Consider the following 103,143-nt stretch of genomic DNA (forward strand, 5'->3'; position numbering starts at 1 on the left):
TGTCCCCAGGAAAGTCCGCGAAAGCTCGTGATAAATTTGCACAGTTATTTTCGAGCTGGAACACTAGAATAGCCCCACCTTAGCTGAGCCAGAGCTGTTTATGCCCGATCCGTCAGACATTGATAGGTTGTCAGATCTGCCCCTGAGCGATCTGGTGGCGTGTCATGAGTGCGACTTGTTGATGCGCAAGCCTCGGCTGGCCCATGGCGAAAAAGCCGAGTGCCCCCGTTGCGGGTATGAGCTTTATGCTCATCGGCACAATGTAGTCGAACGCAGCCTTGCCTTGGTTATCGCCGCCCTGCTGTTATATGTGCCGGCCAACTTCTTACCCATCATGGAACTCAATCTGCTCGGGCAGTCCTCCCAGGATACCGTTTGGAGTGGGGTGGTCGGCCTGTTTGATACCGGCATGCAAGGCATTGCGGCAGTGGTGTTCTTGTGCAGCATGGGCATTCCGCTACTCAAGTTGCTTTGCCAGTTGGTGGTGTTGTTGTCCATCCGCTTGGATTTTGGCCGCAGTTACGGTTTGTTGCTGTATCGCATTTATCACCATCTACGAGACTGGGGGATGCTTGAGGTCTACCTCATGGGCGTACTGGTGGCCATCGTCAAGTTGGCAGATATGGCGGCCATCACCGTAGGCCTTGGTCTGGTGTGCTTCATCAGTTTGTTGCTGGTCCAGGTCTGGCTGGAAGTGGTGATGTCACCCCATCAGATCTGGCAGGCGTTGTCAGGAGAAGATGCCCATGCGGGCGATTGATGCAGGGATTTTGATCTGTACGGAATGCCATGAGTTGAATCGGCAGGATGCTGAGGCCGATAACCAAACCTGTACTCGCTGCGGTGCGCTGGTTCACCCCCGCCGCCCGAACAGCTTGATGCGCACTTGGGCATTGTTGATCACGGCCGCGATTCTTTATATTCCGGCCAACATCTTGCCGATCATGACTATCAACTCGCTGGGCGAGGGCGCCCCGAGTACCATCATGGCCGGTGTCATCGAGCTGGTTCAACACGGCATGATTCCTATTGCCGCCGTGGTGTTCATCGCCAGCATCGTCGTACCCACTTTCAAACTGGTGGGCATCGCTTTGTTGTTATTTTCCGTGCAGCGGCATCAGCCGATGTCGGCGCGGCAACGCATCTTTATGTATCGTTTCATCGAATTCATTGGTCGCTGGTCGATGCTGGATATTTTCGTGATCGCTATTTTGGTGGCCGTGGTGAATTTCGGACGGCTCGCCAGTGTCGAAGCGGGTCTCGGCGCGATCGCTTTCGCCAGCGTAGTGATTTTGACAATGATTGCCGCAGTAACCTTCGATCCCCGACTGATTTGGGATAACACGGAGTCGGATGACGACCATGACTGATTTGCCTACCGCTAAAACTCGACCGGCTTCGAACTGGTCGGCCATCTGGGTCCTGCCGTTGATTGCCTTGATCATCGGCGGCTGGCTCGGCTGGCGGGCTTATAACGAGACCGGAATCGAGATCAACGTGCGCTTTGAGAGCGGCGAAGGCATCCAAGTCAACAAAACCGAAGTCGTCTACAAAGGGATGCCGGTCGGCAAAGTGACGGCCCTTACCCTCGATGACCAAGGCAGCTCCAAGGGCGTGGTCGCGACCATCGAGATGAACAAGGACGTCGAGCAATACCTCAAGACCGGAACGCGTTTCTGGCTGGTCAAGCCGAGCGTGAGCCTGGCCGGGATCACTGGTCTGGAAACCCTGGTATCGGGTAACTATGTGGCTATCAGCCCGGGTGAAGGTGAGTTGACCCGTAAATTCAAGGCGCTGGCCGAAGAGCCGCCATTGTCGGACGCCAAGCCGGGTTTGCACCTGACCCTCAAGGCTGATCGCTTGGGTTCGCTGAACCGTGGCAGTCCGGTGTTCTACAAACAGATTCAGGTCGGTCAGGTGAAGAGTTACCTGCTGTCGGAGGATCAGAGCAAGGTCGAGATCAAAATCTTCATCGAGCCGACCTATGCCAACCTGGTGCGCAAACACACGCGTTTCTGGAACGCCAGTGGCATCAGCATCGATGCCAACCTCTCGGGCGTCAAAGTGCGCAGCGAGTCCTTGGCCAGCATCGTGGCGGGAGGTATCGCGTTTGCCACGCCGGAAAACCGTAAAGACAGCCCACCTACGGACCCAAGCCTGCCGTTTCGTCTGTACGAAGATTTCGATGCCGCCGCCGCGGGGATTCGCGTCAAGGTCAAGCTCAGCGACTTCGAAGGATTGCAGGCTGGCCGCACGCCGGTGATGTACAAGGGCATCCAGGTCGGTAGCCTGAAGACCTTGAAAGTCGACCCGGACCTGTCCAGCGCCAGCGCGGAGCTGACCCTCGATCCGTTGGCCGAAGATTATCTGGTGGCCGGTGCTCAGTTTTGGGTCGTCAAACCATCGATTTCCCTGGCGGGTATCACCGGCCTGGAAGCGTTGGTCAAGGGCAACTATATTGCCGTGCGACCGGGTGACAAGGGCGGCGCGCCGCAACGCGAATTCGAAGCCCGGGCAAAAGCGCCACCGTTGGACTTGCGTTCCCCGGGGCTGCACTTGGTCCTGCTGACTGAAAACCTCGGATCGCTGGAGGTTGGCAGTCCGATCCTCTACAAACAGGTCAAGGTCGGGTCGGTGCAGAGCTACCAGTTCTCGCGTAAGAAGAAGCGGTTGATCATTGGGGTACACATCGAGAAGGAGTACGAAGGACTGGTCAACGGCTCGACACGCTTCTGGAACGCCAGTGGTATCACCCTCACGGGAGGTTTGACGGGCGGGATCCAGGTCAAGAGCGAGTCCCTGCAAAGCCTCATGGCCGGCGGGATTGCCTTCGAAACTCCGGAACCGAATGTGCCGCTGAAAAGACGCATCCCACGTTTCCGTCTGTTTGCCGATCACGAAGCTGCACAACAACGAGGCACCGTGGTCACGATCAAGGTCGACCGCGCCGATGGCTTGCGCAGTGGTACGCCGATCCGTTTCAAAGGCCTGGATGTGGGCAAGATCGAGGATGTCGATCTCAGCGCCGACATGCAGTCTGTGCTGCTTACGGCGCGTATCACCGAAGTGCCGGAGCGCATCGCCCGGGTCGGGTCCCAGTTCTGGGTGGTCAAGCCTGAGTTGGGGTTGATCAAGACTTCCAACCTGGAAACGCTGGTAACCGGCCAATACATTGAAGTGCAGCCTTCGGCGAAAAACCTCGGGCCGCAAAAAAGCTTCGTGGCCCTGGCCGACCCACCACAAAGCGCTGTGCCCGAAGCGGGATTGAGCCTGGTGCTGAGCGCAGCCCGCCGTGGTTCGTTGAAGATCGGCGTACCGGTCACCTATCGCGAGATCACGGTGGGCAAGGTCACCGGTTATGAACTGGGCCAGACCGCGGACCGGGTGCTGATCCATATCCTGATTGAGCCCAAGTATGCGCCGCTGGTGCGCAGCGGCACACGGTTCTGGAATAGCAGTGGCTTCGGTCTGGACTTCGGTCTGTTCAAGGGTGCGACGGTGCGAACCGAGTCGCTTGAAACGCTTATCCAGGGCGGCATTGCGTTCGCAACGCCGGATGGCGAGCGAATGGGCAATCCGGCCCGACCGGAGCAGACTTTCCCACTGTTCGATAAGTTTGAAGATGAATGGCTGACCTGGGCGCCGAAAATCAGTCTCGGTAAGTAAGGTTATTGGATGTAGCACTTGTGGCGAGAGCTTGCTCCCGCTGGGCTCTGTAGGAGCTGGCGAAGCCTGCGATCTTTTGATCTTGATCTTGATCTTGATCTTGATCTTGATCTTTTGCTTGAGACTCAAGTGCCTGGGAAAAGATCGCAGCCTCGTTGCACTCGACAGCTCCTACACAGCTGCTACACAGCTCCTACACAGTTCTTACGGGCACAGTCGAGCGGGAGCAAGCTCCCTCGCCACGGTGCATGAAAAAGGCCGCGATCCATTTGGATCGCGGCCTTTTTCATGTCCGGCTATTCACCTCACACCGGATCCAGCTCCGGCTCGTCGGCCTGGACATTCACCGTGGCCTTCACCGCATCGTGACGACGGATGTATTTCCAGTCCGCTTCGTCGATGTAGATGCCGTTCGGGCCGCTGCCGCCTTCCAGGTCGATGGCGACACTGGCGCAGACTTGCGGTTTCACACTGGCCAGGATCGGCACGAAGCCCAGCTGCAGGCTGGTTTCCAGCAGTGCGGCCTGGTTTTTCTCGTCGATGTCCGCTGCTTCGTCCAGGTAGTACGGCAGACGCACGCGGCCGGCCTGTTCGCGGTCCATCAGGTGCAGCAACAAGTACATGTTGGTCAGCGCCTTGATGGTCATGGTGGTGCCGTTGGATGCCGCGCCGTCGATGTCGGTGTGGATCACTGGCTGGCCGTTGACCTTGGTGATCTCGAACGCCAGTTCGAACAGGTCCTTGAGGCCGAGCTGATTGTGGTTCGCCGCCACCAACCGTGCCAGGTACTCCTTGGCTTCTTCGTTCTTGTTGTCCTGCTCGGCGCTCTGGCTGAGGTCGAACACTGACAAAGTCTCGCCTTCCTCGTACTGGCCGGCACTGTGGATGATCTGGTCGATGTGTTTGAGCGCTTCCTTGTTCGGCGCCAGGACGATCCGGAAGCTCTGCAGGTTGGAGACCTGGCGCTTGTTGATCTCGCGGTTGAACAGTGCCAGTTGGTGCTCGAGGCTGTCGTAGTCGCTGCGGATGTTGCGCAGGGTCCGGGCGATGTCGGTCACCGCCGCACGGCGCGCCTTGCCCAGGGTCAGCGCTTCATCGGTGCGGTGGGCATAGGCGTTGATCAGCAGTTGCAGGCGTCGCTCCATGTCGTCTTCGCTGTCGAACTTGGCCACGCCCTTGAGGCGCACCTGGGCATACAGCGCTTCGATCTGGCCGTCGACCCGCAGCAGCCCTTGCCAGCTGTCCTGGTAGTCATTGAGCAGCGGCAGCAGGTTGTCCATGGAATCGTCGACCGGGTCCATGAACGGCGTGCCGAACGGCAAGTCCGCCGGGAGCAATTGACGACGGCGCAGGGCGTCGTCGAGGGTGCGTTGCTTGGCTTCCATGTCGGCGATCTGCCGACCCACCAACTGCAACTTGGCGGACAACTGCTGGACGCGCTCGGTGAAGGCATCGCTGGAGCGCTTGAGTTCGTCCTGGGCGGCTTCCATCTGCGCCAGTTGCTCGAGCTTTTCGCCTTCCTCGGCGCTCAAGGTCTGGGTGCGACGGAAATCTTCCAAGGCTTTTTGTGCATCGAGGACCTGCTGGTACAGCGCCTCGGTCTGGGTCTTGCTCGCGGCGCGGTCGGCAGCCACGGCTTGCTGGGTCTTGAGCTGCTTGAGTTCTTTTTCCAGGCGCTCTTTCTGGTCGCGCAGTGCGGCGCGGTCGGCCAGGGCTTGCAGGGCAGGCGGCTCGATGTGGGACAGGTCGATGGACAGGCCGGGCACTTCGAAACGTTCGCCCTTGAAGCCGTCGAGGATCAGTTCCATGGATTTGACCCACTCGCCGTTCTCGTCCAGGGCGATGCCGTGTTCGCCCAGCGGCAGGCTGAACAGGGCGCTGTTGAACAGGCGCATCAGGCGTTCGACGTCCTGTTGCGAGAACTCTTCGCGCAGGCGGGCGTAGCTGTTGTTGTCGGCGTGATCGAGTTGCTGCTTGACCGACTTCAGGCGTTTTTCCAGGTCCCGCAGACGCTCTTCCAGGTCTTCGGCGCTGAACTGCCGGGACTGGGCCAAGGCGCCGGCCAGTTCGTCGTGGGCGTCCTTGGCGGCGAGCAATTGCTGCTCCAGGACCTTGACGTCATCCACCAGGGCAAAGCGGTTCTTGAGCACCGACAGCTCGCCGATCCAGCGTTGGATGCCGCTGATTTCCCGCTCCAGGCGCATCAACTCCTGAGTGCCGCCGCGCTGGTCGTTCTGCAGTGAATCCTGTTCGTTGCGGTAGTGCTCGGCCTGGATGGTCAGCTCTTCCTTGCGCGCACTGGCGTAATCCGACCAGGTGCCCAGCAACGAGTCGAGCAATGGCGACAGGCGATGCAATTTGCCGCGCAGGATATCGCGCTGCTTCACGCCATTGGCCAGGGCTTCCACCAGCGGACCGGCCGCCACCAGGGAGTTGTAGTCCTGCTCCATGCGGCGTACGTCGCGGAAGGCTTCTTCGCACGCGGCGATGTAGTCCACGCTACCGGAGCGCAGGCTGTGCTCGAACGCGTCGAGGAACAGTTGCTTGAGCTTGGCTGCAGTGATTTCGCGCATGTGCAGCAGGTTGATGAACAGCGCGCGGAAGGTCTTGAGGCTTTGCTCGCTGGTGGAACGCAGCGGGATCAGCGTCAGGTCCAGCGGGATCGAGGTGTGACCACCCACCAGCAGGCGTCGCAGTTCATCGGGCTTGAGTTCGTAGGCTTTCAGGCCTTCGCGCTCCAGGTTGGTGAACAGCTCTTTCTGACGCAGGCAGGTGTCATTTTTCTGATAGTGGGCCAGGTCCAGTTTGCCGGCGTAGGCAAAGAACTGGTGACCGAAACCGCCGCCAGGGCCGCGACCGACCACGCCAATCACGTGCGGGCCGTGGGGCAGGGCGACTTCCACCAGGATGTAGCTGGTGTCCGAGGCAAAGTAGAACCGCCGGGATTGCTCCAGGCTGTACTTGCCGAAGCTCATGTCCGACATGCGCGCCAGGATCGGGAACTGCAAGGCGTTGATCGAGGCGGATTTACCGAGGTTGTTCGCGCCATAGACCGACAGCGGTTCTTCCAGCGGGAACAAACCGAGGCTGTAGCCGGCGGTGTTCAAAAGGGCAAAGCGGCGGATGCCGTAGCGTTCCTTGCTCATGCGTCGGTCTCCTGTTCTTCGGCAATGGCGCGGGCCAGTGCGTCTTCTTCGCTCTCACCTTCAAATTCGCTGAGGTCCAGCGGATCATCGGTCTGCAGCAATTTTTCGTCGCTGTCTTCGTCGATCAGCACCGGCGCCGGCAACGGCAGCACACTGTGCAGGCTGGCGGCCAGGTCGCGGTCCTGCTGGACCGACAGGCACACGTCGAGGAAACGATGCATCGGCGGCAGGAAGCGGTACACGCCGTTTTCTTCGCTGGCAAAACCCAGTTGGGTCATGCGCCGCATGATTTTCTCTTCCAGTTCTTCCTGGGTCTGTACTTCGGCCTGGATGAACAGGTCGCGGTACTTTTCCAGCAGCGACGGCAGCTCATCGCGGCCCAGGCTGCCGCCGTCGAGCACGGCAATCGGGTCGCGGCCCTGGTCGGCCAGGTGCTCGACCAGGATGAAGGTGAACAGGGCCAGGCGCTGGGCGGTCTTGTTCACCGCCGCGGCGGCCAGGTCCGGTACGAAGTAATAGAAGCCACGGGTATCGCACACCAGTTCGAAGCCCAGGGCCTTGAACAGCGTGCGGTACTGGTCCTGGAAGTTCGACAGTTGCGCGTACAGCTCCGGGTCGCGGCGGCTGACGTGGTAGCCCTTGAACAGCTCGCGAAAGATCGGCGCCAGCTGGGACAGTTCGGATAGATCAAGATGCATGGGGGATGCTCGCAGAATCCTCGACGGCGGTGTCGCCGGCCGAGAGCAGGGCGAAGGAGCGCAGGCTGACCTGATGCTCGTGAGTGTGATAGTCGCGGCGTTCCAGACGCTCGCGCTTGAAACGTTTTTCCCGCGACAGGCGCGAGAACCAGTACAGCAATTCGTCGGTGGCGCCGTCCGGTTCCTGCTCCAGCAGCCAGGACATCAGGTCCGGCATCGGCAGGGCGTCTTCGCAACGCTCGACCATCTCGCGCACGGTGCGTGGCGCACGCGGTGCTTCGCCACCTTTGTGGGTCTTGTGGGACTTGGGGAAGCGCGCCGGTTTCGGTTCGAAACGGGCCAGGGCGTAGACATAGGCTTCGACCTGGCTGGCGCTGCCCAGGAACGTGCTTTGCGGCCGGGTGAACAGCGGCATGGCGGCCTGCGGTACGGCATCGATGCCTTTGCGCCGGATGGCGGCCAGGGCCAGGGCGGCGCCACGGGTCACGGCGTTGTGGCGGCGGGCCTCTTCGCGCAGCGGCAGGAGCAATTCTCGGGCATGACGCAGGGTCAACTGGGCGCTGGTCTGCATCTCCAGGATGCGTGCGTGGGTGCGCAGCAGCATGTCGTCGTCCACCAGGTGACCGAGGCGCTGCTGTTCGGTGAGCATGCGCAACAGCACGTTCTCGACCTTGCGCACGCCTTGCTCGAAGGCGCCGTCGGCGTTCACCAACTGGATCATCGGCTCGACGTATTCGTCCCAGGTCGCCAGCACTTCGGCATAACGCTGGCGCAACGGGATCTGCCGGTCGCTGGTCTTGGCTCGTTCGGCGACGGCCACCAGGGCCTGTTCGTCGTTGGCGAGTTTCTTGAGCACGTCGCGCACGCGCATGTCCAGCAGGCGCAACTGGCGGGCCAGGTCGTTGCCGTCGCGCACATCGAAGGCGTCCTGGATGTAACCGGCCAGGCGCTCGAGGTGACGCAGGTAGGCTTCGATCTCCAGGCACAGGCCCAGCCGGTGTTCGCGGCGCAGGTAGGCGAGGAAGTCATGGATCTGGGCGTTGAGCTCGAAGCGGTTCGGGCTTTTCGCCACCGGTACGAGGATGTCCAGGCGGATCCACACATCCAGCAGGCTGGTGATGTCCTGGGGCGTGCTGTCCAGTTGTTGGGCGGCCAGCTGTGAACGCAATTCGTTGAGGCTCAGGGTGCCCTGGTCGAAGTGCTCGCACAAAGGTTCCAGCAATGCCCAGTGTTCAGCGAGGGCGCGCAAGACGCGCTTGGGTTCGATCATCGCAATGGCCGTCGGGTTGGCAATTAAAAGCGGCGATTGTACTGCATCGGGCCGGTTGCGATTCACCCCTTGGACGGACTGTCGTTTGCTATCGATCAACTATTGGCTCAACAGGGAAGCGATCCGCGCCGAAGGGCGGTAGAATCGCTCCCACTTTCCGTTATCCACAAGTGGCCGACCCTTGCTTATCGAGTCCCGTCGCCGCGCCTATCTGACCGCCATGCAGGTGGTCAACTGGCTGCCGCGTACCGAATTGCCGTTCGCCGCCCCGTCGCGGCCCGAGCTGCTGGAAACGCCCGAGCCCGAGTACATCGCGCCGGTCGTGACTGCGCCTGTGGCCAAGACGGTTGCCGAGCCGGTGGCGCCCGTGGTCGAACGGCCAAAAATCGAAGTGCCGCGTCCCAGCCTGGCCTCGACCCGTACCAACGCCAAGCCGGTGGAAGAGGTTGTCGAGGCGCCGCCCAAGGCCCCCTACGTCGCACCGCCGCGTTTCGCCCTGCAGCTGCTGCGGGCCGGGCGTTGCCTGCTGTTGGTGGAGTTGCCCACGGGCGAGCCGTTCCAAAGCCGTGACCCGGCCTATCTGCTGCTCAAGGACATGCTGCGCGCCGCAGGTCTGCCAGACAGCCCGCAGATCATTGGCGAACCGGTGCGCTGGCCGCTGTTGTCGCGCGGCACCATGGACCAGGGGCCCGAAGCGGCGCGGGATTTCGTCCAGGGGTTCGTTTCGGCGCGTCTCGAAGACGAGCCCTGCGTGTGCCTGTGGCTGATCGGCCTGCCGGCGGTGAAGTTTGCCGGCGAGGCGGACGCCGAAGCGTTCAATCGCGAACTGCAGGTCGAAGGCCTGGGCTCGGCCTGGGCGTTGCCCGGGTTGGAACTGTTAATGGAAACGCCACAGCGCAAGGCTGATGTCTGGCAAGCCATGCGCCGGCTGATGGCGCGCTGGAAAGAATCGAATGAGTGACGCTGTATCGTTCCGCCCGATGACCGAGGCGGACCTCGACGCTGTACTGAAAATCGAATACGCCGCCTACAGCCACCCCTGGACCCGCGGGATATTTCTCGACGGGCTGGGCAAATACCAGATTTGGTTGATGTTCGAAGGCCAGCAGCAAGTCGGCCATGGCGTGGTGCAGATCATCCTGGATGAGGCGCACCTGCTCAATATTACCGTCAAACCGGAAAACCAGGGCCGTGGCCTGGGCTTGCGCCTGTTGGAACATTTGATGTCGATCGCCTACAAGGCCCAGGCCCGGGAATGCTTCCTGGAAGTGCGCGACAGCAATCGCACGGCGTTCCGGCTGTATGAGCGCTATGGCTTCAATGAAATTGGCCGGCGCCGGGATTACTACCCGGCGGTGGGCGGCCGTGAGGATGCGGTGGTCATGGCTTGTACCTTGGTGGACTGAAGCGCCACATCACATTGAGGTTGACCACAACGCCGCCATCGCGAGCTTGCTCACGATGGTGATTGTCGGCTTACCGCTTGCCATCCAGCGGATCGATATCCGCCATTTCCGCTTCATCCAGCCCATCGCCTCCGCCAATATCGTTTTCATCGACGACACTCAGGTCCCAGTCCGCCTGTTCGTCGTCCCCGGTCTCGTGGGCATCCCGAGCGCCGTCTTCGCGGATGAGGGTTTCCGGGCTCATGTCGTCGTCGGTCGATTCGTGATCATCCGTCGAAGCCCCGGTCAGCCCGGCTTCACGGACGCGTTCGCGAGGCATCAGGTGCTCGCGTTCGTTTTCCGGCAGTTCGTCACCGATTTTCGCGCTGGGTTCTTCTTCGTCGAACTCCAGTTCATGCATCGAGCCCATGCGATCTTCGTTGTCGTCGATGGGTTCCGGTTGCGTCGCATCGAAGGGGCGTCGTGAATCATTCATGGCAATTCCTCATACTATGGGCCTTACTGGTGTCGACCGGCAGCGCATCCAGGAATTCCAATGCATTGCCGACGTGACCTCGACCGGCGGTCGTTTGTCACAGTTGCGCACTCTCAATCGAGGCTAGACAGCATGAACGAATTACAAGATCTGATTGATAACAACGCGCGCTGGGCCGATGCGATCAAGCAGGAAGATCCTGACTTCTTCTCCAAGCTGGCTCGTCAGCAAACCCCAGAGTACCTGTGGATCGGCTGTTCCGATGCGCGGGTGCCGGCCAACGAGATCGTCGGCATGCTGCCGGGCGATCTGTTCGTACACCGCAACGTGGCCAACGTAGTGCTGCACACGGACCTCAACTGCCTGTCGGTGATCCAGTACGCGGTGGACGTGCTCAAGGTCAAACACATCCTGGTCACCGGCCATTACGGCTGTGGCGGCGTGCGTGCCTCGATGCAGGACCGGCAACTGGGCCTGATCGACGGCTGGCTGCGCTCGATTCGCGACCTGTACTACGAGCATCGCGAGGCGTTGGGCCAATTGCCGACCGAGGAGGAACGTGTCGACCGCCTGTGCGAGCTGAACGTGATCCAGCAGGTGGCTAATGTCGGCCATACCAGCATCGTGCAGAACGCCTGGCACCGGGGGCAGAAACTGTCGATCCATGGCTGCATCTATGGCATCAAGGACGGACGCTGGAAGAGCCTGGACACCACGATCAGCGGTTTCGAACAGTTGCCACCGCAGTATAGGCTGCGTCCGGTTGGCGCGCCTTGATTCCGGTTCGTCAGTCGCGGTGACATTGGCGGCGCCAGTGCCGTAGAAACTTCATTCCCTGCTCATTGGGCGGTTCGTCATAGCCGGTAATCCAGCCATGACAGTTGGGCGAACCGCACCGGCAGGCGAACTGTCGATACAGTTTCTGTTCGGTACTGGCGTAGTCCATCGTCAGGCAGTCACCTTCATCGATACGGGCCAGTGACCACAGCCACAGCTCGCTCATGTCGAGGAAGACATTCGGGTCGCAGGAATGCAGCAGCAATCCGGCGAAGTGTGGGTCATACATGTGGACGTCCGGCAGGATCTGCAGCGTGTGCAGGCGCCGTCGGCTCACCAGCAGCCCCGAAACCCTGCACATCCTCTCCATGGGAGCGAATGGTTTGCGGGCGACGATGCCGTTGCCGCGCCCGTCGGTCGTGTGATGCACTTCGAAATCGCGCGCCGAGGGGTAGCCCAGGCGGGTGCTGAGTTGTTTTTCCGGGTAGATGCAATCCCGATTCTGTGAACAGGCCCTATCTGTTATGAACGTGGTCATGACAGTCCTTGTCGGTGCTAAACACTCGACTTTCTGGCGCTGGCGATCCTGCCGGCGATCGTTGAAAAAACCTTGATAGCTTCGCCCAAGTCGGGGGCGTCATCTACTGTCAACTCTGACAGGCGCCAAAAGCGCTTTCCCGTGTCAGCCCAAACCTACGCGGGAAAGCACCTCAAGGTTTAGACCGCCTCGGCAGGCAGCGGCATAGGCACCTTCAGTTGTGGAAGTTGCGACTTGATCGCCGGCGTTTCGCATTTTTTCGCTGCATCAGCCGGCGTCAAGTTGCGAATGGAGGTGTAGAACAATTCGCAGGTCTTTTCCTTTTGCGTGACCTGCCAGGTCTGCGTGCACTGGTTCAGCAGTGTGCTCGGGTCGGTGCCTGGCTTGCTGCCCATGCCGGCCTGCCAGCATGAAGCACTCAGGTCCTGACCCATGACTTTCAGGCCAGCGGCATCCGCCTTGGCTTCGTCACCGTCGTAGCTGTCCTTGTCGGCGGCGTACCAGATGTAGCTCGGATGATTGGAACCCAGGACCGGAACCTTGACGCCGCTGCCGGTTGTGATGGTCGCCAGGCCGAGTACATTCACGGTCGGGCCGTACTGGGTCTTGATCCAGTCCCGAACGGGCGCTCCGAAGGCCACCATTGGCAATGCGGCGCCGCTGGCGGTTTGGGTGACCTGCGTGACCATGGTCGTCTGGTAGTCGTTGAAGTAGCTGTAGAGCCCCGCCAGTGTGCTGCCGGCGTTGGATGGCGCCGCGATGGGCGCGATGTCGATGATGGTCTGGTAGGCCGGCGTCTGTTCAACAGCAATGCCGTTGACGGTCAGCAGCGTGGCCCAACGATCGGTGGTGGCCGACTCCAGGTAGTCCTGGGCCTGGGTCAGGGAGTAATCCGGCGGGAAGTGCAGCAACTCGACACTCTTGCGGTTTTCCAGGGCCATGCCCAGCGGCAGGAACAGGTACCAGTTGTAGGACCATTTCTGGTCGCTGTTGAGTTTCGAGGCGCCGTTGTACGCCAGGTCCCCGGCGTCAAGCAGGGCCTTGAGCGGTTGGCCGTAGCTCTTCGGTACGCCGCTGATGTGGGCATAGACTTTATCGTTGTCGCTTTTGACACTGACCTTGGCCGTGCTGTAGCCGTCGCGCTGTACGCTTTGGGTCAGGTAATGCTCGACGGTCTGCTCCAGGGTCCAGTCGCGAAAGCAGATGACGTTGCAGTTGTTGGGATAGGCGAAGAGGCGAGTGACGCGTTCGGTGCTGCCCAGTTGTACGTCAATGTCCTCGGCGTGAGCAGTGGCACTCAGGGCCAGGGCGGCAAGAGGAAGAACGGCGAGTTTGAACATGCTCAGATCCTTTTCAGCGTGAGGGACCCCTAAAACAGGGCGCCCCCAATACTGAAACAGACCGGGCCGAAGAAAAAGTGGGCCGAGGGAAATATCGGCCCTTTTTTATGGCTTTATGGCATCACTGGCGGCAAATAACTCAATGTTGTCCCCAGTGCCCATAGCAGCGCCAGCACCAACGGCGTATGCACCAGCAACTGCACGAAGGAAAAACCGATCAGGTCCCTGGCCTTGAGCCCCAAGACCCCCAGTAACGGCAGCATGTAGAACGGGTTGATAAGGTTTGGCAGCGCTTCGGCGGCGTTATAGATCTGCACCGCCCAACCCAGGTGATAGTTCAGGTCGTTGGCCACTTGCATGACGTAGGGCGCTTCAATGATCCACTTGCCGCCGCCAGAAGGAATGAAAAAGCCCAGTACCGCCGAATAGACACCCATTAACAAGGCGTAGGTGTCATGGGAGGCAATCTGGACGAAAAAGGTCGAGATATGGTGGGCCAACGTCTGGGCATCGCTGCCCTTGACTGTGGTCAGCAAGGCGGCGATCGAGCCGTATAGCGGGAACTGGATCAATACGCCGGTGGTGGTTGGCACTGCACGGGCCACCGCATCGAGAAAACTGCGCGGCCGCCAGTGCAGCAAGGCCCCGAGCATGATGAACAGGAAGTTATAGGTGTTGAGCCCGGAAATGGCATTGATCGCAGGTTTGGTCGAGAACTCATGGAACAGCCAGCCGGCCGCCAGCAGCACCAGGGCGATGGTCAACAGCGGGCTGTGTTCCAGCCATTCCCCGGGACGGGTGCGCGGTTGCAGCACCGGCATGCTGAAGCTGGGGTCGATCCCGCAGGCGGCGGCGTCACGGGCGCTGTTCGGGCCGGGGGCGGTGGCGTAGGCAATGATCAACGAGATCACAATCAGCGCCAGCAGCATCACCCCGGACTGCCAGAGAAAGATGGTCTGGGTGAACGGAATGACGCCAGTGATCGACAGGATCGACGGCGGCAGGCTGGCCGGGTTGGCCTGCAATTGTGCGGCCGATGAAGACAACCCCAGGGCCCACACAGCACCCAGCCCAAGGTATGCGGCGGCGCCGGCGGCGCGATAGTCCATCTTCAGATCGGTGCGACGGGCGAGGGCCCGCACCAGCAGGCCGCCAAACACGAGCGACAGGCCCCAGTTGAGCAACGACGCGACCATGGAGATCAGCGCCACCCACGCCACGGCAGAGCGGCCGTTCTTCGGGATCCGCGCCAAGCGATCGATCAACTTGACGGCGGGTGGCGAACTGGCGACCACGTAACCGCCGATCACCACGAAGGCCATCTGCATGGTGAACGGGATCAGGCTCCAGAAGCCGTCGCCAAACGCCATGGCGGCTGCCGTGGGCGGGGCGCCGATAATTTGTGTCGCCAGCGCGACCACCAGCACCGCCAGCGCGGCAAAGACCCAGGAGTCGGGGAACCAGCGCTCGGCGAAACTGGAACAGCGCAAGGCGAAGCGGGCGCAACGGCTGTCTTCGATGTCGGTGGTCACGGCAATTACCTCGTTTTTATGGTTATGGGTATTGGGGGGCGGCAAGGCCTCAGCGGTCAGCCATCAACAGTAGAGCAATCCAGTGACCATGGGACGCTTGTCAGGGTTTCGAGAGCCTCCATGATTATTTTCAAGAGCGGCTTGTAAGGCTCTTTAGAAAAAAAACGCCGGGCCGATGGCAAGGGAACAGCATTCAATTCTCCTGCTGTCGGAGCTGCCCATGTTCAACAACCGCCTGAAGCAGGAGCTGCTGGCTCTTCGCCAAGAACTGTCCAGCCTTGCACAAGTCAAGGACAGCCTGGATCGCGAAATGCTTGGCCTCACCCTGGACGCCGAGGGACGGATTCAATCGGTCAATCAGAATTTCCTCGACGAGATGCGCTACAAGAGCCAGGACTTGATTGGCCGGCCTGTGGATGAGCTGGTTCCCGCATATTTGAAATCCAATGAGTTCCAGGTTCGCTTCAAGTCGGCGCTGACCCGGGGCGAACACTTTTCCGGTGCCGTGCGCCTGGTTCGCGGCAATGGTCAGGAAGCCTGGCTGCGTTCGATCCTTCAGCCTGTACGGAGTACCGACGGGCGGATTCGCTACTTTTCGATGTATTCCAATGACCTGACCCGCACCATCGAGGCTTCCCGCGAGCATGAAAACCTCATTGGCGCGTTGGTGCGTTCAACGGCGGTGATCGAATTCGATTTGGGCGGTCACGTACTGACGGCCAATGATCGTTTCCTCAACGCCATGGGCTATAGCCTCGCGCAGATCAAGGGCAAGCATCACCGCATGTTTTGTGAGCCTGAGGAGTACAACAGCGCGGCCTACCAGCAGTTCTGGAAGCGCCTGAACAGCGGTGAATTCGTGGCTGGCCGTTTCAAGCGTATCGACAGCAATGGGCGTGAGGTCTGGCTGGAAGCCTCCTACAACCCGGTGGTCGATGCCAACGAGCGACTGTATAAAGTGGTCAAGTTCGCCACCAACATCACGGACCAGGTCAACCAGGAAAAAGCTGTCGCCGAGGCGGCCAGCATCGCCTACAGCACCTCGCAGCAGACTGATAGCACCGCCCAGCGCGGCACGACAGTCGTGACCCAGGCCGTGGACGTGATGCGCGACCTGGCCCGACACATGCAAACCGCTGGCGAAGGCATCGAGGCGCTGAATGAGCAATCCCTGGTGATTGGCACCATCGTCAAGACCATCAGCGGCATCGCCGAACAAACCAACCTGCTGGCGCTCAACGCCGCGATCGAAGCCGCCCGGGCCGGCGAGCAAGGGCGCGGCTTTGCGGTGGTGGCCGATGAAGTGCGACAACTGGCATCGCGCACCAGCCAGGCGACCGATGAAATCGTCGGCGTGGTCCGTCAGAACCAGGACATGGCCCGCAACGCCGTGGCACTGATGACCGACGGCCAGCACCAGGCTGAACACGGCCTGGCCCTGGCCGCCGAGGCGGGCACGGTGATCGTCGAGATTCAGGACGGGGCGAAGAAAGTGGTCGATGCGGTGAGCCAGTTTGCCAATCAGCTATCGACCTGAGGAAAACTGCTGAGCGAGCCGCCGCCATCGCGAGCAGGCTCGCTCCCACAATAAATCTCGCGTACGCCACAAATCCCTCGTGGCCCCGCTCCCACCGATGTTTAATCCCCCAGCGCTTCTCCTTCCCGCCGCGGATCCGCACCGCCGGCCAGAGACGTCTTTCCTTGTGCATCACGCACCCGGACGATCGCCTGGGTACCGCTGTTCATGTCGATCTCGCTCACCGCATGGCCTTTGTCTTTCAGCGCCTGGACCAACGCCGGGCTGAACTGTCCCTTTTCCAGTTCGGTGGGGCCATTACGGCTGCCGAAGTTGGGGAGGTTGATGGCGGTTTGCGGGTCCAGGTTCCAGTCGAGCAGGCCAATGACCGACTTGGCGACGTATTCGATGATTTGCGAGCCACCCGGCGAACCAACAGCGGCCAGCAACTCACCACTCTGACGATCGAAGACCAGCGTCGGCGCCATGGACGAGCGCGGGCGTTTGCCGGGTTCGACGCGGTTGGCGACTTTTTGCCCGTTTTCTTCAGGGATGAACGAGAAGTCGGTCAGCTGGTTGTTGAGCATGAAGCCCTGGACCATCAAATGTGAGCCGAACGCCGACTCCACCGTGGTGGTCATGGACACAGCCCCTCCCAGGTCATCCACCGCCACCACTTGCGAGGTGGAGATGCGCAGGGGGGAACGGTCCGGGGCGTAGGCCACCTGGATGCCCGGTGGTGTGCCGGGCTTGGCGACACCCATGCTGCGTGAGCCGATCAGGCCTGCGCGGCTGGCCAGATAGTCCGGATCGACCAGGCCCTTGACCGGCACGGGGACAAAATCCGAGTCGGCGACGTACTGGGCGCGGTCGGCGTAGGTCAGGCGCTCCGCTTCAGCGATCAAGTGCACCGCCTCGGGCGCAGGCTCGAGGCCGGCGGGTTTGTCGGTCTTGAGTGGTTTCAATGGCGCGAGGGCCTTGTGGCTGTCGCGCTGTTCCAGGGCCTGCAATGTCCCGAGGATCTGCGCCAAGGCAATCCCGCCTGAAGACGGGGGCGCCATGCCGCACACTTGCCAGCGTTTGTAGTCGGAGCACAACGGCGCGCGCTCCCGGGCGGCGTAGCCCTGGAGGTCATTGAGCGAAAGGCTGCCGGGATTGGCGTTGCCTCGCACCTTGGCGACTATCTCCTCGGCCACCGGCCCTTTGTACAACGCATCCGGGCCCTCGTTGGCAATGCGCTTGAGCACGTTGGCCAAGGCTGGATTCTTCAGTAGCGTGCCGACCGCTTTCGGGCTGCCATCGGCGTTCAGGAAGTAGGCGGCCATGTCCGGCGAGCCCGGCAGGGACGGATCGGCCGCGATCAACGAATGCAACCTGGGCGAGATCGCAAAACCTCGTTCCGCCAGCGCGATGGCTGGCTCGAACAGTGTCGCCCATTCCAGGCGCCCGTGTTTGCGGTGGGCCAGTTCCAGGGCGCGCAACACTCCCGGCGTGCCAACGGAGCGGCCGCCGATTTGGGCAGCGGTAAACGGCATGGGTTTGCCGTCGGCTTGCAGGAAAAGTCTTTCAGTGGCGCCGGCCGGTGCTGTTTCGCGACCGTCGTAGGTGCGCACGGTCTTGCCATCCCACAGCACAATGAACGCGCCGCCGCCGATGCCTGAAGATTGTGGTTCCACCAGCGTCAGCACCGCTTGCATCGCAATCGCCGCGTCGATGGCCGAGCCGCCGCGCCGCAACATCTCCCGCCCGGCTTCGGCCGCCAAGGGGTTGGCCGCGGCGGCCATGTGCTTGTCGGCGTGGCGGGTCTGCAGATCGGTGCGGTAGCCGGAAGCGATTTCCGGTGCGCTGGGCAATGCAGGTGTGGTGGTGGAGGAGGACGGGGCCTTACAGGCGATGAGTGTCAGGGCGACAGCCAGTAACGAAACGGCTGACAGGTGACGAAGGTTCGGTTTCAGATCTGTAAGCACGTGTCGCTCCATCCGTGGCGTGGAATAGAGACCGACTGTAGCGATGCGAGGCGTGTGGCGCAAATCAACAAGCCCCCTCGCCACAGAGGTGCGCAATCAAATCCTGAGAGGGCAGGTACTTTTCTCGAGGCATAAAAAAACGGCCTATCTTTCGATAGGCCGTTTTTAGTACTTGGTGGCTACACAGGGACTTGAACCCCGGACCCCAGCATTATGAATGCTATGCTCTAACCAACTGAGCTATGTAGCCAAGTGGCGCGCATTATTCGCTGGTAACGAAGATGTGTCAAGCGTAAATCTGAAATATTTCTCTGCGCTTTCAACCGCTTAACAATCCTCGCCGCAAATCGCTATCAACCGAGCTGAAATCTCCCTGTGTTGGCACTCAAGGCCTGGCTGCCCTGGCTCAAGGTATCCGCCGCCACGTTCACGGCACGTGCACCTTCGAGCAAGCGCATCGCTGCCTGGTCGACTTGCTGGATATTGCCGCTGACCTCGTCGGCGGTGCTGGCTTGTTCATCCACGGCGGTGGCGATTTGCGCCAGGGTGTCGGTGACGCTTTGCACCGCGCTGGCGATTTCACCGAGCCGCTCGCCAAGGCCGGTGACCGCTTGGGCGTCGGTCTGGGCCTGGCCGCAGGCGGCTTCCATCAGGCTGACAGCTTCGTTGACCGTGGCGCGCAGGCTGTCGACGGTGGCGGCAATCTGTTGCGTGGAGGATTGGGTACGTTGCGACAGGCTGCGCACCTCGTCGGCTACCACCGCGAAACCACGGCCCTGTTCCCCGGCGCGAGCGGCTTCGATGGCGGCATTGAGGGCCAAGAGATTGGTCTGCTCGGCCACGCCGCGAATGGTATCGACCACCAGTTGGATCTGTTGCCCCTGTTCGCTGACCCGCCCCAATGCGGCGGCGGTTTCGTTGAGGCGCTGGTTGAGCTGCTGGATGCTTGCCGTGGTGCGTTGGCTGTCGCGGCTGCTGTCGGTGGCGATGCGACGGGTCTGCTGGGCGCTATCGGAAGCCTGTTCACAGCTCTTGGCGACGCCCTGGGAGGTGGCGGCCAGTTGTGTCGCGGCGGCAGCGATCTGGCTGATCTGCATCTGCTGGGCTTCGACTTCGCTCAGGGCGCCGCTGGAGTGTGTGTTGAGGGTGCGCACGGCATTGCTCAACTGCAACGTTTCGTGGTCCACCCCCAGCAGGCTGTTGCGCAACTGCACCACGGCAACGTTGAGGGCGGTGCTGATGGCCGCCAGTTCATCGCGCCCCTCTACCGGCACTTGCAGGCTGAGATTGCCATCGCGCAGCGCTTCGGCCAGCAGGGTGATGCCGCTGGCGCTGCGCCGGATCGACGCTTGCAGGCAAACAAAAAGGTACAGCGCCGCCAGCAGCAGGCAGCCCAGTACCGTCGCTACCAGGGTGAACTGGCGAATCGCCGAACCGTGGTAGTGGTCCAGTCGCGTATCCAGTGCCACCAGGGACTGTTGCCGCAGGGTCGCCAGGTCGGCGAGGAGGGCATCCATGTGTTTCTCGAAGTCTTCGGGCTTGAGATTGATGGAGCCGCCGAACACGCCGTCATCCAACACCTTCAGGCCGGCATCCAAGTGCTTGAGGCTGCCCTGGTATTGTTCGGCCCAGATCTGCAATTCGCTGGGCAGGCGGGTTTCCAGCAGCCCTCCGGTCTTGACCAGTTGGTCCCGGGCGTCGCCGATACGGCTGCGCAGGTCCCGCAGTTGCAGGCGACTCTGCAACGTGAACTGACCTGAGACCACTGAGGCCTGTCCAACGCTGGCCAGGCGACCGACCCGTTCGATCAGGTCCGGCGTCTGCTGGGTGGAAATCTGCGTCAGCAAATACGTCTCCAGCCAGGAGGCGAGGGTCAGCCGGTTGTCCATGACCATTTGTTCGCGCAAGGCCTGCAGGGCGCTGAGGGCGGCGGTGAAGCGGTCGTAGCCATCCGGCCACCAGCCCACGCTGCCCAGGCTTTTCGAATCCAGACCGTTGAGGCTGGTTTGCAGGACTTGATAGCGCGCGAGGGTATCGGCTTCGGCCCCTTCGGTTTGCAGGGTGTTGCCCAGGTCACTGGCGGCCTGGGTGAGGGCCGGTTGCACTGCATCGTATGCCGCCATGGCAGCCAGCGTCGCGGGTGTCGGCTGCCGATTGGTTTCGGTGGCACGCCAGCGCGCCGCGCGGTTGCGCTGGGCAGTGAGCAGATTGTCCAGGTTATCCAGGGCCATCAATTGGCGCACCCCGGCGCGTTCCCCGGAAATCAGACTGAGCTTGTCGCGATAGTCCTGGCCGATGAGCCACAGGCTGCCCATGAGCGGCAGGATAAAAAGCAGGAACAACAACTGGAACTTGCGGGCGAAGCCGAAATGCCCCAACAACCTGATTCCCGGTGATAAAAAAGCCTGCATGCCCATACTCCCCTGAACACCCTTGCACTATTTTTGTGCGTTTTCTACACAAGTGCCGAAACAGGTGCCCTTTTAAAAGGCCTCGAAAGTTTGTCCAAATCGGCTCGGTAGGCCAGCTCTGTAGCGAAACTTCCCATTCTCGGTCCCCTTTGTAAGGAGCCGCGTTGTAGGTCATTAACAAGGCAAGATTCAGACCATGGCGTTGGGCTATCACCTTGGATTTCGACAATTTTTCAAGGTCGATAGCTAGCTAAGGGGATAGCCTTGCTGCACCGAAAAATGGCACATTGACGCACCTGCCCGTGTGCAACCTCTGTCGTATGGAAACTCCCATGGCTATCAGCAATACCCAGGCCGAGATCCCCTCCGTTGCCGCCACTGCGCAAAGCAGCCCGTTGGTCATGCGGATCATTGGCGCCGTGGCGCTGGCGCACCTGATCAACGACTTGATCCAGGCCGTGCTGCCCTCGATTTATCCGATGCTCAAGGACAGCTATGGCCTGACATTCACTCAGGTTGGCTTGATCACACTGACGTTCCAGTTGACCGCCTCTTTGTTACAGCCTTGGGTCGGCTATCACACTGACCGGCACCCCAAGCCCTGGCTGCTGCCGGCCGGAACGGTGTGTACGCTGATCGGCATTGTGATGATGTCAATGGTCGGCAGTTTTGCCCTGATCCTGGTGGCGGCGGCATTGATCGGTATCGGCTCGTCGACCTTTCACCCGGAAGCGTCGCGGGTAGCGCGATTGGCCTCGGGCGGCCGCTACGGGCTGGCGCAATCGACGTTCCAGGTGGGCGGTAACGCCGGCTCTGCCTTTGGCCCGCTGCTGGCCGCGGCAATCATCATTCCCTATGGCCAAGGCAATGTGGCCTGGTTCGGGTTGTTCGCCCTCTTTGCGCTGTTCGTGCTGTACCGCATCAGCCGTTGGTACGCCAACCACCTGAACCTGTTCAAACTCAAGCAAGGCCAGGCGGCTACGCATGGCCTATCCAAGGGGCGGGTCTTGAGTGCGTTGGCAGTGCTGGGGCTGCTGGTGTTTTCCAAGTACTTCTACATGGCCAGTTTCACCAGCTACTTCACGTTCTACCTGATCGAGAAGTTCGACCTGTCGGTGGCCTCTTCGCAGTTGCACCTGTTCCTGTTTCTTGGGGCCGTGGCGGCGGGGACTTTCTTTGGTGGACCGATTGGCGACAGGATCGGGCGCAAGGCGGTGATCTGGTTCTCGATCCTCGGCGTGGCACCGTTCACCCTGATCCTGCCTCACGTCGACCTGTTGTGGACCAGCATTCTCAGTGTGGTTATCGGCTTCATCCTGGCTTCGGCGTTCTCGGCCATCGTGGTGTATGCCCAGGAACTGGTTCCGGGCAATGTCGGGATGATCGCTGGTGTGTTCTTTGGGCTGATGTTCGGTTTCGGCGGGATTGGCGCCGCGTTGCTGGGGCACCTGGCAGATATCCGTGGCATCGAGTATGTGTACTGGTTGTGCTCGTTCCTGCCGTTGTTCGGGGTGTTGGCGATTTTCCTGCCGAGAACTCGAAAGGCTTGAGGCGAGAATATCCATGTAGCTGAGCCGACGCCTTCGCGAGCAGGCTCGCTCCCACATGGGATTGTGGGTGTTCAGGCATCCAGGCCCCGAAACGAAGTCCCGGCATGCCAGCAGCAATGGGCTGGTACGTGAATTAAGTCTCCAGTTAAAACACACTGAGTCTTGAATCGCTACTTGATGAGTACACTTCAGTTGCGACCAAAGTACAGGTTTGTACAAGCCTTAAGTTGGGGTTTGTACAAAAGACGGTCGTGTTAATTTGCTGTTGTGGTTAATGGCTGGAATGGAATCTGCGGCATTATTCAAGGGTCACCCTTGTGGTGACTGAAAAAGCAGGCTTTCACATTCTTTCCACCTATCGCGCTTATTGTCCCGGACATAAGGCCTTCAACTCTTGATTTGATGACCTCTGCTGCTCTGCGGGCGAACAGAGGTGAGTTTGCGCCCCCACCTACCACGCTGAAGTGCCTATAAGTGCTGTATCGCCAAGTGCTTACAAGGTGTTTGCCTTGTGAGCGCCTAGCAGCCGTGATCGATTGTTATTGTCGTGTCGTGCACACGTTAGAGGCTGCCGTCTTTGATGTTGGCCATATATAGAATCAGGCGGGGAAGGATATGAAGTTCAAGTCATTGCAGGCACGTATTTGTGTCACGGCAGGCGTATGCCTGTTTGTTTCATCCATTAGCCTGATTGTCTACGGGCTCTTTAGTGCCCGGGCCAATGAGCAATATGTCGCGACCGAAGTCAGCGCGCTGGTTGAAGAATCAACCATCCGGGAAATCCAGAACCTGGCCGAATCCCGGGCCAACGCCATCCAGGCCAAGTTGCAAAATGCGCTGGATGCGGCCCGCACCATGGCCAATGCCTTTGCCGCCAGCAAGGCCTCGCAAAGCCCCCTGGCATTGGGCCGGGAGCAAATCAACAGCGTACTGCTCAGCGTCCTCAAGGATAACCCGGACTTCAACGGCACCTATTCCTGCTGGGAACCGAATGCGTTGGACGGGCAGGATACGGCGTTGCGCAATGCAGAAGATGGCAATAATCCGCTGACTGGGCGTTTCACGCCTTACTGGACGCGCAGCGCCGATGGTCATGTCGCGGTGCAGCCATTGGTCGAATATGACTCCCCGGACCGTCACCCCAACGGCGTGCCCAAGGGTGGCTGGTACAGCGGCCCGCGCGACACGCTGAAGGAAAGCGTGCTGGACCCCATTCCTTATGTGGTCCAGGGTAAAAACGTCTGGCTGACCACCTTGTCGGTGCCCATCGTGTCCAACGGCAAGTTCTACGGCGTGGTTGGGGCTGACTTCGATATCGCGTTTATCCAGAAACTCAGCGAGCAGATGTCTGCCGATCTCTACGGCGGCAAAGGCACGGTTTCGATTTTGAGTAACCAGGGCTTGGTGGTCGCGGACAGCCAGCGGACCGACCTGATTGGCCAGCCGATCAAGGCCTTGTTGCCCGACTCCTGGGAAAAAGTGCTCCGCGATATCCAGGGCGGTCGGGGTGATGGCCTGCTCAATGCGCAAACACAGAATATCGAAGTGCTGATGCCCATTGCGCTCGGGCGCACGGGCAAGCCCTGGGCGGTGTTGATTCGCCTGCCCAAGGCTGTGGTCATGAGCCAGGCCATCGCCCTGGAGCAGGAACTGCAGGCGCGCAGTCTCAACAACAGCATCTGGCAGGTGTCGGTAGGGTTGGTCATTTCGTTGTTGGCCCTGGCTGCCCTGTGGTATGCCGCGGCCAAAATCGTCGGGCCGATTCGCGAAGCCGCGGCCTTGGCTGCCACCATCAGCCTGGGCGATTTCTCGCGTCGCCTGGTGCAGAAATCCGAGGATGAAGTCGGGCAGTTGTCTGCGGCCCTCAACGACATGTCCGAAAGCCTGCAACGGCAGGTGCGGGTGGCCGAGCGGATTTCCGAAGGTGACCTGGACCTGGAGGTCCGCTTGTCTTCGCCCCATGACACCCTCGGCAAGTCATTGGAGAAGATGGTCAGCAACCTGAACCAGCTGATTTCCGAGGTTCAAATCAGCGCCACCCAGATCACCGGCAGCTCGGCGCAGGTCACCGACTTGAGTCAGTCACTCTCCGACGGGGCCTCCAATTCCGCCTCGTCCATCACCGAAATCAGCGCGGTGATGACGCAGATGGCCGCCCAGACCCGGGACAATGCCGCCAACGCCAAGAAAGCCGATGAGCAATCCCAGGCCTCGCGAGCCGATGCCGGGGAAAGCGACAAATTGATGAGTGAACTGATTGCCGCCATGGCCGAAATCGACAACTCGGGCAAGGACATCACCGCGATCATCACCACCATCGACAACATCGCCGCACAAACCAACCTGCTGGCCTTGAACGCGGCGATCGAAGCTGCCCGGGCTGGTGAGCTTGGGCGCGGTTTTGCCGTGGTGGCCGACGAAGTACGTAGCCTGGCCGCCCGCAGTGCCGAGGCGGCCCAGCAGACCGCCGCGCTGATCGCCGATTCCTCGAGCAAGACCCAGCGCGGCATGATCATCGCCGGCCGGACCGCCGAATCGCTGAAGAACATCGTCAGTGGAACCGGCGCGGTGTCGAGCCTGGTCTCGCTGATCTACCAGGCCTCCAGTGAGCAGGCTTCAGGTTTGCAGCAGGCAAGTATCGGGCTTGAGCAGATCGACGAAGTGACGCAGAAAAACCAGTCGAACTCACAAGAGTGCGCGGTGGCGGCCAAGGACCTTTCGGAGCGAGCTTCCCTGATGCAGCGGGTGCTTGGGCGATTCAAAGTTAAAAGAGGCTAACGAGCGTCTGTTGCGAGGGAGCAATTTCCCTCGCAACGACCCTCGAATGAACGGCATTACGACCTAGCAGGCTTTTTGTTATCCTCGCCGCCTTCTTTTCATGGATGAAACCGGGACAAGCCATGGCTAACGACACCCCGTCACGCATCGGGACGATACTGCTGGGCCTGCTTTTTGGCCTGATTGGCATTGGCTTGCTGGGCATTGCCGTCAATCTCAGCCTCGACCGACATGACTTCCTCGCCCGGGCACAGACCGCCGATGGCATCGTCAGCCACTTGAATGCCGGTGGCTCGCATCCTGAGATCGCCTTCACCACCGTCAGCGGTGAAAAAATTTCCTATCCCCAGGGCGGCTTTATCTTCGGTTATCAGAAGGACCAACGGGTGCGGGTGCATTATCTGCCCGAGCAGCCGGCTGGCAGTGCCATCGTCGATACCCCGGCGGCACTGTGGGGGACCTCCGGCGTGCTGGGTTTTATCGGCCTGGTGTTCACCCTTGTCGGCCTGCTAAAAGCCACCCGCCAACGCGGTCGCGATGCGGCTCATTCACATAAAGGACTTTGAACGTATGAGCTACAACATCCCACTCCCGGTCAACGAAAGTCGCTGGCAGTACCAGACCGCCAGCGGTGGTGGCCTGACCGTGGTCATGGTGGCGGGCAGTGGCGGCTCGATTACCCTGCGCTCGCCGCTGGGGGAAGACGTCAGCTACCGCTATGGTGGCGTCGGCGTAGGGGTCGGGTTTGGCGCTCGGCTGCCGCGTTTCGGCAAGATCAACATCCAGATCAAGGGTAAGAGCGTGGCCGGCGCGGGGGCGGCGGAGGCTTTTCCCAGCACCGGCAAGGTGTTTGTCAGCGACGCCCTGGTCGATCGCGACCTGACCAGTGACGACATCACCGGCCCTTGCATGTATACCGAGGTGGGTGTGGGCCTGGGGATCGGTGGTTCGGCCACAGCCTTGCTGTTCGGGCTCGATTCCAAGTTGCTGGCATTGTCGGTGGCCCTGAGCTCCAACCCGGCAACCTCCCTTATTGCTTCGACCACGGTCAACCGGCAACTGGCGCGCTCGGCCAAAGGGGCGGTGGTCATGGCCGGGGTGAACGCGGGTGTGCAGGCCGGTGGTGGCGCGGCGATCTACATGGGTTATCTGTTCTAGTCAGATCGTGCGAGCGGAGAACAATCCCGGCATCTAAACCTGTGGGAATGAGTTCGCTCCCACAGGGAGTTGCGCCCGTAAAAATTGGCATGTGCCGAAAGCATAATGAAAATATTAGTCATCGCTTCGCTAGGGTTTTTATCGCTCATTCAAACATCACTATCCTTTGCGGATAATGCCAATGGGAAAAATCTCTATTTACAGAGATGTGCCATGTGTCATGGGGCAGATATCAAGGGGACAGGGCCGTTGGCTCATAAAAGCAATCCACCTACACCTGATCTTACAACTGCCGCTTTCAAGAAACGACTCGGTGATTATCCGGGTGTGATTGTGTCGTCGATCATACTTCGACCCGATGGGGATTTGATTCCGAGGACCTTGCGAGAGAATGGTGTGAAACTATCGCCGTATCCTTGGAGTGTTAAGGACTTTCGCGATTTGAATCAGTATATGGGTGGTGTGATTTCAAAGAGTCGATGATTTTTGGGCTGCTGTTGATCTCTTGAGTGCGATAGAAACGGTTTGGGGTGGTGTGTATATCCGTTTCTGCGGTAAGGGCTACTGGCGGTTCCGCTGTAAGAGCGGAACCATAAGCAGCCGTTACCTAAATAACGGATATACACACCATCACCCGCAACTTAGACGTTAAAGCGGAAGTGCATCACATCACCGTCCTTGACGATGTATTCCTTGCCTTCCAGGCGCCATTTACCGGCTTCCTTGGCACCGGCTTCACCCTTGTACTGGATGAAATCGTCATAGGCGATGACTTCGGCGCGGATGAAGCCTTTTTCGAAGTCGGTGTGGATCACGGCCGCGGCTTGTGGCGCGGTGGCTCCGACGCGTACGGTCCAGGCGCGGACTTCTTTTACGCCAGCGGTGAAGTACGTCTGCAGGTTGAGCATTTCATAACCCGCGCGGATCACGCGATTCAGGCCAGGCTCTTCCAGGCCCAGGGCCTCCAGGAACATGTCCTTCTCTTCGCCGTCTTCAAGCTCGGCGATTTCCGCTTCAATCTTGTTGCAGACCGGTACCACGATCGCGCCTTCTTCTTCGGCGATAGCTTTTACCACGTCCAGCAGCGGGTTGTTCTCGAAGCCGTCTTCGGCAACGTTGGCGATGTACATGACCGGCTTGGTGGTCAGCAGGTGGAAGCCGCGAATGATCTGCTTCTCATCGGCGCCCATGTTCTTGATCAGGCTGCGTGCCGGCTTGCCCAAGGTGAAGTGGGCGATCAACTGCTCGAGCAGGGCTTTCTGAGCGACGGCGTCTTTGTCGCCACCCTTGGCATTGCGAGCGACTTTCTGCAGTTGCTTCTCGCAGCTGTCGAGGTCGGCGAAGATCAGTTCCAAGTCGATGATCTCGATGTCGCGCTTCGGGTCGACGCTGTTGGAAACGTGAATCACGTTCTCGTCTTCGAAGCAGCGGACCACGTGGGCGATGGCATCGGTTTCGCGGATGTTGGCCAGGAACTTGTTGCCCAGGCCTTCACCTTTCGAAGCCCCGGCCACCAGGCCGGCGATGTCGACGAACTCCATGGTGGTCGGCAGCACGCGCTCCGGGATCACGATGGCCGCCAGGGCTTCCAGGCGTGGATCGGGCATCGGAACGATGCCGGTGTTCGGCTCGATGGTGCAGAAGGGGAAGTTCTCAGCCGCGATACCGGATTTGGTCAGGGCGTTGAACAGGGTGGACTTGCCGACGTTAGGCAGGCCGACGATGCCGCAATTGAATCCCATGGTGTTTCCCCTCGGATAAGTGTCAGGCCTTCTGGCTGTGCAGGTTTTTCATCGCGCGGTTCCATTCACCTGCGAGGATATCCGGCAGCACGCCGAGGGCAAAGTCGATGCTGGCATCGAGTTTTTCCTGTTCGGCGCGAGGCGCACGACCCAGGACAAAGTTTGAAACCATACTGGCAACGCCCGGGTGGCCGATGCCAAGCCGCAGGCGGTGAAAGGTATTCTGATTACCCAGTTGCGCGATGATGTCGCGCAACCCGTTGTGACCGCCATGGCCGCCGCCTTGCTTGAGCTTGGCAACGCCCGGAGGCAGGTCGAGTTCGTCGTGGGCCACCAGGATTTCTTCAGGCTTGATGCGAAAGAAACCGGCCAATGCCGCCACGGCCTGGCCGCTGCGGTTCATGTAGGTGGTGGGAATCAACAGGCGAACATCCTGACCCTGGTGCGAGAAGCGACCGGTCAGGCCGAAATACTTGCGATCGGCTGCCAGGCTGACGCCTTGTGCCTGCGCGATGCGCTCAACAAAAAGGGCCCCTGCGTTATGCCGGGTCTGTTCGTATTCAGCGCCTGGATTTCCCAGGCCAACGATCAGTTTAATGGCAGTCACGATAGGGGCCCTTCCTGGAGTGTGGATAACGATGTCGCAATCAGGCGGTGTTGCGACAGTGGACGAAAATGGCGGATTTACCGTTAAGTAAACTTCGCGTTCTCGCCCGCTGTCTCGCTACGTTCCAGTCCGCGATGTTTCCGGTCACTCCGGCGACAGAGTGAAATTACTCTGCAGCGCCTTCTTCAGTAGCTTCTGGAGCAACACGTGGAGCGTGGACGTTGGCAACAGCCTTGTCATCGCCGTGTGCCAGAGCAACAAACTCAACGCCTTTAGGAGCCTTGAGGTCGGACAGGTGAATGATCGTGCCAACTTCGGCGTCAGCCAGGTCGACTTCGATGAACTCAGGCAGGTCTTTCGGCAGGCAGGAAACTTCGATTTCCGAAGTAACGTGCGAGATTTCGCCGCCTTTCTTGACCGGGGCAGCTTCGTTGACGAAGTGCACTGGAACAACAGCAGTCAGCTTCTGACCGGCAACAACGCGGACGAAGTCAGCGTGCATCACGTGGCCTTTGGCCGGGTGACGCTGCAGGGCCTTGATCACGACGTTCTGCTTGGTGCCGCCAATGTTCAGCTCGATGATGTGGCTGTAGGCCGCTTCGTTTTCGAGCAGTTTGGCAACTTCTTTGGCCAGCATGCTGATGGACTCAGGGGCTTTCTCGCCACCGTAGACTACAGCTGGAACCAGGCTTGCGAGACGACGCAGGCGGCGGCTCGCACCTTTCCCCAGGTCGGAACGCACTTCAGCATTCAGAGTAAATTCGTTCATGTTGTATCTCCAAAATAGCCATGACCGAGTGACGTTTGCGACCAGCGTCAACCACGGTATGGGCAAAAAAGCCCCGCCCCGACAGGTAATGCCGGGGCGGGGCGCTTTTCGTCAACGAGATGTCCAGGGAAGGGCAGGGCCCTTAGCGGAACATCGCACTGATCGATTCTTCGTTGCTGATGCGGCGAACCGCTTCGGCAACAACCGGGGCGATATCCAGTTGGCGGATACGCGCACAGGCTTGTGCTGCTGCGGACAGCGGGATGGTATTGGTGACCACCAGCTCGTCCAGCACGGAATTTTCAATGTTCTCGATCGCTCGACCCGACAGCACAGGGTGTGTGCAGTAGGCAAAGACCTTGGCAGCGCCATGCTCTTTCAGGGCCTTGGCCGCGTGGCACAGGGTGCCGGCGGTATCGACCATGTCATCGACCAGAATACAGGTACGCCCTTCGACGTCGCCGATGATATGCATCACTTCGGAGTGATTGGCTTTCTCACGGCGTTTGTCGATGATACCCAGATCCACGCCCAGGGATTTGGCAACCGCCCGTGCACGCACGACGCCGCCAATGTCCGGGGACACGATCATCAGGTTTTCGAAGCGCTGATCTTCAATATCATCCACCAGGACTGGGGAGCCGTAGATGTTATCCACGGGAATATCGAAGAAACCCTGAATCTGGTCAGCATGCAAATCAACCGTGAGAACACGGTCGATGCCGACTACGGTCAGCATATCAGCCACGACTTTCGCGCTGATAGCCACACGTGCGGAACGCGGACGGCGATCCTGACGGGCATAACCAAAGTAAGGAATAACAGCAGTGATACGAGTAGCCGAGGAGCGGCGGAAGGCATCAGCCATCACGACGAGTTCCATCAGGTTATCGTTGGTCGGAGCGCAAGTCGGCTGAATAATGAAGACGTCTTTACCGCGAACGTTTTCATTGATCTCGGCAGTGATTTCGCCGTCGGAAAACTTACCGACAGAGATGTCACCGAGAGGGATATGCAGCTGACGTACAACACGCCGAGCCAGATCGGGGTTAGCGTTCCCCGTAAAGACCATCATCTTGGACACGCGCAGTACCTGAAGGCTGAGGGTATACCTGGATGAGTATAGGAAAATGGCAGGGGCGGCTGGATTCGAACCAACGCATGGCAGGATCAAAACCTGCTGCCTTACCGCTTGGCGACGCCCCTGTATCTGTTGCTGCGAGTGCCCAGCACTCGATTCCTTTAGAGCAGGTCTTGCAGCTTGCGATGCAACATCGAAACGTTGCTTCCTTTTGCTACAAACCCTGTAAGGGTCTCTGTCAGAAGGGCCGAGACTTTATCAGCTTCAGCTTTGCTTGGGAAGCCCCCAAACACACAACTTCCAGTTCCGGTGAGTTTTGCTTCGGTAAATTTACCTAACAAATTCAAAGCGTTACGAACATCTGGATAACGCCTTGCTACCACCGGTAAGCAGTCATTTCGACTGTTTCCCTTGGGAACGGGGCGCACTTTAATGGGAGGAGAGTTACGTGTCAACAGCGGATCTGAAAAAATTTCTGCTGTACTTACAGAGACTTGCGGCACCAGCACCAAGTACCAAGGTTCTTCGGGGTCCACTGGGGTGAGTTTTTCCCCTACGCCTTCGGCGAAAGCGGCATGGCCACGCACGAAAACCGGCACGTCGGCGCCCAGTGTCAGGCCCAGGGCGGCCAGGCGATCCGCGTCCCATCCCAGCTGCCACAAGTGGTTGAGACCGAGCAGCGTGGTGGCTGCATTCGAGCTGCCGCCACCGATGCCGCCACCCATGGGCAGGATTTTTTCGATCCAGATATCGATGCCCAGCGGACAACCGGATTGCGCCTGGAGTTTTTTCGCGGCCTTGACGATCAGGTTGCTGTCGTGGGGGACGCCTTCGAACTCGGTGTGCAGGCGAATCACGCCATCTTCGCGCACGGCGAAGGTGATTTCGTCACCGTAGTCCAGGAACTGAAAAATCGTCTGCAACTCGTGATAGCCATCCGGGCGACGGCCAAGGATGTGCAACATCAGGTTGAGCTTGGCCGGGGAGGGGAGGGTCAGGCGTGCAGCGCTCATGTCATTGCCCCAGCTTGCGCGGCTGCCATTGCTTGATCACCAGCGTGACGTCGAGATTGCTGCCGTGCAGCTTGATGCGTTCGGGCAGCCAATAGCCGCTCTGCTGGGCATAGCTGAGGTACTCGATCTGCCAGTCATCTTGCTCCAGGTTGGACAGGCGGCTGTCGGCGTCGAGGGTCAGACGACTTTTGCTGTCCGGTGCCGGCAGCCCGCGAACCCACCAGGTCAGGTGGGAAACCGGCAGCTTCCAGCCCAGTTGTTCTTCCAGCAGCGCTTCGGGCGTGGGTGCCTCGTAGCGTCCCTGGTTGGCAACTTCCAGTGATACCTGGCCCGGCCGGCCGGTCAGGCGGGCCGCACCGCGGCCCAGTGGGCCCGACAGGCGAATGTCGTAGTAGTCCTGGCGCTGCAGCCAGAACAGCGTGCCGCTGCCGGAGTCTTTGGGTGCGCGGATCCCGATCTTGCCGTCGATCTGCCAGCCGTCGAGGCCGCTCAGTTGTTGCTTGTGCTCGCGCCACTGGGCCTGGTTGCCCTGGCCCTGGACGGATTCACGGGCGCCGAAGCCCGCGCAACCGGCGAGCAAGGCAATGAAGCTGAAAACGATGAAATGGCGCAAAAACATATCTTAGAGAGTCTCGGATCCGGTCAGGCGTTTGATGGTGCTGCGCAAGATGGGGCTGTCAGGCTGATCCTTGAGGAATCGGCTCCAGATCTGCCGGGCTTCGCGTTGTTTGCCGTTGGCCCACAGGACCTCGCCCAGGTGAGCGGCGACTTCCTGGTCGGGAAAGCGCTCCAGGGCCAGGCGCAACAGGCGTTCGGCTTCGTCCAGATTGCCCAGGCGGAAATTCACCCAGCCAAGGCTGTCGAGCACCGCCGGGTCTTCCGGATTGATCTGGTGGGCCTGTTCGATCAGCAGCTTGGCTTCGTCATAACGGGTGGTGCGATCCGACAACGTATAGCCCAGGGCGTTGAGGGCCATGGCGTTGTCCGGGTCACGCTGGATGATCAGGCGCAGGTCTTTTTCCATCTGGGCCAGGTCATTGCGTTTCTCCGCCAGCATGGCGCGGGTATACAGCAGGTTCAGATCGTCCGGGTACTGCTTCAAGGCTTGTTGCAGCACGCTCCAGGCCTTGTCGCCCTGATTGTTGGCCGACAGGGTTTCGGCTTCGATCAGGTACAACTGGATGCCGTAGTCAGGTTGGGAGTCGCGTTGTACGGCGAGACGGCTCTGGGCTTCGGCGGCCTTGCCATTGCTGATCAGGATATCGGCCTGGCGCAACTGTGCCGGCAGATAGTCGTTGCCCGGGCCCACCTGGGCGTACTCGATCAGTGCGCTCTCAGGGTCATTGCGTTCCTCGGCGATTCGACCCAGGTTCAGGTGGGCCGAGTCGACGTGGCTTTCCCGGGCGATCAGGTCTTCCAGGTAACCCTTGGCCTCTTCCCAGGCCTTGGCTTCCAGGCAGACCAGCGCCAGGGAATAGCGCAACTCGTCGTCTTCCGGGTATTGCTGGACCAGGCTGGAGAACTCCACCTTGGCGTCGTCCATGCGGTTGTTTTCCACCAGCATGCGGGCGTAGGTGAGGCGCAGGCGTTTGTCGTCCGGGTACTTCTTGATGCTTTTTTCCAGCAGCGGCAGGGCTTCGTCGCCGCGATTGGAGCCTTGCAGCAGGCGTGCGCGCAGCAGGATCGGCGCCACTTCGCCAGCTTCCGGCGGGTTGTCTTCCAAAAGGGTAAGGGCGCCCTGGGTATCACCATCCTGTTGCAGCAGCAGGGCCTTGCCGAAAATCAACTGACCGTTGTGCGGGTGGCGCTGCAACAGGCGATCGAAGCTTTTCATCAGGCCGTTGCGGGTTTCCTGGTCGGTATCGGCGGCGGACAGCGCCAGGAAGTCGAAATGGGTGTCCCCCTTGCCCAGCAGGACCTTCTCCATATACATCATGGAGTCGTCGTAGCGCCCGGCCCGGGCCAGTTGCACGGCGGCGGCGCGCTGCGCTTCGAGGTCGTCCGGGGCATTCTTGGCCCAGATCAGCGCGGTATCCAGCGCAGGCTGGTCGGCGCCCAGGTATTCGGCAATGCGAAAGGCCCGCTCGGAGATGCCCGGGTCCTGGGTGTTGATGGCCTGGGTCACGTAGTTGTCCAGCGCAATGTCGAAGCGATTGCGTTGGCCTGCCAGTTCGGCGCTCAGCAGGCTGAAGATGGTTTCTTCGCTGAACGAGCCGTAGACCTTGGGTTTTTCAGGTGCCTGCACGCTGTCTTCGACCGGCGGCGTACCGTCCGTCGAAACGGGGGCCATGGACTGGCAGCCGCTGAGCAAGGCAAGAGCGAGGAGCAACGCGGAAGATCTATTCATATAGGAAGAGGACGACTAACCTGCGGTCGGATCATCATGACACAAGCCTTCGGTCAAACATAACCGCCCCGTCGATTTACAACCCCGGGCAGGGCGATAGAGATCGAGTGGTTGTTCTGGATCTGACGAAGTAGGACAATTGCCGGCTTCACGTCACCATCAGCGACCTTGAATGGCCTTCCTTGCACTCGGTATTAACCACAAGACTGCTTCAGTAGACGTCCGCGAGCGCGTGGCCTTTACGCCTGAGCAGCTGGTTGAGGCCTTGCAGCAGCTCTGCCGACTCACCGACAGCCGCGAAGCTGCGATCCTCTCCACCTGCAATCGCAGTGAGCTTTATATAGAACAGGATCACGTTTCGGCCGATTCAGTCCTGCGCTGGCTGGCCGAATATCACAACCTGAGCCTTGAAGAACTGCGCGCCAGTGCCTATGTGCATGAAGACGATGCGGCCGTTCGTCACATGATGCGTGTCGCCTCGGGGCTCGACTCGCTGGTGTTGGGCGAGCCGCAGATTCTCGGCCAGATGAAGTCGGCCTACGCCGTGGCTCGCGAGGCCGGCACCGTCGGCCCGCTGCTGGGGCGGCTATTCCAGGCGACGTTCAACGCCGCCAAGCAGGTGCGCACCGACACGGCTATTGGCGAGAACCCGGTGTCCGTGGCGTTTGCTGCCGTCAGCCTGGCGAAGCAGATTTTCAGTGACTTGCAACGCAGCCAGGCACTGCTGATCGGCGCTGGCGAGACCATCACCCTGGTCGCCCGCCATCTCCACGACCTGGGGGTCAAGCGCATTGTCGTCGCCAACCGGACCCTGGAGCGGGCCAGCTCCCTGGCCGAGCAGTTTGGCGCCCATGCGGTGCTGCTGTCGGACATTCCGGCCGAGCTGGTGCACAGCGATATCGTCATCAGTTCCACCGCCAGCCAGTTGCCGATCCTCGGCAAGGGAGCCGTGGAAAGCGCCCTGAAGCTGCGCAAGCACAAGCCGATTTTCATGGTGGACATCGCCGTTCCCCGGGACATCGAACCGGAGGTTGGCGAACTGGACGACGTTTATCTCTACAGCGTCGACGACCTGCACGAGGTGGTCGCCGAGAACCTCAAGAGCCGGCAGGGCGCGGCCCAGGCGGCCGAAGAGATGATTACCGTCGGCGCCGACGACTTCATGGTGCGCCTGCGCGAGCTGGCGGCGGTGGATGTGCTCAAGGCCTACCGTCAGCAGAGCGAACGCCTGCGCGACGAGGAGCTGCAAAAAGCCCTGCGCCTGCTGGCCAACGGCGGCAATGCCGAAGAGGTGCTGGCGCAACTGGCCCGCGGCCTGACCAACAAATTGCTCCACGCTCCCAGCGTCCAGCTCAAGAAGCTGACCGCCGAAGGCCGCCTCGATGCGCTGGCCATGGCCCAGGAACTCTTCGCCCTCGGTGAGGGCTCACCGGATAGCTTTTCGGATAAAAAACCGCAATGAAAGCGTCACTGCTCAACAAACTGGACATCCTCCAGGACCGTTTCGAAGAATTGACCGCCTTGCTGGGCGATGGCGAAGTCATTTCCGACCAGAACAAATTCCGCACCTATTCCAAGGAATACGCGGAAGTCGAGCCGATTGTCGCCACCTATAAACAGTTGCTCAAAGTGCAGGGCGATCTTGAAGGCGCCCAGGCGCTGCTCAAGGACAGCGACCCGGACATGCGCGAAATGGCCGTGGAGGAAGTCCGCGAAGCCAAGGAGCAACTGGTTGAGCTGGAAAGCAACCTGCAACGCATGCTGCTGCCCAAGGACCCGAATGACGGGCGCAACGTGTTCCTTGAGATCCGTGCCGGTACCGGCGGCGACGAGGCGGCGATTTTTTCCGGCGACCTGTTTCGCATGTATTCGCGCTACGCCGAACGTCGCGGTTGGCGAGTGGAGATTCTCTCGGAGAACGAAGGCGAACACGGTGGCTATAAAGAAGTCATCGCCCGGGTCGAAGGCGACAATGTCTACGGCAAGCTGAAATTCGAATCCGGTGCCCATCGCGTGCAACGCGTGCCGGCCACCGAGTCCCAGGGGCGTATCCACACCTCGGCTTGCACCGTGGCGGTATTGCCCGAACCGGACGAGCAGGAAGCCATCGAGATCAACCCGGCGGACCTGCGGGTCGACACTTACCGTTCCTCCGGCGCGGGTGGCCAGCACGTCAACAAGACCGACTCGGCGATCCGCATCACGCACTTGCCTTCGGGCATCGTGGTCGAGTGCCAGGAAGAACGTTCCCAGCACAAGAACCGCGCGCGGGCCATGGCCTGGTTGTCGGCCAAGCTCAACGACCAGCAGACCAGTGCCGCGGCCAATGCCATCGCCAGTGAACGCAAATTGCTGGTGGGCTCGGGTGATCGTTCCGAGCGGATCCGTACCTACAACTTCGCCCAGGGCCGGGTCACCGACCATCGCGTCAACCTGACCCTGTATTCCCTGGACGAGATCCTTGCCGGTGGTGTCGATGCGGTAATCGAGCCGTTGCTGGCCGAATACCAGGCCGACCAGTTGGCTGCGATTGGCGAGTAAGCACAGGTGAACAAATGACCATCATCGCCAGTCTGTTACGCGCGGCCGAGTTGCCGGATTCGCCCACGTCACGGCTGGATGCCGAGTTACTGCTGGCCGCTGCGCTGGGCAAGTCCCGCAGCTTCCTGCACACCTGGCCCGAGCGGATCGTGCCCAGCGAGGCGGCGTTGCTTTTCTCCGAATACCTGCGGCGCCGGCGTGCCGGCGAGCCGGTGGCATACATTCTCGGGCAACAGGGTTTCTGGAAGCTCGACCTGGAAGTCGCGCCCCATACCCTGATCCCGCGTCCCGACACCGAGCTGCTGGTGGAAACCGCGCTGGCCTTGTTGCCGGCGACACCGGCCCGGGTCCTGGACCTGGGCACCGGCAGCGGCGCGATTGCCCTGGCATTGGCCAGTGAGCGCCCGGCCTGGAAAGTCACGGCGGTCGACCGGGTGCTGGAGGCCGTGGCCCTGGCCGAACGCAATCGCCAGCGCCTGGACCTGCACAACGTCACGGTGTTGAGCAGCCACTGGTTCAGTGCCCTGGACGGCGAGCGTTTCGAGTTGATCATCAGCAACCCTCCGTACATCGCAGCCAGCGATCCGCACCTGGTCGAGGGCGACGTGCGTTTCGAGCCGGCCAGCGCCCTGGTTGCCGGGCCGGACGGGCTCGATGATCTGCGCCAGATCGTTGCCCAGGCCCCGGTTCACCTCGAGCCGGGTGGCTGGCTGATGCTCGAACACGGCTACGACCAGGCCGAGGCGGTGCGCGATTTGCTGTGTACCCAAGGCTTTGTCGAGGTCCACAGCCGCAAGGACCTGGGCGGTCATGAGCGCATCAGCCTGGGGTGCCTGCCATGCTGAACGATCAGGAGTTGTTGCGCTACAGCCGCCAGATTCTGTTGCAGCACGTCGACATCGACGGCCAGTTGCGTCTCAAGCAAAGCCGCGTGCTGATCATCGGCCTTGGCGGTCTCGGCGCCCCGGTGGCGTTGTACCTGGCCGCCGCTGGGGTGGGTGAGATGCACTTGGCGGATTTCGACACCGTCGACCTGACCAACCTGCAACGCCAGATCATTCACGACACCGACAGCGTCGGCCTGAGCAAAGTCGATTCGGCGATGCGACGCCTTGGGGCGATCAACCCCGAGGTTCGGCTGGTGCCTCACCGCGCGGCCATGGACGAAGACAGCCTGGCCGCGGCGGTCGCGGCGGTGGATGTGGTGCTCGACTGCTCCGACAATTTCTCGACCCGCGAAGCGGTGAACGCGGCTTGTGTCGCGGCGGGGAAACCGTTGGTCAGCGGCGCGGCGATTCGCCTGGAAGGGCAGTTGTCGGTGTTTGACCCACGCCGCCCCGAAAGCCCCTGCTACCACTGCCTTTACGGCCACGGCAGCGAAGCCGAGCTGACCTGCAGCGAGGCAGGTGTGATCGGACCGCTGGTGGGATTGGTGGGCAGCCTGCAAGCCCTTGAAGCCTTGAAGTTGCTGGCCGGTTTCGGTGAGCCGCTGGTGGGTCGCCTGCTGTTGATCGATGCCCTGGGCACGCGTTTCCGTGAACTACGGGTCAAACGCGACCCAGGTTGCAGCGTCTGCGGTGGCCAACATGAGTGAAGCGCCGGTCGGTGTGCTTGACTCGGGCGTCGGCGGGTTGTCGGTTCTGGGGGAAATCCGTCGGCTGCTGCCCAATGAATCGTTGTTGTATGTGGCTGACTGTGGGCATATTCCGTACGGCGAAAAGACTCCGGAATACATCCGACAACGTTGCGCGATCATTGCCGACTTTCTCTTGGGCCAGGGCGCCAAGGCGCTGGTTGTAGCCTGCAACACCGCAACGGTTGCTGCCGTTGCCGATCTACGCCGTGATTTCCCCCATTGGCCTATCGTCGGCATGGAGCCGGCGGTCAAGCCGGCCGCCGCCGCGACTCGCAGCGGTATCGTCGGTGTGCTGGCCACCACTGGCACCTTGCAGAGCGCCAAGTTCGCCGCGCTGCTCGACCGTTTTGCCAGCGATGTGCGAGTCATCACGCAACCGTGTCCGGGACTGGTTGAACTGATCGAAACGGGGGATTTGCAGAGTCCGGCCTTGTATCAATTGCTGCAACATTACGTCGACCCCTTGCTGGCGGCCGGCTGCGATACGCTGATTCTGGGCTGCACGCACTATCCCTTCCTCAAGCCATTGCTCGCGCGGATGATTCCGGAGCACATCAGCCTGATCGATACCGGTGCCGCCGTGGCCCGGCAACTTCAGCGCCTCTTGGCTGAGCGAGGGCTGTTGGCTGAGGGGCCGGCCGGCGAAACGCATTTCTGGACGAGTGCAGACCCGATACATTTAAGAAAAATCCTACCTACGCTATGGCATTCGTCCGGCGATGTGCGAAGCTTCGATCTGTAAAAAAAACGTGAAAATTGCGTAAAACGTGCTGAACTTCTGTTTTAGCGCGGATTTCTATAGCTTTGTATGTTTGTAACAAAATCAACTAAGTCTGTTCGGAAAAGGATGTTTCTAATGAAGCGCTTATTCTGCTTTGCCGCGTTTGCGGCTGCATTGTTGGGGCACACTTATACTGCGCAAGCAGCGGGTGTGGAGTTTGGGGTGGGCCAGACCAGCGACTCGACGATGACTTATCGTCTGGGCATGCAGTTCGATTGGGACAAGAGTTGGCTGCAAAGTGATGTCGGTCGCCTGACCGGCTACTGGAGCGGCGCCTATACCTATTGGGAGGGGGACGAGACATCCAGCAATCACAGCCTGTCGTTTTCGCCTGTGTTTGTGTATGAATTTTCCGGCCAGAACGTGAAGCCTTACATCGAAGCGGGTATCGGCGTGGCGTTGTTCGCCAATACCGAAGTGGAAGACAACAAGCTTGGCACAGCCTTCCAGTTCGAAGATCGCATCGGCTTCGGCCTGCGCTTCAATGGCGGACATGAAGTGGGCATTCGCGCCACTCATTACTCCAACGCCGGCATCAAGTCGACCAACGATGGCGTAGAAAGCTACGCGCTGCACTACACGATGCCGCTGTAACACTTAAATACTGTGGGAGCGGGCTTGCTCGCGATAGCGATAGACCAGCCAAGATAAAGTTGTCTGAGCCACCGCTATCGCGAGCAAGCTCGCTCCCACAGTAGATCAGACCAGAGTTTATCGATACGCCGTCGCAATGCCCTGGCGTTCTTCCAGGCACTCCGGTGCACCCATCTCGAACTCGCGGCAGATCAGTGGGCGCTTTTCGTAGATGGTGCACATCATGCTGTCGCGATCCAGGGCTGCGCACCAACCGTCGTCGAGCCGCAGCATCACTTCCCCACCCCAATCGTCCGTGTCGATAAAGCGCTCCGGGACCCCGGTATCGGTGATCAGCATCACTTCCAACTGGCAGCAGCACGCCGCGCACGTCGAGCACGTGACGGCCGGTGCCGGGATTTCATGGACGGGGATGGTTTTCATGGCGCGCAGTGTAAGGCAATCGGCGACTCAGGGTTGTCCCTTGATCGGATAGCCGTTCTTCGCCTGGCATGAGCCGATATCGGTTGGCAGGGTTTCGGTCGACGACGGTAACGGCCAGAGTGCGGTCATGGAGGCAATGGGGAGCGCGACTTCCCGCGGGCGCTCGACCAGATGATTGAGCACATGCCGCGCTGCTTCGTCCGCCGACCAGTGAGTCGGGGTTGGAAAGCACTCGTCGGGCTCCTGCAACGGGCCGCCGTAGCCAGGGTGTACCAACGTCACATCAACACCCGCGCACGCCAGTTCTGAGCGAGCCGATTCGAACAGATGACGCATCCCGCCGCCACCCGCTTCGATTGGCGAAGGTGGCAGGTAAGTCGCCGGGCTGGCAATGCCTACCAGATGAGGTTCGGTCCCGGCGCGCAATAAGGGCGCGGCCACTTCGATGCAAAAACTGGCAGCCAGCAGGTTGCTGCGCACGATATGCTCGATCAATGTGTGGTCGGTCGGCTGCCCGTCAACATACTCCGCCGTCCCGGCATTGACGATCACCTGGTCCAGGGCGCCCCACTGCCGGGTGATCTGTTCGCTGATCTCGCGCACGGCCTGACTGTCGGTCAAATTGCCGGGCACGCTCAGCACTTGTCCTGGATAACGTACCGAAAGGGTTTCGCACACTCGGGCCGAGGGCGAACTGACAGCCAGGTATGCACCCGTCTGCAGTATCGCTTCAGCCAACGAAGCGCCGATTCCGTTGCCAGCCCCGGTGAGCCAATAGCGCCGTGGCAGTCTTAAACCCATTCCCTACTCCTTTCGATTGGACAGCGCACTGCTATGTGGGTTTTTCAAATAGAGTCCATACGATTAGTAAGACTATATGTTATCGGATGAATAACGCATCCCACAGACGGGCAATTTCTTGTTCGCTAATCGCCCATCCCTTCAACGGCTGCGTCCTGTCGCGCTGGCAGGTTTCTGAACGCGGCCAGCGCACGCGCCCTGGATTGGCTCAAGTCGACAATCGGTGTCGGGTAATCCACGGCGCCAAACAAGCCGCCCTGGGTATTTGGGGTATGGACCTGTTGCCTGTCCAGATCGTTCAGTTCAGGTAGCCAGCGTTTGATGAACAAACCCTCGCGGTCAAATTTTTCCGACTGGCTCAGCGGGTTGAAGATGCGGAACCAGGGCGCCGAATCGGTGCCGGTGGAGGCGCTCCACTGCCAGCCACCATTGTTGGCGGCCAGGTCGCCGTCGATCAGGTGCTGCATGAAAAAGCGCTCGCCTTCGCGCCAATCGATCAACAGATTCTTGGTCAGGAACATGGCTACGACCATCCGCAAGCGGTTGTGCATCCAGCCGGTCTCTAGCAATTGACGCATGGCCGCATCGATTATCGGCAGGCCGGTGCGTGCTTGCTTCCAGGCCTCCAGTTCTGCGGGGGCCTTGCGCCACGCGAGCGCCTCGGTTTCCGGACGAAACGCACGATGGCGCGACACGCGTGGATAGCCCACGAGAATATGTTTATAGAACTCGCGCCAGAGCAATTCATTGATCCAGGTCACAACACCGGCACTTCCGCTCTCGAATTCACCTTGATTGGCTTGCAGTGCGGCGTGCAGGCACTGACGCGGTGACACCACGCCGGCCACCAGATAGGCCGATAGCTGGCTGGTGCCGGGCCTGGCGGGATAATCCCGTTCGCCTTGGTAATCATCGATGTGCTGCTCGACAAAGGTGTCCAGGCGCCGACGGGCTTCGGCTTCACCGGCGGGCCAGAGGGCGCGTAGCGCTTGGCTGGGCGGGGCGAATCCCTCGACTTGCGTCGGCACCGGGTCACGGGCAATGCCGGTGGGAGCCTGCCGGGCCGGCGTGGCGACCAGGCTCGGCAATGAGAAGTGCAGACGGCTGTAGCAGACCTTGCGGAACTGACTGAACACTTGGAAGTAATTGCCGGTCTTGGTCAGCACGCTACCGGGCTTGAACAGCAATTGATCGAGGTGGCTGTGAAATTCAACGCCCTGGTCATTCAATGCGCGGGCGACTTCGGCGTCGCGTCGCGTTTCATTCAGGCCGTACTCTTCGTTGACATGCACGGCGCCGACGTTCAGTTCGCGACACAGCTTGAGCAGCACGTGCGGGGCCTGGTGCCAATGCGCAGCGGCGCGGATCAGCAGTGGGATGTTCAATTCGGCCAGGGCCGCACTCAACGCGCCGAGGTTACGCAGCCAGAAATCGATCTTGCACGGTGCGTCGTCATGGACATGCCATTGTCCGGGGCTGGTCAGGCATACCGCCACGCAGGGTCCTTGGGCTGCGGCTGCCGCGAGGGCGGTGTTGTCGTGCAGGCGCAAGTCGCTGCGCAGCCAGATCAGTTGCATGCTGTCTTCCATCTAAAGGAGTTCTCGGCGACTCAGTTCGCGGTGAGCCGATAACGGGTCTTCGGCCCAGGACACGTCAATCATCGACACGCCTGTGGATAACCTGGCTTGGTGGATCGACGCGGCCGGGCCGGCAATGATGATCGGGCAATCAATTGCCCCCAGCAGCCTGGGCAGTTGGGACAGGTTGAGGGCGTGACTGGAATACAGCAGGACGCCGCGGGCCTTGAGGCGCTCGACTGCCAGGGCCAGTTCGCCGGGCGGGAGAGAATTGTCGAATACTTCCACCGGGCAGTCGGCGCTGCTGGCCAGCCAGGCGGTGAGCCACAGGTGCGGTTCCTGGGGCGAGTCCGAATGATTGACCAGCAGCAGGGGCGCGCCGCGCAACTGGCGGTTGTTGTGATAGATCCGGCTACCGAACTTGCTGCGCAGCCACGAATACAGGAAGACCCGTTCCAGCTGCGCGCCGAACTGGCCTTGCCAGCGCAGGTGCAACTCGGCCAGCAACGGCAAAAGCAACTGTTCGCACACGGTCCAGGGCGGGTACAGCGCCATCGCCTGGTTGACCAGGTCATCGATCTGGCGCTCGGCCAGTTGCGTCACCGCCAGCACCAAGGCGTGGCGTTGGCGCTGCCAGTCATTCTCCGGCGCCTGCGTAGGTTCGGTCGGTGGCTGTGGTGCGTCCAGCAAAGGCTTGATCTTGCTCACCGCAACGCCACGGTCGATCCAGGTGAGGATGCTCAGGATCCGTTGTACATGGTCGGCATTGAACAGTCGGTGGCCCTTGGGCGTGCGGTGCGGCACGATCAGGCCGTAACGGCGCTCCCAGGCTCGCAGCGTGACGGCGTTGACACCGGTTTGCCGGGCGACCTCGCGTATGGGCAGCCAGCCTTGCGCCAAGGCCTTGGCAAAATCGGCCCCCAGGTCTTCGCTGGCACTGGAGTCAGGTTCGTTGCTCATCAAATAGCGTTTCGCAAGCTGAGGTTTTCCGGGTGCGGTTGCAGGTAGACCTGCTGTGCCAGGTAAGGATCGGGGTGTTGGCGCAAGTGATGCTTGAGCAACGTCAGTGGCACCACCAAGGGCACGATGCCGAGGCGGTATTGCCCGATCAGATGCTGTACTTCCTGTTTGTCCTCGGCGTCGATGGCGCGCTTGAGGTAGCCGCTCAGGTGTTGCAGCACATTGGAGTGGGTGCGGCGGGTGGCACATTTCTTCAAGGCCGCCATCAATGCACTGAAATAGCGTGGGCCCAGCTCATTGGGGTCAGCCTTGCCCATGCTGCCCAGCAAATTGCCCAGGGCCTTGTATTGCACCGGGTTGTGGGCCATCAGCAGGTATTTGTAGCGCGAGTGGAATTCGATCAGGTTGCGACGGGTCAGTCCGCCGCGACGCAAAAGTTGCCAGGCGGCATAGGCAAATACCCGGGTCAGGAAGTTCTCCCGCAGCACCGGGTCGTTGAGACGACCGTCTTCCTCCACCGGCAGGTCGGGGTGGCGTTCGCAGAAGGCCTGGGCATAGATGCCGCGTCCGCCGCCGTCCTGGGTCACGCCGTTGTGGTCGTAGACCTTGACCCGCTCCAGTCCGCAGGATGGCGATTTCTGCATGAAGATGTAGCCGCAGATGTCATCCAGTTCCCCAGCCATTTGCTGCCCGTAGTCGGCCAGTGGCCGGGTCACGTCGAGGTCGCGATTCACCGTGCCGAGCGCTTCGGGGTGCTCGGGGTTACCCACCAGGCGGATCGGCTCCCGGGGGATACCCAGCCCGATCGCGACTTCGGGACACACCGGCACGAAGTCGAAATAGTCGACGAGGGTGCGGCTGCACAACTGCGATTGTTTGTGCCCGCCGTTAAAGCGAACTTCAGCACCCATCAGGCAGGCACTGATGGCAATTCTGGGTTTAGCGATGGCTGTGCTCGGCATGGGCGACCTCTGATTGGTAAATCTTGTACAGTTTTTCATTTCTGTACAATATTTTCATCATAGGTCCGAACGCGCACAAGTCAACCGGATTTATGTAGCGAGGCGGCGTCAATCTATGTCGCAGGCAGGCTGCTGTCTCTTTCGACAGCAGCGGATAGCGATGGGTGACGCGTTTACTGCAAGCTTGCATGCAAGCGGCGTGCAGCCTCCTGGCCGCTGAGCCATGCGCCTTCGACCCGACCGGACAGGCACCAGTCGCCGCACACATACAGGCCCAGGTCGGCATCGGCCAGGGCGCCCCATTCGTGGCTGCCGGCGGGGCGAGCGTAGAGCCAGCGATGGGCCACGCTGAAGCTCGGTGCGGGCATCGCGCTGTGCAGCAATTCGGCGAAGGCGCCGTGCAGATGTTCGATCACCGCTTCCTTGGACAGGTCGATGTGCTGCCGGCTCCAGTCGCTGGTGGCGTGCAGTACCCAGGTGTCGAGCGTGTTGTCGCGCCCCGGTTTGCTGCGGTTGCGTGCCAGCCAGTCCAGGGGGCTGTCCTGTACGAAGCAGCCTTCCATGGGCGTATCCAGCGGCGTTTCGAAGGCCAGCGCCACGGCCCAGGTCGGGTCCATCTTCACGCCGGCGGCCACTGCGGCCAGCTTCGGTACGGCCGCCAGCAATGCGGTGGCCTGGGGTGCTGGCGTGGCGATCACCACCTGGCCGAAGGGGCCGTGGGTGAAACCTTCTGCGTCCTGCAAATGCCAATGTTCCTGGCCGCGGTACACCTCGGTGATCCGGCAGGAAAACTGCACCTGCAACTTGTCGAGCAAGGCGCGGGTGATGGCGCTCATGCGCGGCGTACCGACCCAGCGGGTCTGTTCGTCCGGCGATGGGCTCAGTTGCCCGTTCTGGAAGTTGTAGAGTTGCGGGTTCCATTCCGCCGCCCAGCCGTTGGTTTGCCAACGCTGGACCTCCGTGACAAAGCGCCGATCGCGGGCGGTGAAGTACTGCGCGCCCATGTCCAATGCGCCGGCGTCGCTGCGTTTGCTCGACATGCGTCCGCCGCTGCCGTTGCTTTTATCGAAGAGTTGAACGATATGCCCGGCCTCCGTCAGGGCCTGGGCGGCTGAAAGTCCGGCGATGCCGGTGCCGATGATTGCGATAGGTACAGTCATGAGGGCCTCGTTTACCTTTCTGTACAGACTACGCCGTCGTTTGAACCTGTACAATTCGGGTTTTTGGTATAAGTTTTACCGTTCGCGTTTGGACAGGTTGTCCTATTGTTAAACACAGACCCTGTCCGATACGAAAAATCCCTGCTTATAAAAATAGACTAATGGGCCGGGTAAAACGCGTTGCGAGGAACATCTCATGCACATATTGCTGACCGGCGGTACTGGTTTGATCGGACGTCAGCTCTGCCGCCTCTGGTTGGGGCAGGGACATCGCTTGACGGTATGGAGTCGCCGACCCGAAGAGGTGGTGAAAATCTGTGGGGCTGATGTGCGAGGCGTTGCCAAGCTCGATGAAATTGTCGAGCCGGTGGACGCGGTGGTCAACCTCGCGGGAGCGCCGATTGCCGACCGGCCCTGGAGCCACAAGCGCAAGATGCTGTTGTGGAGCAGTCGCATTACGTTGACGGAAGTTTTGCTGGCGTGGCTGGAGCGTTGCGAGCCGAAACCGCAGGTGTTGATTTCCGGTTCTGCGGTGGGTTGGTATGGCGACGGTGGCGAGCGTGAGTTGACCGAGGAGTCGGGGCCAGTGAGCGAAGATTTCGCCAGCCAGTTGTGTATCGCCTGGGAAGAAACCGCGCAACGGGCCGAGGCGTTGGGCATACGTGTGGTGCTGGTTCGTACCGGCCTGGTCCTGTCTGCCGAGGGCGGCTTTTTGTCGCGGCTGCTGTTGCCGTTCAAACTGGCGTTGGGCGGGCGTATCGGCAATGGTCGGCAGTGGATGCCGTGGATTCATATTGACGATCAAATCGCCCTGATTGATTTTCTTCTGCACCGCTTTGATGCCAGCGGTCCTTATAATGCGTGCGCTCCGAACCCGGTGCGCAACCGCGATTTCGCCAAGGCCCTGGGGCATGTATTGCATCGGCCAGCCGTGGTGCCGATGCCGGAACTTGCGTTGAAAGTCGCGCTGGGGGAGTTGTCATTGCTGTTACTTGGCGGCCAGCGCGCCACGCCGGCCCGATTGCAGGCGGCGGGTTTCACCTTCCGGTTCACTGATTTGCCTGCGGCCCTGGAAGACTTGTCCAGCCGCCTTTGAAATAGGACGTTGCATGACCGATCACGCGTTGCTTCTGGTGAATCTGGGTTCGCCTGCCTCCACTTCGGTGGCCGATGTGCGCCGCTACCTCAATCAATTTTTGATGGACCCGTATGTCATCGACTTGCCATGGCCGGTGCGACGCTTGCTGGTGTCGCTGATCCTGATCAAGCGCCCCGAGCAGTCGGCCCATGCCTACGCCTCGATCTGGTGGGAGGAGGGTTCGCCGCTGGTAGTGCTCAGTCGCCGGCTGCAACAGGCCATGACCGCACAGTGGACCCAGGGCCCGGTGGAGCTGGCAATGCGTTATGGCGAGCCGTCCATTGAATCGGCGTTGGTGCGGCTGGCGAGCCAGGGTCACAAGAAAATCACGCTGGCGCCGTTGTATCCGCAGTTCGCCGACAGCACCGTGACCACGGTGATCGAGGAGGCCAAGCGAGTCGTGGGGGAGAAGAAACTCGATGTGCAGTTCTCGATTCTCCAGCCGTTCTACGATCAGCCCGAATACATCGACGCCCTGGTGGCCAGCGCCAAGCCGTACCTGATGCAGGAACACGATCATCTGTTGTTGAGTTTCCACGGCTTGCCGGAGCGACACCTGACCAAGCTCGACCCTACGGGATTTCATTGCTTCAAGGATGCCGACTGCTGCAAGAACGCGCCGCCGGAGGTCATGGCGACCTGTTACCGCGCGCAATGCATTCGCACTGCCGAGTTGTTCGCCCAAGGCATGGGGCTCAAGGGCGGCCAGTGGTCGGTGTCGTTCCAGTCGCGATTGGGGCGGGCCAAGTGGATCGAACCCTATACCGAGGCACGCCTGGAGGAACTGGCCAAAAGCGGCGTGAAGAAAGTCTTGGTGATGTGCCCGGCGTTCGTGGCCGACTGTATTGAAACCCTGGAGGAAATCGGCGATCGCGGCCGTGAGCAGTTCCGCGAGGCGGGGGGAGAGGAGTTGGTGCTGGTGCCTTGCCTCAACGATGAGCCGCAGTGGGCGCAGGCGTTGAGTACTCTCTGCAAACGGGCGCCGATAGCTCTGTAAACCTCGAAAAGCATCGCGGGCAAGCCTTGCTCCCACAGATTTTGTCTTGACCACTCAAGCATGGTCCACTCAAAACCTGTGGGAGCAAGGCTTGCCCGCGATGACAATAGTACAGGCGGTGAATCTACAGCAGCGGCTCATCCGCCTGCTTCTGCTTCCAGCTGTCATTGCCCGGCAGCAGCAGGTTCAACACGATCGCCACCACCGCGCACAGCGCGATGCCTTTGAGGCCGAAGTCGTCCGGTCCAGTGCCGGTGCCCACCAGTACACCGCCGATGCCGAACACCAGCGTCACCGACACGATCACCAGGTTGCGCGCCTCGCCCAGGTCGATCTTGTGGCGGATCAGCGTGTTCATGCCCACCGCGGCAATCGAACCGAACAACAGGCACAGGATGCCGCCCATCACCGGCACCGGGATGCTTTGCAGTAGCGCGCCGAACTTGCCGATAAATGCCAGGCTGATGGCAAAGATCGCTGCCCAGGTCATGATTTTCGGGTTGTAGTTCTTGGTCAGCATTACCGCGCCGGTCACCTCGGCGTAGGTGGTGTTGGGCGGGCCGCCGAACAGGCCGGCGGCGGTGGTGGCAATGCCGTCACCGAGCAGTGTGCGGTGCAGGCCGGGTTTTTTCAGGTAGTCGCGACCGGTCACGCTGCCCACGGCAATCACGCCGCCGATATGCTCGATGGCCGGCGCCAGCGCCACCGGCACGATGAACAGGATCGCCTGCCAGTTGAACTCCGGTGCGGTGAAGGCTGGCAGGGCGAACCATGGCGCGGCGGCGATTTTCGCGGTGTCCACGACCCCGAAGAAAAACGCCATGGCAAAGCCCACCAGCACGCCGGAAATGATCGGCACCAGGCGGAAAATGCCTTTGCCGAACACCGCCACGATCAGGGTGGTGAGCAGGGCCGGCATCGAAATCAGCATCGCGGTTTGATAATGAATCAGCTCGGTGCCGTCGCCGGCCTTGCCCATCGCCATGTTGGCGGCAATCGGCGCCATGGCCAGGCCGATGGAAATGATCACCGGACCAATCACCACCGGCGGCAGCAGCCGGTCGATGAACCCGGTGCCCTTGATCTTCACCGCCAGGCCCAGAAAGGTATAGACGAAACCTGCCGCCATCACGCCGCCCATGGTCGCGGCCAGGCCGAACTGGCCCTTGGCGAGGATGATCGGGGTGATGAAGGCAAAGCTCGAGGCCAGGAACACCGGCACCTGCCGCCCGGTGACGATTTGGAACAGGATCGTTCCCAGGCCGGCGGTGAACAGCGCCACGTTAGGGTCCAGCCCGGTGATCAGCGGCATCAACACCAGCGCGCCGAAGGCGACGAACAGCATCTGCGCGCCGGACAGCACTTGGCGCCAGAGCGGATCGTTGAACTCATCCTGCATGCTCAAGCGTCCTTCTGCTTGGTGCCGAAGATCTTGTCGCCGGCATCGCCCAGGCCCGGGATGATGTAGCCGTGTTCGTTGAGTTTCTGGTCGATGGACGCGGTGTAGATGGTCACATCCGGGTGGGCGTCCTGCACGGCCTTGATGCCTTCGGGAGCGGCGACCAGGACCATGGCGCGGATGTCCCTGCAGCCGGCTTTTTTCAACAGGTCGATGGTGGCGACCATGGAGCTGCCGGTGGCGAGCATCGGGTCGATGATCATCGCCAGGCGCTCGTCGATTTCCGGCACCAGTTTTTCCAGGTAGGTGTGCGCCTGCAGGGTCTGCTCGTTGCGAGCCACGCCCACGGCGCTGACCTTGGCCCCCGGGATCAGGCTCAGTACGCCCTCGAGCATGCCGATACCGGCGCGCAGGATCGGCACCACGGTGATCTTCTTGCCGGCGATTTTCTCGACCTGGACCGTGCCGGCCCAGCCGTCGATTTCATAGGACTCCAGCGGCAAATCCTTGGTGGCCTCGTAGGTGAGCAGGGCACCGACTTCCTGGGCGAGTTCACGGAAGTTCTTCGTGCTAATGTCAGCGCGGCGCATCAGGCCGAGTTTGTGTCTGATCAGCGGATGGCGGATCTCGAGGATGGGCATGGGGAAGGCTCCGGCGGCGGGCAAAAAAACCGGCCTAGATTAATCTATCCGAGGGTGTTGTCCTATAGACAATACAGAACGTTAGTCCACAAACGCTTGATCTGGCCGGGCGGGATGCGTACCTTTGCCCGCTTTTCCGAACCGTCCCTCCCCCTCAACCTCCCCTGGAGAGCGCCATGTCCGCTGATCTCGAGCATATCCGTCAAATCATGCGAGAGGCTGACTGCCTGTACACCGAAGCCGAAGTCGAAGCGGCCATCGCCCGTGTCGGTGCGCAAATCAACGATCAACTGGCCGATGCCAACCCGGTGGTGTTCTGTGTCATGAACGGCGGGCTGATTTTCTCCGGCAAGCTGCTGACCTATCTGAACTTCCCCCTGGAAGCGTCCTACCTGCACGCGACGCGTTATCGCAACGAAACCAGCGGCGGCGACCTGTTCTGGAAAGCCAAGCCGGAAGTCTCGTTCATCGACCGCGACGTGCTGATCATCGACGATATCCTCGACGAAGGTCACACCCTGGGCGCGATCATCGACTTCTGCAAACACGCAGGTGCCCGCGCCGTGCACACCGCCGTGTTGATCGACAAAGACCACGACCGCAAGGCTCGCCCTGACTTGAAAGCCGATTTCGTCGGCCTGCCGTGCATCGACCGTTACATCTTCGGCTACGGCATGGACTACAAAGGTTACTGGCGCAACGCCAATGGCATTTTCGCCGTCAAGGGAATGTAATCGATGACTCGGCCAAGCTTTCTGGATCATGCACTGTTCGATGACTTGGCCGAAAAGGCTGCGGCCAGTCCTCGTGGGCGGCAGCACCATAACTTCCACGAGATGGATGAGCCGTGCCACCGCATGGCGGTGGGCCTGCAGCCTTCGACCTACATCCCGCCGCACCGCCACCTGAGCGCCGACAAGGCGGAAACCTTGCTGGTGCTCAAGGGCCGGTTGGGGGTGTTGATCTTCGATGAAGCCGGTGCGGTGGTTAACAAGCGCATCCTGCAGGCCGGTGGCGACTGCCTCGGCGTCGACCTGCCGGCCGGCGTGTATCACGGATTGGTGGTGCTGGAAGCCGACAGCCTGATGTTTGAATGCAAGGCTGGCCCCTACCGGCCCGTGGGCGAGGGCGAACTGGCCCACTGGGCACCCCGTGAAGGCGAGGCCGGCGTGGCGCAATACCACGCCTGGATGCGCGCCCAGTTCGACTAGCCTGTGGCGAGGGGATTTATCCCCGCTGGGTTGCGAAGCGACCCCAAACCGATCGACTCGATCAGCCTGAGATAACGGGTTGCCTGTTTTTAGGGCTGCTTCGCAGCCCAGCGGGGATAAATCCCCTCGCCACTTGAATTTAGCTGTACATCTGCGCCCTCACTACCGATCAAGCCAGTCGTGAATGGGCGGTGCTATTGGCTGCCAGCCATTGCTCGCTCTTGACCCGCGCCTGCTCCAGGGTCTGCACATACGCCAATTGGCGTTGCTCGCGATGAATACCGGCGCGGCGCAGCTTCAGGCGCACCCTTGGCGCCGTCGCCACCAGGATCAGCCCGATGCCCTGCTTGCGGTAATCCTTCAGGATGTTTTCAAACGCGGCCAGTGCGGTCATGTCCAGCATGGGCACGGCGCTCATTTCCACCACCACCACGCGCACCCCCGGATCGAACTTGCGCAGCACATCCAGGGCTTTTTCTGCCGCGCCGAAGAACAGCGGCCCACGAATGGCGTAGCAGCGCACATGCTCAGGCATCTCCAGCAGGGCCTGGTGGAAGTGGCGCGGCAGTTCGGCGCTGTCGGTCAACTCGCTCATGCGCTTGATGAACAGCCCGGCGGCCAGCAGCAGGCCGACGGCGACAGCCATGACCATGTCGAACAGGACGGTCAGGCTAAGGCAGGTCAGCAGCACCAGTACGTCGCTGCGCGGGGCGATGCGCAAGGTATGCACCACATGTCCGGCTTCGCTCATGTTCCAGGCCACTATCACCAGTAGCGCCGCCAGGGCAGCCATGGGCAGGTAGCTGAACAAGGGCGCCAGCAGCACCATCGCCAGCAGCACCACCAGGCTATGAATGATGGCGGCCAGCGGTGAAGAGGCGCCGCTGCGTACATTGGTCGCGCTGCGGGCAATGGCCGCCGTGGCGGTGATACCGCCGAACAGCGGCGCCACGACATTGCCCAGGCCTTGGCCGATCAGCTCGGCGTTGGGGTCGTGCTTGCTGCCGGTCATGCCGTCCGCCACCACGGCGCACAGCAGCGACTCGATGGCGCCAAGCATGGCGATGGCGAAGGCCGGGCCCAGCAATTGGCGGATCAGGTCGTAGGAAAGCGCCAGGGGATGACCCTGGCCATCTGGCAGGTTCCATGGCCACTCGAAGCTCGGTAAAAAGGGTGGGATGCCGGGGTGGCTGATGCCATCGACCACGTAGCTGAAACGCTCACCCAGAGTCGCCACCGGCCAGCCGCCGCGCTCCAGCGCCAGTCCCAATAGCGCCCCGACCAGCAAGGCAACCAGATGCCCGGGAATCCGCGGTACCCAGCGTGGCCAGGCAATCAGCACCGCCAGGCAGGTGACGCCGATGATGCCATCGCCGAGTCGGGCACTGGGCAGTGCCACGATCAGTTCGCCTAACTGTTCGATGTAGTGCTTGGCCTGCCCGACGGTGGTCAGCCCCAGCAGATCCTTGAGTTGCAAGGTGGCGATGACCACGCCGATCCCGGCGGTAAAACCAAGGATCACCGGGTAGGGAATGTATTGGATCAGCCGTCCGGCGCGCATCAATCCCAAGGCGATCAGAATCAGGCCGGCGAGCATGGTGCACAACAACAGGCCACCCAGGCCGTATTGTTGGGTGATGGGCAGCAGGATCACCACGAACGCCGCCGTCGGTCCGCTGACGTTGAAGCGCGAGCCGCCGGTGAGGGCGATCAACGGCGCTGCCACCAACACGGTGTACAAACCATGCTGCGGCGGTACGCCAACGGCAATCGCCAGGGCCATGGCCAGTGGGATGGCAATAATGCCGACGGTAAGCCCGGCCACCAAGTCGCCGCGCAGGCGTTCAAGGGTGTAACCGGCGCGCCAGGTCTGGCGCCAGGCGGCGAACAAGGGTGGGGCGGAGAATGACATAGGGACTCCACGAAAATGAACGGGGAAAATGCCGAACTCCCGGCATACACCCAAGCGGTGGCGAGGGGATTTATCCCCGCTGGGCTGCGAAGCAGTCCTGAACCGGATACTCGGTGGGGGCCGCTACGCAGCCCAACGGGGATAAATCCCCTCGCCACAAGGGCATCATGTGATGCGAGGGCTGATAGCTCTTTGAGTATGCCGTGCTTGTCGTATGCAAGTATTGACCTGGGTCGTTATTTTTACTTCTCAGGCTCATGCTAGAGTGCCAGGCCAAGACCTCGGAGCTTGTCATGCGTGTATCGACCCGCCGCTGCGCCACTTTGTTGTTGATGTCCAGCCTACCCCTGGCGGCCGTGGCCGCGCCGATGCACAGCCAGTTCTTGCCGCCTGATGACCTGATGGTGCGCCAGGAGCAGCCGGAACAGCAGCAGTTGCTGCAAGTGACCGAGTATTCAGTGGTGCTGGGTAACCAGCGACAGTCCAACCAGCAACCGATACCGGTCACTTCCCCCTTGCTGGTCCGTCTCAAGGGCAAGCCGATGAACAAGGGGGCCACCCTCAACCAGGTGATCCTCAACTTCGATGGCGAAAGCAAAAGCCTGAAGAAGCCGGCCTTCGACGAGGCGAGCAAGACCCTGACGTTGTCTTATCCACAGGCCCAGTACCGAGTGGTCATCGATCTGCTGCGCCACAACACGGTCTATGTACAGTTTCTCACGTACGCCAACGGCCATATCTGGGCCGACCTGCACACCGGCGCCGAACGCCCGCGTTGAGCCCCGGGCCTTGCCGGGGGTAAACTGCCCGCCCCGTGAACTGTGCGAGCTGGAGCCGGCAATGCGTAAAGACAAGAAACAAGTGATTGGCGACGAGATTGGCGATGAACAGATCAAGCTGTTCCTCAATTTCGAACCGGTCGATGCCACGTCGCCGTCGCTGCACAAACTGATCAAGGCTTACCGTGGCCTGCGGGTCGACGATTTCGAGCGCTTCCTGACGTTCTTCGTCGAGGCCGGCCATGACTTCAATGGCAAGGATGAGCACGGCAACGATTTCGTTGCGCTGGTTCGCGACCAGCGTAATGCCGAGGATTACATCGAGTTGGTCAACAAGGCTCGCGGTTAGATCAAAAGATCGCAGGCTTCGCCAGCTCCTACAGGAGATCGCCAAGCCTGCGATCCTTTAAACAAAAACGCCCCGCTCTCATGGAGAACGGGGCGTTTTTTCATGCGATGCAATCAAGCGTAGCTTTGGGTCTCACTGCTTTCTTCAACCAACTCCAACGCAATGTTGTTCTGCGCATTGATCTTGCGATACAGCGCTGCGTCGGTTTCCAGTACTTTTTCCCGGGCCGGGAAGATCTCTGCGAGCTTGGCAGCCCACTCGCCCTTGGTTTTGTCCGGGAAGCAGCGTTCGATCAGTTCCAGCATGATCGACACGGTCACCGAAGCACCCGGCGATGCGCCGAGCAGGGCGGCGAGGGTGCCGTCCTTGGCCGCCACCAGCTCGGTACCAAACTGCAGGACGCCACCTTTCTTCGGGTCTTTCTTGATGATCTGCACCCGCTGGCCGGCCACTTCCAGGCGCCAGTCCTCGGCTTTCGCCTCGGGGTAGAAGCGACGCAGCGATTCCAGGCGTTGCTCCATGGACTGCATCACTTCGCTGATCAGGTATTTGGTCAGGTCCATGTTGTCCCGGGCCACGGCCAGCATCGGGCCGATGTTGCCGGCGCGTACCGACAGCGGCAGGTCCATGATCGAACCATGCTTGAGGAACTTGGTGGTGAAACCGGCGTACGGCCCGAACAGCAGGGATTTCTTGCCATCGACCACACGGGTATCCAGGTGCGGCACCGACATCGGCGGCGAGCCCACGGCGGCCTGGCTGTAGACCTTGGCCTGGTGGTGCTTGACCACTTCCGGGTTGTCGCAACGCAGCCACTGGCCGCTGACCGGGAAGCCGCCGAAGCCCTTGCTTTCCTCGATGCCCGAGGCCTGCAGCAGCGGCAACGCCGCACCGCCGGCACCCAGGAATACGAACTTGGCGTCGACATCACGGCTGCTGCCGGAATTGACGTCCTTGATGCTCACGGTCCAGCCACTGCCGTTACGCTTGAGGCCGGTGACGCGCTTGCAGTATTTGACCTGGGTGTCCGGGGCGCTGGTCAGGTGCTTGAGCAACTGGTTGGTCAGGGCGCCGAAGTTGACGTCGGTACCGTTCATGACGCGGGTGGCGGCGATGACTTCATCGGCCGGCCGGCCGGGCATCATCAACGGCATCCACTCGGCCATGCGGGCCTTGTCCTCGGTGTATTCCATGTCGGCGAAAGCGTGATGCTGGCGCATCAGCTCGAAGCGCTTTTTCAGGAACGACACGCCTTTCTCGCCTTGCACGAAGCTCAGGTGTGGCACCGGGGCGATGAAGGACTTGGAGGAGCCGAACGTGCCCTTTTTGGTCAGGTACGTCCAGAACTGCTTCGACACCTCGAACTGGGTGTTGATATGCACGGCTTTCTTGATGTCGACATTGCCGTCGGCCGCCTGGGGTGTGTAATTGAGCTCACACAGCCCGGCGTGGCCGGTACCGGCATTGTTCCACGGGTTGGAACTCTCCGCGGCACCGGAGTCCATCAGCTCGACGACTTCCAGCGAGATCGCGGGGTCGAGCTCCTTGAGCAGTACGGCCAGGGTGGCACTCATGATGCCGGCCCCTACCAGAACTACATCGACTGCTTCGTTATGCGCCATTTAACGCGTCTCCAAAATCTGCAGCACCAAATTGTCGGCATAGCGGCCAGGAGTGGCGGGGCAGGTCAGTTGCGCCCCAGTTATCCATGGCCAGGATCGCCATGTCCGAATCTTCGCAATTTTTCGCACCTACTGCGGATGCATGCAGCCTGGCCTCAAGAGTCACATGAACTCATTTAAGCGCCGGGCGGGCAATTCGACTTATGGCCGAGACATCCGTTCGTGCAACCAAATCCGTAGCGGACAGGCTTCAGGCGCCGGTTCTTGAGCGATATCCGGTCCTGTGTCGTTGGGCTGTTTCAGACGCTAATGGTGCTTGTTCAGACGCAAAACTATTCATTTGCTCGCCACACTCTCGTGAAGTTGTGAAAACCCGTTTTTTCACGCTCTTTTGAAGACGTGAACCTCAAAAAAGGGCTGTCCCAGCCTGGCACTGCGCCCGGTTTGGTTGCCCCCATGTAGTACATGACAGGCAAAACGGGCAGACAGCTCAGTGACCGAGCGTAATGACAGCTCTGCAGATTCGCGAAAAGTGGTGATTTGCCTGGAGGAACAGCAAGCGCGCCAGCTTCACTCGATCTGTGTGGGCGGCTCTCTGTGGGCGTTGCGGGGTGCCAATACCTGGGTATCAGCGGTGTTGCGAGGCCCGATCAGGAGACGTCCTTATAATCGGGGGGAGATTGTATCGAAGAAACGCAGGGAAATGGTCGTGTTTAATGACTTTTATTAGCCGTCCGGTCAGATGGTCAACAGCTGCCGGCTGCGTGCGCGAGCACGAAGCGGTTGTACGCGGGCGCTGGCGGGCAATGGCTGGTGCAACCAGTTGAGACGGATCTCGTCGATTTCCACCCAGCCTTCACCCATGGGTTGCAGGCTGCACTGCTTGAATGCCTGGCAACGGCCATTGCGATCGAGCAGGGCGAAGCTGCGGTGATGAGGGCGCGGGGTGAACAGGGAAATAAGGAAGCGCATGATCGGATACCGGGTCAGGGAGCTTGGGATAAGCCTGACAGCGGGCCATGACATGCTGGTGTAAGGACCGTGACAATGGGGTGACAGGAACCGGCAATCGAGGCCCGTGTCAGACATTTCAGTATTCATCGTAAGGCGCTAGTTCACCGCGATGGCGCACCGCTATACTGCTGGCCTGTTTGTGCCCGATTCTGGAGAGAAGAGCATGTTGCAACGCCTGTTGTTCGGTTTGATCGCTGTGACCAGTCTGACCCTCGTCGGCTGCGCCCACAGCCCGCAACAACTTAACCCGGAGCCCAAGCTCAATGCCCAACTGGCGCCTGTGGGGCATGGCCAGCCGGTGGTGGTGCGGGTGGTGGACGGTCGTCCGTCGCCGACGCTCGGCACCCGTGGCGGGCTGTACCCGGAAACCAGTGTGATCACGGTGCAGGGCGCGCAGATCCTGCCCAAGCTGCAGGCCCAGGCTGAAGCTGCCGTGCGTTTGCTGGGCTTTACGCCGACCGCCAATGCCTTGAATGCACCGCAACTGACCGTGACCCTGGCCGAGCTCAAGTACCAGTCACCCAAGGAAGGCATGTACGTGACCGAAGCCACTATCGGCGCGACCTTCCGCTCCGAGGTACAGAACGCCAACCGCCGCTACAGCGGTCGTTACGGTGCTTCCCTGGACCAGCGCTTCGGCATGGCGCCTAACCAGGACACCAACACCAAGCTGGTCAGCGACGTCTTGAGCGATGCCCTGACCCGGCTGTTCAAGGACCCGACCATTGGCCAGGTATTGGCTGAGTAAGTCATAAGCCTTATATCCCTGTGGGGGCGAGCTTGCTCGCGATAGCGGAATGTCAGCCACTTAAATGTTGGCTGATCCACCGCCATCGCGAGCAAGCTCGCCCCCACAAGTTTTTTATGGGCAAGATTCTCAGGCTGCTTGGGAATAGAACTCCAGCACACTGATCCCGGTCAGCAGGTCTGTCTCCGGCAGGTCGGCATGTGGATGGCCGCCCAGGGCGCAATACACCAGCCAATGTCGGTCCTGCACGTTGAAGGACAGGCTGTCGACGAGGTTCTGTTGTTCGTCGCTTGGGCTGATGAGATAGAGGCGGTCCTGGTTTTCGGCGTGCAGCATGACGGGTTCCGTGCAGGTTTGAAGGGCGACAGAGTGGCCTAATCAGATGACGAAACCGTGACGTGAAGAATTAGAAGGTTTGCATGGCTGAGCTCTGGGGGCCGCTGCGCGACCCAGCGGGGATAAATCCCCTCGCCACAAAGTCACTACGCCAGCCCCGAACATGATCGTTACTGGTCGGAAAAAACGGCGCAGGGCGGCAGGCTTTCGGTAGAATCCGTGCCCTGTTCGTAGGCCACGGACGTGTCCTGTCCGTTTTTCGCTTGAGGTTCGTGATGTCGCTGCATCTGTTTTCGTTGTTCGCCGCCCACCCCGCCAAACTGATCAACCTGCTCGCGTTGCTGTTTGCCTGCCCAGGCGGCTGGGTGCTGCATGCGACGCGCCGCCGCGAACAACGGGCGCGTGCCTGCCTTGAAGCGCGCAATCGCGAAGGCAACGAACGATTCGAAGCGCTGCTGGACCTGGCCACTCAGCGAATGAACCGGTTTTTCTACCGGTTTGGCTTTGGCTGCCTGGCGCTGGCATTGCTGGTGTCGTGGATCAGTACGCAGTTCTGACGAAATAGCCATGGCAAGGGCGTTTGCTCCCGCTGGGCTGCGCCCGCAGGAGCCGCGAAGGCGCTATGTAGGCGCTGTGTAGGCGCTGTGTAGGAGCTGTGTAGGAGCTGTCGAGTGCAACGAGGCTGCGATCTTTCCCCAGACACTTGAATCTCAAGCGAAAGATCAAAAGATCAAAAGATCAAAAGATCGCAGCCTTCGGCAGCTCCTACACACCCCCCGCGGGAGCCGCTTTAAAGCGCCAACCCCGCCTTGACCCGATACTGATTTCGCACCGGCGTCGCATATTGCAGCACCAGGAACGGCCGGTGTTCCTGTGGGCAAGCGTCCAATCGGCGTTGCCATTCTTCCTGGGCCTTGGCCAGCTCTTCGGTACCAAACACCTCGGCAGCCGTGGGCACCTTCAACTGTGGGTCGGCGTCGGCCCATTGGGCATAAGCCAGGTAGTGCACCGGGAACAGGCGGTAGCCGCCGAGAATCTGCCGATCCATCTCCTGGGCCAATTGCTTGGTGTCCTCGAACAGCTCGGTGATGGGCGCGGCGAAGTTCACGTGGACCCGGCCCTTGTAGCCGGTGATGCCCTTGGCGATGCTCACGTCGTCCTCGCCCGGGGCCTTGGTGTAGGTGCCGGTGGTGGCGCGGATGTACAACTCGCGGGCCTTGGCCTGGTCGCACGGGTCGTATTCGTAGCTGATCGACACCGGGGTGAGATTCAGTGACTGGATCACCTCGCCGAACGGCTCGTCCTTGCGGCTCATGTGGAACATCTTGAGGATCGCCGATTCGGTCCGGTCGTCACCGTCCTTGGCCCGTCCTTCGGCCTGGGCGATCCAGATCGAGGCGCAGTCGTTGCGGATCGAATGATTGATGTACGCCGACAGCAACTGGTACGCCGCCATTTTTTCCCGCCGCCCGGTGATGGAACGGTGCACGATGAAGCTCTTGTTCAGGCGCATCAGGTCGCTGACAAAGGGCTTTTGCAGCAGGTTGTCGCCAATGGCGATGCGCGGCGTCGGCAGGCCGGCGTGGTACACGGCGTAGTTGACGAAGGCCGGGTCCATCACGATATCGCGGTGGTTGGCGATGAACAGGTACGCACTGCCGGACTTGAATTGCTCCACCCCGGTATAGGTCACGCCATCGGTAGCGCGCTCGATGGTGTGGTCGACATAGAACTCCACCTTGTCCTGCAGCGTGGCGACCGAGGTCACACCGGCGAACTCACGGCGCAATCTTTGCGCTATAAGGGGTTTGAGCATCCAGCCGAAGGCGCCGGCCAGGCGTGGGAAGCGGAAGTGGGTGAGGATATCTAGAAACGCCTTGTCGCCGAGCAGTCGTGCCAGCACCGCTGGGACTTCGCTGTCGTCGTAAGGTCGGATGGCATCGAATTCGCCCATCATGCTCTCTTGTTGGAAACGGCTAGGGTAAGTAAAGGTTCGATCGAAAAAACGACAGGGCACGGCCTGGAAGATAAGCCAGACAAAAATAGCCCTGCAAACAGACCGGCGATTATACGCACAAGTCACCTGGGAGACCGCGATGCTGGAACAGGCTAGTTATGATTGTCCCTATTGTGGGGAGGAAGTAGAGACATCCGTGGACTTGTCCGGCGGCGACCAGACCTACATCGAGGATTGCCAGGTGTGTTGCCGGCCAATCAACTTTGTGCTGCAGGTTCATGGTGAGGAATGGCATCTCGAGGTCTTCAGCGAAAACGATTGACGGGGGCAACACCGATGCGGCGAATCTACGAACTGGAAAACCTGATGGAAGGCGAGTTGTTGCAAGGCATGCTTGCCAGCGAAGGCATCACGGCGCATCTGGTGGGGCGCGATCTGGTCGGTGGTGCGGGGGAATTGCCCATGCAAGGCCTGCTGGGGCTGGCGGTGGAGGACGAGCAGGCGCAATACGCTCGGGAGTTGATCGCCGCTTACAATGCCGCACTGCCGTTGCCCGGCGATGAACCGGACAGCTACCCCGGTACGCTGGTCTGTTAGGCTGGCGGCCGTTTGTTCGATCAAGAGTCGTGTTGCCCCATGTGTGGACGTTATGCCCTGTTTCGCTGGAACCCCACTTTCGCGGCCCTGCCCGGTTTTCCCGCCGACCAGAAGGCCCAATGGAATATTTCGCCCAACGATTCGGTGCTGATCCTACGGGCCGGCGCCGAGGGCCAGCGCGAACTGGCCCGGGCGCGCTGGGGCCTGACGCCGCCGTGGCTGACCGACCTGTCCCGCACCCCGGCCCATGCCCGGGCCGAAACCGTGGCCGAACAACCGATGTTCCGAGAAGCCTTGCGCCTGCGCCGTTGCCTGCTGCCGGCCAATGGTTTCTATGAGTGGCGCGGCGGCACGCGCAAGCGGCCGTACTGGCTGACGCCGGGGGAGGGTTCGTCGTTGTTTTTTGCCGCGATCTGGGAGGCGTATCCAGTGCAGGAACAGGTGTGGCTGAGCACGGCAGTCATCACCCAGCCGGCGGCGGGTCAACGCCGGCCGTTGATCCTGGACGAAGACGGCCAGCGCCTGTGGCTCGATCCCGAGACACCATTGCATGCCTTGCAAGGGCTGCTGGCAAGCGAGCCGGCGCCACTGCGCGAGCGAGTGCTGGCCAACATGGTCAATGATCCGAAACTCAATGGGCCGGAGTGCTTGACCCCGGCTTGAGTTTTTCGGCGCTTGTATTGGCCTCATCGTCGGATCGCCGCTCGGAGCAAGCCCGCACTTCAGGTTCTGGGCGTCACTCGTGATGTGGCTCGCCGAGGAAGGTCAACGAGGTGAACACGCCACGGGTGGCCACGTCCTTGTTGTCCTTGAGCGCAATTTCCATCTGCGCCGCGATCACATTCAAGCCTTCGTTGCGCACCAGCACCTTGGCCCGGCCTTGCGCGTCGGTTTCAGTCGAGACGGTGTTCGGCGCGCTGCGGTAGTCACCCACCAGTTTCACACCGGCCGCCGGTTTGCCGTCCAGCAGCACCCTTACCGGCAGTGACTGGCCCGGGCCTACGGTCAGCGGGTCGACCTCCGGCATGATCACGAACTTGATCGGTGCAAGCGTCGGTAGTTTCGCCCCCGGTTCATAGATCGCCAGGCTGTACTTGAACGTATGGGTCGATTCGATCGCCCCGGGTACTTTGCTGCGACCTTCGTTGATCCACTTCTTGTCGGCCGTCTGGGACCACATGCCGTTGTCCAGGGCCACGGCCAGCACAGCCGGCGGCTTGAGCGGTTGCAGGCGGGCGTGGTCCGCCAAGCGTTCCACGGTGACGGGGATCATCTTGCCGCCCAGGTCATAGGCCCAGGCACCGCTGATTTTCTGCGCCTTGAAGGCATTGTCTTCGGCGCCATGGCCGTAGATCACTTCGATGTTGCCGCGACGCTGTTCGGTCCATAGGCCGTGGGCCGAGGCCTGTGTAGCCAAAAGCAGGCCGAGCAGGGCGAAGGTCTTGGGGTGTTTCATGCTGAGTTTCCTTTTACAGATCAAGGGTGAGACTGACAGTGAAATTGCGCGGCTCGCCGGGGGTGACCCAGTAGTTGCTGTAGGCGCGCTCGTAGTATTTTTCGTCGAAGACGTTGTTCAGGTTCAGGCCCACGGTGACGTTGTCGCTGGCTTTGTAATGAGCCAGCAGATCCACGGTGTGGTAGGCCGGCAGTTCGAAATCCTTGCCGGCTTCGCCCGAGCGATCGCCGACATACGTGAACGCCGCGCCGACATCCGAACCGCGCAGGTGCCCGTTCTGGAATTCGTAGACGCCCAGCAGGCTGGCGCTGTGTTTGGCGACGCCGAGGATCCGGCTGCCCGTGGGGATTTGCTCGTCACCCTGGGTCACTTCGGCATCGATGTAGGCATAGGCGCCGATCACCCGCACGGCGTCGGTCACTTGCCCGCTGAATTGCAGGTCGATGCCCTGGCTGCGGGCCTTGCCCATGGCACTGTAGAAATCAGTCCCCGCGACCTGAGCCAGGACGTTTTCCTTTTCTATATGGAACGCCGCCAGGGTGGTGCTCAGGCGGTCGTCGAACAACTCGCTCTTGATCCCTACTTCGTAGCCGACACCTTCCTCGGGATCGAAGGTTTTGCTGTCGGCATCCAGGCCGTTATTGGGCTTGAACGAGGTGGAGGCGTTGGCGAACAGGCCGACTTCAGGCGTCAGTTGATACAGCAGGCCGGCCCGCTGCGTCAGGGCGTCGTGACGTTGGCGGCTGGTGACGTTGGTGGTGTGGTCGTCGATGCTCTGCTCGAAATGCTCGTAACGTACGCCGAGCATGCCCCGCAGCTTGTCGGTGAAGACGATCTGGTCCTGAAGGTTCAGCGCGCGGCTTTGCACACGCTCGAAAAAATCGGTGCCGGTACGTTTGCCATCAGGCTTCGGCTGGCCGTAGACCGGTTGATAGATGTCGATGGGATAAGTGCCACCGTTGATGGTGGTCACGCGCTCGTTCTTGCGGTAGTCCTCGTATTCGCTGCCGATCAGCAGTTCGTGCTGCCACGGGCCGAGGTCGAACAGGCCACGCAATTCCAGTTGGGTGATGCTGTCGTGCCAATTGTTGTCGCGCTCGCGATAGCGGCGGTTCACTGTGTGGCCGTCGGCATTCAGCGGTCGTGCTTCGGAGGCAAAGCCCCAGAGTTCACCCTGCTTGTAATGGCTGGCCAGGCGCAGTTGCCAGGTGTCGTTGAGCTGATGTTCGAGGGCGGCCTGGAGCATGTTGTTGTGATTGTCGATGTCGCCGTCGTTGGGCTCGCCCAAAAAGGTCGAGCGGGAGACACCGCTCCAGCGGTTGTTCGGGGCGACGATGCCACGGTCGAACGTCGAGCTGTGGCGCACGATTTCGCTTTCCACCAGCAACCGGGTGTCGGGGTTCAATTGCCAGCTGAGGGAAGGTGCGACGAAGACGCGCTTGCTGTCGACGTGATCGCGAAAGCTGTTGTTGTCCTCGACCGCCAGGTTGACCCGCGACAACAGGTTGCCTTCGGTATCCAGTGGCGTGTTGACGTCCAGCGCGGTGCGGTAGCGATCCCAACTGCCGGCGCTGGTTTGCAAGGTGGTGAAGGCTTCCGGCTGGGGTTTCTTGGTAACAATGTTCACCGTACCACCGGGATCGCCCCGGCCATACAGGCTGGCGGCCGGGCCCTTGAGCACTTCGATGCGTTCGATGTTCGCCGCGTCCGGCGTGCTCGGATACCCGCGGTTGGCGCTGAACCCGTCCTTGTAGAACTCCGACGTCGTGAAGCCGCGCACACTGTACTCGTAGAGTGTCAGGCCGCCGAAGTTGTTCTGCTTCGACACGCCGCCAGCGTATTCCAATGCCCGCTCGATGTTGGTGCTGCCCAGGTCCTTGAGCACGCTGGCGGGAATCACGCTGATCGATTGCGGGATGTCGCGCAGGGCCGTGTCGGTTTTGGTGGCACTGGCAGAGCGGGTGGCGCGATAGCCAGTGACAGGCCCGGTGGCGGATTTATAGTCGGACGTCACGGTGATGGCGTCCAGTTCCAAGGGCTGGGTTTCTTCGGCGTAGGCCGGATCGCCCAGCAGACCCAAAGCCAAGCTGGCGAGAGAAATCCGTTTGAGGGATGACATGTTATGTTGTTCCAATTTTTAGAATTGAAACAATATAACACTACTAATGAGAATTTATGCTATTTCTGATTTGCCAATCGGGCGTGGTTCCTTCGCTGGGAAAACACGCCCCCGCTGGACCTGTGTAGGCGCAGCGTAGGAGCAGCGTAGGAGCTGTCGAGTGCAACGAGGCTGCGATCTTTCCCCAGACACTTGAGTCCCAAGTGAAAGATCAAGATCAAGATCAAAAGATCGCAGCCTTCGGCAGCTCCTACAGAGCCCGGCGTATGACGCGGCTTACTGCTCTTCCTTGAGCACCACCGGCGCCGGCGGTGGGCGCAGGCCGATTTCAGCGGTGAGCTTGAGCTCCTTGCCGTTGCGCATGACCTGGATGGTCACTTTGTCGGTGGGTTTGATCCGCGCCACCTGGTTCATCGAGCGGCGGCCATCGCCGGCCGGTTCGCCATCGATGCTCAGGATCACATCGCCCAGTTGCAGGCCGGCCTTCTGCGCCGGGCCGTCGCGGAAAATCCCCGCCACCACGATGCCGGGCCGCCCGGACAAACCAAAGGACTCCGCCAGTTCCTGGGTCAGCGGCTGGACTTCAATGCCCAGCCAGCCGCGAATCACCTGGCCGTGTTCGATGATCGACTTCATCACCTCCATCGCCAGCTTCACCGGAATGGCGAAGCCGATGCCCTGGCTGCCGCCGGACTTGGAGAAGATCGCCGTGTTGATCCCCGTCAGGTTGCCGTTGGCATCCACCAGCGCGCCGCCGGAGTTGCCGGGGTTGATCGCGGCGTCGGTCTGGATGAAGTCCTCGTAGTTGTTCAGGCCCAACTGATTGCGCCCGGTGGCGCTGATGATGCCCATGGTCACGGTCTGGCCGACGCCGAACGGGTTGCCGATGGCCAGGGTCACGTCGCCGATGCGGATGCTGTCGGAGCGGCCGATGGTGATGGCCGGCAGGTTCTTGAGGTCGATCTTGAGCACCGCGAGGTCGGTTTCCGGGTCGCTGCCGATCACCCGGGCCAGGGTTTCGCGGCCGTCCTTGAGGGCCACCACGATCTGGTCGGCACCGCTGGTAACGTGGTTGTTGGTGAGGATATAGCCTTCCGGGCTCATGATCACACCCGACCCCAGGCTCGACTCCATGCGCTTCTGCTTGGGCGAGTTGTCGCCGAAGAAGCGCCGGAATTGCGGGTCTTCGAACAACGGATGGCTGGGTTTGTTGATGACCTTGGTGGTGTACAGGTTCACCACGGCCGGCGCAGCGGTGGTCACGGCATCGGCATAGGACACCGGCCCCTGCTGCACCGCCTTGGTTTGCGGCGCCTGCTGCAAGTTGACGTCGAGACTCGGCAGGCCGACCCATTCCGGGTAACGCTGGATAATCAGTAGAGCGACAAGCACGCCGGCCAATAGCGGCCAGCCGGAAAAACGCAGCGCCTTGAACATTAAGCACGTCCTACAAAGGTTGCAGGCGGTATGAGACCGCCCATAATGTCGCGCATTATACGAGGCCGCGCGCGCCTCTGAACGGGATATTTAGGAGTCTTTTCATGGCCGTAGCCCTGAACACCCTGGTTGAAGAAGCGGACCGTTACCTGACCAGCAGCCGGATTGCCGATTACTGCCCCAACGGCCTGCAGGTCGAAGGCGCGCCCCAGGTGATGCGCATTGTCAGCGGCGTCACCGCCAGCCAGGCCTTGCTTGACGCTGCCGTCGAGGCCGAGGCCGACCTGGTGCTGGTGCACCACGGTTATTTCTGGAAGGGCGAAAACCCTTGCATCACCGGCATGAAACAGCGTCGCCTCAAGACGTTGCTCAAGCATGACATCAGCCTGCTGGCCTACCACTTGCCCTTGGACCTGCACCCGGAGGTGGGCAACAACGTGCAGTTGGCCCGCCAGTTGGACATCACCGTCGAAGGGCCGCTGGATCCGGACAACCCCAAGATCGTCGGCCTGGTCGGCTCCCTGTCCGAACCGATGACGGCGCGGGATTTCGCGCGCAAGGTCCAGCAAACCTTGGGTCGCGAGCCCTTGCTGATCGAAGGCGAGCAGATAATTCGCCGGGTCGGCTGGTGCACCGGTGGCGGCCAGGGGTATATCGATCAGGCGGTGCTGGCCGGCGTCGACCTGTTCCTCAGCGGCGAGGCATCGGAGCAGACGTTCCACAGCGCGCGGGAAAATGGCATCAGCTTCATCGCCGCCGGGCATCATGCGACCGAACGCTATGGCATCCAGGCGCTGGGTGACTACCTGGCGCGACGCTTTGCCCTGGAGCACATCTTCATCGATTGCCCGAATCCGATCTGACTAACGCTGAACCAAATGTGGAAGCGGGCCTGTGGGAGCAAAGCTTGCTCGCGATGACGTCGGCACAAGCAACGCCGCTATCGCGAGCAAGCTTTGCTCCCACAGGGGTCACTGCCTCCCACAAAATTCACTGCAATGCCCGAACCGGCAGGCATATCCATATGCTGTTTCGATCTAGTTGGCGCCCTGATTAGAAGAGGTCGCTGTGCTAGGATTCCCCGCTCGAACACGGCCCGCTGGCCGTTCATAAGAATGTTTTCGTGAGTAGCCATGGTCGACAAACTGACGCATCTGAAACAGCTGGAGGCGGAAAGCATCCACATCATCCGCGAGGTGGCCGCCGAGTTCGATAACCCGGTGATGCTTTACTCCATCGGTAAAGACTCCGCCGTGATGCTGCACCTGGCACGCAAGGCGTTTTTCCCCGGCAAGCTGCCGTTTCCGGTGATGCACGTCGACACCCGCTGGAAATTCCAGGAAATGTACAAGTTCCGCGATCGCATGGTCGAGGAACTGGGCCTGGACCTGATCACTCATGTGAACCCGGACGGCGTGGCGCAGGGCATCAACCCGTTCACCCACGGCAGTGCCAAGCACACCGACATCATGAAGACCGAAGGCCTCAAGCAGGCCTTGGACAAATATGGTTTCGACGCCGCGTTCGGCGGTGCCCGCCGCGATGAAGAGAAGTCCCGCGCCAAGGAGCGCGTGTACTCGTTCCGCGACAGCAAGCACCGCTGGGACCCGAAGAACCAGCGCCCGGAGCTGTGGAACGTCTACAACGGCAAGGTCAACAAGGGCGAGTCGATCCGGGTATTCCCGCTGTCGAACTGGACCGAGCTGGACATCTGGCAGTACATCTACCTCGAAGGCATCCCGATCGTGCCGCTGTACTTTGCCGCCGAGCGCGAAGTGATCGAGAAGAACGGCACGCTGATCATGATCGACGACGAGCGCATCCTCGAGCACCTGTCCGACGAAGACAAGGCCCGCATCGTCAAGAAAAAAGTGCGTTTCCGTACCCTTGGCTGCTACCCATTGACGGGCGCGGTGGAGTCCGAGGCCGAAAGCCTGACGGACATCATTCAGGAAATGCTCCTGACGCGAACTTCCGAGCGCCAGGGCCGGGTCATCGACCACGATGGCGCAGGCTCGATGGAAGATAAAAAACGTCAAGGTTATTTCTAAGGGGCTGTCATGTCGCATCAATCTGATTTGATCAGCGAGGACATCCTCGCCTACCTGGGCCAGCACGAGCGCAAAGAGCTGCTGCGTTTTTTGACCTGCGGTAACGTCGACGACGGCAAGAGCACCCTGATCGGGCGCCTGCTGCACGACTCCAAGATGATCTACGAAGATCATCTGGAAGCCATCACCCGCGATTCGAAGAAAGTCGGCACCACCGGTGACGACATCGACCTGGCGTTGCTGGTCGACGGCCTGCAGGCCGAGCGCGAGCAAGGCATCACCATCGATGTCGCCTACCGCTATTTCTCCACCGCCAAGCGTAAGTTCATCATCGCCGATACCCCCGGCCATGAGCAGTACACCCGCAACATGGCCACCGGTGCCTCCACCTGTGACCTGGCGATCATCCTGGTGGACGCCCGCTACGGCGTGCAGACCCAGACCCGTCGCCACAGCTTCATCGCCTCGTTGTTGGGCATCAAGCACATCGTCGTGGCCATCAACAAGATGGACCTCAAGGACTTCGACCAGGGCGTGTTCGAGTCGATCAAGGCCGACTACCTGAAGTTCGCCGAAGGCTTGAAGATGAAGCCCACCACCATGCACTTCGTGCCGATGTCCGCCCTCAAGGGCGACAACGTGGTGAACAAGTCCGAGCGTTCGCCGTGGTACACCGGCCAGTCGCTGATGGAAATCCTCGAGACCGTGGAAGTGGCGGGCGACCGCAACTTCACCGACCTGCGCTTCCCGGTGCAGTACGTCAACCGTCCGAACCTGAACTTCCGCGGTTTCGCCGGCACCCTCGCCAGCGGCATCGTGCACAAGGGCGACGAAGTGGTGGTGTTGCCATCGGGCAAGAGCAGCCGCGTGAAATCCATCGTCACCTTCGAAGGCGAGCTGGAACACGCAGGCCCTGGCCAGGCGGTCACGCTGACCATGGAAGACGAAATCGACATCTCCCGTGGCGACTTGCTGGTGCATGCCGACAACGTGCCACCGGTCACCGACAGCTTTGAAGCGATGCTGGTATGGATGGCCGAAGAACCGATGCTGCCGGGCAAGAAATACGACATCAAGCGTGCCACCAGCTACGTGCCGGGCTCGATTGCCAGCATCGTCAACAAGGTGGACGTGAACACCCTTGAAGAAGGTCCGGCCAGCGCGTTGCAACTCAACGAAATCGGCCAGGTGAAAATCGCCCTGGATGCGCCGATCGCCCTGGACGGTTACGAGAGCAACCGCACCACCGGCGCGTTCATCGTCATCGATCGCCTGACCAACGGCACGGTCGGTGCCGGCATGATCGTCGCCCAGCCGCTGGCTCACGGCAGCAGCACGCACCACGGCAAGCTGGCCCATGTGTCGGTGGAAGAACGCGCCCAGCGCTTCGGCCAGCAGCCGGCCACGGTCCTGTTCAGCGGCCTGTCGGGCGCTGGCAAAAGCACGCTGGCCTATGCGGTCGAGCGCAAGTTGTTCGACTCGGGCCGTGCGGTCTTTGTCCTTGATGGCCAGAACCTGCGTCATGACCTGAACAAGGGCTTGCCGCAGGACCGCGCCGGGCGTACCGAGAACTGGCGCCGTGCGGCTCACGTCGCCCGTCAGTTCAACGAAGCCGGCCTGCTGACCCTCGCCGCGTTTGTTGCCCCGGATGCCGAAGGCCGCGAACAGGCCAAGGCGCTGATCGGCAAGGAGCGTCTGCTGACGGTCTACGTCCAGGCCTCGCCAACGGTGTGTGCCCAGCGTGATCCGCAAGGCCTGTATGCCGCCGCTGGCGACAACATCCCGGGCGAATCCTTCCCGTATGACGTGCCGCTGGATGCCGATCTGGTGATCGATACCCAGTCGCTGTCGTTGGAAGAGAGCGTCAAGCAGGTGCTCGATCTGCTGCGCCAGCGTGGGGCGATCTAAGGTTCGCCGCCGTAACTAAAAGCCCGCAGATGAGTGATCATCTGCGGGCTTTTTCATTTCCAGAGAGCAACTCGGTCAACTGTGGGGGCTTGGATACTCCCGGTGCATCTGCGCAAGCAACGCATCCTTGTCCTGCCACAACTGGTTGATCCAACCCTGGAACTCCAGGCGATATACGCCATCCTGATCGTAGTTCTTGCCAATGAACTGCGGTGGGATCTTCAGTTCCTGGAAATGCACCACCACCTCTGCAACGTTGCCGCAGAGCAAATCCCAATACCCCGGACGACCGCCCGGATAATGAATGGTCACGTTGATGATCGACTCCAGTTGCTCACCCATGGCATCGAGTACAAACGCGATGCCGCCAGCCTTGGGCTTGAGCAGGTAGCGGAACGGTGACTGCTGCTGGGCATGCTTGCCTTCGGTGAAGCGCGTGCCTTCGACAAAATTGAAAATGCCCACGGGGTTGTTGCGAAACTTCGCGCAGGTCTTGCGGGTGGTTTCCAGGTCCTTGCCTTTCTTTTCCGGATGCTTTTCCAGGTACGCCTTGGAGTAACGCTTCATGAACGGGAACCCCAGTGCCCACCAAGCCAGGCCGATCACCGGCACCCAGATCAGTTGCTGCTTGAGGAAAAACTTCAACGGCCGGATGCGTCGGTTCAGTACGTACTGCAACACCATGATGTCGACCCAGCTCTGGTGGTTGCTGGTGATCAGGTACGAATGCTGGTAGTCCAGGCCCTCCAGGCCGCTGAGGTGCCAGCGGGTGCGACGCAGCAGGGTCATCCAGGCCTTGTTGTTGCTGATCCAGGCCTCGTGGATGTGGCTCATCAACCAATCGGTGAAGCGCTGGGCGGCGGGGAAGGGCAGCAGCAATTTGAAAATCGCCACGATGAACAGCGGCGTGCAGCAGGCGATAGTGTTCAGCGCCAACAGCAGCGAGGCAATCACGCCCCGCAGTGGAGCGGGCAGGAAATCCAGCATTTAAATGTCCAAAGGTCGGTTGGCGGCTTGGATCGCGGTCAGGGCGATGGTGTACACGATGTCGTCGACCTGGGCGCCGCGCGGCAAGTCATTCACCGGTTTGCGCAAGCCTTGCAGCATCGGCCCGAGGCTGACGCAATCGGCGCTGCGTTGCACGGCCTTGTGGGTGGTGTTGCCGGTGTTGAGGTCCGGGAAGATGAACACCGTCGCCCGGCCAGCCACCTGGCTGTTGGGCGCCAATTGCCGTGCCACGGTTTCGTTGGCGGCGGCGTCGTATTGCAGCGGACCATCGATCAACAAGCCGTGCTGGGCCTCGTGGGCCAGCAGGGTGGCTTCGCGAACTTTCTCCACTTCTTCGCCACTGGCCGACTCGCCGCTGGAGTAGCTGAGCATCGCCACCCGTGGCGTGATGCCGAACGCGGCGGCCGAGTCGGCACTTTGCAGGGCAATTTCCGCCAGTTCCGCAGCGCTGGGGTGCGGGTTCATCACGCAGTCGCCGTAGACCAGCACTTCTTCGGGAAACAGCATGAAAAACACCGAAGACACCAGCGAGCATCCTGGCGCGGTCTTGATCAGTTGCAAAGCCGGGCGGATGGTGTTGGCGGTGGAGTGGATGACTCCGGATACCAGCCCATCCACTTCATCCAGGGCCAGCATCATGGTGCCAATGACCACGGTGTCTTCCAGTTGCTGCTCGGCCATCGGTGCGTTCAGGCTCTTGCTCTTGCGCAACCGCACCATCGGCTCGACATAACGCTCGCGAATCGAATCCGGGTCGAGAACCTCCAGCCCCGGCGGCAGCTCGATACCTTGGGCACGGGCCACCGCCTCGACGTCGGCCGGTTTTGCCAGCAACACGCAGCGGGCGATGCCCCGGGCCTGGCAAATGGCGGCGGCCTGGACGGTCAACGGTTCGCTGCCCTCGGGCAGGACGATGCGTTTGTTGGCGGCCTGGGCGCGCTGGATCAACTGATAGCGGAACACTGCCGGCGACAGGCGCATTTCCCGTGGCGTACCGCAGCGCTGGTGCAGCCACTTGGCGTCCAGGTGACTGGCGACAAAATCGGTGATGATCTCCGCACGTTCGCGGTCATCGATGGGAATTTCCTTGTTCAAGCTGTTGAGCAGGTTGGCAGTGTCATAAGAGCCGGTGCTCACCGACAGCACCGGCAACCCCGCCTGCAAGGCACCGCGACACAAGTCCATGATGCGCGGGTCGGGCAGGGTGTCGCTGGTCAGCAGCAGGCCGGCCAGCGGCACGCCGTTGATCGCGGCCAGGCTCACGGCCAGGATGATGTCGTCGCGATCGCCGGGGGTCACCACCAGCACGCCGGGCTTGAGCAGTTCCACGGTGTTGCGCATGGTGCGGGCGCAAATGATGATGTTGCTCATGCGCCGGGTTTCGTAGTCGCCGGCGTTGAGCACCTGGGCGCCCATCAGGTCGGCCACGTCACGGGTACGCGGGGCGTTGAGTTCGGGGCGAAACGGGATGCAACCGAGCAGGCGGAAATCGCCGCTGCGCAGTAAAGGCGAGTGCTCCTTCAGGCGTGCGGAAAACGCCTCCATGCTTTCGTCGGTGCGGACCTTGTTCAGGATCACCCCGAGGACTTTCGGGTCCTTCGGCCCGCCAAACAACTGCGCCTGCAACTCTACCCGGCCAGACAGTTCGGTCAGCACTTCGTTTTCCGGCGCCGACACCAGGATGACCTCGGCGTCCAGGCTCTTGGCCAGGTGCAGGTTGACCCGGGCGGCGTAGCTGGCGTTGCGGGTCGGGACCATGCCTTCGACGACCAGCACGTCCTTGCCGATGGCCGCCTGCTGGTAAAGGGTGATGATTTCTTCCAGCAGCTCATCGAGCTGGCCGTCGCCAAGCATGCGCTCTACGTGGGCCAGGCCCAGGGGCTGCGGCGGTTTGAGGCCATGGGTGCGGGCCACCAGCTCGGTGGAGCGCTCCGGCCCGGTGTCGCCGGGGTGAGGTTGGGCAATGGGTTTGAAAAAGCCGACTTTCAGCCCGGCCCGTTCAAGGGTACGCACCAGCCCGAGGCTGATGGAGGTCAGGCCCACACCAAAATCGGTGGGTGCGATAAAAAAAGTTTGCATGCGGATTCTCTAAAGGAGCATGGCTAGTGTCCTGTATCACGGGACACCGGGCGCGGCCTATGACTGGCCGTCTACCGTCAAATTCAGTTGCCAAGGTTATCGCTAACCGGGCCCTGCGCGCACCAGCCGCAATCAAAGGGCTGGCCTATTTTTTCAATACGTTGCCCAGGGTCCAGCACCCAGGCCCGGGACTGCCACGGTGGCTGGTGGCGCAGGTGCTGGGTGTGGCCGCAGGACAGCTCGGCCACCCAGTGCCCGTCCTCGTCCTGATGGAAACCGGTGACCGTCGGTCTGTTCGAGCAGGCCCGTTTGTCCGGGTTCCGTTCGCTTTCGGGCAAATCCTTGTTTAGACTTGTCCGTTCTTCATTCTTATGCAAAAGGTCTCGCCCCATGCTGATCGCCGCCAATAAGGCTGTCTCCATCGACTATACCCTGACCAACGACGCTGGTGAGGTCATCGACAGCTCTGCCGGCGGCGCTCCGCTGGTCTACCTGCATGGCGCAGGCAACATCATCCAGGGTTTGGAAAAAGCCCTGGAAGGCAAAACGGTCGGTGACGACCTGAACGTTACCGTCGAGCCGGAAGACGCCTATGGCGAGTACTCCGCCGAACTGGTCAGCACCCTGAGCCGCAGCATGTTCGAAGGCGTCGACGAGCTGGAAGTGGGCATGCAGTTCCACGCCTCGGCACCCGATGGCCAGATGCAGATCGTCACCATCCGCGACCTGGAAGGCGACGACGTCACCGTTGACGGCAACCACCCGTTGGCCGGCCAGCGCTTGAACTTCAAGGTCAAGATCGTCGACATCCGTGACGCCAGCCAGGAAGAAATCGCCCATGGTCACGTCCATGGCGAAGGCGGCCATCACCACTGATTTGTGCGCTACGCTCAAATGACCAGTGAACTGGAAAGGCGCCATACGGCGCCTTTTTAGTCGGTTGCTGTTAGCATCACCCATGGCTGTTTCGAAAAGATCTGCAAACCTGGAGTTCGTCATGAGTGCTTTCCACGACCTTAAACTCAAAGCCCTGGATGGTCAGGAGCTTGCTCTGGCGCCGTTCAAGGGGAAAGTCGTGCTGGTGGTCAACGTCGCCTCCAAGTGTGGCCTGACGCCGCAGTACGCTGCGCTGGAAAATCTCTATCAGCAATACAAAGCCAAGGGCTTCACCGTGCTGGGCCTGCCCTGCAATCAGTTCGCCGGACAGGAGCCTGGGACCGAGCAGGAAATCCAGGAGTTCTGCAGTCTCAACTATGGCGTGACGTTTCCGCTGTCGAGCAAGCTGGACGTGAACGGTCCTGATCGTCACCAGTTGTACCGTCTGCTGGCGGGCGAGGGGGCCGAGTTTCCCGGGGACATTACCTGGAACTTCGAAAAATTCCTGCTCGGCAAGGACGGTCGGGTACTGGCGCGTTTCTCGCCGCGTACGGTGCCGGATGATCCTGCCGTGATCCAGGCGATTGAAAAAGCGTTGGCTTGATCCCCTGGAAATTGCAGCTGTAGGAGCTGCCGAAGGCTGCGATTTTTTGATCTTTTGATCTTTTGATCTTTTGATCTTTTGATCTTTCGCTTGAGACTCAAGTGTCTGGGGAAAGATCGCAGCCTCGTTGCACTCGACAGCTCCTACACAGCTCCTACACAGCTTCTATGCAGCTTCTATGCAGCTTCTACGCAGCGCCTACACAGCCCTACGCAGCTTCCTTTTGATCCTTAATCACTCCAATCAATAGTGCTACCCAGCGCTCACCATGCTCCATATTATCGTCGTCATATCCGATCTATGACTTCGTCCCGTGGAGTGCCTCATGCCTGCAAAAGCCCTGTTCAAACCTTTCCACCTCGGCGCGCTCGAGTTGCCGACTCGGGTGGTGATGGCGCCGATGACCCGTTCGTTTTCGCCGGGCGGCGTGCCGAACGCCAAGGTCATCGAGTATTACCGTCGCCGCGCGGCGGCTGGGGTCGGGCTGATCATCACCGAGGGCACCACGGTTGGCCACAAGGCCTCCAACGGCTACCCGAATGTGCCGCATTTTTATGGTGACGCCGCGTTGGCCGGCTGGAAAAAAGTGGTCGATGCAGTGCACGCCGAAGGCGGCAAGATCGTTCCACAGTTGTGGCATGTGGGCAGTGTGCGACGCATCGGCACCGAGCCGGACGCCAGCGTGCCGGGCTATGGCCCGACCGAAAAGCTCAAGGACGGTCAGGTGGTGGTCCACGGCATGACCCAGGCGGACATTGACGACGTCATCGCGGCATTCGCCCAGGCGGCAAAAGACGCTCAAAGCATCGGTATGGACGGCGTGGAGATCCACGGCGCCCACGGCTACCTCGTGGACCAGTTCTTCTGGGAAGGCAGCAACCAACGCACCGACGGTTACGGCGGTAGCCTGGCCAATCGTTCACGCTTGGCGATCGAATTGATCCGTGCCGTGCGCGCGGCGGTGGGCGAGGGCTTCCCGATCATTTTCCGGTTCTCCCAATGGAAGCAGCAGGACTACACCGCGCGCCTGGTGCAGAGCCCTGAAGCCTTGGGCGAATTCCTCAAGCCGTTATCTGACGCCGGCGTGGATATTTTCCACTGTTCGACACGGCGTTTCTGGGAGCCGGAGTTCGAAGGCTCCGAGCTGAACCTGGCCGGCTGGACCCGCAAGCTTACCGGCAAGCCCACCATCACCGTTGGCAGCGTTGGCCTGGATGGCGAGTTCCTGCAGTTCATGGTCAACACCGACAAAGTCGCGCAACCGGCCAGCCTGGAAAAACTGCTGGAACGCCTGAACAACGACGAGTTCGACCTGGTGGCTGTGGGGCGTGCGCTGCTGGTGGATCCGGACTGGGCGCAGAAAGTGCGCGAAGGGCGGGAGCAGGAAATCCTGCCGTTCAGTCGCGAGGCGTTGATGACCCTGGTTTAAGCGGCGACTTGTAGGGCCTCATCGCGGGCAAGCCTTGCTCTCACATGGATCTTCAGTGAACACATGACTTGTGAACAGCTGATAATCCTGTGGGAGCAAGGCTTGCCCGCGATGCTTTTCAGCGTGGCGACACGGCCTGGGGCAGCGACGATTCGACCTGACAAACCCCGCGCAACTGCGCCTCGAACTGCTCGATCACCGACGCCCAGCCCTGGCGGCTGGCATGTTGGCGCGCATTGAGCCGCACGCAACGCAAGGTCTCGCGCTCTTCCAGCAGCCAACGGGCGGCATCGCAGAACGCCTCCTCATCTCCCGGCATTGCCAGCACGCCGTTGTAGCCGTGGCGAATATGCTGGGCCGCCGCAGCCTGATCGTAGGCCACCACGCCCAGCCCGGACGCCAGCGCCTCCAGCACCACATTGCCGAAGGTTTCGGTCAGGCTCGGAAAGACAAACACATCCCCAGACGCATAATGACTGGCCAGCGCCTCGCCGCGTTGCGAGCCACAAAAGATCGCTTCGGGCAGTTCCTGCTCCAGGGCGCAGCGCTGCGGGCCGTCGCCGATTACCACCAGTTTCATCCGTCGTCCCGGGAACGCGCGGCACAGCGTGGTGAAACTGCGTTTGAGCAGCCCGAGGTTTTTCTCCGGAGCCAGGCGTCCGACGTGGATCACCGCGATGTCATCCTCGCCCAGGCCCCACGCCTCCCGCAGGCTCGCCGAACGCTTGACCGGATGAAACAGTTGGCTGTCCACGCCGCGTGAGAGCAGCGCCACGCGCTCGAAATGTCGTCGCTCCAGTTCCAGGCGCTGGCTGAGGCTGGGCACCAGGGTCAGGCTGGAGCGGTTGTGAAACCAGCGCAGGTAATGGGTGAGCACGCGACTCAACAGCCCGAGGCCGTACTGCTGGGTGTATTGCTGGAAATTGGTGTGGAAGCCGCTGACCACCGAAATGCCCAAGCGTCGTGCCGCGCGCAATGCCGACAAACCCAACGGTCCTTCTGTGGCGATGTAGAGCACGTCCGGACGATGGCGTTTCCAGCGCCTGAGCAGTTTGTGCATCGACGCCTGGCCCCACTGCAAACCCGGATAGCCCGGCAACGGCCAGCCCCGGCACAGCAGCAATTGCTCGTCACTGGCCTGGCGTTGGTCGTCGGCCTGGCGCGGCCGTATCAGCTCGACCTGATGCCCGCGGGCGCGCAGGCCGTCGTACAGGCGGCCCAGGGTATTGGCCACGCCATTGATTTCCGGCGGGAAGGTTTCGGTGATCAGGGTGATATGCAGGGGTGTGGTCATGACCCCAGTGTCGACCGGGGCCATTTCGTCATTGTGACGACAAGATGATGGATTTGTGACCGGCTCAGCCCTGGCGGGCCAACGCGGTCTCGGCGCCTTGCTCACGGACCCAGAACAACGTCGCGCCGGCCACCGCTGCGGGCATCATCAGGATGTTCACCACCGGGATCAGCAGCACCAGGTACACGCTGCCGCCAAAGCCCAGGCTCTGCCAGCGTTTTTCCCGCAGCCAGGCGAGCATCTCGTTCCAGCCCAGCTTGTGGTTGTCCGCCGGGTAGTCGATGTACTGGATCGCCATCATCCACACGCCGAACAGCAGCCACAGGGGGGCGGCCACCAGATTGACCACGGGGACGAACGACAGCACGAACAGTCCCAGGGCGCGGGGCAGGAAATAGCCGAGCTTGCGCGCCTCCCGACCGAGGGTCCGCGGGATCAAGGCGATCAACTCGGCCCAACTGAAGGCCGGAAAGTCGTCGGTGCCACGGATGACCACTTCGACTTTTTCCGCGAGAAAACCGTTGAACGGCGCGGCGATGACGTTGGCAAGCATGGTGAAGGTGAAAAACACCATCAGCACGACGAGCACCACGAACAGCGGCCAGAGCACATAGCTGAGGAAACTGAGCCAGTCTGGCAGCGACGGCATCAGCGTATCGACCCACAGGCTGAACTGATGGCCGGCCAGGTAAATCAATCCGACGAACAGCACCAGGTTGATCGCCAGGGGCAAGAGTACGAACAGGCGCAGGCCCGGGCTCAAGACCAGCTTGAGGCCCTCTCGCAAATATTGCGGGCCGGACAGGACGGGGGCGGGCATAGGTGGCTCCGAGCGAAGGTAAACGCGCCGACCTTACCGGCTTTGCCCTGCCCGGGAAAGCGGCGACATGGCGTGTAACAACGTTTCTTGAGGCGATGGCGCCTATTGAAGGGACCGTTGGGGATAGAGCCCACCTATGAGCTGGATTGTTAAACCGTATTTCCTTAATCTTCGCTCCCTCGATACGCTGCACCCATTCTTTTTCAGGACTGTCGAACCCAAGCCTTCCCCAAGTGCGTCAACGGTCCTTTTTTATTCACGCCGCTCACCCGGCGTTCCGGCCCGCAAGGTCCGGTCAACAGGAGCAGGTCATGTCTGAAGTGCGTCATTCGCGAGTGATTATTCTCGGTTCCGGCCCTGCCGGTTACAGCGCTGCGGTTTATGCGGCCCGTGCCAACCTCAAGCCGCTGCTGATCACCGGCATGCAGGCCGGCGGTCAATTGACCACCACCACCGAAGTCGACAACTGGCCGGGCGATGTCCACGGGCTGACCGGTCCGGCCTTGATGGAGCGCATGAAGGAACACGCCGAGCGCTTCGAGACCGAGATCGTTTTCGACCACATCAATGCCGTGGATTTCGCCGCCAAGCCATACACCCTGACCGGCGACAGCGCGACCTACACCTGCGATGCGCTGATCATCGCCACCGGTGCCAGTGCTCGCTACCTGGGCCTGCCGTCGGAAGAAGCCTTCATGGGCAAAGGTGTTTCCGCCTGCGCCACCTGCGACGGTTTCTTCTACCGCAACAAGCCTGTGGCTGTGGTTGGTGGTGGTAACACCGCCGTTGAAGAAGCGCTGTACCTGGCCAACATCGCCAGCACGGTCACCCTGATCCACCGCCGCGAGACCTTCCGCGCCGAGAAGATCCTGATCGACAAGCTCAATGCCCGTGTCGCCGAAGGCAAGATCATCCTCAAGCTCAACGCGACCCTGGACGAAGTGCTGGGCGACAACATGGGCGTGACCGGTGCCCGCCTGAAGAACAACGACGGCAGCTTCGACGAGATCAAGGTTGACGGCGTCTTCATCGCCATCGGCCACACCCCGAACACCTCGCTGTTCGAAGGCCAGCTGGAACTCAAGGACGGCTACCTGGTGGTCAAGGGCGGCCGTGACGGCAACGCCACTGCCACCAGCGTCGAAGGTATCTTCGCGGCCGGCGACGTGGCCGACCACGTCTACCGCCAGGCGATCACCTCGGCCGGTGCCGGTTGCATGGCAGCCCTGGACACCGAGCGCTACCTGGATGGCCTGCAGAACGCTTCGTTCTGATTCAGCGGGCACAAAAAAACCGGCTTCGGCCGGTTTTTTACTGCCTGTCACATGATCAACGGATGGACACCGAACCCTTGTGGGAGCGGGCTTGTTCGCGATGACGGTATGTCAGTCAACATCGATGTCGGCTGACCTGACGCTATCGCGAGCAAGCTCGCTCCCACAGGTTTTTTGCGTGGTCAGGAACAGCGCATTTCAGGACAGTCGCGCCAGGCACGCCTCCAGAATATCCAACCCTTCCTCCAGCACTGCCGGCTCGGTCGTCAACGGCGCCAGCAGCCGAATGATGTGCCGCGATTTTCCGCTGGGCATCAGCAGCAAGCCCGATTCCCGCGCCAGGGCCAGCAGTTGCGTCAGTTGTGCCGAGGCCGGGGTGCCGTCGGCGTGGGTCAGCTCGATGCCGCGCATCGCGCCGATGCCGGTCAGGCGACCGAGATAAGGCGTCAGCCCACGACTGCGCCAGGATTGGTAGCGGCTGACGATCGCCTCCTCCTGTTGCGAGCCCCAGGCGTGCAGGTTGGCGTCGGTCATTTCATCCAGGGTCGCCAGGGCGGCGGCGCAGGCGATGGGGTTACCCGAATAAGTGCCGCCCAGACCGCCCTTGGGCAGGTTGTCCAGCAGCGCCTTGCGTCCCACCACTGCGCCCAAGGGCACGCCGCCGGCAATGCTTTTGCCGAGCAGGATCAGGTCCGGTTCGATGCCTAGCCGTGAAAATGCAAAGCGCTGGCCGGTGCGGCCGAAGCCGGACTGGATCTCATCGATGATCAGCACGATGCCTTTGTCGTCGCAGAACTGCCGCAGGGTCTGGGCGAAGGGCACGTCCATCGCCAGGAAACCGGCCTCGCCCTGCACCGGCTCGACAATGAAACAGGCCACGTCATTCACGTCGATCTCGACACTGAACAACCGCTCCATGGCCTTCAAGGCTTCTTCGCCGGTGACGCCGTTGTCCTTGCTGGGGTACGGCAGGTGATACACCGGCCCGGGCAGGACGCCGACTTTCTGTTTGTAAGGCGCGACCTTGCCGTTGAGGTTGAGGGTCGCCAGGGTGCGGCCGTGAAAGGCGCCATCAAACGCAATCACGGCGGTACGGCCCGTGGCGCCGCGTACGATCTTCAAGGCGTTCTCCGCCGCCTCGGCGCCGCTGTTGGTGAGCATACCGCTGACGGGGTAGTCCAGCGGGATAAACGCCGCCAGGCGTTCCATCAATTCAATGTAGGGCGCGTGGGGGGCGGCATTGAATGCGTAGTGCGTCAGCCGGCTGGCCTGTTCACGGATCGCCTCGACGATGCGCGGATGGCAATGGCCGAGGTTCAACACACCGATGCCGCCGACAAAATCGATATAGCGTTTACCGTCGGTGTCCCAGACCTCGGCATTCTTGCCGTGGCTGAGGCTGACGGGATGCACGATGGAGATCGATTGGCTGATGGTTTCGCTGCTCATGGATGACGGCTCGGACGAAGGAGAAATTTGCGTTATCTAAGCCGCGAGCAGAGGGGGCCGGCAAACGAAATAAAGTTGCCGGGTCAATCTTAAAAGTCGGGATGTGGTGAGGTGCCGCTTACTTGGGGCGTGCAACCCGTGGCGAGGGAGCTTGTGGGGGCTGGGCTTGTAGGAGCTGTCGAGCGAAGCGAGGCTGCGATCTTTGCCCGTACACACTTGAGTCTCAAGTGAAAGATCAAGAGATCGCAGGCTTCGCCAGCTCCTACAGAGTCCTGCGGGAGCCCTCGCCACAAAAAGCAGGTCGATCAGCGCCGTTGCAGTGGCTGTGCCTGGAACGTCACACCGGCCAGCCCATGGGCCATCAGCGCGCGGATATTGCTGTGATCGCTGCCTTCGGGCGTGCCCAGCACCGAACGGTAATGTTCGCCGAAGGCCAGGAGCGCTTCTTCATCGCTCAAGCCTTCGAGCAGCGCCAGGCCCAGGGTCTTGCACGAGCCTTCGTTCTGCCCGGCGGCATTTTGCACGCCACCGTTGGTGAAGGCCTGGGGGTGGTAGTCATAGCCGGCGGTGATGAAGGCCAGGGTGGCGGCAAAGAGGTGTTCGCCGCTCTTGAGACTGGCGCGCAGGTTGTTCAGGTCAGGCATCGGGTTTTCCTTTGGCAAACGCCGCTTGCTGTTCGGCGCTGGCTTCTTTCTGGTATTGGGCTTTCCACTCGGCGTACGGCATGCCGTAGACCACTTCGCGGGCGTCGTCGAGGCTGACCTCGACCTGGCGTTCATCGGCGGCGGCCTTGTACCACTTGGACAGGCAGTTGCGGCAGAAGCCGGCAAGGTTCATCAGGTCGATGTTCTGCACATCCTTGCGGCTGTCCAGATGGGCAACCAGCCGACGGAAAGCGGCGGCTTCGAGCTCGAGGCGTTGTTGGTCGTTCATGGTGTTCCCTGACGGGCAGCTACAAGCGGCGAGCTTCAAGCTGCAAATTGGATGGTGTCGATCAGGCTTGAAGTTTACCGCTTGCAGCGTGTAGCGGCTACGAAGCCGCCCGGCTTGCCGCAAGGGTAATCGACACCGATTCGGCAAATCGCAAGGCGTGGGGCTTGTCGACTTCGACTTCGGCGTACAGCACCGACTCGTTGGCCATGACCAGGTCGAGCAATTCCTGGGTCAAGCGTTCGAGCAGGGCGAAGCGGTTACCTTCCACATGGGCGATGATCGCCTTGGTGATGGTGCGATAGTTCAGCGCGTGATCGATGTCGTTGTCGCGCACCGCCTCCTGGGCGGCGTAGAGGATGGTCAGGTTGATCAACACATCCTGCTTGTTGAGGATTTCATCTTCGTTGATGCCGATGAAAGTGCGCAGGCGCAGGTCCTTGACCTTGATGCGTGCCATGGCTGGCTGAAGTTGTGGCATTTAATTGCTCCGTCGAATCAATTGCAGGAACTCCTGGCGCGTGGTACTGGAATCGCGAAAGGCGCCGAGCATCACCGAGGTGTTCATGGTCGAGTTCTGTTTTTCGACACCGCGCATCATCATGCACATGTGCTGGGCCTCGATCACCACCGCCACGCCGGCGGCCTGGGTGACCTGCTGCACCGCGTCGGCGATTTGCCGGGTCAGGTTCTCCTGGATTTGCAGGCGGCGGGCGAACATGTCCACCAACCGGGCGATCTTCGACAGCCCCAGGACCTTGCCCGTAGGAATATAAGCCACATGGGCCTTGCCGATGAAGGGCAACAGGTGATGTTCGCAGAGTGAGTAAAGTTCGATGTCGGCGACGATCACCATTTCATCGCTGTCAGAGGCGAACAGCGCGCCATTGACGATCTGCTCGACGCTTTGTTCATAACCATGGCAGAGGTACTGCATGGCCTTGGCGGCACGGACCGGGGTATCGAGCAAACCCTCGCGCTCGGGGTTTTCCCCCAGGCCGATCAGGATCTCGCGGTAGTTCTGGGGCAGGGATAGCGTCATGGTGCATCCTCGAAACAAGGCTATTTGACGTGCCGCCCGCCGTTGACGGTCAGGGTCGTGCCGGTGACATAAGGGTTGTCCAGCAGATAACGCAGGCTCTGGTAGATCACTTCGCTGCCAGGTTCTATACCCAGCGCGGACTTGGCCAGGGCCTTGGCGCGATAAGCCGCGTCGTCTTCGGGGTTGAACAGTAGCAGGGCCGGGGCGATGCCGTTGACCTTGATCGCCGGGGCGAACTTCGCCGCGAACGACAGGGTCAGGCTATCCAGGCCGGCCTTGGTGGCGCAATAAGCGATATGCCGGGCGCTGCCCTTGCGGGTGACGTCATCGCTGATGTGCACGATATCCGCCGGGGTCGAGCGCTGCAGCAACTCGGCGCAGTGCAGGTTGATCAGGTAAGGCGCAAGCATGTGCACGCCGAACATGGCGTTGAAGGCCGCCGCTTCGCTGCCTGGGTCTTCGGCCAGCCAGGCCGAGGCGTTGTGTACGATGGCCCGCAGCCGGTCGGTGTGCTGCTTGAGTTGTTCGATAAAGGCCAGGATACCCGCTTCGCTGGAGAAGTCGGCAAACAACATGACCGCGCCCAGGTCCCGCAGCGTCTGCACGCCGGGGCGTTCGGTGCGATAGGTTGCGATCACCGGTTGCCCGTCTTCCAGCAATCGCCGGGCGCAATGCAGGCCGACGCGCTGGGCTGCGCCAGTGATCAGGATCGGAGCGATGGCGCTGGACATAGGATGGCTCGGTTCACGGCAAGAGCAAAACTATAACAGCGACGCGGGGCGCCTCCTATGTACAAAGGTGAATCCAGAGTTCCCCTGTGGGAGCGAGCTTGCTCGCGATAGCGGACTGACGGGCAACATCTGGTGTGGATATACCGGCCTCATCGCGAGCAGCTCGCTCCCACAGGTTTTTTGTCGCCCATGAAGCCGAGGCTCCCACAGCGATCAATGCGCAGGCTGGCGACATCAATGATTCTGCGTAGCCGGTAACGCCCGCGGCGGCGCACCATTGAGCCAGTTCGCCAGCAGATGGGTCGACAATGGGATGAACAGGTAGACCATCAGTGGTGTCAGGATCAGCGTGCTGATGAGCACGCGGCTCAATAGGCCCAGTTCGCCCAGCAGCGGCCCCAACAGGAAATTGAACAACAGTGACACGGGAAAGAACGCGAGCCAGATGGCCACGGCCTGTTTCCAACGTGGCGGACGTTGGCCGACCGCGCCGAACCAGCCATCGATGCCCCGCACCCGGTGTTCGGAGGGATGGGCAAACAGCTCGCTGCCCCGTCCCAGCCAGGCCGTGCGGGAGGCAGAGTATTCCCAGGCATGCAGCGTCTGCTCGTCGGCAAAACGGAAGATGATCTGGAATTCATCGTCCTGGGGCGGTGGCGCGAGAACGCCGGAACCCAAGTAGCCGGGAAAGTCGGTTGCCAGTTGTTCGCCTTCGCGCAGCCAGGCGATCAGATCCTGATAGCGTCCATTGGCGACGCGGCGGGCAACCATCAAGGTGACGGGTGAGGTAGACATTATGTATCTCCGTAAGACAGGCACGGCACTCCGGGTAGGAGGTTCGCGGGGAGACGCCCCGGGGTGGTGGGTAGCGTCTGGTCGCCAAAAAAGCAGGCAAGGATTATTCCCGATTGCACATCAATCAACAAAACCGCGTATCGAATACGTTTGTCCTTGTCATGACATGTCTTGGGGGGAGTAAACTGGGATCCAATTTGCCAGCCGGAATTGTCTGCCAAAATGAGTGCAATCACAGAAGATGGCTTTGTTTTCCAGGCATCAAGTGCCTTGAAACGGGAAGACCTGTTTCCCATTCGGGAGGTCGCGCGCATGACCGGCGTGAACCCCGTGACCCTGCGCGCCTGGGAGCGGCGCTATGGTTTGATCCAGCCCACCCGCACCGAAAGTGGGCACCGCCTGTATTCGTTGGGCGATATCGAAAAGGTGCGCAGCATCCTGGCATGGATAGAACGCGGGGTGGCCGTCAGCAAGGTGGGAAAGATCCTGGCCAAGACCGAGTCGGTGCAACCGGTCTCCACGCTGATCTCATCCGATCTGATCAGGGCCGATCATGCCCGTTGGCAACAACAGGTGGCGGACGCGGTCAGCAACTTTGACGATGTGGAGCTGGATCGCGTCTACGGGCAGGTCTTTTCCACCTACACCGTGCCGATCGTCTTCCAGGACATCCTGATGCCGCTTTGGCGACAACTGCTGCATCGCCAACCGGAATTCGGGCAGATCAGTGAATGGGTGTTTTTCGACGGTTTCCTGCGTTCACGCATTATCCAACGGCTTTTGCTCAAGCGCGAAGGTGCATCCCCGCGTGTGCTGGTCTGCGCGATTGCCGATCATTGCCATGAGCTGGAGTTGCTGGTTACGGCGCTGTTCCTGTCCAAGGCGGAGGTGGGCGTCAGGCTGTTGTCCATCGGTCTGCCGTTCGAGGAACTGACCCTGGTGTGCCAGAAGGTCCAGCCTGTGGCATTGGTGCTGGTTTCCAATCATGCGCCAGCTCCAGACCTGCCCAAGCGCCTGGGCAAGTTGGCGATGAGCCTGGACTGTCCGTTGATGCTCGCTGGTGATGCATCCGACTTGGCGCAGGAAAGCCTGACGGGGTCGTCAATCGGTTGCCTGGGCAATGAGGGGACAGTGATGCGCCAGCGCCTGCGTCAATTTCTGGCAGGCAACCTGGATACTTAGAGATGCATGGTCGGATGGGTCAGGCGGTGTTGCTGCAGGATGTACTGGCGCAGACGCTCCGTCTCGTCCTGGTCATTCTGGCTCAGGTGGTAGGCAAACAGACCGCGATCGGTTTCCCGTTCAAAGGTGCCTCGCAACGAAATTCTCTCGTAGCCTGATGGGCTGAACCACAAGGCAAACTGCTTCGGCGGCTTGGCGCGACTGTGGTTTTGCAGCAAGACGCCCTTGCAGGAGACTTCGTGGACCCACAACGGTCCCGGCTGCCCCTTGATATTTTCCAGCGCCACCGGCTCTTCGAGCGTCAGGCGCCACGGGCGTATCTTCGGTCCGTCCTCGTAGATGCTCGGCACACCCAGGCGCAGGTGCATCGCATGGAATTCGTCTTCCACCAGATGCAGCGGAAAGGTCATTTGCTGGTTTTCGAAATTGGCTTGCAGCGTAACCTGCTCATTTGCCGCCAGACGTGTCAGCAAGTCACGAATCTGCGACCCACCGTTAACCAGCAAGCTCGACGTGACATCCCGCTCGTTCAACTGCGGGTTGTGTTGCATGGTCCGGATGAAATCAAGTTCATCCTGCGTCAGGAGGGCATCGCGCTGCATGATCTGCTCGAAATGATTATTTACGTGTTCACTGGTGATTGTAGTGACTGACCGTTAATTCGTGGTTTTGTTTGAACCGTTCGTCGCTTCAAGCCGGGCAATGGTCTCCCGCGCTTCGGCCAGTTCCTTTTCCAGCTGGGCGACACGTTGTTGGGCCTTGACCTGGATCGTGACGTCTTTTTGCACTCCCACGAAATAGGTATGCCCGTCAGCCTGGTTTTTGACCGTGGACAGTGACAACTCATTCCAGAACGGCGTGCCGTCCTTGCGGTAGTTGCGCAGCACCTCGCGACAGGCGCCACCCTCTTTCAAGGCTTTGCGAATGGGCTCCAGCGAGGGCTGGTCCCGATCACCCGATTGCAGGAACCGGCAATCCTGGTAAAGGATCTCGTCGCGGTGATAACCGGTCAATCGTTCGAAGGCCGGGTTCACGTAGATCAGGATATTGTCTTCGCCTTCTTTTTCGGCGATGACAATCCCGTCGTTCGAAGCGTTGATGACCAGTTGCATCAGTTGAGCGTTGATCATGGGGATAATCCTTTGAACGTCCTTGTAGGAGCAGCATTCTAAAAGAAATCGATAGGCTGTCCACTGGCCATTAGGGCCGTTGAGAGCCATTCGCAGCCTGACAGGTGCAACTGTTACTATCCCGGCTCTTTTTTCAGGTTCAGGATCAGATTGATGAAAGTCGCCATTCTTTCCGGCTCGGTGTATGGCACCGCCGAAGAAGTCGCCCGGCACGCCGCCAAACTGCTTCGCGAAGCAGGCTTTGAAACCTGGCACAACCCTCGTGCGACCCTGGCGGATGTGCAGGAATTCGCGCCAGAGGCCGTACTGGCAGTGACTTCTACCACCGGCATGGGCGAGTTGCCGGACAATTTGATGCCGTTGTATTCGATTATCCGCGATCAGTTGCCCGGGTTCTTTCGCGGTTTGCCTGGCGCGGTGATCGGCCTGGGTGACGCCAGCTATGGGGATACCTTCTGCGCCGGCGGCGAGCAGATGCGCGAGCTGTTCGTCGAATTGGGTGTACGTGAGGTGCTGCCGATGCTGCGTCTGGATGCCAGCGAAAGCGTCACGCCGGAAACCGACGCCGAGCCGTGGCTCGCTGAGTTGGTCGATACGCTGCGACCTTGACGCGGATGCGCTGACTCGTTCGGCCAGTAAGCTGGCTGCCAATGCAACTACCGCCTCTGGAAGAGCTGACTAGACTGATTTTCTTGCGTATGACGTTTCGATCGAGACATATAACAAGAAACCAGAGGTCAGAGCCGTGAGCGTAGCACCCATCCAAACGACACTCAGCATCAAGGATCAGGTCAGTGCGGCCGAATGGCAGACCCGGGTGGACCTTGCCGCCTGTTATCGGCTTGTCGCGTTGCATGGTTGGGATGACCTGATCTTCACCCATATTTCGGCGAAGGTTCCCGGTACCGAGGATTTCCTGATCAACCCGTTCGGGATGATGTTCCATGAAATCACCGCCTCGAGCCTGGTCAAGGTCGATCAGGCCGGCAACAAGTTGATGGACAGCCCCTACGAGATCAACCCGGCCGGCTACACCATCCACAGCGCGGTGCATGAGGTGCGCCATGATGTGGCCTGTGTGCTGCACACCCATACCGCCGCTGGCGTGGCGGTATCGGCCCAGAAGCAGGGGGTGCTGCCGATCAGTCAGCAATCGCTGTTCGTGCTGTCGAGCCTGGCCTATCACGCCTACGAAGGGGTGGCCTTGAATCACGAAGAAAAGGCTCGCCTGCAGGCGGACCTGGGCGAGAGCAACTTCCTGATGCTGCACAACCATGGCCTGCTGACCTGCGGCGGGACCATCGCCGATACCTTCCTGATGATGTTCACCTTTCAACGTGCCTGTGACATCCAGGTCATGGCGCAGAGCGGCGGGGCCGAACTGATTGCCATCGAGCCGCAGATCCTGGCCGGCGCCCGGGCGATGATCGCCGGGGTGACCAAAAGCGCCCAAGGCATGGGCGGCGCGTTGGCCTGGCCGGCGTTGCTGCGCAAGCTCGATCAGCAAGACGCTGGGTATAGAAGTTGATGGCCCTGGCCCAGATTCCCCTGCGTATCTGGCGCCAGCGCAGCCAGATATTCATGTTCCGTGGCCATGCCATCCGTTACTGGGTGGCCGGGCAGGGCGAGCCGCTGCTGCTGATCCACGGTTTTCCCACCGCCAGTTGGGATTGGCATTACCTTTGGCAACCGTTGGCGCAACGCTACCGGGTGATCGCCTGTGACATGCTCGGTTTCGGCGACTCCGCCAAACCGACGGATCACGTCTACAGCCTGTTGGAGCAGGCCGATCTGCAACAGGCCTTGCTGGCGCACCTGAATGTGAGGGGGGCGCTGCATGTGCTGGCCCACGATTACGGTGACAGCGTGGCCCAGGAGCTGCTGGCACGGCATTACGAAGCACGCATCCACCTGGCCAGTTGCGTCTTTCTCAATGGCGGCCTGTTCCCGGAAACCCATCATCCGGTCTGGGCCCAGAAACTCTTGCTCAGCCCCCTGGGGTGGCTGCTGGGGCGGGCGTTCTCCCGGGAAAGTCTGGTCAGCAGTTTCCGGCAGATTTTCGGCCCCGGCACCGGCCCCACTGAAAGCGAGCTGGATGATTTCTGGAGCCTGGTAGAAGCCAATCGTGGCCCGCGGATCATGCACAAGCTCATCGCCTATATTCCCGAACGTCGTGTGCAGCGTGATCGCTGGGTACAGGCGATGCAGCGCGGCGACGTGCCGTTGCGGGTGATCGACGGCGCAGTCGACCCGATTTCCGGTAAACACATGGTGGCGCGCTACGAAGCCCTGATTCCAAACCCAGACACGGTGTTGTTGCCCGACATCGGTCACTACCCGCATACCGAGGCGCCGGTGCAGGTGCTCGAGCATTACCTGGCGTTTCGCGAAGCCATCGCCGCGCCGCGCCGACAAATGGCCTGTTCATGACGACTTGGCACGGCAGCAATCTGTGGGAGCGGGTGTTTACGAGATTGCATTCCACTGCAAATCCCTTGTGGGAGCGAGCTTGCTCGTGATAGCGGTGCCGGAAATTGTGGCCTGGGCCTGCATCATCCCCTCACCTTATCGGCCACCATTCACTTGCAACCGTGTTGATTGTGACCGGCCGACTTGTGCCGGACACTCATGCCCATTGTCCTATCCGCCTGCTGGAGTTCTGCCATGAGTGAGTCTGTGCGCTTCGAAGATAAAGTCGTGATCGTCACCGGAGCCGGCGGTGGCCTGGGGCGCGCCCATGCGCTGCTGTTCGCCAGACAAGGGGCGAAAGTGCTGGTCAACGACCTGGGTGGCTCGGCTCAAGGGGAAGGGGCCAACGCCTCGGCAGCAGACCGGGTGGTCGCCGAAATCCGTGAGGCGGGCGGCATCGCCGAGGCCAACCACGACTCGGTGACCGATGGCGACAAGCTGGTACAAAACGCGCTCGATGCGTTCGGTCGCGTCGATGTGGTGGTCAACAATGCCGGGATCCTGCGGGACAAGACGTTCCACAAGATGGACGACGCCGATTGGGACCTGGTCTACCGTGTCCACGTCGAGGGCGCCTACAAGGTAACCCGCGCCGCGTGGCCGCACCTGCGTGAGCAGAACTATGGGCGGGTGATCTTCACCGCTTCCACCTCCGGCATCTACGGCAACTTCGGCCAATCCAACTACGGCATGGCGAAGCTCGGCCTTTATGGCCTGACCCGGACCCTGGCCATCGAAGGCCGCAAGAACAACATCCTGGTCAATGCCATCGCCCCCACTGGCGGCACCCGCATGACCGAAGGCCTGATCCCGCCGCAGGTATTCGAACAACTCAAGCCCGAACTCGTCAGCCCGCTGGTGGTGTACCTGGCCAGCGAGACCTGCCAGGAAACCTCCGGCTTGTTCGAAGTGGGCGGCGGCTGGATGGGCAAGGTGCGCTGGGAGCGCAGCCTGGGGGCGGGCTTCGATCCGCGCAAAGGGTTTTCGCCTGAAGACGTCGCCGCCCATTGGCAGCAGATCTGCGACTTTGAAAATGCCGTGCACCCGAACGACAACCTGGAAGCCTTGAAAGAAATGATGGCCAACCTGCAACGCTACGCCATCTAAGCCTCATTGCCCGGGCCGGTTGCCGTCAGCTGCGGCAACCGCGCTCATGGACAATACCTTTCCCAGGGCCGCCCGCTTCGCGGCGGTTTCGATATCCATCACACCGTCATATTTCTGCGGATGGACGTGCTGCTGGAAGACCAGGGCCAGCCTTTCGATCGGCTCGATTTGCCGGTTGATCGGGCAGGGCGCTGAAGCGCCTTTCAAGGCTTCGTTCAGGTTATCTCGATTTCCCCCCCCAACTTCTCGTCCCCGCATGTCAGGCGCGCTGGCTTTCCACATAAAAAAGGCCGCTGCAAAAAGCAGCGGCCTAAGCGTGACGTTGCAAAGGAGCTACAAACCAACGTCGGTACACACGGGATGATGGACCGATACGCCAATCCATCCGAAGACGGTGCGCCAGGCATGAGGGATGCCATGAGGCTAGTGCTTGCAGGCCCGTTACCCTGAAAGCCCGGCAAGCATAGGCATCGAGCCTTGCGGGAAACAGCCCGTATCCAGACATGCACCGTTGCAGGGCGCGTAACAGTCGAAGGCCGGGCATGAGTATGCGCGGCGCTGATGACCCATCATCCAGTCCATCCATGCGCCGCGCAAAGGCCCGCCTCGCATGGGCTGTAATCCTTTTTAGGTACAGCGCGAATACCTCCTTGGTGCGCTTATCGCCTATAGCGTGCGGCAGTAGGGTGAAGGCTCTGTCACTCACCGGGGAAGACGCATGACAACAATAACAATGCGCGCCATCTTCAAGCCGCAGGCGCTGGCCGCTGCGGTGGCCTTGGGTTGCTGTGCCCAGGCGCAGGCCGTTTCATTCAACATTGGCGAGATCGAGGGTCAGTTCGATTCGTCGCTGTCCGTGGGCGCAAGCTGGGGCATGCGCGATGCCGACAAGGACTTGATCGGCACGGTCAACGGCGGTCGGGGGCAATCCTCCACCGGTGATGATGGGCGGTTGAATTTCAAGAAGGGCGAGACCTTTTCCAAAATCTTCAAAGGCCTGCACGACCTCGAACTCAAGTACGGCGATACCGGCGTGTTCGTGCGGGGCAAGTACTGGTATGACTTCGAACTCAAGGACGAAAGCCGTCCGTTCAAGGACATCAGCGACAGCAATCGCAAGGAAGGCGCCAAGTCGTCAGGCGCGCAGATTCTCGATGCCTTCGTCTATCACAACTATTCCATCGCCGATTTGCCGGGCACCGTGCGCGCCGGCAAGCAGGTGGTCAGTTGGGGGGAAAGTACTTTCATCGGCAACTCCATCAACAGCATCAACCCGGTGGACGTGTCCGCGTTCCGTCGCCCCGGTGCGGAGATCAAGGAAGGTCTGATCCCGGTGAACATGCTGTTCGCGTCCCAGGGCCTGACCGACAAGCTCACCATCGAAGGTTTCTACCAGTTGGAGTGGGACCAGACGGTGGTGGATAACTGCGGCACGTTCTTCGGTAACGATGTGGTGGCCGATGGTTGCACCAGTGGCTACACCGTAGGCAGCCCGGCGATTGCGCCATTCGTACCCCTGACCCAGGCCTTTGGCCAAGGCATCCAGGTGAATGACGAAGGCGTTGTCATTGCTCGCGGTGGCGACCGCGATGCCCGTGACTCCGGCCAGTGGGGCACCGCGCTGCGCTGGCTCGGCGATGACACCGAATACGGCCTGTACTTCATGAACTACCACAGCCGCACGCCTACCGTCGGGACCACCACGGCGGGGCTCTCGACGCTGGCGGCGTTGCCCGCAATGGTTGCGATTGCCAATGGGCTGGCCCCCGGTAGCGGTGCGGGGCTGGCGCAAAGCGTGATGCTGGGACGCGGGCAGTATTACCTTGAATACCCCGAAGACATTCGCCTGTACGGTGCCAGTTTCGCCACTACGCTGCCCACCGGCACCGCATGGACCGGGGAAATCAGTTATCGCCCCAATGCACCGGTACAGCTCAACACCAACGACCTGACCCTGGCGCTGCTCAACCCGATTGCCGGAGGCGCGGCTTCACCCATCGCGACCTCGGCCGGGGCGGACAATACCGGTTACCGGCGCAAGGAAATCACCCAGGTCCAGAGCACCCTGACGCATTTTGTCGATCAGGTACTGGGCGCCGAACGCCTGACGCTGGTGGGTGAGGCGGCGGTGGTGCACGTCGGCGGGCTGGAGTCCAAGGACAAGCTGCGTTACGGCCGCGATTCTGTCTATGGCCAGTACGGGTTCAATGGCGACACCGATGGCTTCGTTACCTCGACGTCCTGGGGTTATCGCGCCCGGGCGATTCTCGACTACGCCAACGTGATCGGCGGGGTGAACTTCAAGCCCAACGTCTCCTGGTCCCACGACGTGGCCGGCTATGGTCCCAACGGTTTGTTCAACGAAGGTGCCAAGGCTATCAGCGTCGGTGTCGATGCCGACTACCGCAACACCTACACCGCCAGCCTGAGCTACACCGACTTTTTTGGCGGCGATTACAACGTTCTCGAAGACCGCGATTTCCTCGCGTTGAGCTTCGGCGTGAACTTCTGATCTGGCTGACAAGGAAAACCCAATGCGCAAGATGATCCTGCAATGCGGTGCCCTGGCCCTGAGCCTGCTGGCCGCGAACGTGATGGCGGCGGTCTCGCCGGAGGAAGCGAACAAACTGGGTACCAGCCTTACGCCGTTGGGCGCGGAAAAAGCCGGCAATGCCGATGGCTCGATTCCGGCCTGGACCGGCGGCATCCCGAAAAACGCCGGTGCCGTGGACAGCAAGGGCTTTTTGGCCGACCCGTTCGCCAATGAAAAGCCGCTGTTCACCATCACCGCCGCGACCGTGGACCAGTACAAGGACAAGCTGTCCGAAGGCCAGGTCGCGATGTTCAAGCGCTACCCAGAGACCTACAAGATCCCGGTCTACCCGACGCATCGCAGCGTGGGCCTGCCGCCGGAGATCTACGAGGCGGCCAAGCGTAGCGCCCTCAACGTGAACGCCATCAATGACGGCAATGGCCTGGCCAATTTCACCGGCAACCGCTACTACGCCTTCCCGATTCCCAAGAGCGGCGTTGAAGTGTTGTGGAACCACATCACTCGCTATCACGGTGGCAATCTGCGACGTGTCATCACCCAGGCCACACCGCAGACCAATGGCAGCTTCACGCCGATCCGTTTCGAAGAAGAAATCGCCGTGCCGTTCCTGATCAAGGATGCCGACCCGGAAAAGGCCAGCAACGTGCTGACTTATTTCAAGCAGTCGGTCACCGCCCCGGCGCGCCTGGCCGGCAACGTGCTGTTGGTGCATGAAACCCTCGATCAGGTGAAGGAGCCGCGCCTGGCCTGGATCTACAACGCCGGCCAGCGTCGCGTGCGTCGTGCTCCGCAAGTGGCCTACGACGGCCCGGGCACCGCCGCCGATGGGTTGCGCACCTCCGACAACTTCGACCTGTTTTCCGGTGCGCCGGACCGCTACGACTGGAAGTTGATCGGCAAGAAGGAAATGTATATTCCTTACAACAGCTACAAGCTCGATTCGCCAAGCCTCAAGTACGACGATGTGATCAAGGCCGGCCACATCAACCAGGACCTGACTCGTTATGAGTTGCACCGGGTCTGGGAAGTGGTCGGCACGGTCAAGCCGAGCGAGCGGCACATCTATGCCAAGCGCCACATGTACTTCGACGAGGACAGCTGGCAGGCGGCGCTGGTGGATCACTACGACGGTCGCGGCCAACTGTGGCGGGTGGCCGAGGGGCATGCCCAGTTCTACTACGACCATCAGAACCCGGGCTACACCCTCGAGGCGCTCTACGACATCATCGCCGGCCGCTACATCGCGCTGGGCATGAAGAACGAAGAGAGACACAGCTACGAGTACGACTTCGAAGCCAGGGCCGCCGACTACACACCGGCAGCGCTGCGTTCGACCGGGGTTCGATAGAGAGGACCCGCAGCGATGGAACTTGGCCCTGCTGGGATGTAGGAGCTGTGTAGGAACTGTGTAGGAGCTGTCGAGTGCAACGAGGCTGCGATCTTTCCAAAGACACTTGCATCTAAAGCGAAAGATCAAAAGCTCGCAGCCTTCGGCAGCTCCTACGGCCAGCGCAAGCAAGCTCTGGCTTGAGATTTGTTAACGACCGGCAGCGCTCCTGCCGGTCGTTTTTTTATGGGCGCCAATCAGCGCGCTGAATACTTCTCCAAAGCTCGGCGACACAGGACTAGGGTGGTGAAATAACAATAAACAGGATCTTCACACATGACCGCCATGACCCCGTGTCCGGACCGTCCAGGATTGCTGCCCCGCCTGTCCTCGACGCACGTGCCGCGGCGGTCCCTGAGCGAGCCGCTGCTGACTTCCGAAGCGCGGGTAAAACTGCTCTGCGCGCCAGCGGGCAGTGGCAAGAGTGCGCTGTTCGCCGAGTGTTTCCTGCAGGCGCCTGACGGGTGTCGGCTGCATTGGTTGCCACTGGGCGGCGCGGCGTTGAACGCGGTGCAAATGTGCGAGCGCCTGGCCCAGGCCCTCGGGCTGCCGATGCTGGATGAAGCGGGACTGCTGGCCCACCTGGCGCGTTTGCAGGCACCCACCTGGTTGTTTCTGGATGATTACTGCCGGGTGCCGAATCCCGAGCTGGACCAGTTGCTCGATCGTCTGTTGAACAGCAGCAGTCCTGCGTTGCACCTGTGGCTCAATGGCCGCCGCCGTCCCCACTGCAACTGGCCGCGGCTGTTGCTCGACGACGAGTTGCACGAGTTCGATGCGCAGGCGTTGTTCTTCACCCCTGACGATATCCTGCCATTGCTGCGTCATCTGCCCGGCCCCCAGGCTGCCCGCACTGCCCGCGAGGTGATTCAGCGCAGTGGCGGCTGGTGTGCCGGGGTGCGCATCACGCTGCTGGAGCGCTGCGAATGGGCGCGCAGTCATGCAACGCCGGGACGGCCGGGGACCTTGGTCGACTACCTGGAGTACGAGCTGTTCAGCACGCTGACCCTGGATCTGGCGCAGGCCTGGCGCGTGCTGGCGCATCTGCCGCGCTTCAATGCCCGGCTGTGCGAGCATCTGTTCGGCGACACCGTAGGCGCGCAATGCCTGCCTTTGTTGCTGGAGCTGGGATGTTTCATCGAGCCATGGGAGCAGACGTCGGACTGGTTGCAGATCTTCCCGGCCCTGGCCCGGCTGGTACGTGAGGAGCCTTGGCCGCAGGGGCGCTCCTGGCATCGGCGGGCCTGCCAGTGGTTCGCCGCCGAGCAGGACTGGCAGATGGCATTCGAGCAAGCCATGTTGGCCGAAGAGTTTGAGAACGCCGTCAGCTTTTTACAGCACCTGAACTTCGAGCACGTATTGCAGCGCAACAACGTGGTGCTGTTGCTGAACCTGCATGACCAGCAAGGTGAAGCGTTGATGCTCGGCACGCCACAGTCGGTCGGGTTGGTGACTGCGGCCCTGCTGTTCGCCGGGCGCTTCGATCAGGCTTCGGCGTGCATCGAGCAATTGGCCAGGTTCGTGCCGCAACCCCAGGCCTGCCAGCAGCGACAGGTGCTGGCGCGCTGGCAGGTCTTGCGGGGGTGGCTGCTGCATCTCTCGGGCGATGGCGAACCGGCACGCGAGCATTTCCTCCAGGCCCAGGCCAGCCTGGAACCAGAAGCCTGGGCCTTACGGCTGCTGTGCCTGTCAGGGCTGACGCAGCAAGCGCTGCTCAAGGGGGAACTGGCTTCTGCCCAGTGGATCAACCGGCAGGCGTTATGCCTGGCGCGGGCCCATGGCTCGCTGGTGTTTGAAGGGCTGCTGGAACTGGATCACGCCCAAGTGCTGGAACAGCGTGGGGCTCCCCATCGGGCCGATCATCTGCTGAGCGCAGTCCTGGCATTGCTTGATAAGCCTGGCCAGGATTTTTCGGCGTTGTCGGGACGTATCGCCCTGCGGCGCGGGCGTCTGGCAATGCGCATGGGGTTTGACGAGTTGGCCGCCGAGCAGTTTCAAACCGGCCTGGAAACCGGTCTGCTTAGCCAGGACAAACAAGTGCTTTATGGCTTTCTCGGTAAAGCGACCCTGGCCGCCAACCAAGGTGATTACGCTGAAGCGTTCATGCAGCTGCGCGATGCCGAGCGGATCATGCAGCAGCGGCACATCCCCGACACGGTGTACCGCGGCGTGTTACTGCAAACCAGCTGTCAATTCTGGTTGCAGCAAGGACGTCCGGAACTGGCCCATGAAGCCTTGACCCGGGTGTTGCGGCATTTTCGCGGGCCGCAGGCCAAGCACGCGCCGCCTGCGACACTGGAGTTGATTCCGCGCCTGGAATATCTGCTGGTGCTGGCCGAGGTCTACCTGCATCGGGAGCGGGACCCGCAGGCCCGCCTGGAGGCCATGATCGCCCAGGCGCAGCAATTGGAAATGCATGGGCTGGAAACCGAATTGCAACTGGCGCTGGTTGAAGTGGTCTGGTTGTCCAGCGATCGTTGCCAGGTTCACGCGCTCCTGCAAGAGGGCCTCAAACGAGTTGCCTGTTATCGGGCTCAGCAAGCCTTGCGTGAGTTGCGTTTGCGCCAACCTGAGCTGTTGCACTGGACGCAGTCAGCTGAGCCCATCGAACCGCGGGCCCCTGGCGCCGAAGATACCTTGCTCAGTCACCGGGAACTTGAAGTGCTGGAGTTGATTGCACAAGGTCATTCAAACCAACAGATTGCCGAACAGCTGTTCATATCGTTGCACACAGTAAAAACCCATGCGCGTCGAATACATAGCAAGTTGGGGGTACAACGGCGTACACAAGCGGTCGCGAAAGCGAAAGTCATGGGGGTGATGAGTTAGTTTGAAAAAAAGGGTGGCCGTCTTTACGCGTTCTTACATTTGTCTTTTTACAGTAATGGGCTTGGCTGATGTATAACTGAGTCGACGGATCGAACAGGAAGTTCGACCATGACATGACAAGGATGTTTATGAACACTCAGTTATTTTCTTCTTACTCTGAAAAACTGCTCGCACTGAAGCGTACTCGCGTGGATTTTGCCGTGCAGGTGTTGTTGGGGCGTTATCTGGAGGCGTCGGGCGTCAACCCGCTCAGCACTTACCTGAATACATTGGCGGCCTTTGCGAATCCTGAAGTGGAATCGTCCGAAACCCTGTTCGATGAGGCGATGGCCTGGGTTGAAAAACAACAGATGCCCCACTATACGCAAGGCGCCAGTAATATTTTCAGCAAGCGTTATTCCTTTGCCGCGCAAGACCGTATCAAGGCATTGAGTTTGATAGCGTTTGAAAAAATCGTAGCGGACATTGTCACCAGCCTGACTGAAAAACCGTCGATGGATTTATCCTGGCGATCCATCATGCCATTGTCCGCCGAGGACGTTCATGGCGCATTGAAAGTGCACTTGCCCGAAGTCGATCTGGATAAAGTCTATATCACTGGCTTTATACACCATGACACGGGTGAGCGAGTGGTGTCGTCTTCTCAGCGGTTGGTCGACTATCTACTGGACCATTTCAGCAATAACGATATTCCCTATCATTGCCAAGGTGATCACCAGGCTATTTATATGGTTGCCTTCAGCGGCGAAGAACGTCATCTCCATCCGCGGCTGGCCCCCGCTCACCTCAACGATTTACTGATCAAGATTGTCCCGGATTTCCTGGGCTGATCCTGGACTCGCTTCATACCCCATCCGCCAACTCACGGCCCGGGTCGCCGCCAACAGGCGTTGCGCCGCCGGGCCGTTTTCGTCGGCGTGGAACAGCGAGGTCGGTCCAACGATCGTCATCACCGCTTTCACCTCGCCGACGGCATTGAATACCGGGGCGGACAAGGCATCCACGCCTGGCATCAGCAAGCCATGCACATGGTGCAGGCCGCGACTGCGAATCTGCTCGCACAACGCGGCATAAGCGCGGTCGTCGGCGAGGGCGTGATGCTCGGTGCCTTGCACTTCCTGCTCGCGCAGGCCGATGGTCTCGCGCTCCGGCAGATAAGCGCTGAACACCAGCCCCGTGGACGAACTGAGCAGTGGCAATACCGAACCCAGTTGCGTCACCACGGTCACGGCCCGTACGGCGGGTTCGATACGCACCACGGTCGCGCCATGGTTGCCCCACACCGCCAGGAAGCAGGTTTCGTTCAAGTCGTCGCGCAATTCGGCCAGGGGCAGGGCGGCCACTTGCAGCACGTCCATGCCGTTGAGCGCTGCCAGGCCTACGCGCAGGGCCTCGCGGCCCAGGCCGTAGTGGTTGGTGGCGGCGTTCTGCTCGGCAAACCCGCTGGCGATCAAGGCCTGCAGATACCGATGAACCTTGCTCGCCGGCATTTGCACGTGTTCGGCCAGCCGCGACAGCGACGTGGAGGGCGATAGTTCAGCCAGGGCCTTGAGGATGTCGGTGCCGACTTCGGCCGAGCGGACTTTCTGTTTACCGTTGCTGAGCGGGATTTCCATGGAGGCGCTGGGTCCAGAGGCGAATGGGCGTCTTTATAGCTTGACGGTCGCTGTCGAGCAAATTACGTTATGCGTAATCGAATTACGATAAAAATAACCCGGTGCGCCTCAACCACTCCGTTGAGTGACGGGCCGCATTCCCTGGAGGCTCCATGAACCTCGATTCCCCAGCGTCGGACCTGGCTTACCAATCAGGCTTTGGCAACGAATTTGCCAGCGAAGCCTTGCCCGGCGCCTTGCCCGTCGGCCAGAACTCGCCGCAGAAAGCCCCGTACGGTCTCTATGCCGAGTTGTTCTCCGGCACGGCGTTCACCATGGCCCGCAGCGAAGCGCGGCGTACCTGGATGTATCGCATCCGGCCGTCGGCCAATCACCCGGCCTTCACCAAGCTCGAACGGCAATTGGCGGGCGGCCCATTGGGCGACGTCACGCCTAATCGCCTGCGTTGGAACCCGCTGGAGATTCCTGCCGAGTCCACCGACTTCATCGACGGGCTGGTGTGCATGGCGGCCAATGCCGGTGCGGACAAACCGGCCGGCATCAGCCTTTATCAGTACCGGGCCAACCGTTCCATGAAGCGAGTGTTTTTCAATGCCGACGGTGAATGGCTGATCGTGCCGCAACTGGGACGGCTGCGGATCGCCACGGAGTTGGGCGTGCTGGAACTGGCACCGCTGGAAATCGTCGTGCTGCCCCGGGGCCTGAAATTTCGCATTGAACTGCTCGACCCGCAGGCCCGTGGTTACCTCGCCGAAAACCATGGCGCGCCGCTGCGCCTGCCGGACCTCGGCCCCATCGGCAGCAATGGCCTGGCGAACCCGCGTGACTTCCTGACGCCGGTCGCCCATTACGAGAACCTCGCGCAACCGACCACCCTGGTGCAGAAATTCCTCGGTGAGTTGTGGGGGTGCGAGCTGGATCATTCGCCCCTCGATGTGGTGGCCTGGCACGGCAACAACGTGCCGTATAAATATGATCTGCGCCGTTTCAACACCATGGGCACGGTCAGCTTCGATCACCCGGACCCATCGATTTTCACCGTGTTGACCTCGCCCACCAGCGTTCACGGCCTGGCCAACCTCGATTTCGTGATTTTCCCGCCACGCTGGATGGTGGCAGAGAACACCTTCCGTCCACCGTGGTTCCACCGCAACCTGATGAACGAATTCATGGGCCTGATCCAGGGCGCCTACGATGCCAAGGCCGAAGGTTTCCTGCCGGGCGGCGCGTCCTTGCACAGTTGCATGAGCGCCCATGGCCCGGACGGCGAGACCTGTACCAAGGCGATCAACGCCGATCTTCAGCCGGCAAAAATCGACAACACCATGGCGTTCATGTTCGAGACCAGCCAGGTGCTGCGTCCAAGCCGTTTCGCCCTGGACTGTCCGCAACTGCAAACCGACTACGATGCATGTTGGGCCTCGCTGCCTGTCACGTTCGACCCGACCCGGAGATAACCCATGACTCAACTTTCCCCTGCCCGTAGCTGGGTCGCCAGCGCCAACGGCCACGCCGACTTCCCGTTGCAGAACCTGCCATTGGGTATCTTCAGTGTCGATGGCGGTGCCCTGCGCAGCGGCGTGGCGATTGGCGAGCGGATTTTCGACCTGCAGGCGGCGCTGCATGCAGGTTTGTTTGACGGCGCGGCACGTCGAGCCGTCGAAGCCATGGCCGACGGCCAGTTGAATGGGTTTTTCGACCTGGGCCGCGGCGCCCGGGCTGCCCTGCGTGAACGACTGCTGGAACTGCTGCGCGAGGACAGCCCCCTGCGTGGCAAGGTCGAAGCCCAGGGCGCGAAACTGCTGCTGCTCGCTGCCGACTGCCAAATGCACCTGCCGGCCAGGATCAACGACTACACCGACTTCTACGTTGGTATCGAGCACGCGCAGAATGTCGGCAAGTTGTTTCGCCCCGACAATCCATTGCTGCCCAACTACAAATACGTCCCCATCGGCTACCACGGTCGCGCCTCGACCATTCGCCCGTCCGGTACCGACGTGCGCCGTCCCAAGGGCCAGACCCTGCCGGCCGGCCAGGCCGAGCCGACCTTCGGCCCGTGTGCGCGTCTGGACTATGAGCTGGAGCTGGGCATCTGGATCGGCAAGGGTAATGCCCTGGGTGAACCGATCCCTATCGGCGATGCCGCCGAGCACATCGGCGGGTTCTGCCTGCTCAACGACTGGTCGGCCCGGGATATCCAGGCGTGGGAATACCAGCCTTTGGGGCCATTTCTGTCGAAGAGTTTCCTGACCAGTATTTCGCCGTGGGTGGTAACGGCTGAAGCCCTGGAACCGTTCCGTCGCCCGCAACCGGCGCGCCCGGAAGGCGATCCGCAACCGCTGCCGTACCTGCTGGACAAGCGTGACCAGGCCGGCGGTGCCTTCGATATCGAACTGGAGGTGCTGTTGCTGACCGAGGCCATGGTCGAGCAAAACCTGCCTCCCCAGCGCCTGACCCTGAGCAACACCCAGTACATGTACTGGACCGTGGCGCAAATGGTTGCGCACCACAGTGTCAACGGTTGCCAGTTGCAGGCCGGCGACCTGTTTGGCTCGGGCACCTTGTCAGGCCCTGAAAACCATCAATTCGGCAGTCTGCTGGAAATCACCGAAGGCGGTAAAAAACCGATCGAACTGGCGTCTGGCGAAGTGCGCCGATTCCTTGAGGACGGTGACGAAATCATCTTGCGCGCCCGTTGCCGCCGCGAGGGTTTCGCCTCCATCGGTTTCGGCGAGTGCCGGGGCAAGATCCTGCCGGCACGTTGAGGGGCAGGGCATGGAACTCTATACCTACTACCGTTCCACCTCGTCCTACCGGGTGCGCATTGCGTTGGCGCTCAAGGGCCTGGATTACCAGGCCTTGCCGGTTAATCTGATCGCTGCGCCTGGGGGCGAGCATCGCCAGCCGGCCTATCTGGCGATCAACCCCCAGGGCCGGGTGCCGGCGCTGCGTACCGATGAGGGCGCGTTGCTGGTGCAATCGCCCGCCATCATCGAATACCTGGAGGAGCGTTATCCCCAAGTGCCGCTGCTCAGCGCCGACCTGGCGGTACGCGCCCACGAGCGTGGCGTCGCCGCGCTGATCGGTTGCGATATTCACCCCCTGCACAACGTCAGCGTGCTCAACAAACTGCGGCAGTGGGGCCACGATGAAACGCAGGTGACGGAGTGGATCGGGCAATGGATCAGCCAGGGATTGGCGGCGGTGGAGCAGTTGATTGGCGACGACGGCTATTGCTTCGGTGCGGCGCCGGGGCTGGCGGACGTGTACCTGATCCCGCAGTTGTACGCCGCCGAGCGGTTCAATGTTTCGTTGCTGGCGTATCCGCGGATCCGTCGTGTTGCGACGTTGGCAGCCGGGCATGCGGCGTTCCAACAGGCGCATCCGGCGAATCAGCCGGATACCCCTACTTGATATTGATGTAGGTCGTTCCATCGCCATCGCGAGCAAGCTCGCTCCCACATTTGATCTGCGTACACTCGGGTCAACTGTGGGAGCGAGCTTGCTCGCGATGGCGATTCAATAAGCAACTTGAATCTGCTCGCCTGCAACCGCTCAATGCACAACCGAATTCGGCGGCAAATGCCCCAGCCGCTCCGTCAGCCGGATGCGCTGGATCGGATCGTCGCTGAGCATCAGGGCATGTTCCAGGTCGAAGCGTTCGGCGTTGGGGCAATCGAGTCGTTGATACAGGCTGGCGCGGGCCAGGTAGTCGGCGGCGCTGGCGTTGCCCAGTTCCAGTACCCGTTCGGCGTCGATCAGGGCTGCGATGTAATCGTCGTTCGCCAGGTGCAGTTGACGCAGGTTGCGCGACAGGCGCTGCAGCATCTGCGTCGGCTCGGCGTTGAGCAGGTGCTCAGCCTTGAGTGGCATGTTCGCGCCGTATTGGCGCTGTAGCAGTTCCCGGCAGTCATTGGGGTACAACCGGCGGCCGCCGCAGGGATCGAGCAGGTGATCGGCGCCGGGCACCTTCAACAGGAAATGCCCTGGGAAATTGACACCGACCATCGGAATTTCCAGGCTTCGGGCCAGTTCCAGGGCAATCAGCCCGAGGGCCAGGGGCTGCCCGCGCTTGCGTGCCAGGACTTTGTCCAGCAACGCCGCTCGTGGCCGCAAGGGCGTGAAGTCGTCTTGGGCGAAGCCCAGGTCATTGAGCTGTCGCAGCAAAGGCTGGCCCAGTTCGCTGACAGGCAGCATCGGCAGGTCGTGGCTGACGCGCTGTTGCAGTTCTTTGAAATCCTTCAGCAAGGCCGGTACGTCGACCTCGCGATCGTGTTCGGCAGCGATCCACAGCGCCGCTTCGAACAGTGCCGGCGGTGAGCGGTGCAGACAATCAAAAAAAGCTTGGCGCGGTTTCATCAAACTCTCCGGGCTATGTTCCCGTTTTAATCCTGCCATGGGTTTTCGTCCAGCCTCGGGCAGAGGCGGTAACAGGTTATGCCGAAATAGACTGACAACCCCGGCGACTTATTCCGGCGTGCTCCAGCAAATTTTGACCGCACGCCTATACTGGCGAAACAAACAAAAGTGATTCGGGAGCCTTTCGATGTTTGCTCTCATGCAAAGCTCCCGCCTTGAATCGCTGCACCTAAGCGTAGACCCGGCAACCGGGTTGAAGGCGGTGATTGCCATTCATTGCAGTCGTCCGGGGCCCGCCCTGGGGGGCTGTCGTTATCTTGCCTACCCCGACGACGAAAGTGCCGTGGCTGACGCTGTGCGCCTGGCCCAGGGCATGAGCTACAAGGCGGCATTGGCCGGCTTGCCCGTCGGCGGCGGGGCGGCGGTGATCATGCGCCCGGCCCATGTCGAGAGTCGGGCGGCGTTGTTCGAAGCCTTTGGTCGCTGTATCGAGCAGTTGGACGGTCGCTATATCACAGCCATCGACAGCGGCACGTCGGTGGCCGATATGGATTGCATCGCCCAGCAGACTCGCCACGTCACCAGCACCACCGCCTCGGGAGACCCCGCCCCCCACGCGGCAATGGGGGTATTTGCCGGCATCCGTGCCACTGCCATGGCCCGTCTGGGCAGCGATAACCTCGAAAGCCTGCGGGTGGCGATCCAGGGCCTGGGCAATGTCGGTTATGCCCTGGCCGAACAACTGCACGCGGCGGGTGCCGAGCTGCTGGTCAGCGACATCGACCCTGGCAAGGTGCAATTGGCGATGGAGCAACTGGGCGCTCATCCGATCGCCAACGACGCGTTGCTCAGCACCCCCTGCGACATCCTTGCTCCTTGCGGGCTGGGCGGGGTGCTCAACAGCCAAAGCGTGGCGCAACTGCGCTGCTCGGCCGTTGCCGGCTCGGCCCATAATCAGTTGAGCAACCTGCAGGTGGCCGACCAATTGGAAAGACGTGGAATCCTCTATGCGCCGGACTATGTGATCAACTCCGGCGGCCTGATCTACGTCGCCCTGAAGCATCGCGGAGAAGAACTGTCGACGATCACCGCGCACTTGTCGAAGATCGGTGCCCGGCTCACAGAGGTCTTTGCCCACGCCCAGGCGGAGAAGCGCTCACCGGCCCGGGTGGCCGATGAGCTGGCGGAGCGTTTGCTGTACCGTTAAACATCAAAGTGCCCAGAGCTTGCTCCTGCCGGGCTGCGCAGAAGCTGTGTAGGAACTGTGTAGGAGCTGTGTAGGAACT

97 protein-coding genes, 2 tRNA genes and 3 pseudogenes are annotated in these 103,143 nt (G+C 60.9%); 51 read left to right on the forward strand and 51 right to left on the reverse strand.

The features are described 5' to 3' along the window. Positions 1–100 precede the first annotated feature (100 nt). The 3 genes from AC09SL_RS25265 to AC09SL_RS25275 are packed head-to-tail and all read left to right on the forward strand — an operon-like array spanning position 101 to position 3,666. The gene (locus tag AC09SL_RS25265) at positions 101–760 is read left to right on the forward strand and encodes a paraquat-inducible protein A (RefSeq protein WP_058546013.1); all 660 of its coding nucleotides are present in this window, start codon (positions 101–103) and stop codon (positions 758–760) included. Beyond that, positions 747–1,370, forward strand: a complete 624-nt coding sequence (locus tag AC09SL_RS25270; RefSeq protein WP_058546014.1) for a paraquat-inducible protein A — start codon at positions 747–749, stop codon at positions 1,368–1,370. Before AC09SL_RS25265 ends, AC09SL_RS25270 begins: the two co-directional genes overlap by 14 nt. Beyond that, positions 1,363–3,666 (forward strand): PqiB family protein, encoded by a 2,304-nt coding sequence (locus AC09SL_RS25275; RefSeq protein ID WP_058546045.1) that lies wholly within the window; start codon positions 1,363–1,365, stop codon positions 3,664–3,666. Before AC09SL_RS25270 ends, AC09SL_RS25275 begins: the two co-directional genes overlap by 8 nt. A gap of 305 nt (positions 3,667–3,971) precedes the next feature. Here the strand turns inward: AC09SL_RS25275 and mksF are convergent, their stop codons facing one another. The 3 genes from mksF to mksB are packed head-to-tail and all read right to left on the reverse strand — an operon-like array spanning position 3,972 to position 8,780. Continuing rightward, entirely contained in the window at positions 3,972–6,812 is a 2,841-nt protein-coding gene (mksF, locus tag AC09SL_RS25280; RefSeq protein ID WP_058546015.1) for an Mks condensin complex protein MksF, read from the reverse strand. Continuing rightward, a complete protein-coding gene (gene mksE, locus AC09SL_RS25285) occupies positions 6,809–7,510 on the reverse strand; it encodes an Mks condensin complex protein MksE (RefSeq protein ID WP_014340217.1) in 702 nt (233 codons plus the stop codon). The genes mksF and mksE overlap by 4 nt, the downstream gene beginning before the upstream one ends. Further along, positions 7,500–8,780 carry an Mks condensin complex protein MksB gene (gene mksB, locus AC09SL_RS25290; protein ID WP_058546046.1) on the reverse strand — a complete coding sequence of 427 codons (1,281 nt, stop codon included), beginning with the start codon at positions 8,778–8,780 and terminating at the stop codon, positions 7,500–7,502. The genes mksE and mksB overlap by 11 nt, the downstream gene beginning before the upstream one ends. A 181-nt stretch (positions 8,781–8,961) precedes the next feature. Here mksB and AC09SL_RS25295 point away from each other — a divergent pair, with 181 nt between their 5' ends. Together AC09SL_RS25295 and rimI are read left to right on the forward strand one after the other, a co-directional pair. Beyond that, positions 8,962–9,741, forward strand: coding sequence for a hypothetical protein (locus AC09SL_RS25295; RefSeq protein WP_064106943.1), 780 nt, complete (start codon positions 8,962–8,964; stop codon positions 9,739–9,741). Continuing rightward, complete coding sequence (gene rimI, locus AC09SL_RS25300; protein WP_058546016.1) at positions 9,734–10,186, forward strand: ribosomal protein S18-alanine N-acetyltransferase; 453 nt, start codon at positions 9,734–9,736, stop codon at positions 10,184–10,186. The genes AC09SL_RS25295 and rimI overlap by 8 nt, the downstream gene beginning before the upstream one ends. Before the next feature lie 70 nt (positions 10,187–10,256). Here the strand turns inward: rimI and AC09SL_RS25305 are convergent, their stop codons facing one another. After that, positions 10,257–10,661, reverse strand: a complete 405-nt coding sequence (locus tag AC09SL_RS25305; RefSeq protein ID WP_058546017.1) for a hypothetical protein — start codon at positions 10,659–10,661, stop codon at positions 10,257–10,259. Positions 10,662–10,793: 132 nt separating this feature from the next. On the opposite strand from AC09SL_RS25305, the gene can reads away from it, so the two are divergent. Continuing rightward, on the forward strand, positions 10,794–11,438 hold the full coding sequence (gene can / locus AC09SL_RS25310; RefSeq protein WP_058546018.1) for a carbonate dehydratase: 645 nt from the start codon (positions 10,794–10,796) through the stop codon (positions 11,436–11,438). Between the two features lie 10 nt (positions 11,439–11,448). On the opposite strand, the gene AC09SL_RS25315 is transcribed toward can, so the two are convergent. The 3 genes from AC09SL_RS25315 to AC09SL_RS25325 all read right to left on the reverse strand — a co-directional run bounded on the left by AC09SL_RS25315 (position 11,449) and on the right by AC09SL_RS25325 (position 14,848). After that, positions 11,449–11,976, reverse strand: a complete 528-nt coding sequence (locus AC09SL_RS25315; protein WP_058546019.1) for an SET domain-containing protein — start codon at positions 11,974–11,976, stop codon at positions 11,449–11,451. A gap of 179 nt (positions 11,977–12,155) precedes the next feature. Then, entirely contained in the window at positions 12,156–13,316 is a 1,161-nt protein-coding gene (locus tag AC09SL_RS25320) for a hypothetical protein (RefSeq protein ID WP_058546020.1), read from the reverse strand. Positions 13,317–13,429: 113 nt separating this feature from the next. After that, entirely contained in the window at positions 13,430–14,848 is a 1,419-nt protein-coding gene (locus AC09SL_RS25325; RefSeq protein WP_058546021.1) for a short-chain fatty acid transporter, read from the reverse strand. Between the two features lie 310 nt (positions 14,849–15,158). Between AC09SL_RS25325 and AC09SL_RS25330 the strand changes: the two are divergent. Both AC09SL_RS25330 and AC09SL_RS25335 read left to right on the forward strand, forming a co-directional pair. Then, positions 15,159–15,845: pseudogene (locus AC09SL_RS25330) on the forward strand (PAS domain-containing protein); the annotation flags it as partial. Positions 15,846–15,947: 102 nt separating this feature from the next. Then, a pseudogene (locus AC09SL_RS25335) lies at positions 15,948–16,385 on the forward strand (methyl-accepting chemotaxis protein); the annotation flags it as partial. Positions 16,386–16,486: 101 nt separating this feature from the next. Here the strand turns inward: AC09SL_RS25335 and ggt are convergent. The 3 genes from ggt to AC09SL_RS25350 all read right to left on the reverse strand — a co-directional run bounded on the left by ggt (position 16,487) and on the right by AC09SL_RS25350 (position 20,742). Continuing rightward, positions 16,487–18,331, reverse strand: a complete 1,845-nt coding sequence (gene ggt, locus AC09SL_RS25340; RefSeq protein ID WP_231139243.1) for a gamma-glutamyltransferase — start codon at positions 18,329–18,331, stop codon at positions 16,487–16,489. 173 nt (positions 18,332–18,504) lie between these two features. Then, positions 18,505–18,581 (reverse strand) — tRNA-Met (locus tag AC09SL_RS25345). A 103-nt stretch (positions 18,582–18,684) separates the two neighbouring features. Next, positions 18,685–20,742: a methyl-accepting chemotaxis protein gene (locus AC09SL_RS25350; protein ID WP_058546024.1), complete on the reverse strand. Its 2,058-nt coding sequence runs from the start codon at positions 20,740–20,742 to the stop codon at positions 18,685–18,687. 332 nt (positions 20,743–21,074) lie between these two features. Here AC09SL_RS25350 and AC09SL_RS25355 point away from each other — a divergent pair, with 332 nt between their 5' ends. From AC09SL_RS25355 to AC09SL_RS25380, 6 genes and pseudogenes are all read left to right on the forward strand, one after another. Further along, positions 21,075–22,292, forward strand: coding sequence for an MFS transporter (locus AC09SL_RS25355; RefSeq protein ID WP_058546025.1), 1,218 nt, complete (start codon positions 21,075–21,077; stop codon positions 22,290–22,292). Positions 22,293–23,147: 855 nt separating this feature from the next. Further along, positions 23,148–24,170: pseudogene (locus AC09SL_RS25360) on the forward strand (methyl-accepting chemotaxis protein); the annotation flags it as partial. A gap of 111 nt (positions 24,171–24,281) precedes the next feature. Next, on the forward strand, positions 24,282–25,070 hold the full coding sequence (locus tag AC09SL_RS25365; RefSeq protein ID WP_371103541.1) for a methyl-accepting chemotaxis protein: 789 nt from the start codon (positions 24,282–24,284) through the stop codon (positions 25,068–25,070). Positions 25,071–25,192: 122 nt separating this feature from the next. After that, entirely contained in the window at positions 25,193–25,636 is a 444-nt protein-coding gene (locus tag AC09SL_RS25370) for a DUF3592 domain-containing protein (protein ID WP_058546027.1), read from the forward strand. 4 nt (positions 25,637–25,640) lie between these two features. Then, on the forward strand, positions 25,641–26,228 hold the full coding sequence (locus AC09SL_RS25375; protein WP_058546028.1) for a hypothetical protein: 588 nt from the start codon (positions 25,641–25,643) through the stop codon (positions 26,226–26,228). A gap of 105 nt (positions 26,229–26,333) precedes the next feature. Then, positions 26,334–26,711 (forward strand): c-type cytochrome, encoded by a 378-nt coding sequence (locus tag AC09SL_RS25380; RefSeq protein ID WP_081264463.1) that lies wholly within the window; start codon positions 26,334–26,336, stop codon positions 26,709–26,711. Between the two features lie 158 nt (positions 26,712–26,869). On the opposite strand, the gene ychF is transcribed toward AC09SL_RS25380, so the two are convergent. The 8 genes from ychF to AC09SL_RS25420 form a co-directional block, all read right to left on the reverse strand. Beyond that, entirely contained in the window at positions 26,870–27,970 is a 1,101-nt protein-coding gene (gene ychF / locus AC09SL_RS25385; RefSeq protein WP_058546029.1) for a redox-regulated ATPase YchF, read from the reverse strand. Between the two features lie 22 nt (positions 27,971–27,992). Further along, complete coding sequence (gene pth / locus AC09SL_RS25390; RefSeq protein ID WP_003205533.1) at positions 27,993–28,577, reverse strand: aminoacyl-tRNA hydrolase; 585 nt, start codon at positions 28,575–28,577, stop codon at positions 27,993–27,995. Between the two features lie 166 nt (positions 28,578–28,743). After that, on the reverse strand, positions 28,744–29,346 hold the full coding sequence (locus AC09SL_RS25395; protein ID WP_058546030.1) for a 50S ribosomal protein L25/general stress protein Ctc: 603 nt from the start codon (positions 29,344–29,346) through the stop codon (positions 28,744–28,746). A 142-nt stretch (positions 29,347–29,488) separates the two neighbouring features. Further along, the gene (locus tag AC09SL_RS25400) at positions 29,489–30,430 is read right to left on the reverse strand and encodes a ribose-phosphate pyrophosphokinase (RefSeq protein WP_003171603.1); all 942 of its coding nucleotides are present in this window, start codon (positions 30,428–30,430) and stop codon (positions 29,489–29,491) included. A gap of 47 nt (positions 30,431–30,477) precedes the next feature. Beyond that, a tRNA-Gln gene (locus AC09SL_RS25405) sits at positions 30,478–30,552 on the reverse strand. Positions 30,553–30,588: 36 nt separating this feature from the next. Next, a complete protein-coding gene (gene ispE / locus AC09SL_RS25410; RefSeq protein ID WP_058546031.1) occupies positions 30,589–31,440 on the reverse strand; it encodes a 4-(cytidine 5'-diphospho)-2-C-methyl-D-erythritol kinase in 852 nt (283 codons plus the stop codon). Position 31,441: 1 nt separating this feature from the next. Continuing rightward, positions 31,442–32,059, reverse strand: a complete 618-nt coding sequence (gene lolB, locus AC09SL_RS25415; protein WP_058546032.1) for a lipoprotein insertase outer membrane protein LolB — start codon at positions 32,057–32,059, stop codon at positions 31,442–31,444. A gap of 3 nt (positions 32,060–32,062) precedes the next feature. Further along, positions 32,063–33,787: a tetratricopeptide repeat protein gene (locus AC09SL_RS25420; protein ID WP_058546033.1), complete on the reverse strand. Its 1,725-nt coding sequence runs from the start codon at positions 33,785–33,787 to the stop codon at positions 32,063–32,065. A 172-nt stretch (positions 33,788–33,959) separates the two neighbouring features. On the opposite strand from AC09SL_RS25420, the gene hemA reads away from it, so the two are divergent. The 6 genes from hemA to AC09SL_RS25450 all read left to right on the forward strand — a co-directional run bounded on the left by hemA (position 33,960) and on the right by AC09SL_RS25450 (position 39,339). Then, positions 33,960–35,249: a glutamyl-tRNA reductase gene (hemA, locus tag AC09SL_RS25425; RefSeq protein WP_058546034.1), complete on the forward strand. Its 1,290-nt coding sequence runs from the start codon at positions 33,960–33,962 to the stop codon at positions 35,247–35,249. Beyond that, positions 35,246–36,328 carry a peptide chain release factor 1 gene (gene prfA, locus AC09SL_RS25430; protein WP_058546035.1) on the forward strand — a complete coding sequence of 361 codons (1,083 nt, stop codon included), beginning with the start codon at positions 35,246–35,248 and terminating at the stop codon, positions 36,326–36,328. Before hemA ends, prfA begins: the two co-directional genes overlap by 4 nt. A 14-nt stretch (positions 36,329–36,342) precedes the next feature. Then, positions 36,343–37,173, forward strand: a complete 831-nt coding sequence (prmC, locus tag AC09SL_RS25435; protein WP_058546036.1) for a peptide chain release factor N(5)-glutamine methyltransferase — start codon at positions 36,343–36,345, stop codon at positions 37,171–37,173. After that, positions 37,167–37,922: a molybdopterin-synthase adenylyltransferase MoeB gene (locus AC09SL_RS25440; protein ID WP_003205517.1), complete on the forward strand. Its 756-nt coding sequence runs from the start codon at positions 37,167–37,169 to the stop codon at positions 37,920–37,922. The genes prmC and AC09SL_RS25440 overlap by 7 nt, the downstream gene beginning before the upstream one ends. Next, positions 37,915–38,706: a glutamate racemase gene (gene murI, locus AC09SL_RS25445; RefSeq protein ID WP_058546037.1), complete on the forward strand. Its 792-nt coding sequence runs from the start codon at positions 37,915–37,917 to the stop codon at positions 38,704–38,706. Before AC09SL_RS25440 ends, murI begins: the two co-directional genes overlap by 8 nt. 114 nt (positions 38,707–38,820) lie before the next feature. Continuing rightward, complete coding sequence (locus AC09SL_RS25450; protein WP_014340188.1) at positions 38,821–39,339, forward strand: acyloxyacyl hydrolase; 519 nt, start codon at positions 38,821–38,823, stop codon at positions 39,337–39,339. A gap of 117 nt (positions 39,340–39,456) precedes the next feature. Here the strand turns inward: AC09SL_RS25450 and AC09SL_RS25455 are convergent, their stop codons facing one another. The 6 genes from AC09SL_RS25455 to AC09SL_RS25480 all read right to left on the reverse strand — a co-directional run bounded on the left by AC09SL_RS25455 (position 39,457) and on the right by AC09SL_RS25480 (position 45,222). After that, complete coding sequence (locus AC09SL_RS25455) at positions 39,457–39,762, reverse strand: YkgJ family cysteine cluster protein (RefSeq protein ID WP_003205513.1); 306 nt, start codon at positions 39,760–39,762, stop codon at positions 39,457–39,459. 27 nt (positions 39,763–39,789) lie between these two features. Beyond that, positions 39,790–40,563, reverse strand: a complete 774-nt coding sequence (locus AC09SL_RS25460) for an SDR family NAD(P)-dependent oxidoreductase (RefSeq protein WP_058546038.1) — start codon at positions 40,561–40,563, stop codon at positions 39,790–39,792. Positions 40,564–40,688: 125 nt separating this feature from the next. Continuing rightward, on the reverse strand, positions 40,689–42,140 hold the full coding sequence (phrB, locus tag AC09SL_RS25465) for a deoxyribodipyrimidine photo-lyase (RefSeq protein ID WP_058546047.1): 1,452 nt from the start codon (positions 42,138–42,140) through the stop codon (positions 40,689–40,691). A gap of 12 nt (positions 42,141–42,152) precedes the next feature. Continuing rightward, positions 42,153–43,100: a MerR family transcriptional regulator gene (locus AC09SL_RS25470; protein ID WP_058546039.1), complete on the reverse strand. Its 948-nt coding sequence runs from the start codon at positions 43,098–43,100 to the stop codon at positions 42,153–42,155. Then, entirely contained in the window at positions 43,100–44,062 is a 963-nt protein-coding gene (locus AC09SL_RS25475; RefSeq protein ID WP_058546040.1) for a YbgA family protein, read from the reverse strand. The genes AC09SL_RS25470 and AC09SL_RS25475 overlap by 1 nt, the downstream gene beginning before the upstream one ends. Positions 44,063–44,235: 173 nt before the next feature. After that, positions 44,236–45,222 (reverse strand): NAD(P)/FAD-dependent oxidoreductase, encoded by a 987-nt coding sequence (locus AC09SL_RS25480; protein WP_058546041.1) that lies wholly within the window; start codon positions 45,220–45,222, stop codon positions 44,236–44,238. Positions 45,223–45,418: 196 nt separating this feature from the next. Between AC09SL_RS25480 and AC09SL_RS25485 the strand changes: the two genes are divergently transcribed. Together AC09SL_RS25485 and hemH are read left to right on the forward strand one after the other, a co-directional pair. Next, positions 45,419–46,318 carry a TIGR01777 family oxidoreductase gene (locus tag AC09SL_RS25485; protein WP_058546042.1) on the forward strand — a complete coding sequence of 300 codons (900 nt, stop codon included), beginning with the start codon at positions 45,419–45,421 and terminating at the stop codon, positions 46,316–46,318. A gap of 13 nt (positions 46,319–46,331) precedes the next feature. After that, a complete protein-coding gene (gene hemH / locus AC09SL_RS25490) occupies positions 46,332–47,357 on the forward strand; it encodes a ferrochelatase (RefSeq protein ID WP_058546043.1) in 1,026 nt (341 codons plus the stop codon). A gap of 124 nt (positions 47,358–47,481) precedes the next feature. Here the strand turns inward: hemH and AC09SL_RS25495 are convergent, their stop codons facing one another. Together AC09SL_RS25495 and upp are read right to left on the reverse strand one after the other, a co-directional pair. Beyond that, on the reverse strand, positions 47,482–48,756 hold the full coding sequence (locus AC09SL_RS25495; RefSeq protein WP_058546044.1) for a uracil-xanthine permease family protein: 1,275 nt from the start codon (positions 48,754–48,756) through the stop codon (positions 47,482–47,484). A 2-nt stretch (positions 48,757–48,758) separates the two neighbouring features. After that, positions 48,759–49,397: a uracil phosphoribosyltransferase gene (gene upp / locus AC09SL_RS25500; protein ID WP_003185330.1), complete on the reverse strand. Its 639-nt coding sequence runs from the start codon at positions 49,395–49,397 to the stop codon at positions 48,759–48,761. A 176-nt stretch (positions 49,398–49,573) separates the two neighbouring features. Between upp and AC09SL_RS25505 the strand changes: the two genes are divergently transcribed. Beyond that, a complete protein-coding gene (locus tag AC09SL_RS25505) occupies positions 49,574–50,131 on the forward strand; it encodes a hypoxanthine-guanine phosphoribosyltransferase (protein ID WP_003205500.1) in 558 nt (185 codons plus the stop codon). Between the two features lie 3 nt (positions 50,132–50,134). After that, positions 50,135–50,608 carry a WbuC family cupin fold metalloprotein gene (locus AC09SL_RS25510; RefSeq protein ID WP_064106945.1) on the forward strand — a complete coding sequence of 158 codons (474 nt, stop codon included), beginning with the start codon at positions 50,135–50,137 and terminating at the stop codon, positions 50,606–50,608. 169 nt (positions 50,609–50,777) lie between these two features. Here AC09SL_RS25510 and dauA read toward each other — a convergent pair whose 3' ends face one another. After that, on the reverse strand, positions 50,778–52,520 hold the full coding sequence (dauA, locus tag AC09SL_RS25515) for a C4-dicarboxylic acid transporter DauA (RefSeq protein ID WP_058544133.1): 1,743 nt from the start codon (positions 52,518–52,520) through the stop codon (positions 50,778–50,780). Positions 52,521–52,813: 293 nt separating this feature from the next. Here dauA and AC09SL_RS25520 point away from each other — a divergent pair, with 293 nt between their 5' ends. Further along, complete coding sequence (locus AC09SL_RS25520) at positions 52,814–53,299, forward strand: hypothetical protein (RefSeq protein WP_058544132.1); 486 nt, start codon at positions 52,814–52,816, stop codon at positions 53,297–53,299. Positions 53,300–53,360: 61 nt separating this feature from the next. Further along, complete coding sequence (locus AC09SL_RS25525; protein WP_058544131.1) at positions 53,361–53,648, forward strand: PA4642 family protein; 288 nt, start codon at positions 53,361–53,363, stop codon at positions 53,646–53,648. 113 nt (positions 53,649–53,761) lie between these two features. Here AC09SL_RS25525 and mqo read toward each other — a convergent pair whose 3' ends face one another. Together mqo and AC09SL_RS25535 are read right to left on the reverse strand one after the other, a co-directional pair. Continuing rightward, positions 53,762–55,270, reverse strand: coding sequence for a malate dehydrogenase (quinone) (gene mqo / locus AC09SL_RS25530; RefSeq protein WP_058544130.1), 1,509 nt, complete (start codon positions 55,268–55,270; stop codon positions 53,762–53,764). 738 nt (positions 55,271–56,008) lie between these two features. Continuing rightward, positions 56,009–56,242 (reverse strand): hypothetical protein, encoded by a 234-nt coding sequence (locus AC09SL_RS25535; RefSeq protein ID WP_058544129.1) that lies wholly within the window; start codon positions 56,240–56,242, stop codon positions 56,009–56,011. Between the two features lie 205 nt (positions 56,243–56,447). Between AC09SL_RS25535 and AC09SL_RS25540 the strand changes: the two genes are divergently transcribed. After that, positions 56,448–57,032: a YajG family lipoprotein gene (locus tag AC09SL_RS25540; RefSeq protein WP_058544128.1), complete on the forward strand. Its 585-nt coding sequence runs from the start codon at positions 56,448–56,450 to the stop codon at positions 57,030–57,032. Between the two features lie 129 nt (positions 57,033–57,161). Here AC09SL_RS25540 and AC09SL_RS25545 read toward each other — a convergent pair whose 3' ends face one another. Further along, a complete protein-coding gene (locus tag AC09SL_RS25545; RefSeq protein WP_058544127.1) occupies positions 57,162–57,368 on the reverse strand; it encodes a hypothetical protein in 207 nt (68 codons plus the stop codon). 275 nt (positions 57,369–57,643) lie between these two features. On the opposite strand from AC09SL_RS25545, the gene AC09SL_RS25550 reads away from it, so the two are divergent. Continuing rightward, a complete protein-coding gene (locus AC09SL_RS25550; protein WP_058544126.1) occupies positions 57,644–57,925 on the forward strand; it encodes a hypothetical protein in 282 nt (93 codons plus the stop codon). Positions 57,926–58,158: 233 nt separating this feature from the next. Here AC09SL_RS25550 and AC09SL_RS25555 read toward each other — a convergent pair whose 3' ends face one another. Next, positions 58,159–59,325 (reverse strand): 1-acyl-sn-glycerol-3-phosphate acyltransferase, encoded by a 1,167-nt coding sequence (locus AC09SL_RS25555; protein WP_058543558.1) that lies wholly within the window; start codon positions 59,323–59,325, stop codon positions 58,159–58,161. 139 nt (positions 59,326–59,464) lie between these two features. On the opposite strand from AC09SL_RS25555, the gene AC09SL_RS25560 reads away from it, so the two are divergent. From AC09SL_RS25560 to AC09SL_RS25570, 3 genes are read left to right on the forward strand one after another with little or no spacing between them, the layout of a single operon-like run. Beyond that, positions 59,465–59,647 (forward strand): CPXCG motif-containing cysteine-rich protein, encoded by a 183-nt coding sequence (locus AC09SL_RS25560; RefSeq protein WP_058543559.1) that lies wholly within the window; start codon positions 59,465–59,467, stop codon positions 59,645–59,647. Positions 59,648–59,661: 14 nt separating this feature from the next. Continuing rightward, positions 59,662–59,922 (forward strand): putative signal transducing protein, encoded by a 261-nt coding sequence (locus AC09SL_RS25565; protein ID WP_058543560.1) that lies wholly within the window; start codon positions 59,662–59,664, stop codon positions 59,920–59,922. 39 nt (positions 59,923–59,961) lie between these two features. Then, positions 59,962–60,585, forward strand: coding sequence for an SOS response-associated peptidase (locus AC09SL_RS25570; RefSeq protein ID WP_058543561.1), 624 nt, complete (start codon positions 59,962–59,964; stop codon positions 60,583–60,585). 73 nt (positions 60,586–60,658) lie between these two features. On the opposite strand, the gene AC09SL_RS25575 is transcribed toward AC09SL_RS25570, so the two are convergent. The 3 genes from AC09SL_RS25575 to algW form a co-directional block, all read right to left on the reverse strand. Continuing rightward, complete coding sequence (locus AC09SL_RS25575) at positions 60,659–61,378, reverse strand: DUF4198 domain-containing protein (RefSeq protein WP_058543562.1); 720 nt, start codon at positions 61,376–61,378, stop codon at positions 60,659–60,661. A 13-nt stretch (positions 61,379–61,391) separates the two neighbouring features. After that, positions 61,392–63,497 carry a TonB-dependent siderophore receptor gene (locus AC09SL_RS25580; RefSeq protein WP_064106946.1) on the reverse strand — a complete coding sequence of 702 codons (2,106 nt, stop codon included), beginning with the start codon at positions 63,495–63,497 and terminating at the stop codon, positions 61,392–61,394. Positions 63,498–63,773: 276 nt separating this feature from the next. Continuing rightward, positions 63,774–64,934, reverse strand: coding sequence for a Do family serine endopeptidase AlgW (gene algW / locus AC09SL_RS25585; protein WP_058543563.1), 1,161 nt, complete (start codon positions 64,932–64,934; stop codon positions 63,774–63,776). Positions 64,935–65,038: 104 nt separating this feature from the next. On the opposite strand from algW, the gene AC09SL_RS25590 reads away from it, so the two are divergent. From AC09SL_RS25590 to cysN, 3 genes are all read left to right on the forward strand, one after another. Then, a complete protein-coding gene (locus AC09SL_RS25590) occupies positions 65,039–65,797 on the forward strand; it encodes a Nif3-like dinuclear metal center hexameric protein (protein WP_058543564.1) in 759 nt (252 codons plus the stop codon). Positions 65,798–66,067: 270 nt separating this feature from the next. Further along, a complete protein-coding gene (gene cysD / locus AC09SL_RS25595; RefSeq protein ID WP_003178041.1) occupies positions 66,068–66,985 on the forward strand; it encodes a sulfate adenylyltransferase subunit CysD in 918 nt (305 codons plus the stop codon). 9 nt (positions 66,986–66,994) lie between these two features. Next, positions 66,995–68,893: a sulfate adenylyltransferase subunit CysN gene (cysN, locus tag AC09SL_RS25600; RefSeq protein WP_058543565.1), complete on the forward strand. Its 1,899-nt coding sequence runs from the start codon at positions 66,995–66,997 to the stop codon at positions 68,891–68,893. Positions 68,894–68,968: 75 nt separating this feature from the next. Here the strand turns inward: cysN and AC09SL_RS25605 are convergent, their stop codons facing one another. The 3 genes from AC09SL_RS25605 to AC09SL_RS25615 all read right to left on the reverse strand — a co-directional run bounded on the left by AC09SL_RS25605 (position 68,969) and on the right by AC09SL_RS25615 (position 72,402). Then, positions 68,969–69,880 (reverse strand): acyltransferase, encoded by a 912-nt coding sequence (locus AC09SL_RS25605; RefSeq protein ID WP_058543566.1) that lies wholly within the window; start codon positions 69,878–69,880, stop codon positions 68,969–68,971. After that, a complete protein-coding gene (gene pta / locus AC09SL_RS25610; protein WP_058543567.1) occupies positions 69,881–71,980 on the reverse strand; it encodes a phosphate acetyltransferase in 2,100 nt (699 codons plus the stop codon). It abuts the gene before it with no gap. Positions 71,981–72,063: 83 nt separating this feature from the next. Further along, positions 72,064–72,402 carry a DUF3565 domain-containing protein gene (locus AC09SL_RS25615; RefSeq protein WP_058543568.1) on the reverse strand — a complete coding sequence of 113 codons (339 nt, stop codon included), beginning with the start codon at positions 72,400–72,402 and terminating at the stop codon, positions 72,064–72,066. Here AC09SL_RS25615 and AC09SL_RS25620 point away from each other — a divergent pair. The 3 genes from AC09SL_RS25620 to AC09SL_RS25630 all read left to right on the forward strand — a co-directional run bounded on the left by AC09SL_RS25620 (position 72,371) and on the right by AC09SL_RS25630 (position 74,889). Continuing rightward, positions 72,371–72,856: an FKBP-type peptidyl-prolyl cis-trans isomerase gene (locus AC09SL_RS25620; RefSeq protein WP_003205467.1), complete on the forward strand. Its 486-nt coding sequence runs from the start codon at positions 72,371–72,373 to the stop codon at positions 72,854–72,856. The two genes, AC09SL_RS25615 and AC09SL_RS25620, sit on opposite strands and share 32 nt — an antisense overlap. A 121-nt stretch (positions 72,857–72,977) precedes the next feature. After that, positions 72,978–73,460 (forward strand): glutathione peroxidase, encoded by a 483-nt coding sequence (locus tag AC09SL_RS25625; protein WP_058543569.1) that lies wholly within the window; start codon positions 72,978–72,980, stop codon positions 73,458–73,460. Between the two features lie 325 nt (positions 73,461–73,785). Continuing rightward, the gene (locus AC09SL_RS25630) at positions 73,786–74,889 is read left to right on the forward strand and encodes an NADH:flavin oxidoreductase (protein WP_058543570.1); all 1,104 of its coding nucleotides are present in this window, start codon (positions 73,786–73,788) and stop codon (positions 74,887–74,889) included. Positions 74,890–75,007: 118 nt separating this feature from the next. Here the strand turns inward: AC09SL_RS25630 and AC09SL_RS25635 are convergent, their stop codons facing one another. After that, positions 75,008–76,207 carry a glycosyltransferase family 4 protein gene (locus AC09SL_RS25635; protein WP_064106947.1) on the reverse strand — a complete coding sequence of 400 codons (1,200 nt, stop codon included), beginning with the start codon at positions 76,205–76,207 and terminating at the stop codon, positions 75,008–75,010. Positions 76,208–76,247: 40 nt separating this feature from the next. Then, positions 76,248–77,003 (reverse strand): sulfate transporter CysZ, encoded by a 756-nt coding sequence (gene cysZ / locus AC09SL_RS25640; protein ID WP_058543571.1) that lies wholly within the window; start codon positions 77,001–77,003, stop codon positions 76,248–76,250. A gap of 311 nt (positions 77,004–77,314) precedes the next feature. Here cysZ and trxB point away from each other — a divergent pair, with 311 nt between their 5' ends. Next, the gene (trxB, locus tag AC09SL_RS25645) at positions 77,315–78,277 is read left to right on the forward strand and encodes a thioredoxin-disulfide reductase (protein WP_003205459.1); all 963 of its coding nucleotides are present in this window, start codon (positions 77,315–77,317) and stop codon (positions 78,275–78,277) included. A 198-nt stretch (positions 78,278–78,475) separates the two neighbouring features. On the opposite strand, the gene AC09SL_RS25650 is transcribed toward trxB, so the two are convergent. The 7 genes from AC09SL_RS25650 to AC09SL_RS25680 form a co-directional block, all read right to left on the reverse strand. After that, positions 78,476–79,726: a 2-aminoadipate transaminase gene (locus AC09SL_RS25650; RefSeq protein ID WP_058543572.1), complete on the reverse strand. Its 1,251-nt coding sequence runs from the start codon at positions 79,724–79,726 to the stop codon at positions 78,476–78,478. 305 nt (positions 79,727–80,031) lie between these two features. Further along, on the reverse strand, positions 80,032–80,370 hold the full coding sequence (locus AC09SL_RS25655) for a HopJ type III effector protein (RefSeq protein ID WP_058543573.1): 339 nt from the start codon (positions 80,368–80,370) through the stop codon (positions 80,032–80,034). Beyond that, a complete protein-coding gene (locus AC09SL_RS25660; RefSeq protein ID WP_003205454.1) occupies positions 80,363–80,659 on the reverse strand; it encodes a DUF1244 domain-containing protein in 297 nt (98 codons plus the stop codon). Before AC09SL_RS25660 ends, AC09SL_RS25655 begins: the two co-directional genes overlap by 8 nt. Before the next feature lie 97 nt (positions 80,660–80,756). Next, complete coding sequence (folX, locus tag AC09SL_RS25665) at positions 80,757–81,137, reverse strand: dihydroneopterin triphosphate 2'-epimerase (RefSeq protein ID WP_014340149.1); 381 nt, start codon at positions 81,135–81,137, stop codon at positions 80,757–80,759. Beyond that, on the reverse strand, positions 81,138–81,698 hold the full coding sequence (folE, locus tag AC09SL_RS25670; RefSeq protein ID WP_003205453.1) for a GTP cyclohydrolase I FolE: 561 nt from the start codon (positions 81,696–81,698) through the stop codon (positions 81,138–81,140). A 20-nt stretch (positions 81,699–81,718) separates the two neighbouring features. Continuing rightward, positions 81,719–82,429 (reverse strand): dihydromonapterin reductase, encoded by a 711-nt coding sequence (folM, locus tag AC09SL_RS25675; protein WP_058543574.1) that lies wholly within the window; start codon positions 82,427–82,429, stop codon positions 81,719–81,721. A gap of 234 nt (positions 82,430–82,663) precedes the next feature. After that, positions 82,664–83,224 carry an antibiotic biosynthesis monooxygenase gene (locus tag AC09SL_RS25680; protein ID WP_058543575.1) on the reverse strand — a complete coding sequence of 187 codons (561 nt, stop codon included), beginning with the start codon at positions 83,222–83,224 and terminating at the stop codon, positions 82,664–82,666. Between the two features lie 222 nt (positions 83,225–83,446). On the opposite strand from AC09SL_RS25680, the gene AC09SL_RS25685 reads away from it, so the two are divergent. Continuing rightward, the gene (locus tag AC09SL_RS25685; RefSeq protein ID WP_058543576.1) at positions 83,447–84,406 is read left to right on the forward strand and encodes a MerR family transcriptional regulator; all 960 of its coding nucleotides are present in this window, start codon (positions 83,447–83,449) and stop codon (positions 84,404–84,406) included. Here the strand turns inward: AC09SL_RS25685 and AC09SL_RS25690 are convergent. Further along, entirely contained in the window at positions 84,403–85,008 is a 606-nt protein-coding gene (locus tag AC09SL_RS25690) for a hypothetical protein (RefSeq protein ID WP_058543577.1), read from the reverse strand. The two genes, AC09SL_RS25685 and AC09SL_RS25690, sit on opposite strands and share 4 nt — an antisense overlap. A 54-nt stretch (positions 85,009–85,062) precedes the next feature. Then, on the reverse strand, positions 85,063–85,536 hold the full coding sequence (locus tag AC09SL_RS25695; protein WP_058543578.1) for a PAS domain-containing protein: 474 nt from the start codon (positions 85,534–85,536) through the stop codon (positions 85,063–85,065). A gap of 153 nt (positions 85,537–85,689) precedes the next feature. Between AC09SL_RS25695 and AC09SL_RS25700 the strand changes: the two genes are divergently transcribed. The 4 genes from AC09SL_RS25700 to AC09SL_RS25715 all read left to right on the forward strand — a co-directional run bounded on the left by AC09SL_RS25700 (position 85,690) and on the right by AC09SL_RS25715 (position 89,112). Then, positions 85,690–86,145 (forward strand): flavodoxin, encoded by a 456-nt coding sequence (locus AC09SL_RS25700; RefSeq protein ID WP_058543579.1) that lies wholly within the window; start codon positions 85,690–85,692, stop codon positions 86,143–86,145. A gap of 136 nt (positions 86,146–86,281) precedes the next feature. Continuing rightward, complete coding sequence (locus AC09SL_RS25705; protein ID WP_058543580.1) at positions 86,282–87,064, forward strand: class II aldolase/adducin family protein; 783 nt, start codon at positions 86,282–86,284, stop codon at positions 87,062–87,064. Then, complete coding sequence (locus AC09SL_RS25710) at positions 87,064–87,966, forward strand: alpha/beta fold hydrolase (protein ID WP_058543581.1); 903 nt, start codon at positions 87,064–87,066, stop codon at positions 87,964–87,966. Before AC09SL_RS25705 ends, AC09SL_RS25710 begins: the two co-directional genes overlap by 1 nt. A gap of 234 nt (positions 87,967–88,200) precedes the next feature. Beyond that, complete coding sequence (locus AC09SL_RS25715) at positions 88,201–89,112, forward strand: SDR family oxidoreductase (RefSeq protein ID WP_058543582.1); 912 nt, start codon at positions 88,201–88,203, stop codon at positions 89,110–89,112. Positions 89,113–89,115: 3 nt separating this feature from the next. Here the strand turns inward: AC09SL_RS25715 and AC09SL_RS25720 are convergent, their stop codons facing one another. Then, positions 89,116–89,394 (reverse strand): hypothetical protein, encoded by a 279-nt coding sequence (locus tag AC09SL_RS25720; RefSeq protein ID WP_155742088.1) that lies wholly within the window; start codon positions 89,392–89,394, stop codon positions 89,116–89,118. Positions 89,395–89,830: 436 nt separating this feature from the next. Between AC09SL_RS25720 and AC09SL_RS25725 the strand changes: the two genes are divergently transcribed. The 4 genes from AC09SL_RS25725 (at position 89,831) to AC09SL_RS25740 (ending at position 96,712) form a co-directional block, all read left to right on the forward strand. Next, entirely contained in the window at positions 89,831–91,624 is a 1,794-nt protein-coding gene (locus AC09SL_RS25725; protein WP_058543584.1) for a DUF1302 domain-containing protein, read from the forward strand. A 22-nt stretch (positions 91,625–91,646) separates the two neighbouring features. Next, positions 91,647–93,014, forward strand: coding sequence for a DUF1329 domain-containing protein (locus tag AC09SL_RS25730; protein ID WP_058543585.1), 1,368 nt, complete (start codon positions 91,647–91,649; stop codon positions 93,012–93,014). Positions 93,015–93,329: 315 nt separating this feature from the next. Beyond that, entirely contained in the window at positions 93,330–95,882 is a 2,553-nt protein-coding gene (locus AC09SL_RS25735; RefSeq protein ID WP_058543586.1) for a helix-turn-helix transcriptional regulator, read from the forward strand. 128 nt (positions 95,883–96,010) lie between these two features. Continuing rightward, complete coding sequence (locus AC09SL_RS25740; protein WP_058543587.1) at positions 96,011–96,712, forward strand: hypothetical protein; 702 nt, start codon at positions 96,011–96,013, stop codon at positions 96,710–96,712. Here the strand turns inward: AC09SL_RS25740 and AC09SL_RS25745 are convergent. Then, positions 96,677–97,498, reverse strand: coding sequence for an IclR family transcriptional regulator (locus AC09SL_RS25745; RefSeq protein WP_058543588.1), 822 nt, complete (start codon positions 97,496–97,498; stop codon positions 96,677–96,679). The two genes, AC09SL_RS25740 and AC09SL_RS25745, sit on opposite strands and share 36 nt — an antisense overlap. A gap of 152 nt (positions 97,499–97,650) precedes the next feature. Here AC09SL_RS25745 and hmgA point away from each other — a divergent pair, with 152 nt between their 5' ends. The 3 genes from hmgA to maiA are packed head-to-tail and all read left to right on the forward strand — an operon-like array spanning position 97,651 to position 100,912. Then, positions 97,651–98,955 (forward strand): homogentisate 1,2-dioxygenase, encoded by a 1,305-nt coding sequence (gene hmgA / locus AC09SL_RS25750; RefSeq protein WP_058543589.1) that lies wholly within the window; start codon positions 97,651–97,653, stop codon positions 98,953–98,955. Positions 98,956–98,958: 3 nt separating this feature from the next. Further along, a complete protein-coding gene (gene fahA / locus AC09SL_RS25755; RefSeq protein ID WP_058543590.1) occupies positions 98,959–100,263 on the forward strand; it encodes a fumarylacetoacetase in 1,305 nt (434 codons plus the stop codon). A 10-nt stretch (positions 100,264–100,273) separates the two neighbouring features. Then, positions 100,274–100,912 carry a maleylacetoacetate isomerase gene (maiA, locus tag AC09SL_RS25760; RefSeq protein ID WP_058543591.1) on the forward strand — a complete coding sequence of 213 codons (639 nt, stop codon included), beginning with the start codon at positions 100,274–100,276 and terminating at the stop codon, positions 100,910–100,912. A 141-nt stretch (positions 100,913–101,053) separates the two neighbouring features. Here the strand turns inward: maiA and AC09SL_RS25765 are convergent, their stop codons facing one another. Beyond that, the gene (locus AC09SL_RS25765; protein ID WP_058543592.1) at positions 101,054–101,857 is read right to left on the reverse strand and encodes a SirB1 family protein; all 804 of its coding nucleotides are present in this window, start codon (positions 101,855–101,857) and stop codon (positions 101,054–101,056) included. A gap of 187 nt (positions 101,858–102,044) precedes the next feature. On the opposite strand from AC09SL_RS25765, the gene AC09SL_RS25770 reads away from it, so the two are divergent. Next, entirely contained in the window at positions 102,045–103,064 is a 1,020-nt protein-coding gene (locus AC09SL_RS25770; RefSeq protein WP_058543593.1) for a Glu/Leu/Phe/Val dehydrogenase family protein, read from the forward strand. The last annotated feature ends 79 nt before the right edge of the window (positions 103,065–103,143 follow it).

Source organism: Pseudomonas sp. PF05, assembly GCF_056521845.1.

Coding starts and splice junctions, on each gene's coding strand:
- AC09SL_RS25265 (WP_058546013.1), top strand. CDS start 101: ATGCCCGATCCGTCAGACATTGATAGGTTGTCAGATCTGCCCCTGAGC.
- AC09SL_RS25270 (WP_058546014.1), top strand. CDS start 747: ATGCGGGCGATTGATGCAGGGATTTTGATCTGTACGGAATGCCATGAG.
- AC09SL_RS25275 (WP_058546045.1), top strand. CDS start 1,363: ATGACTGATTTGCCTACCGCTAAAACTCGACCGGCTTCGAACTGGTCG.
- mksF (WP_058546015.1), bottom strand. CDS start 6,812: ATGAGCAAGGAACGCTACGGCATCCGCCGCTTTGCCCTTTTGAACACC.
- mksE (WP_014340217.1), bottom strand. CDS start 7,510: ATGCATCTTGATCTATCCGAACTGTCCCAGCTGGCGCCGATCTTTCGC.
- mksB (WP_058546046.1), bottom strand. CDS start 8,780: ATGATCGAACCCAAGCGCGTCTTGCGCGCCCTCGCTGAACACTGGGCA.
- rimI (WP_058546016.1), top strand. CDS start 9,734: ATGAGTGACGCTGTATCGTTCCGCCCGATGACCGAGGCGGACCTCGAC.
- AC09SL_RS25305 (WP_058546017.1), bottom strand. CDS start 10,661: ATGAATGATTCACGACGCCCCTTCGATGCGACGCAACCGGAACCCATC.
- can (WP_058546018.1), top strand. CDS start 10,794: ATGAACGAATTACAAGATCTGATTGATAACAACGCGCGCTGGGCCGAT.
- AC09SL_RS25315 (WP_058546019.1), bottom strand. CDS start 11,976: ATGACCACGTTCATAACAGATAGGGCCTGTTCACAGAATCGGGATTGC.
- AC09SL_RS25320 (WP_058546020.1), bottom strand. CDS start 13,316: ATGTTCAAACTCGCCGTTCTTCCTCTTGCCGCCCTGGCCCTGAGTGCC.
- AC09SL_RS25350 (WP_058546024.1), bottom strand. CDS start 20,742: ATGCAGGCTTTTTTATCACCGGGAATCAGGTTGTTGGGGCATTTCGGC.
- AC09SL_RS25355 (WP_058546025.1), top strand. CDS start 21,075: ATGGCTATCAGCAATACCCAGGCCGAGATCCCCTCCGTTGCCGCCACT.
- AC09SL_RS25365 (WP_371103541.1), top strand. CDS start 24,282: ATGGTCAGCAACCTGAACCAGCTGATTTCCGAGGTTCAAATCAGCGCC.
- AC09SL_RS25370 (WP_058546027.1), top strand. CDS start 25,193: ATGGCTAACGACACCCCGTCACGCATCGGGACGATACTGCTGGGCCTG.
- AC09SL_RS25375 (WP_058546028.1), top strand. CDS start 25,641: ATGAGCTACAACATCCCACTCCCGGTCAACGAAAGTCGCTGGCAGTAC.
- AC09SL_RS25380 (WP_081264463.1), top strand. CDS start 26,334: ATGAAAATATTAGTCATCGCTTCGCTAGGGTTTTTATCGCTCATTCAA.
- ychF (WP_058546029.1), bottom strand. CDS start 27,970: ATGGGATTCAATTGCGGCATCGTCGGCCTGCCTAACGTCGGCAAGTCC.
- AC09SL_RS25395 (WP_058546030.1), bottom strand. CDS start 29,346: ATGAACGAATTTACTCTGAATGCTGAAGTGCGTTCCGACCTGGGGAAA.
- ispE (WP_058546031.1), bottom strand. CDS start 31,440: ATGAGCGCTGCACGCCTGACCCTCCCCTCCCCGGCCAAGCTCAACCTG.
- lolB (WP_058546032.1), bottom strand. CDS start 32,059: ATGTTTTTGCGCCATTTCATCGTTTTCAGCTTCATTGCCTTGCTCGCC.
- AC09SL_RS25420 (WP_058546033.1), bottom strand. CDS start 33,787: ATGAATAGATCTTCCGCGTTGCTCCTCGCTCTTGCCTTGCTCAGCGGC.
- hemA (WP_058546034.1), top strand. CDS start 33,960: ATGGCCTTCCTTGCACTCGGTATTAACCACAAGACTGCTTCAGTAGAC.
- prfA (WP_058546035.1), top strand. CDS start 35,246: ATGAAAGCGTCACTGCTCAACAAACTGGACATCCTCCAGGACCGTTTC.
- prmC (WP_058546036.1), top strand. CDS start 36,343: ATGACCATCATCGCCAGTCTGTTACGCGCGGCCGAGTTGCCGGATTCG.
- AC09SL_RS25440 (WP_003205517.1), top strand. CDS start 37,167: ATGCTGAACGATCAGGAGTTGTTGCGCTACAGCCGCCAGATTCTGTTG.
- murI (WP_058546037.1), top strand. CDS start 37,915: ATGAGTGAAGCGCCGGTCGGTGTGCTTGACTCGGGCGTCGGCGGGTTG.
- AC09SL_RS25450 (WP_014340188.1), top strand. CDS start 38,821: ATGAAGCGCTTATTCTGCTTTGCCGCGTTTGCGGCTGCATTGTTGGGG.
- AC09SL_RS25455 (WP_003205513.1), bottom strand. CDS start 39,762: ATGAAAACCATCCCCGTCCATGAAATCCCGGCACCGGCCGTCACGTGC.
- AC09SL_RS25460 (WP_058546038.1), bottom strand. CDS start 40,563: ATGGGTTTAAGACTGCCACGGCGCTATTGGCTCACCGGGGCTGGCAAC.
- phrB (WP_058546047.1), bottom strand. CDS start 42,140: ATGCAACTGATCTGGCTGCGCAGCGACTTGCGCCTGCACGACAACACC.
- AC09SL_RS25470 (WP_058546039.1), bottom strand. CDS start 43,100: ATGAGCAACGAACCTGACTCCAGTGCCAGCGAAGACCTGGGGGCCGAT.
- AC09SL_RS25475 (WP_058546040.1), bottom strand. CDS start 44,062: ATGCCGAGCACAGCCATCGCTAAACCCAGAATTGCCATCAGTGCCTGC.
- AC09SL_RS25480 (WP_058546041.1), bottom strand. CDS start 45,222: ATGACTGTACCTATCGCAATCATCGGCACCGGCATCGCCGGACTTTCA.
- AC09SL_RS25485 (WP_058546042.1), top strand. CDS start 45,419: ATGCACATATTGCTGACCGGCGGTACTGGTTTGATCGGACGTCAGCTC.
- hemH (WP_058546043.1), top strand. CDS start 46,332: ATGACCGATCACGCGTTGCTTCTGGTGAATCTGGGTTCGCCTGCCTCC.
- AC09SL_RS25495 (WP_058546044.1), bottom strand. CDS start 48,756: ATGCAGGATGAGTTCAACGATCCGCTCTGGCGCCAAGTGCTGTCCGGC.
- upp (WP_003185330.1), bottom strand. CDS start 49,397: ATGCCCATCCTCGAGATCCGCCATCCGCTGATCAGACACAAACTCGGC.
- AC09SL_RS25505 (WP_003205500.1), top strand. CDS start 49,574: ATGTCCGCTGATCTCGAGCATATCCGTCAAATCATGCGAGAGGCTGAC.
- AC09SL_RS25510 (WP_064106945.1), top strand. CDS start 50,135: ATGACTCGGCCAAGCTTTCTGGATCATGCACTGTTCGATGACTTGGCC.
- dauA (WP_058544133.1), bottom strand. CDS start 52,520: ATGTCATTCTCCGCCCCACCCTTGTTCGCCGCCTGGCGCCAGACCTGG.
- AC09SL_RS25520 (WP_058544132.1), top strand. CDS start 52,814: ATGCGTGTATCGACCCGCCGCTGCGCCACTTTGTTGTTGATGTCCAGC.
- AC09SL_RS25525 (WP_058544131.1), top strand. CDS start 53,361: ATGCGTAAAGACAAGAAACAAGTGATTGGCGACGAGATTGGCGATGAA.
- mqo (WP_058544130.1), bottom strand. CDS start 55,270: ATGGCGCATAACGAAGCAGTCGATGTAGTTCTGGTAGGGGCCGGCATC.
- AC09SL_RS25535 (WP_058544129.1), bottom strand. CDS start 56,242: ATGCGCTTCCTTATTTCCCTGTTCACCCCGCGCCCTCATCACCGCAGC.
- AC09SL_RS25540 (WP_058544128.1), top strand. CDS start 56,448: ATGTTGCAACGCCTGTTGTTCGGTTTGATCGCTGTGACCAGTCTGACC.
- AC09SL_RS25545 (WP_058544127.1), bottom strand. CDS start 57,368: ATGCTGCACGCCGAAAACCAGGACCGCCTCTATCTCATCAGCCCAAGC.
- AC09SL_RS25550 (WP_058544126.1), top strand. CDS start 57,644: ATGTCGCTGCATCTGTTTTCGTTGTTCGCCGCCCACCCCGCCAAACTG.
- AC09SL_RS25555 (WP_058543558.1), bottom strand. CDS start 59,325: ATGATGGGCGAATTCGATGCCATCCGACCTTACGACGACAGCGAAGTC.
- AC09SL_RS25560 (WP_058543559.1), top strand. CDS start 59,465: ATGCTGGAACAGGCTAGTTATGATTGTCCCTATTGTGGGGAGGAAGTA.
- AC09SL_RS25565 (WP_058543560.1), top strand. CDS start 59,662: ATGCGGCGAATCTACGAACTGGAAAACCTGATGGAAGGCGAGTTGTTG.
- AC09SL_RS25570 (WP_058543561.1), top strand. CDS start 59,962: ATGTGTGGACGTTATGCCCTGTTTCGCTGGAACCCCACTTTCGCGGCC.
- AC09SL_RS25575 (WP_058543562.1), bottom strand. CDS start 61,378: ATGAAACACCCCAAGACCTTCGCCCTGCTCGGCCTGCTTTTGGCTACA.
- AC09SL_RS25580 (WP_064106946.1), bottom strand. CDS start 63,497: ATGTCATCCCTCAAACGGATTTCTCTCGCCAGCTTGGCTTTGGGTCTG.
- algW (WP_058543563.1), bottom strand. CDS start 64,934: ATGTTCAAGGCGCTGCGTTTTTCCGGCTGGCCGCTATTGGCCGGCGTG.
- AC09SL_RS25590 (WP_058543564.1), top strand. CDS start 65,039: ATGGCCGTAGCCCTGAACACCCTGGTTGAAGAAGCGGACCGTTACCTG.
- cysD (WP_003178041.1), top strand. CDS start 66,068: ATGGTCGACAAACTGACGCATCTGAAACAGCTGGAGGCGGAAAGCATC.
- cysN (WP_058543565.1), top strand. CDS start 66,995: ATGTCGCATCAATCTGATTTGATCAGCGAGGACATCCTCGCCTACCTG.
- AC09SL_RS25605 (WP_058543566.1), bottom strand. CDS start 69,880: ATGCTGGATTTCCTGCCCGCTCCACTGCGGGGCGTGATTGCCTCGCTG.
- pta (WP_058543567.1), bottom strand. CDS start 71,980: ATGCAAACTTTTTTTATCGCACCCACCGATTTTGGTGTGGGCCTGACC.
- AC09SL_RS25620 (WP_003205467.1), top strand. CDS start 72,371: ATGCTGATCGCCGCCAATAAGGCTGTCTCCATCGACTATACCCTGACC.
- AC09SL_RS25615 (WP_058543568.1), bottom strand. CDS start 72,402: ATGGAGACAGCCTTATTGGCGGCGATCAGCATGGGGCGAGACCTTTTG.
- AC09SL_RS25625 (WP_058543569.1), top strand. CDS start 72,978: ATGAGTGCTTTCCACGACCTTAAACTCAAAGCCCTGGATGGTCAGGAG.
- AC09SL_RS25630 (WP_058543570.1), top strand. CDS start 73,786: ATGCCTGCAAAAGCCCTGTTCAAACCTTTCCACCTCGGCGCGCTCGAG.
- AC09SL_RS25635 (WP_064106947.1), bottom strand. CDS start 76,207: ATGGCCCCGGTCGACACTGGGGTCATGACCACACCCCTGCATATCACC.
- cysZ (WP_058543571.1), bottom strand. CDS start 77,003: ATGCCCGCCCCCGTCCTGTCCGGCCCGCAATATTTGCGAGAGGGCCTC.
- trxB (WP_003205459.1), top strand. CDS start 77,315: ATGTCTGAAGTGCGTCATTCGCGAGTGATTATTCTCGGTTCCGGCCCT.
- AC09SL_RS25650 (WP_058543572.1), bottom strand. CDS start 79,726: ATGAGCAGCGAAACCATCAGCCAATCGATCTCCATCGTGCATCCCGTC.
- AC09SL_RS25655 (WP_058543573.1), bottom strand. CDS start 80,370: ATGCCTGACCTGAACAACCTGCGCGCCAGTCTCAAGAGCGGCGAACAC.
- AC09SL_RS25660 (WP_003205454.1), bottom strand. CDS start 80,659: ATGAACGACCAACAACGCCTCGAGCTCGAAGCCGCCGCTTTCCGTCGG.
- folX (WP_014340149.1), bottom strand. CDS start 81,137: ATGCCACAACTTCAGCCAGCCATGGCACGCATCAAGGTCAAGGACCTG.
- folE (WP_003205453.1), bottom strand. CDS start 81,698: ATGACGCTATCCCTGCCCCAGAACTACCGCGAGATCCTGATCGGCCTG.
- folM (WP_058543574.1), bottom strand. CDS start 82,429: ATGTCCAGCGCCATCGCTCCGATCCTGATCACTGGCGCAGCCCAGCGC.
- AC09SL_RS25680 (WP_058543575.1), bottom strand. CDS start 83,224: ATGTCTACCTCACCCGTCACCTTGATGGTTGCCCGCCGCGTCGCCAAT.
- AC09SL_RS25685 (WP_058543576.1), top strand. CDS start 83,447: ATGAGTGCAATCACAGAAGATGGCTTTGTTTTCCAGGCATCAAGTGCC.
- AC09SL_RS25690 (WP_058543577.1), bottom strand. CDS start 85,008: ATGCAGCGCGATGCCCTCCTGACGCAGGATGAACTTGATTTCATCCGG.
- AC09SL_RS25695 (WP_058543578.1), bottom strand. CDS start 85,536: ATGATCAACGCTCAACTGATGCAACTGGTCATCAACGCTTCGAACGAC.
- AC09SL_RS25700 (WP_058543579.1), top strand. CDS start 85,690: ATGAAAGTCGCCATTCTTTCCGGCTCGGTGTATGGCACCGCCGAAGAA.
- AC09SL_RS25710 (WP_058543581.1), top strand. CDS start 87,064: ATGGCCCTGGCCCAGATTCCCCTGCGTATCTGGCGCCAGCGCAGCCAG.
- AC09SL_RS25715 (WP_058543582.1), top strand. CDS start 88,201: ATGAGTGAGTCTGTGCGCTTCGAAGATAAAGTCGTGATCGTCACCGGA.
- AC09SL_RS25720 (WP_155742088.1), bottom strand. CDS start 89,394: ATGTGGAAAGCCAGCGCGCCTGACATGCGGGGACGAGAAGTTGGGGGG.
- AC09SL_RS25725 (WP_058543584.1), top strand. CDS start 89,831: ATGACAACAATAACAATGCGCGCCATCTTCAAGCCGCAGGCGCTGGCC.
- AC09SL_RS25730 (WP_058543585.1), top strand. CDS start 91,647: ATGCGCAAGATGATCCTGCAATGCGGTGCCCTGGCCCTGAGCCTGCTG.
- AC09SL_RS25735 (WP_058543586.1), top strand. CDS start 93,330: ATGACCGCCATGACCCCGTGTCCGGACCGTCCAGGATTGCTGCCCCGC.
- AC09SL_RS25740 (WP_058543587.1), top strand. CDS start 96,011: ATGAACACTCAGTTATTTTCTTCTTACTCTGAAAAACTGCTCGCACTG.
- AC09SL_RS25745 (WP_058543588.1), bottom strand. CDS start 97,498: ATGGAAATCCCGCTCAGCAACGGTAAACAGAAAGTCCGCTCGGCCGAA.
- hmgA (WP_058543589.1), top strand. CDS start 97,651: ATGAACCTCGATTCCCCAGCGTCGGACCTGGCTTACCAATCAGGCTTT.
- fahA (WP_058543590.1), top strand. CDS start 98,959: ATGACTCAACTTTCCCCTGCCCGTAGCTGGGTCGCCAGCGCCAACGGC.
- maiA (WP_058543591.1), top strand. CDS start 100,274: ATGGAACTCTATACCTACTACCGTTCCACCTCGTCCTACCGGGTGCGC.
- AC09SL_RS25765 (WP_058543592.1), bottom strand. CDS start 101,857: ATGAAACCGCGCCAAGCTTTTTTTGATTGTCTGCACCGCTCACCGCCG.
- AC09SL_RS25770 (WP_058543593.1), top strand. CDS start 102,045: ATGTTTGCTCTCATGCAAAGCTCCCGCCTTGAATCGCTGCACCTAAGC.